Raw genomic sequence first — 113,448 nt, 5'->3', positions numbered from 1 at the left:
ATCATGGGCGAAAACTGGGTACGGGTGTTCGGTGAAGTCTGGAAGGTGTGAGCTTTAGCCCTTGTTTTCATAGCGGATACGAAACGGAGTCTCCACATGCAACCCCAACTGCCTATCGACGTCGATCCGGACACCGGCGTCTGGACCACCGACGCGCTGCCGATGCTGTACGTGCCGCGCCACTTCTTTACCAACAACCACGTCGCCGTCGAGGAAGCGCTCGGCCGCGATACGTACGCCGGGATTCTCTACAAGGCCGGTCACAAGTCCGCCTATTTCTGGTGCGAGAAGGAAGCGAAGCAACATGGTCTTGCCGGCATGGCGGTATTCGAGCATTACCTGAACCGTCTGTCGCAGCGCGGCTGGGGCATCTTCAGGATCATCGAAGCCGATCCGGCCAGCTCGCATGCGCGGATCGAATTGCGGCACTCGTCGTTCGTGCTCGCGCAACCGGGCAAGACCGGCAAGCTTTGCTACATGTTCGCCGGCTGGTTCGCGGGCGCGATGGACTGGGTCAACGATACCGCGCCCGACGGCGCGCGCAAGGGCCCGCCGTCGCAGTCGAAAGAAGCGCGCTGCGCGGCGGAGGGACACGAGCACTGCGTGTTCGAAGTCTCGCCGCTCGCGTCAATCTAATCCGGGCATTCCGAGGTCGATCGCGATGCGTTACCCGAACCTTTTCAAGCCGCTCACGTTGAACAAGCTGACGCTGCGCAATCGCATCGTCAGTACCGCGCACGCGGAGGTCTATGCGGAGCCGGGTGGCCTGCCCGGCGACCGTTATATCCGCTACTACGAGGAAAAGGCGAAGGGCGGAGTCGGACTCGCCGTGTGCGGCGGTTCGAGCCCGGTGTCGATCGACAGCCCGCAAGGCTGGTGGAAGTCGGTGAATCTCGCCACCGACCGGATCGTCGATCCGCTCGCTCGGCTCGCCGAAGCGATGCACGCGCATGGCGCGAAAATCATGATTCAGGCCACCCACATGGGACGCCGCTCGGCGTTTCACGGCGAGCACTGGCCGCATCTGATGTCGCCGTCGGGAGTGCGCGAGCCGGTGCATCGCGGCAACGCGAAGATCATCGAGGTCGAAGAGATCCGCCGCATCATCGGCGACTTCGCGGCGGCCGCGAAGCGCGTGAAGGATGCGGGCATGGACGGCATCGAGATCTCGGCGGCGCACCAGCATCTGATCGATCAGTTCTGGAGCCCGCGCACCAACTTCCGTACCGACGAATGGGGCGGCTCGCTCGAAAACCGCCTGCGTTTCGGCGTCGAAGTGTTGCGGGCGGTGCGCGCGGCGGTGGGCGCCGACTTCTGCGTCGGCCTGCGCATGTGTGGCGACGAATTCCACGAAGATGGGCTCGATCACGAGCAGCTGAAAGAGATTGCCCAGGCGATGAGCGAGACCGGCCTGATCGACTATCTCGGCGTGATCGGTTCCGGCGCGGACACGCACAATACGCTCGCCAACTGCATGCCGCCGATGGCGCTGCCGCCCGAGCCGTTCGTGCATCTCGCGGCCGGCATCAAGCAGGTCGTCAAGGTGCCGGTGATGCACGCGCAAAGCATTCGCGACGCCGGCCAGGCCGAGCGCTTGCTCGCGAGCGGCATGGTCGATCTGGTCGGCATGACGCGCGCCCAGATCGCCGATCCGCATATGGTCATCAAGATCCGCAATGGCCGCGAGGACGAAATCAGGCAGTGCGTCGGCGCGAACTACTGCATCGACCGTCAGTACAACGGGCTCGATGTGCTGTGCGTGCAGAACGCGGCGACCTCGCGCGAAGCGACGATGCCGCACGTGATCGCCAGCTCGCGCGGACCGAAGCGCAAGGTCGTGGTGGTCGGCGCGGGGCCGGCGGGGCTCGAAGCGGCGCGCGTCGCGAAGTCGCGCGGTCACGACGTGGTGCTGTTCGAAAAGAACGATCACGTGGGCGGCCAGATCATGCTGGCGGCGAAAGCGCCGCAGCGCGAGCAGATGGCGGGCATCGTGCGCTGGTTCGACATGGAGACGAAGCGTCTCGGCGTGGACCGCCGCCTCGGTGTCGCCGCCGACGAGCGGACCATCATGGCCGAGAAGCCCGACATCGTCGTGCTCGCCACCGGCGGTTCGGCGTTCACGTCGCAGGTCGCGGCGTGGGGCGTCGACGCGGGGCTCGCGGTCAGTTCGTGGGACGTGCTGGCCGGCAAGGTCGAGCCGGGCAGAAACGTGCTCGTGTACGACGGCGTCAGCACGCATGCGGGGGCGGGTGTGGCCGATTTCATCGCGAGCCGCGGCGCCAACGTGGAGATCGTCACGCCCGACGTGAAGGTCGCCGACGACGTCGGCGGCACCACGTTCCCGATCTTCTATCGCCGTCTGTACGCGCAAGGCGTGATCCATACGCCCAATTACTGGCTCGACAGGGTGTACGAGGAGGACGGCAAGAAGATCGCCGTGATCCGCAACGAGTACACCGAGGAGCAGGAGGAGCGCGCGGTCGATCAGGTGGTGATCGAAAACGGCAGTACGCCGAACGACCGGCTTTACTGGCAGCTGAAGCCTGAATCGGTCAATCGCGGCCAGGTCGACGTGCACAAACTGTTCGCGTCCGAACCGCAGCCGGGTCTCGACGAGCAGCTCGGCGACGGCCGCTTCCTGCTGTTCCGGGTCGGCGACTGCATCTCGATGCACAACATTCACGGCGCGATCTACGACGCGCTGCGCCTTTGCAAGGATTTCTGACGATGAGCCCCGTGTTTGTCATCACCGTCCTGCTGTGGGTGTCGGTGGCCGGTCTCGCGTTCGCGCTGGCGCGCCGCGCCGCCTACTGGCGCGAGGGCCGTGCGACCGTCGCGGGCGCCTATGGCTGGGCCAATCTGCTCGCGATCCCGAAGCGCTACTTCGTCGACCTGCATCATGTGGTCGCGCGCGATCCGTATATCGCCCGCACGCACGTTGCCACGGCGGGCGGAGCGATCCTCGCGATGGCGCTCGTGTTCGTCAACTACGGTCTCGCGATCTACTCGCCGTGGCTGGACAAACTGATCTTTCTCGCCGCGCTGGCGATGCTGATCGGCACGGTGTTCGTGTGGCGCCGCCGGCATGGCGCGAAGACGGTGCCGGCGCGACTCTCGCGCGGGCCGTGGGATCAGTTGCCGTTGCTACTGGGCGCGTTCGCGCTCGGTCTCGCGCTGTTCATCGCGCTTCCGGCGACAATGATGTCCGGCGCGCTCGCCGTGATCGTCGCGCTGTTGATCGCGGCGGGCGCGTTCACGATGACGTTCGGCGCGGCGCGTGGCGGCCCGATGAAACATGCGTTGGCCGGATTGCTGCATCTCGCGTTTCATCCGCGCCAGGAGCGCTTTGCCGATTCCACCGCAGCGCGTCACGCTCGCGATGCCGTGCCGCCCACCGCGCTTAAAACCCCGCTGCTCGACGCGAAGGAATACGGCGTCGGCAAGCCGGTCGAATTCCGCTGGAACCAGTTGCTCAGCTTCGACGCCTGCGTGCAATGCGGCAAATGCGAAGCGGCGTGCCCCGCGTTCGCGGCCGGTCAGCCGCTCAATCCGAAGAAGCTGATTCAGGATCTGGTAACCGGCATGGTCGGCGGCACCGACGCGCAGTACGCAGGCAGCCCGACGCCCGGCATTCCGGTCGGCAAGCACGCGGGCGCGCCCGCCAAGCCGCTGATCTCGACGCTGATCGAAGCGGACACGCTGTGGTCCTGCACGACCTGCCGCGCCTGCGTGCAGGAGTGCCCGATGCTGATCGAGCACGTGGACGCGATCGTGGACATGCGCCGCAATCAGACGCTCGTCGAAGGCAGCGTGCCGGGCAAGGGGCCGGCGACGCTCGCGAATCTGCGCGAAACCGGCAGCCTCAACGGCTACGACATCGGCGCGCGCTACGACTGGGCCGTCGATCTGCAGGTGCAGCTCGCGCAGCCGGGCCGTCACGTGGACGTGCTGCTGATCGCCGGCGAATGCGCGTTCGACATGCGCTATCAGCGCACGCTGCGGGCGCTCGTCAAGGTGCTGAACCGCGCGGGCGTCGATTACGCGGTGCTGGGCGGTGTCGAGACCGATACCGGCGACACCGCGCGGCGGCTCGGCGACGAAGCGACGTTCCAGCAACTGGCCCGTACGCTGATCGGGACGCTCGCGCAGTACTCGTTCGCGCGCATCGTTACCGCCGATCCGCACGTGCTGCATAGCCTGCGCAACGAATATCGCGCGCTCGGCGGGTTCTATCAGGTCCAGCATCACACGGCGCTGATCGACGAACTGATCGCGAGCGGCAAGCTGTCGCCGCGCGCGGCCGCCGCCGTCGCGGAGCGCAACATCACGTATCACGACCCGTGCTATCTGGGCCGCTACAACGGCGAGACGGAAGCGCCGCGCCGGGTGCTGAAGAGCATCGGTATCAAGGTGGTCGAGATGGAGCGTCACGGCCTGCGTGGACGCTGCTGCGGCGGTGGCGGCGGCGCACCGCTGACCGATATTCCCGGCAAACGGCGGATTCCCGACATCCGTATCGACGACGCGCGCGCGAGCGGCGCGGAGATCGTCGCGGTCGGCTGTCCGAATTGCACCGCGATGCTCGAAGGGGTGGTGGGGCCGCGACCGGAAGTGCTGGACGTGGCCGAACTGGTCGCCGCGGCGCTCGAGTAACGCGATGATGAATACGCTCAATCGAATCGATCCGCGCCGGCCGTTCACGGTGACGGCACAGGGACTCAGGCGCATCACGCTCGGCGTCGTTGGCATCGCGGACGCCGGCGGCAGTGCGTCGCCAGCGGATGCGCGTCACGCCGCGCATCGCGAACAGCCGAAGCCGCGCCGCACCACGGCCGCCCCGCGCCATGTGCTGCTGGTCGCGGCGCACGCGGACCGCGGCGCGCTCGATGAACATGCGCGCCAGACGCTCGCCGCCGCCGCGCTGATCGCGGACACGCACAGCGAAGTCGTGCTGCTGGTGTTCGGCGAATTCACCGGCGATGCCGCCGCGCTCGGCGCCGACAAGCTGATCGAATTGCCGATGTTCGAACCCCGCACGTACGCGCCGGACGATGAACTGAATGCGCTGGCGGCCTGCGTCGCGGCCTATGCGCCAGCCCATGTCTTGCTGCCCGACAACGCGACCGGCGACGGCGACCTCGGCCGACGCTATGCGGCGGCGGCCGATGCAAGCGTCGCGACGCACGTCGTCGAGATCGCTGCCGGGCACGTGTGCACCTATATTCGCGCGGATACGGCGCTCGCCAGCCGCGCGCTGCCCGAGGTCGTGCTGCTCGAGCCGAATGCGGTCGATCCGAAGCTGCCGTTCGTCGGCGCGGGCGAGCGGGTCGCGTGGCGCTTCGACCGCGAAGCGGACAGCACGGTCGCGCAAGGAGCGATACACGATCTCGGCATCGACGAAATCGACGCGGCGCAGGTCGCGCTGGAAGAGGCGGATTTCATCGTGTCGGCGGGCAACGGCGTCAGCGACGTGCCCGCGTTCGAGCGACTCGCGGCGACCCTCGGCGCGGCGATCGGTGCCAGCCGGGTTGCCGTCGACGACGGCAAGTTCACGCGCGACAAGCAGATCGGCGCGACCGGCAAGACCGTCGAGGCGAGCGTGTATATCGCGTTCGGCATCTCGGGGGCGGTGCAGCATCTGCAAGGCATCAAGGATTGCCGCCATGTGATCGCGGTGAATCTCGACGCGAGCGCGCCGATCGCGAAGCGCGCGAATCTGACCGTGATCGCCGACGCGCAGGAAACCATCGCGGCGCTCAACGAGGCGGCGGCCACGGCGCGCGGTGCCCGCGCCACCTCGGCCGCGCTGCTGCGGCCGGGCAAGCTTGCCGAAGGAGTGCTCGCATGAAGATCGCCGTGCTGGTTTCAGTCGGACGTCACCCGGTCAGCGGCGTCGCGCGCTACAGCCGCAACGATGCGGCGGCGTTGACGCTGGCGCTGTCGCTCGTCAGAACGCATGGCGCGACGCTCGACGTGCTGCACGCGGGCGATCCGTCGAACGCCGCGTTGAACGAGTATCTGGCGCTCGGCGCGCGTTCGGTCGAAGTGCTCGAGATGCCGCCCGACGCCAATCCTGCGCCGCAACTCGCCGGGCGTTTGCGTGGCTACGAGCTGGTGCTGACCGGCACGCGCGCCGAAGGCGGTTTCGATAGCGGCATGCTGCCGTATCGCGTCGCGCATGCGCTGGCGGTGCCGCTCGTCGGCGCCGCCGTCGATCTGGCGCTGCGCGACGGTCGAGCGCAGGTCCGGCAGTTCATGCCGAAGGGCCTGCGACGGCGCGTCGAAGTGCGGCTGCCGGCATTGGTTGCCGTGCATCCGCTCGCGAACGTCGCGACGTCGTACGCATATGCACGGATGCGCGAAGGCACGATCGAGCGCGCCGACGTGCCGGTCGCCGACGCGCGGCACGGCACCACTCCCGAACAGTCCGCATGGACGATCGGCCCCGCCACAGCGAAACCGGTGCGCCTCGCCGCCGCCGAAAAGCGCTCGGGCCACGCGCGCATGCTGTCGGCGACGACGACCGAGAGCCGCGGCGGCAGCGTCGTAATTGAAGGGAGTTCCGTCGAAAAAGCACAAGTGATACTCGCGTATTTGCGCGAGCATCAACTGGTGGATTACTGAATTCCGGCTCGGGCCAGCATGCGACCAGGAGGGCCTGGCGCGGCGCCAGACGTGACACGCAACGGAGCAAACAATGAAAGTTTCCGCAGACGTTCGCGCAATGATCGAACGCCGCAAGCAGAATTACACGCTGGAAGCGCCGTTCTATACCAGCGAGCCCATCTTCGCGCTCGACATCGACGCGATTTTCCGCCAGCACTGGATTCAGGTCGCGGTCGAGCCCGACGTGCCCGAGCCGGGCGACTATGTGACGGTCGAGATCGGCGACGATTCGATCCTGATCGTGCGCGACGACGACATGCGGGTGCGTGCGTTTCATAACGTATGCCGCCACCGCGGCGCGCGTCTGTGCAATACCGGCAAGGGCTCGCTCGGCAATATCGTCTGTCCGTATCACAGCTGGACGTATAGCCTCAATGGCGACCTGATGTTCGCCGAGCACATGGGCGAGCAGTTCGAGCGCTGCAAACATAGTCTGAAAGCGGTGCATGTCGAAAATCTCGCCGGACTGATTTTCATCTGCCTCGCCGAGCAGCCGCCCGCCGATTTCGCCGTGATGCGCGCCGCGATGGAACCGTATCTGTTGCCGCACGATCTGGCCGGCTGCAAGATCGCCGCGTCGATCGACATCATCGAGGAGGGCAACTGGAAGCTGACGATGGAAAACAATCGCGAGTGCTATCACTGCGTCGCGAACCATCCGGAGCTGACCATCTCGCTGTACGAATACGGTTTCGGTTATCAGCGCACGCCGGCGAACGAGGAGGGCATGGCCGCGTTCGAGACGACGGTCGCGCGCCGCACCGCGCAGTGGGAGGCGATGCAGTTGCCGTCGGCGGAAATCGAGCGGCTCGCCGACCTGGTCACCGGGTTTCGTACGCAACGTCTGCCGCTCGATCGCGACGGCGAATCGCAGACGCTCGACGCGAAGGTCGCCTCGAAGAAGCTGCTCGGCGGTTTCAGGCATGCGGATCTCGGCGGCCTGTCGTTCTGGACCCAGCCGAATTCGTGGCATCACTTCATGAGCGACCACATCGTCAGTTTCTCGGCGATTCCGCTGTCGGCCGGCAAGACGCTGGTGCGCACCAAATGGCTCGTGCACAAGGACGCGCGCGAAGGCATCGATTACGACGTCGACAATCTGACCGCCGTATGGCGCGCGACCAACGACCAGGATCGCGCGCTCGTCGAATATTCGCAGCGCGGCGCGACGAGCAGTGCGTATGAGCCGGGTCCTTATTCGCCGTTCACCGAAGGACTCGTCGAAAAGTTCTGCGAGTGGTATATCGGCCGTCTCGCGGATTACGACGGGAACTCACGGGCGGTGCACGACGAGAAAGTCGTGTCGTTCATGCGCTGAGCGCAAGACCGCAATGAGGAGCGGGGGGACAACCATGATGCGCGATCAGGCCATGTTTCAAGCGGACATCGAGCAGACTTCACAGAATCCAGCTGACGCGCCGAGCCGCGTCACGCAGCCGCGCTTCTGGGACGCGCTGCCGGCGCGCTGGAACAGCGACGCCGACGACACGCTGGAGTGCTGCCAGGTCCGCAGCGAAACGCACGACGTGAAGAGTTTCTTCTTTCGCGCGCCATCCGGTCGGGCGTTCGTGTTCGAGCCGGGGCAATTCATCACGCTGGAGTTGGAGATTGACGGCGAGCGCGTCAATCGCTGCTATACGATCTCGTCTGCGCCCACCCGGCCGCATACGATTTCGATCACCGTCAAGCGCGTGCCGGGCGGCCCGGTGTCCAACTGGCTGCACGACCATCTGCATGCGGGTATGCAGGTACGCGTGCTGGGCCCAGCCGGCGAATTCACCTGCGCGCGGCATCCGGCGCGCAAGTTGCTGTTTTTGTCCGCGGGCTCGGGCATCACGCCGCTGATGTCGATGAGCCGCGCGCATCATGAACTCGGCGAGGACAGCGATATCGTCTTCGTGCACAGCGCGCGTACGCCGGACGACATCATCTTCGCGCGCGAGCTCGATCTGATCGCCGCCAATCAGGCGCATTTCCGCACCGCGTTCGTCTGCGAACGCGTGGGCGCGCGCACCAATTGGCCCGGCATCACCGGCTTTCTGACGCTGCCGCTGCTGAAACTGATTGCGCCGGATTTTCTGGAGCGCGAGATTTTCACGTGCGGCCCCGCGCCGTATATGCAGGCGGTGCGCAATCTGCTCGATGAAGGCGGCTTCGATCGCCAGCACTATCACGAGGAAAGCTTCTCGTTCGAGACCGTCAGCGAAGTGGCCGCGCAATTGGCCGAAGCGCCTGTCGCGCACGCGCTGAGCGATGCGTGCGCGCTGGCCGAAACCGCCACGCGTTTCAAGGTGAGGTTTACGCGCAGTCATCGCGAGATCGAGTGCGGCGGCGGCCAGCATGTGCTCGATGCGGCGAAGCAGGCGGGCGTGCGGCTGCCGGCGTCGTGCACGCAAGGCATGTGCGGCACCTGCAAGGTGAAGCTCGTGTCCGGCGAAGTGGCGATGAAGCACGCGGGCGGTATCCGTCAGCGCGAGATCGATCAGGGCATGGTGCTGCTGTGCTGTAGCAAGCCGCTGACCGATCTCGTCGTCGACAAGTAATACGACTGATCACACCGCAACAACACGGCAAACACTGGGCGGATTTGCGTGGATGTCGCATGCGGACAACTGCATGTCGAAAAACAACGCTACCCGGCAATTCTGGTTGGCGATTCTAAATACGCGATGTGCGGTTCGATGGCAAACGCGTCAATGGGCAAATGGATCAACGGGAGAACGTCGATGAGACTGATCGGAAAGGTAGTGGTGGCAAGCGCGTTGGGGGTGATGCTGGCGGCGGTCAGTGCGGGCGTGTCGGCCGATTCGAAACCGACCATCAAGATCGGTTACGTGGAGGGCTGGGACGATAGCGTGGCGACCTCGAACGTGGCCGCCGAGGTGATCGAAAAACGCCTCGGTTATCAGGTGCAACTGGTGCCGGTGGCGGCCGGCGTGATGTGGCAGGGCGTGGCGCGCGGCGATCTCGACGCGACGCTGTCCGCGTGGCTGCCGGTCACGCACGGCGCCTACTGGAACAACTTCAAGGACAAGGTGGTCGACCTCGGGCCGAACTTCAACGACGCGAAGATCGGTCTGATCGTGCCGGACAACGCGGACGTGAAGAGCGTCGGCGATCTGCAGGCGAAGAAGGCGGAGTTCGGCGCGCGCATCGTCGGCATCGACGCTGGGGCGGGTGTGATGCAGAAAACCAGCGAGGCGATCAAGGCCTATGGGCTCGACTATCAGCTGATGCCGAGTTCCGGAAGCGCGATGACTGCCGAACTGGCGCGCTCGGAGGCGGCCAGCAAGCCGATCATCGTGACCGGATGGAAGCCGCACTGGATGTTCGCCAAGTACAAGCTGAAATTCCTCGACGATCCGAAGAAGGTATTCGGTGAAGCCGAGCACGTGGATAGCGTGGTGAATCCCGAGCTCGAGAAAAAAGCGCCGACAGTGGTCGCGTTCCTGAAGAAGTTCCAATGGAAGCCGGGCGAGATCGACACGGTGATGCTGGCCACGCAGAATGGCGAAAAGCCGGCCGCAGCGGCCGACGCGTGGGTCAGCGCGCATGCGGACCGGGTGGATAGCTGGGTGAAGTAACTCGGCCAGGCGTCGGCGCAGCACGCGAAAACGCCGCTTTTCAGCGGCGTTTTTCTGTTTACCGCAGCACGACAGTGCGCTCGCCGTTGATGAACACACGCCGCTCGACGAACGCCTTGACCGCGCGCGCGAGCGTAATGCATTCGACGTCGCGTCCGGTCGTCAGCAGCCGTTCGGGACTGTACGAGTGATCGACCGGTTCGACTCCCTGCTCGATGATCGGACCTTCGTCGAGATCGTCGGTGACGAAATGCGCGGTGGCGCCGATTACCTTGACGCCGCGCGCATGGGCCTGATGATACGGTCTCGCTCCCTTGAAACCGGGTAGGAACGAATGGTGGATATTGATCGCGCGCCCGGCGAGCGCCCGGCTCGTTTCGGCGGACAGGATCTGCATGTAGCGCGCGAGAATCAGCAGTTCCGCGCCGGACGTATCGAACAACTCGAGCAGGCCGGCTTCCTGTTGTGGCTTCGTGTCGGCTGTAATCGGCAGATGATGGAACGGCAGGCCGTGCGCTCGCACGAGCGGTTCGAGATCGCGATGATTGGAGCCGATGCCGACGATGTCCATCTTCAGTTCGCCCATGCGCCAGCGAAACAGCAGGTCGGCGAGACAGTGTTCGAGCCTGGAAACCATGATCAGGACTTTCGGCCGGCTCGACAGATCGTGGATCGCCCACGTCATCCGGAAGCGTTCGGCGATCGGCGCGAATTCCTGCTTCAGCATGGCGATCTGCAGCGCATCGTCGCGATCGACGTGGTGAAACACGCAGCGCACGAAAAAGCGCTCGCTCAGTTCGTCGTCGAATACGGTGAGTTCGTCGACATAGCAACGATGCCGTTCGAGAAAGCCAGCGACGGCGGCAACCTGGCCCGCCGCGCTCGGACACGCGACGGTGAGAACCCCTTGAGCAGGACGGGAAATGGCGGACATAAGCTCTCCACATTGACGATCAGGCGAGGCCGCGGGGTGCGGCGCGCATCGTCGCAGTAGAGCAAATCGGGCGATAACGCGGATAGAAGCTAACCGCCGTTGCGCTGGAATGGGAGCGCCAGGAGGATCTGCCGTGCTAATCCGCAGGCTCCGCCGCGAGCCTTCGCTTCAGCGTATCGATCAACGCGCGCACCTTCGCCGGCGGGTGACTCGTCGGCGGGAACACGGCCTGAATGCTCGCCGGTGCGCTCGCCCATTCGGGCAGCAGCCGGATCAGCCGTCCCGCCGCGACGTCGTCCGCGATCGAAAAATCCGTCAACAGACCGATGCCGCCGCCCGCGAGCGTCGCCGCGCGGCAGGCATCGGCCGTGTTGACGCGCAACGCGGACGCGCAACGCACGCTCGCGATCTTGCCGTCGACGTGCCGCAAATCGAGCGTCAACGGATGCGGCAGCACCGACAACGCGCAATAGGGCAGCGTCTCCAGTGCGGCCGGCGTGCCCGGCGCGCCCCACGTCCGCAGGAACTCCGGACTCGCGACGAGCCATTTGACGAAGCTGCCGAGCTTCACCGCGCGATAGTTGGAATCCGCGAGGCGACCAAGCCGGATCGCTACATCGATGCCATCGGCGATCAGATCGACGTAGCGGTCGCTGCTCAGCAGCTCGACGTCGAGCTGCGCATGCGTGCGACGCAATTCGACCAGCGCGGGCGCGACGACGAGCGTGCCGTAGTCGTTCGGCGCACTGACGCGCAGCGTGCCGCGCACCGGTGAGGTTTCCCCGCCGAGCGCGTTCAGCGCGTCCTCGGTGGCGCGCAGAATCTTCACGCTCGCCTCGTAGAACGTGCGGCCCGCCTCGGTGACGCCGAGCCGCCGGGTGGTGCGCACCAGCAGGCTCGCGCCGACCTCCGCCTCGAGCCTCTGCATGTGCGTGCTGACCATCGTCTTCGCGAGCCCGAGCCGCGTCGCGGCGGCGCTCAGCGAGCCCGCGTCGATGACCGCGACGAAGATCGCGAGGCGGTTCAGGTTCACGTTGCGCACATCGGCCATGATCGATTGTCCATTCTCGCTTGACTGTGTTTCCCGGATTATCGGGCTTCCGCGCGACAGTGCCTACGCCTTATGCTGGGCGTGTCATTCAACGTATCCGGAGCCATCCATGCCCGCTGCCAGACCCGCCGAGCCTATCAAGCTGTATACGACGCTGCTTTCAGGCCACGGTCATCGCGTGAAGCTGTTTCTGACGCTGCTCGATCTGCCGTTCGAGGTCATCGAGCTGAACATGAAGGCGGGCGACAACCGCAAGCCCGAGTACCTCGCGCTGAACCCATTCGGTCAGGTGCCGACGATTCAGGACGGCGAGCTCACGCTGTTCGATTCGAACGCGATTCTGGTCTATCTGGCGAAGCGCTATGGCGACGCATCGTGGCTGCCGGACGATCCGCGCGGCGCCGCGGCGGTGCAGCGCTGGCTGTCGTTCGCGGCTGGCCAGATCGCCTACGGGCCGTGCGCGGCACGGCTCGTGACCGTGTTCGGCGCGCCGCTCGACCACGAACGTGCGAAGCAGATCGCCGTCAAGCTGTTCGACGTGATCGACGAGGAGCTTGCCGGTAAGCCGTTCGTGGCTGGCGCGCACGTCACGATCGCCGATATCGCCGCGCACACGTATATCGCTCACGCGCCCGAGGGCGGCGTGTCGTTGCAGCCGTATCCGAACATTCGCGCGTGGCTGCAGCGCGTGGAGGCACTGCCGCGTTTCATCGCGATGCCTTCGACGAAGGCGGGCTTGCTGGCGGCGTGATACGCGTTGACGGCTGCGTCAGATCTTGCAAAGGAGTCCGATCATGTCCGAGTTCGTCCCGTTGAATAGCTGGGGAGGCGACGCGTCGCCGTTTCATGCCGGCGAGCAGGATGCGCAGCAGCGCGCGGGTGTGCGTGAGGTGGCCGAGTCGATGGGACGTCGGGGCATTCGCCGATTCATGCCTGAGCAGCATCGCGAGTTCTTTGCCGCGCAGCCGTTCGTCGTGATCGGCGGCGTCGATGCGAGCGCTCAGCCGTGGGCGACGCTGCGTGCGGGTGCGCCGGGTTTCGTCTCGTCACCGGATGCGGGGACACTGCGCATCGAAGGTGGCACATTGGCTGGCGATCCGCTCGCCGCGGGTTGGCGCGAAGGCGCGCAGCTTGGTGCGCTGGGCATCGAGCCGCGTACGCGGCGGCGCAATCGGGCAAATGGCGTCGTCCGGTCCGTGGCAGGCGACACGTTGCAGGTCGAAGTCATGCAGAGCTTCGGCAATTGCCCGAAGTATATCCAGAGCCGCGCGCCGTCTTTCATCGAGCGGGACGCGGCCGCGACGCGCGCGCAGCCCGAAATCGCCACGCTTCTGAGCAGTGCCGACCGCGAGTTGCTCGCGAGCGCGGACACCTTCTTTATCGCCAGCGCGAATCTGAGCGAGGAAGCGGGCCCGGGAAAGGGGATCGACGTTTCCCATCGCGGCGGTGCGCCGGGCTTCGTGCGCGTGGACGACACAACTACGCTGACCACGCCCGACTACAGCGGCAACCGCTTCTTCAACACGATCGGCAACCTCGTGCATGATCCGCGCGCGGGTCTGCTGTTTATCGACTTCGCAACCGGCGATCTGCTTTATCTGGCGGTGCGAGCAGAGATCATCTGGGACGGCGACGAACTCGCGGCGCTTGCGGGCGCGCAGCGGCTCGTGCGGTTTCATGTGAGCGAAGTGCGACGCAGTCGCGGCGCGTTGCCGTTCCAATGGTCGGAGGTCGAACTGGCGCCGCAGTTTCTGCCAAAGGTTCGAGAAAGCGCCTGAGCCGATGCGCACGCGCGTGCTTTAGTTGGGTGCGGCCGCCGTTTTACTGCGCATTCCGGCCGAGCCGATAAGACACGCCGAGTCTGGTGGCCAGTTGCCATACATAGACTCGCGAGTACGAAATGCCAAACTGACGGCTTATCAGCTCCCGCATGCGCGCATTGCTCCAGCCATCGGCGTCGAAGCCGTAGTCCCGCGGCGAGGCCCTCAGCGCCTGGGCCAACCAGTCCAGATCCGCCACCGCGAGTGCGGAATGGCGGCCGCCGACGCTCATGTTTCTCAGCGCCTCGAGCCCGCCTTGCTCCAATAGCTTGCGATATCGCTCGACGGTGGTCTTTGCCATGCCCATCTGTCTCGCGACTTCGGCCGCAGCGACGCCGTCGAGCAGTTTCTGGCCCGCCGTGAGACGCCGTGCGACGGTCGGCAAATCGTCATTTGGTCGATGCATCGGAGAACTCCGCCGTTGGGTCGCTGACCGGACTGCAATCGGCTATGGGGTAGACAGTGAGGAGGGCGCGCCACCTACAGATAATCGAAAAGTCGCCCGTTGTGTCCAAAAGAATAAAAAATCAATCGCGTCTTTCCTCTGATAGAAAATCACGCAAGCCGCCCGTAAGGCGGTTACGCGATGTTTTCTTTCTAAAATCTTAAATATCTCTCTTGCGATTGAATTTAACGTTTGCTAACCTGATTGACGTGTTCAAAGCCGTCAATCCGGCTCGGCTCGCTCTGGCAGCCCGCATACCGCCGGGCCGCATCCGGCTTGACGTCGGGCGCTTTTTGAGTGCGGGCGGCAGGTCGGAAGACTGAACCGTTTGAGTGCGCGGATTCCTGTTTTGCGAATGTAATTGGAATGCATTTTTCGATGCAGGGTAGCGATTCGCCGGAAAGCTGCGAAAAAGGTGCTGAAGATTGAAAATCCTTCGCGGCGTTTTTCCAGCGGATTATATGTAAACGGGACATTCGCGCAGAGTGGCGTTGTGAAGCCCGAATCCAGTAACCACCCGCTTAATTTTAGCTGCGTCGTTCAATACCGGAAATATTTTATGCCGCGCAGTTTCCGACTCGATACGCATAACCGCGATAAAAGCTGACAGCGCTTTCATCGGTTGCCATTGGGCGCTTGCAAGCAGGCGGTAAGGAGAACGACATGAACATGGATAGGACCCGCGATATTGCCGCGATGCTACTGCGTGCCGCGAAACGCAAAAGACTCGTGACTTATCAGGAACTGCACGCGCTTTTCGGTCGCGACGAACCGTTGCAAAACCGCTATCGCGCATTGGAGGACGCGGCGCGCTCACTGAGCGATTGCGCGTCGCTCGACTACGGCTGCCTGATGAGCCTCGACAACGGCCTGCCGGGCGATGACTTCTTTAATCGCTTCAGGCACGGCAGGCCGCGTGAGTACGAAAAGGTGATGGGCTTCGGATCGGCGGGACGCTCGATGAGGAAGAAGCGACTGATTGCGGATGCCGAGCGTCTGCGCGTGTTCGAACATGCATCTCAGATCGCGGCAAGTGAGAGGGTGGCGAACACCTTGCGCCCGTACGCCACGTCGAAATGCACGTAGCCCATTCACAGTCGCTCAACGACGACACGCTCGCCGGTTGAGAGAAATGCGAAACGTCTCTAAGCCACAAGGCAATAGCCACGATAAAAATCCGCGCGAGCTGCGATAGCGGCATTGGCTTTCGCTACAAAGCTTATTCTCGTGGTGCGCAAAAGCAGTATTTAACAGTTGTCTAATTTCGGCATGTCGCGTGCATAAATTGATCTGTACGCACGGCCGCGTCTTAATTCGTGAGGGCTCTGATTGGGCCCGCCATAGAAATTGGAATTGAATTGCCGCGCCAGTTTTGTTGATCACTGAACCGGGCTGCACCCGGTGTCAGTTGTGGCAGGCGAAAGAGTCGCGGTTCGGACGATTCGCGATGGTCACCGCGCACCGGCGTGCATCGCTTGTGGCGGAGGGCCGACACGCGGCATGCGCATCGACGGTAGCACGTGCATGCGTACTGGAAGCCTTTTCCGAAGAATTGTCAATTTGACATAAGATAAATTATCAACGTTTTGATTGTAGCGGCAATATGAGAATGTCGTGTTCTAGCAAGATACAAATGTCGTGTTTTACCGTGACTGGCAAGCTGGCATTTTGCTGCGCGATCGCAGGAGCCAGTCATGAGCCCAGCCGCACTGGTGACATTGAACATGCGCGAACTCGACCGTCTGAAGGTGATCCAGGCCGTGGTGGACATCGGGCTCAAGCCCGGGCGTGCCGCCGGGCGACTTGGCCTGACCGTGCGTCAGGTCGAGCGGCTGGTAGCGCGGTATCGTGAATCTGGCGCGGCGGGACTGGCCTCACGCAAGCGCAAATCGCCCGGCAACCGGAAGCTCGATGAAGGACTGGCTGTGCGGGCTCTGACCACCATTCGCGAGCGCTACGCCGACTTCGGGCCGACGCTGGCCTGCGAGAAGCTGCGCGAATGTCATGGCCTCGTGCTGTCGAAGGAAACCGTGCGACACCTGATGACGGACGCCGGCCTGTGGGTACCGCGCCGGCAGCGGCCGCCCAGGGTCTACCAGCCGCGGGCCCGGCGTGCGTGCTTCGGTGAGCTGGTGCAGATCGACGGCAGCGACCATCGCTGGTTCGAGGACCGGGCGCCGGCCTGCACGCTGCTGGTGTACGTCGATGACGCCACGAGCCGCCTGATGATGCTGCATTTCACGGCGACCGAATCGACCTTCAGCTACTTCGAGGCGACGCGCGCGTATCTGGAGCAGCATGGCAAGCCGGTGGCGTTCTACAGCGACAGGGCCAGCGTTTTTTACGTGAAGCGACGCTCGGAGACAGCGGGCAAAGGTGTCACGCAGTTCGGCCGGGCGATGTACGAGCTGAACATCGACACGTTCTGCGCGAACTCAAGCCCCGCCAAGGGGCGCGTCGAGCGCGCCCACCTGACGCTGCAGGATCGGCTCGTCAAGGAGCTCCGGCTGCGCGGCATCAGCACCATCGAGGCCGCCAACGCCTGGGCGCCCGCCTACATGGCAGCCTATAACGCGCGCTTTGCGAAGCCGCCACGCAGCGCTTTCGATGCGCATCGACCCGTGCGCGCCGACGAGAATCTCGACGCGATCCTGACCTGGCGGGTTCTGCGCAAGGTCTCGGATTCACTGACGCTGCTGAACGACCGCGTGATCTGGCTGCTTGACGATACGCCGGCCAACCGCAGGCTGATTCACCGCTACATCGACGTGTGGGAGTATCCGGACGGACGCCTCGAGATCCGCGCCGATGGTGTCGCGCTGCCCTGTGTCCAGTACGACAAGCTTGCCGAGATCGACCAGGGCGCGGTGGTGGAGCACAAGCGTCTTGGTCATGCGCTGCAGGTCGCCCAGGCGATCCAGGCACAGCGCGACAACCGCCGGATATCCGGCTCACCGTCACGCACGAACCGCGGTGAACCCGTGCGTACGAAGGCGCGGCTGCCTGGCACGAGGAAGCAGCGCGAAGTCACGCTCGAGGACTGGAATGCGGCAGTCATGGGGACACACCAGAACCCGGGAGGCTCGGTGCTAAAAACCCATCCAGAGAGAGATAAAAGGACTGCAAAACGACCCTAACCCACCACCCAAAACCGACCCTCAACCCCGACATCTGTATCTTGCTGGAACCCGGACATTTCTATCTGGCCTCGACATTGATGTGTTACGGCAGAGCTGTAATGTCGTACCTAAGCAAAGCTGAAGCGTCGCAGTCGCAGCATTTTCCAAATCGGCCCAACGAGATTTACAAAAGCTGTCAGAGAAGTCCGCTTTAGATTTAATGATCGAGCTCAATCGCCTGAGGGCTTTATGTACGCTGGCGCACATTGTGCGCGCCTCGTAGGGGATATTTTTCAATACGGTCGTAGAATAAAAAGCGAATGGAAATTTGGGCTATGGACACCCTGACAGACGTGCGTGGGCATACAGAGACTAAGCGGATTCGAATCGACAAAAGCGTCGCGTTGAACTCTTTTGATGACGTGATTCCGCAGGAGACGATCGTCGAAATCAACGACTTCATCGACCACCTGTTTGGCACGACGGCACCGCGCTCGCAGTCCGGCGCAAAGATTGCAGAGATGCTGCGTCGCGGTCAGGCCTTTCGCGAACTCGAACAGACGATCTGCGCGAATGCGCGCGCGATGGCCGCGAAGTTCGGTCGGACAAACTTACCGACTGAGCCGTTCCACGTACTGCGCTGTGCGAGCAGGACTTCGTTGGCCGAGAGCCACTGCCGCCACTACGACTCGCACCTGCTGACGCTGCTGATTCCGCTTCAGCTCGCACCCGACGGAGTTCACAACGGCGACCTCGTGATGTACCGCAAGCCGCGCCTGTCCGTAACGACGCTGACCAACATGATCTGCAAGATGCGCCATGGCTTCCTGCAAAGCCTGCCGCTCAGCTGGCGCAGCTGGCATACCTTGCATGATCTGCGTGTCGGCAACTGCAAGCGCATTCCGGTCAAGCCGGGCAGCGTCTACGAATTCAACGGCTTCGCACTTCAGCATGCGAACCTCGACGTACAGAACGGACAGCGGCGCACGCTCCTCATTCACTACTACGACCCAGGCCACTCGCTCGGTCTGAGCGGCGTGCTGCGGCGCGGACGGATCGGCTGAGGTCCGCCCCGCAAGCCTGAAATCGTCCACGTTGGCTTGTCGATTCCGCAATCGCACATCGTAAGTCCTCCTGAATCGAACCAGAGGCCTTGCTTGCGATCGCCCGCCATCGCACTGCCCTATCGCGCCGACATGCAAGCGGATTTCACTTTGCCTTTAATCCGGCATAGACTGAATTTTCCGTTAGACGCTTTCTCCGCACTTGCCGTGGCCATTGCCGTGCACGGCGACGGATGTTTTTGTCGTGCTCCACGAGCCGATGGCAGCCTAACCGGTTCGTGCCTGATCAACACTGAAAAGGGACGACTTATCATGGCCGATACCGGTTACATGGCACGCAAAACCGTTGCTGATATCGTCGCCAGCGCCGACGCCGAAGAAGGCCGTCACCTGTCGAAAACGCTGGGCGCGACGAGTATCACCGCGATGGGCATCGGCGCGATCATCGGCGCAGGCATCTTCGTGCTGACCGGGACCGCCGCCGCGCAGTTCGCGGGGCCGGCCATCACGCTGTCGTTCGTGCTGGGCGGCATCGCGTGCGCGTTCGTCGGCCTGTGCTATTCGGAGCTTGCGGCGATGCTGCCCGTGTGCGGGAGCAGCTACACGTACACGTATGCGACGCTCGGCGAGATCTTCGCGTGGATGATCGGCTGGGACCTGATCCTCGAGTACGCGATGGGCGCCGCGACCGTCGCGGTCGGTTGGTCCGGCTATATCGTGAGCCTGTTGCGCAACGTCGGCATCGACATTCCACCTACCCTCGCCGCCGCCCCCGGCACCGTCGTCAAACTGGCCGATGGCTCGACGGTCACCGGCGTGATCAACCTGCCGGCGGTGTTGATCATCGCGATCCTGACCACGTTGCTCGTGTTGGGGACCAAGGAGTCGGCGCGGCTCTAACAACGTGATGGTCGCGATCAAGCTGACCGTGGTGGTCGCGTTTATCGCCGTCGGCGTGTTTTTCATCAAGCCGGAACACTGGCATCCGTTCATTCCTGCCAATACCGGCCAGTTCGGCAGTTTCGGCATGAGCGGTATTCTGCGCGGCTCGGCCGTGGTGTTCTTCGCGTTCATCGGCTTCGATGCGGTGTCGACCGCCGCGCAGGAAGCGCGACAGCCGCAGCGCGACATGCCGATCGGCATTCTCGGCTCGCTGATCATCTGTACGGTGCTGTACATCCTCGTCGCCGGCGTGCTGACCGGCCTCGTTGCGTACCCCGAGCTGAACGTTCCTGATCCGATCGCCAAGGGCGTCGACGTGATCGGGCTCACGTGGTTCTCGATCCTGATCAAAATCGGCGCGTTGACGGGGCTGACCACCGTGATACTCGTGCTGCTCTATGGACAAAGCCGCATCTTCTTCACGATGTCGCAAGACGGTTTGTTGCCGCACTTTTTCTCGAGGGTCCATCTGCGTCTGCATACACCCTATCTGAGTCAGATCCTGATCGGCACCGTCGTCGCGATCGTCGCGGCGCTGACACCGATCGGCGTGCTCGGCGAGATGGTCAGCATCGGCACCTTGTTCGCGTTCGTCCTCGTGTGCGGCGCGGTGATCTATCTGCGGCGCAGCGACGCCGAGGCGACGCGTCCATTCCGGGCGCCCGGCGTGCCGGTCGTGCCAGTGCTCGGCATCCTGTTCTGCCTGCTGCTGATGGTCGGCTTGCCGCTCGTCACGTGGCTGCGGCTCGTCGTGTGGCTCGTGATCGGCATGACGATTTATCTGTCATACGGCCGCAACCATTCGGTGTTGCGGCATCCGGAGCGCAAGCGTACGTGAATGTGTGGCGACTCGGAATATTTTTTCAGGCGCCTCGATTTCGATGACAATTGCATGCCTTTGAATTGCGGCAATTGCTGGATGACAATTGACATGTAATTGACAATTACCATTCAACACCTCGTCTGCGAGCGGGAATCACCCGCTCGTGCCCACCGCATGCGCCGCCTGGTCGTTGCGAGTCCATTCCACTCGCGACCACCAAGAATAAATTGACAAGCTACCCAGACACGGTAGGATCAACAGAAATCTTTTCCCCGCATTAACGCACCCACACACGTTCTGAATAGTTAATTCGACCGCAAACCGTTAAAACCGTCACCGATCTCACGCGCAAAAAAGACTGCCTTGATCAAAGGAGTTTCTCTTGCTTTGCTCCGCATGCCGCCTGCGTAGTCGTGCCGTATCGCTTCTGATCACCGGTTTGCCGCTCCTGCTTGCCGCCTGCAACGACCGGTCGCAGACGCCCACCGCCGCGTCGATGCCACCGGTTCCCGTGCTGGTCGAAACGGTTTCCACCACCCCTGTCGCCGATGTCGTCGAGTTGCCTGGCCGCATCGAGGCCGTGCGCACCGCCGAGATTCGCGCGCGCGTCGACGGCATCGTCCAGCGCACGCTCTATCGGGAAGGCACGGACCTGCCGGCCAACGCCCCACTCTTCCAGATCGACGCGAGCGACTATCGCGCGCAGTTGCAGCAGGCGCAGGCCGCGCTCACGCGCGCGAGCGCCGTGCGCGACAACGCGGCGTCGGTGGTGGACCGGTTCAAGCCGCTCGTCGGCCGTCATGCAGTCAGCGCGCAGGAATACGACGCCGCACTCGCGACCATGCAGCAGGCGCAGGCCAATGTCTCCGATGCGCAAGCTGCGGTCTCGCTTGCGCAATTGCGGCTCGATCGCTGCATCGTACGCACGCCGATCGCCGGACGCGCGGGCCGCGCGCTCGTCACCGAAGGCGCGCTCGTCAGCGCGGGCGCCGCCACGCTGCTCACGCAGGTCAATCAACTGACGCCGATCAACGCGGTGTTCACGCAGTCGAATACCGCGATGCTCGACGTCGAGCAGCAGATCCAGTCGGGCGCGCGCAAGCCGACCAGCATGAAGCACGTCGAGGTGCAACTGATCCTTGCCAACGGCCAGGTCTACAACGAGCGCGGTTTTCTGGACTTCGCCGATCTCGTCGTCGATCCGTCGACCGGTACGCAGACGGTGCGCGCGCAGTTCGCGAATCCGGACCGCACGCTGTTGCCGGGGCAGTTCGTGCGCGGGCGCATCATCGCGGCGGGCAATGCGCAGGGCATCCGTATTCCCGAGCGCGCGGTGCAGCTCGACAACGGCATTGCAAGCGTTGCGTTGGTCGCCGACGACGGCACCGTGGTCCGCCGCAATATCGATCTCGGCGAGCAGGGCGAAGGACGCTGGACCGTGCGCGACGGTCTGAAGCCTGGCGAGCGCCTGATCGTCGATGGCTGGCAGAAGGTGCAGCCCGGTCAACGGGTCGACGCGCGGCCCGCCCCCGATGCGTCGCCAGCGGCGCATTCGGCCGCGTCCCCCGCTCCCGCTTCGACCGCGCACTGACGGGCTCGCCGATGAATCGATTCTTCGTCGCCAGGCCGGTTTTCGCGTGGGTCATCGCCCTTTTCATCGTGCTGTTCGGCTCGATCGCGCTCGCGCTGCTGCCGGTCGAGCAGTACCCCGACGTCGCTCCGCCGTCGCTCACCATCAGCGCGGTCTACAGCGGCGCGGACGCGAGCACGCTCGAGCGTACCGTCACGTCGATCGTCGAAGACGAGATGAACGGCATCGAGAATTTCCTGTACATGTCGTCGGTGAGCCGCTCGAACGGCACGATGCAGATCACCGTGGTGCTAAAGCCCGGCACCAATCTCGACATCGCGCGCACTCAGGTGCAGGACCGTCTGAGCCGCGTCGAACCGCGCCTGCCGCTCGAAGTCCGTCAGATCGGCTTGAGCGTGACGAAGGCGTCGTCGGGCTTTCTGATGCTGCTTGCACTGCAGGCGACCGACGGCACCACCGACGCCGTCGCGATGGGCAACTTCGCGTCGAACAACATCATCAACGAGCTGCGCCGTATCGACGGCGTCGGCGACGTGCAACTGTTCGGCTCGTCGTACGCGATGCGGATCTGGCTCGATCCGCGCAAGCTCGCGGGCTTTGGGCTGTCGGCCAGCGAGGTGTTGCAGGCGATCCAGGAGCAGAACAGCCAGACCGCGGGCGGCAGCCTCGGCGATCAGCCGATCGCGCCAGGCTCCGAGTTCACCGCGCAGATCGTCACGCAAAGCCGCTTCACGACGCCCGAGCAGTTCCGCGAAATCATCGTGCACGCGAATCCGGATGGCTCGACCGTGCGGGTGGGCGACGTCGCGCGCGTCGAGCTCGGCAACGACAGCTACGGCAACCGCCTGACCGTCAACGGCAAGGCGTCGGCCGGGATCGCGATCCAGCTCGCGAGCGGCGCGAACGCGCTCGCAGTCGCCAATGCGGTGCGCCAGCGCATGGCCGAATTGCAGCCGATCTTCCCGCGCGGCGTCGCGTGGACCGTGCCGTTCGACACCACGCCGTTCATCACGACCTCGGTGCATGGCGTGATCCGCACGATGGTCGAGGCGCTGTTGCTCGTGACGGTCGTGGTGTTCCTGTTCCTGCAGGACTGGCGCGCGACGGTGATCCCGACGATCGTGGTGCCGATCGCGTTGATCGGCACGTGCGCGGGGCTCTACCTGTTCGGGCTGTCGATCAACATTCTGTCGCTGTTCGGCATGGTGGTCGCGATCGGTATCCTCAACGACGACGCGATCGTCGTCGTCGAAAACGTCGCGCGCATCATGCGCGAGGAAGGGCTCGGCGCGCCGCGCGCAACGGTGAAGGCGATCGGGCAGATATCGGGCGCGGCGATCGCGAGTACGCTGGTGCTCGTCGCAGTGTTCATTCCGATGGCGTTTTTTCCGGGCTCGACGGGCGGCATCTACCGGCAGTTTTCGGTCACGCTCGCGGTGTCGATCCTGCTGTCGACGATGTTGGCGCTGACACTCGGCGCGGCGTTGTGCGCGGCGCTGTTGCGCAGCGAGGCGGCCGCCAAAGAGCGGCCGAAGAACGCGGCTTCGCGTCTGCTGCATCGCGTGTTCGACGGCTTCAATCGTGGGCTCGACGCGGGCACCACACGCTATATCGTGGGCGTCGATGCGATGCTGCGCTCGCCGCTGCGCTGGTTGCTGGTGTTCGTCGCGGCCTGCGCGATCACCGTGTTTTTCTTCACGCGGCTGCCGACGGGCTTTCTGCCGACCGAGGACCAGGGGCATATCTTCATCACGTATACCGGCCCGCCGGGTTCGACCGACCAGCGCACGCAGCACGCGATCGACCAGGTCGAGGCGTTTCTGCGAACCCAGCCGCAAGTGCGCAACGTCGCGTCCGTGACGGGCTTCAGCTTCTTTGGCCAGGGGCAATCGGCGGCTCTGTCGTTCGTCGATCTGAAGCCGTGGGACGAGCGCTCGGGCGAGGCCAATTCGGCGAGCGCGCTGGTGCGTCGCGCGAATGCGGCGTTTCGGCAGATTCCCGAGGCGATCATTTTTGCGCTCGACCCGCCGCCGATTCCGTCGCTCGGCAACGCGACCGGCTTCACGATGAAGATCCAGGATCGCAGCGGCATCGGCGGCGAAGCGCTGCAACAGGCCGCGCGGCGGATGATGATCGAGGCGTCGCAAAGCCCCCTTCTCGCGGGCGTGCGCGCCGAGGGCATGCCGGAAGCGCCGCAACTGTATGTCGAGATCGACCGCGTGAAGGCGCGCGCATTAGGCCTGCAAATCGGTCAGGTCAACCAGGCGCTTGCGCTGACGTTCGGCTCGAACTACGTGAACGACTTCGTGTTCGAGGGCAACGTGCTGCGCGTGCTGTTGCAGGCGGACGCCGAGCAACGCATGCGTGCCGAGGACGTGACTTCGCTGCGCTTGCGCAATAACCGCGGCGAGATGGTGCCGTTCTCGGCGTTCACGCGCGTGCGCTGGATTTCCGGACCGCAGCAGCTCGAACGCTATAACGGCTTTCCGTCCGCGACACTGTCGGGTCAGGCCGCGCCCGGCCGCTCGAGCGGCGCGGCGATCGCCGAGATGGAGCGCATCGCGTCGCACGTGTTGACCGGCAACCTGACTTACGAATGGACCGGCACCGCGCTCGAGGAAAAACAGGCGAGCGGCCAGATCGGCATGCTGCTCGGGCTGTCGCTCGTGGTCGTGTTCCTGTTGCTCGCGGCGCTGTACGAGAGCTGGGCGATTCCGGTCGCGGTGTTGCTGATCATCCCGTTCGGCGTGATCGGCGCGGTACTGTTGACGATGCTGCGTGGACTGTCCGCGGACGTGTATTTCAACATCGGCCTCGTGACGATCATCGGCCTTGCCGCGAAGAACGCCATTCTGATCGTCGAATTTGCGATCAAGGAGGAATCCGAAGGAAGGGACGCGCTAGCCGCCGCCAAAAGCGGCGCACAGCAGCGTCTGCGCCCGATTCTGATGACGAGCGTCACGTTCGTGTTGGGCATGCTGCCGCTCGTGCTCGCGACCGGCGCGGGCGCGGCGAGCCGCCGCGCGGTCGGCACCGGCGTGATGGGCAGCATGCTGACCGCGACGATGTTCGGCGTCTTCTTTACGCCGCTGTTCTATGTCGCCGCGCGACGCTGGCTGAGCCGCAAGAAACGCAGCACCGATCTCGACGATGACGATCTGCCGACAGGCATGCCGCGCGATTCGGGTGGAGGGCCGCGCGATGCGTAAATGCCTTCATGTGCGCCTGGTGCTGCCCCTCTTCTGCTGCTCGCTCGCCGCCTGCAACTTTGCGCCGAACTATCAGCAGCCCCAATTGCCGATCGCCGATCGTTTCGAGACGACGGAGACCGCCAATCCGGCCGCCGCGCATCTGGCAAGCGAAGTCGACTGGCAGACCTTCTTCGCCGATCCGCAACTGAAGCTGCTGATCGAGGCGGCGCTCGAGCACAACCGCGATCTCGCCGCGTCGATCGCGCGCATCGAGCAGGCGCGCGCGTTTTATCGCATCCAGAACGCCGCGCGTTTGCCGCAGGTCAATGCGAACGCGGGTGCGACCCGCACCAGGGCGCCACTCGGTTCGATCGATCCCGAGTTCGACAACACGGACATCTCGGTCCAGTTCAACCAGTACAACGTGCAGGCCGCGGTGACGTCGTTCGAACTCGACTTCTGGGGGCGCGTGCGCAACACCAGCGAAGCCGCGCGGCGTCGATATCTGGCCACTGTCGACGCGCAGCACGCGTTCCGTTTGTCGCTGATCGGCAATGTCGCGTCGAACTACTACGCGATCCGCTCGGGCGAGGAAGGCATCGAGCTTGCACAACAGACGCTCGAGAGTCGGCGCTACGCGCTGGAAGTCGCGAAGATGCGGCTCGACGCGGGCGTCACGTCGATGGTCGATTACGACCAGGCGGCCATTCTGGTCACGCAGGCACAGACGCAGCTGGCCGAGCTGCAACGGACCACCGCGCAGCAGCGCCATCTGCTCGAGGTGCTGATCGGCGGGCCGCTCAGCGGGTCGCTACCGCCGGCGCCGCCGATCGCCGACGCCGCGCAGTTCCGCGAGCTCGATGCGGGCCTGCCCTCCGCACTGCTGATCGACCGGCCGGACATCCAGCAGGCCGAGCAGCAACTGCGCGCAGCCAATGCCGACATCGGCGCCGCTCGTGCGGACTTTTTTCCACGCATCGCGCTGACGGGTAGCTTCGGATATGTGTCGCCCGAACTCGGCGATCTGTTCGTGCCGGCCAAGCAGGCGTGGTCGTTCGGCGCGCTGGTCGGCATGCCGATCTTCGATGCGGGACAGCGCCAGGCGCAACTATCGCAGGCGCGCGCGCGACGCGACGAACTGGTCGCCGATTATCAGCGCACGGTGCAGAACGCGTTTCGTGAAGTGTCCGACGCATTGGTCGCGCGACAACGCTACAAGGAACAGATCGCGGCGCAGGAGCAGGCGGTGCAGGCGCAGCGGCAACTCGCCGAAACGGCGGAGCTGCGCTACGAAAACGGGATCTCGATCTATCTCGAGGTGGTGGATGCGCGACGCAATCAGTTTGCCGCCGAGCAGCAGCTGATCCAGCTTCGGGCGACGGCCTTGCAGAACGGAGTGTCACTTTACGTCGCATTGGGGGGCGGGCCCGACGAGCCGCGGAACGTCACGCAAAGCACGTCTCACGCTGCGGGGGTCCACCCGTCCAACTGAGGCACGCGCGCCACAGCAGCGCGTCGTGCCCGCCGCCGGCATTGCACCGGCGGGTTCTACTCATCAGCCAAGCGTTACGTCGACCGATGCTTGTTCACCATCGCGCACCACGGTGACAGACACGCTGTCGTCCGCCTGAGCGATCATGCGGCGCAGTTGCTCGACGCCGTGAATCACCTTGCCGTCGACGGCAACGATGATGTCGCCCGCCTGAATGCCGGCGTCGGCGGCCGGACCGGTGGACTGCTGCACCACCACGCCGCCCGGCAGCTGCGCTTGCTGCTGTTCGTCCTGGGTCAGCGCACGCACGGCGACGCCGAGACGCGGACGGTTTTGCTGCTGCGGTTGTTCCTGCTGCTCTTCGCGTGGCGCGGCCGACGCCATGTCCGACGCTTGCTGCGCGCCCACCGTCACCGCCAGCTTGCTTTCGCCGCCGTTGCGCCACACGCTGATCGTCGCTTTGCTGCCCGGCGACAGTTGCGCGACCTGACCGATCAATTCGGTCGTGTTACCAATATGCTTGCCGTTCACGCCGACGATCACGTCGCCCTGGCGCAGACCGGCTGCGTGCGCGGGACCATTCGGATCGACCGAGCCGACCAGTGCGCCGCCCGTCGAGTCGAGGCCGAGCGCCTTGGCCTTGTCGGCGCTGAGCGGCTGCACGCCCACGCCGATGCGGCCGCGGCTTACGTGACCGGTACTCACGAGCTGGTCCTTCACGTGCATCGCCGCGTCGATCGGGATGGCGAACGACAGTCCCTGGAAGCCGCCGGTGCGCGAGTAGATCATCGAGTTGATGCCGATCACTTCGCCGTTCAGGTTGAACAGCGGACCGCCCGAGTTGCCCGGGTTGACCGGCACGTCGGTCTGAATGAACGGGATCGGGCTATCGTCGGAGAACGAGCGCGATTTCGCGCTGATGATGCCCGAGGTCACCGTGCTGTCGAAGCCGTAGGGCGAGCCGATCGCCACGACCCATTCGCCGACCTTGCTGCTGTCCGGGTTGCCGATCTTCACGGTCGGCAGATTGGTCGCGTCGATCTTGACGACGGCGACGTCGGTGGCCTTGTCCTTGCCGATCACGCGCGCGTGGAATTCGCGGCCGTCGGTGAGCTTCACGGTCACGCTGGTCGCGCCGTCGACGACGTGATTGTTGGTCAGGATGTACCCGTCCTGGCTGATGATGAAGCCCGAGCCGAGCGCTTCGCCGCCGCTCTTGCGTTGACCGTTCTCGTCGACCGACGCGGCTTGTTTCACGCCGATATGCACGACCGCCGGGCCATAGCGCGTCACGATGCTGGAGAAGTCCGGTGCCGACGAGCGCGAGCCGACGACATCCGCCGCCGCGTGCAGCGACAACGTCGATCCCTGCGCGTCGTTTACGGACGCATCGGCATTGCGATGGCTGAGCGCATACGCGCCGCCGATTGCGAGGACAGCGCAGATCGCGGCGCTACCGCGCCAATAGTTTTTGGTGGTCATAGTCAGGGAGTCTTGCGGAGGGTTACGTGGTGGATGCGTAATGTAGTGGCCTCCACTTAAAGCAGACTTAAAGATGGTGTTCGATCAGAATGCGCGCGCAGGCCTTGTTTTAGGCGCTTTTTGCGTGTCGTGCGGCTTTTATGAGATAGCAACATCTGTATCTTTCGCGCGATTCGAGAACGAGTGCAGCGTCGCTTTATCGTGCCTGACCAGTAATTTCCCCAGGATTGACCCCGCCCAAAGCGGTTCGGATAATAACCATATCGTGGACTTGTTATCCATAATGTGGACATTTCTTTTTTCTGCACACTTCGCGAGGAATTTCCCATGCCAGAGGCCAATCAATCCGACCTGACGCCGTACCAGCTACCGTTCCCGAAGGAAGCGCAAAAGGAAATCGTCGTGCCCTTCGCGATTCCGACCGACGAACGCGTGTGGGTCCCGCAGGCAGAAAACGTGTCGTTCCGCCCACTGTGCCTGAATGCGTCGCAGGGATACTGGATGAATCTGCTGCGCGTACGCCGCTCGGGTGTGTTGAGCCGGCATCGTCATCCGCAGGCTGTGCACGGCATGGTGCTCAAGGGCCGCTGGCGTTATCTCGAGCATGACTGGGTCGCGACCGAAGGCAGCTACGTGTACGAGCCGCCGGGCGAAACGCATACGTTATATGTGCCCGAGGACGTCGAGGAAATGATCACGTACTTCCAGGTCAACGGCGTGATGTTCTATTGCGATCCGTACGGGAACTACACCGGTTACGAAGACGTATTCACGAAGATCGACATGTGCCGCAAGCACTACGCGGCGGTGGGCCTCGGCGAAGACCACGTCGAGCAGTTCGTCCGGTAAAACGCCGCGCAAGCCCCCAACAGAACCAACAGCCAGGACACCGCAATACCGACAGGCACGGCAACACCATTCCCACACAGCAGGACCCATTGCGCAGGAGACAAACATGCTTCAGAAGTCGCAGCGTCTGAAACGTATCCAGGTGGTCGCCGTCGTCTTCCTGACGGTGGCGGGCATCGTCAATTATCTCGACCGCAGCACGCTGTCGATCGCGAATCATCTGGTCAGCGAGGAATTGCATCTGTCCGCTTCGCAGATGGGGCTGCTGCTGTCCGCGTTCTCGTTGTCGTATGCGTTCGCGCAGTTGCCGGTCGGCGCGCTGCTGGACCGTTTCGGATCGCGCGTGATGCTCGGCCTCGGCATGCTCGTGTGGTCGATCGCCCAGGTCGCGGGCGGCTTCATCCAGACGCTCAATCACTTCCTCACGGCGCGTGTCGTGCTCGGCATCGCCGAGGCGCCGCTGTTTCCGGCCGGCGCGAAAGTCGTCAGCGAATGGTTCGCGGTACGCGAACGCGGCACGCCGATCGGCACCTTCATCTCGTCATCCACCATTGCGCCGATGATCGCGCCGCCGCTGCTCACGGTGCTGATGCTTTCCTTCGGATGGCGAACGATGTTCGTCATCATGGGCGTGGTCGGCGTTGTCGTCGCGCTCGCGTGGTACCTCGTCTATCGCAATCGCAGCGAAATCGTGCTGACCGAAGAAGAAACCGCGCATCTGAACGAAGGCGCGACCGGCCAGGAGAATCCGCAGGGCCTCAGCTGGTCCGAATGGGGCGCGCTGTTCAAGCTGCGCAACACGTGGGGCATGATCTTCGGCTTCATGGGCGTGATCTACATGGTGTGGCTCTATCTGACGTGGCTGCCCGGCTATCTGGAGCGTGAGCGTCATCTGAGCATCGCGCACACCGGCTGGCTCGTCGCGATTCCGTATGTGTTCGGCACGATCGGCATGGCGAGCAGCGGCGTGATCGCCGACTATCTGTTGAAGCGCGGCATGGCGCCGATCCGCAGCCGCAAGTGGCCGCTGTGCGTCGGTCTCGTCGGCGCCGCCGCATTCACGGTGCCGGCCGCCTACACACCGAGCACGACGCTCGCGATCGTCTACGTGTCGCTCGCGATGCTGTTCGTGAACCTGTCGAGCGGCAGCGCATGGGCGCTCGTCAGCGTCGCCGCGCCGCGACATCTGGTGGCGTCGCTCGGCAGCATGCAGAACTTCGGTGGCTATCTGGGCGGCTCGTTCGCGCCGGTGATCACCGGCATCGTCGTCGATCGGACGCATTCGTTCGTCAACGCGCTGCTGATCAGCGCGGCCGTCGCGTTCGCGGCGGCGCTCGTCTATCTGTTCGTCGTCCAGGAAGTGGCGCCCGCGCCGCTCGCGAGCTCGATCGAGACCCAACCCACCTGAGGCGGCTTCTCCCATGACGTTCCAGAACCAGCTCCTCGAAGGCAAGACCGCGCTCGTGACCGGCGGCTTGTCCGGTATCGGCGCGGCGATCGCCAACACGCTCGCGCAGCTTGGCGCGCACACGGTGGCGGCTGGTTTGCCGCCGCCCGAAGGCACGCCCGATACGCTCAATCGCGAGATTGCGCGCGTCACGCTGGATGTCCGCTCGGGCAATGCCGTCACGGCCGCGGTGAACGCGTTCGAGCGTCTCGACATCGTGGTCAACTGCGCCGGCGTGATCAGCCGCGTCGAAGAACATCGGCTCGACGTGTTCGAACGCGTGATGGATATCAATCTGAACGGCACGATGCGCGTGTGCGCCGCCGCGCGCGACTCGTTGAAGGCGTCGGCGGGCTGCATCGTCAATACGGCGTCGATGCTGAGTTTTTTCGGCGGCGGTCTCGTGCCCGCTTATAGCGCGAGCAAGGGCGCGGTGGCGCAGCTAACGAAGTCACTCGCGATCGCCTATGCCGCCGACGGCATTCGCGTCAATGCGGTCGCGCCGGGCTGGATCGCAACGCCGCTCACCCAGGCGTTGCAGGACGACGATGGCCGCTCGCTGGCGATTCTGGAACGTACGCCGCTGCGTCGCTGGGGCACGCCGGAGGAAGTCGCGCAGGTCGCGGTGTTCCTGTGCTCGCCGGCGGCGTCGTTCATGACGGGCGCAATCGTGCCGGTCGACGGCGGATATCTCGTCGCGTGATCGAGTCGGCGCGTGAAGCGGCGCCGCCGTCGTTCGACGCCATCGATAAAGGCATAATTGCGTACCCCTGCTCTGCCCTGCCTCTGTGTGATGTCGAGTTCCGCTTCCAAACCCCGTTCCCACGCCGGCGCCGCCGGCCATGACGCTGTCGGGCACGCCGACGACAAAGCCGACTCCAAGGCCGTCGCCGGCGCGGCCGCGTTCTCGAAGTTCATCGCGGTGCTGCAACTGATCGCCGATGCGCCAACGCCGCCCAACGTCGCGAAGCTGAGCGCGGCGAGCGGCTATCCACGCCCGACCGTCCATCGCATCGTCGCGGCTTTGCAGGCTGAAGGGCTGATCGTCGCGAGCGGCAGCGCCAACACCTTCGGCCTCGGACCGCGCCTGATCAACCTTGCGAGCCATAGCTGGGAGCGCTCGGACCTGCGGCTCGCGGCCGTCGATGCGTTGATGACGTTGCGCGACTTCACATCGGAGACGATCCACCTCGCGGTGCCCAGCCAGGGCGAGATGGTCTACATCGAAAAGCTCGAAAGCCCGCACGCGGTGCGCATGGCATCGCGCATCGGCACGCGCGTGTCGCTGACGTCGAGTTCGGTCGGCAAGGCGTATCTGGCGACACTCAGCGTGGCCGAGCGCGAGGCGCTGCTGAAGAACGCGCCGCTCGAGCGTTTCACCGAGCACACGCTGACCGACCTCGACGCCGTGCGCCGCGAGCTCGACGCGACCGCGCAACGCGGCTACGCGGAAGACCACGAGGAGAACGAAGTATCGATCTGCTGCTACGGCGCCGCGATTCGCGGCCCGGACGGCCGCGCGGCCGGCTGCGTGAGCATCAGCATGCCGACCTTCCGCCGCCGCGACGATGTGCAAGCCACTTACATCGAGCCGCTGCTTGCGGCATGCCGCACGATCGCGGCGCGGCTGGGGCCGGCGAGCGGCAGATAGCGGACGATAGTGCGGCCGCGCCCGCCGATAAACTGCTATTCTTGCTGTCGCGCGGCCGCTCCGGCCGCCCGCCGCGTGCAAGCGGCAGACCCCGACAAGCTCCCGGCGGCGCTCACGCGCCCGCCTTTGCAAAGACAGGAATACGCATGTTCGGTTTTCTGCGCGGCTACTTTTCCAACGACCTGGCAATCGACCTCGGTACGTCGAACACGCTGATCTACATGCGCGGCAAGGGCATCGTTCTCGACGAGCCGTCGGTCGTGTCGATCCGCCAGGAAGGCGGGCCGAACGGCAAGAAGATCATCCTCGCCGTGGGCCGCGAAGCGAAGCAGATGCTCGGCAAGGTACCGGGCAACATCGAGGCGATCCGCCCGATGAAAGACGGCGTGATCGCCGATTTCAACATCACCCAGCAGATGATCAAGCGCTTCATCCAGATGGCGCACGAGTCGCGGCTGTTTGCGCCATCGCCGCGCATCATCATCTGCGTGCCGTGCGGTTCGACCCAGGTCGAGCGCCGCGCGATCAAGGAGGCCGCGCATAGCGCGGGCGCCTCGCAGGTCTATCTGATCGAGGAACCGATGGCCGCGGCGACGGGCGCCGGCCTGCCGGTGTCGGATGCAACCGGTTCGATGGTCGTCGATATCGGCGGCGGCACCACCGAGGTCGGCGTGATCTCGCTCGGCGGCATTGTGTACAAAGGCTCGGTGCGCGTCGGCGGCGACAAGTTCGACGACGCCATCGTCAACTACATCCGCCGCAACTACGGCATGCTGATCGGCGAGCAGACCGCCGAGGCGATCAAGAAGGAAATCGGCTCCGCGTTTCCGGGCTCCGAGGTCATGGAGATGGAAGTCAAAGGCCGCAACATGTCCGAGGGCATTCCGCGCAGCTTCACGGTGTCGAGCAACGAAATCCTCGAAGCGCTGACCGATCCGCTGAACCAGATCGTGTCGTCGGTGAAGATCGCACTGGAACAGACGCCGCCGGAACTCGGCGCGGACATCGCCGAGCGCGGCATCACGCTCGCGGGTGGCGGCGCGCTGCTGCGCGATCTCGACCGTCTGCTCGCCGAGGAAACCGGCCTGCCGGTGTTCGTTGCAGAGGCGCCGCTGACCTGCGTCGTACGCGGCTCGGGCATGGCGCTAGAGCGGATCGAGAAGTTCGGCAGCTCGTTTTCCTACGATTGATGCGCGTGCCGAACGCTGAACGATGACGACCCTGCCCGCCTACGAGCCGCCCGTCGACGAAACCGAGCTGCTGTTGAAATGGATTCGCCGCGCACGCGAATCGCAGATGAGCCATTACGACATGGCGGATCTGCTGTCGGCGCGCGAGCGCCGCATGGGCTGGCTCGTGACCGCGCTGACCGCGTTCGTCGGCACGGCGGTGTTCGCGTCGTTGAGCGCGCCGCCGGTGTCGATCGAGATGCGGATAGTCGTTGGGCTCGTCAGCGTGGCGGCGGCGCTGTCGGCCGCGTTGCAGACGTTCCTGCGCTATGCGGAGCGTGCCGAGAAGCATCGCGCGGCCGGTGCGCGCTATGGCGCGGTGCGTCGGCGGCTCGAAGCGGTGTTTGCCGGCGACCCCGATGCGCGCGAAGCGCACTACCTCACCGGGATCCGTACCGAACTCGACCGTCTCGCCGAAGACTCGCCGAACGTGCCACCGCGGATCTTCTATCGCACGCAGCGCACGTTGCTGGCGGACAGGCCGCGTCGGCGTGATGCGTGAAACAGGCGGCGGGGCGCGCCTTCGCCTTCGCTTTCGTTTCCGTTTCAGATCACAGATCGTCCGCGCTGATGCCCAGCTCGGTCGCCATGCGCCGCACGACGGCCTGCAGACGGCTGACTTCATCGGCGAGACGCTTCTGCTCGGCCTTCAGCGCCTCGAATGCCGACAGCGGCACGCTGTCGTCCTCGGCGAGCGCGGACTGCGCGGCTTCGGTGATGCTGAGCTCGCCGCACAACAGATGCATCCAGCGATTCTCACGCTCGCCCGACATGCGCGGCAGCCGGACGACGCGAGGCGGATCGTTCGCGGCCAGCTCGTCGAGGAACGCCTCGACCGACGAAATATCGGCGAAGCCATGCAGGCGCGCGCTGTTCAGGCGCAATTCGGCGGCCGTTTGCGCGCCGCGCAGCAGCAGCGTGGTCAGCAGCGCGATCGACTGTCCCGGCAGCCCGAGCACGCGGTTCATGTTGTGCTCGAAGCGCGGCACGCGGCTGCTGCTGCCCTCGAACACGAGGCTCAGGCGTTTCAGGCCGTCGACGGCGCTCAGCACCTCGGCCTCGGTCGCGCTCATCACCGGCGCGCGGCCGGTCTTCTGATTGCAGCCGAGCGTCAGCGCGTTCAGTGACAACGGATAACTGTCGGGTACCGTGTGCTGTTTTTCGACGAGCACGCCGAGAACACGTCCTTCGAGCGCGGTCAGCGCGCGCAGCGAGGGTCGGGAAGGAGCGTCGGGAGTCGAATTCATGGGATTGCGAGATCTCGTGGAAGATGCGCGCGCCGTTCGCGGCTGGACGGCGCGTTCTGTCAGGTGGGCACTATGATAAACGTGGCGAGCCCGGCGCGGCGAGCGAATCTGCGCTGCCGGCGAAGCGCGCACGCCGGCAAAACCCGCCACATCTGCTAGTGTGAGTTGATCGACATTCTGTTTCGCGGAGACGCCATGCGGTCCACAAGCTCGAGATCGAGCGAATCTGCCCGCCTGACCGACGCGCAGATCGCCGCCGAAGCAGCGCGCCGTCTCGCGTGGGATTCGGCCGTGCCGCCGCGCGCCGTGCGCGTGAAGGTCGCGCGAGGGCGCATCACGCTGTCGGGCGAGCTTCAGCGCGAAGCACAACGCGCCGCGATGCTCGAAGACGTGACGCGTCTGTTCGGCGTCACCTCAGTCGCGGACCGGACCGTCGTCCGCAAGGGCTGACCTCAGTCAGGCGGGTCAGCTCCCGCCCGCTTGCAGCAGTTGCCGGCAATGCCGCGCGATCTGCCTTTCCTCCTCGGTGTGCAACACTCTCACCTTGCCCGCCGGATCGTTTTCGACGAGCCCAAGAAACGCAAGCCCATCGCATACGCGCCGCCGAACCTCGGCGCTGTGCTCGCCGATCCCGCCGGTAAACACGAGCAGATCGATGCCGCCAAGCAGTGCCGCGTACCCGCCGATCGTCTTGCGCACCGCGGTCGCTCAGCCTTTCCACGTCCAGTTGCGGATTTCCTCCTTGTCGATCCCTTCCTCGTGCGCATACGCGAGATGCTCGATGATCTGCCCGCGCAGCCACTCCTTCGTATGATCGCCGACGCCGCGCAGCGACGGCACGCGATCGATCGCATCGATCGCCAGCGTGAAGCGGTCGACGCCGTTGATGATCGCGAGTTCGAGCGGGGTATTGATGTTGCCCTTCTCGTTATAGCCATGCACGTGCATGTTTCCGTGATTCTGACGGTTGTACGTGAGCTTGTGCACGAGCGCCGCATACGAGTGGAAGTTGAAGATCACCGGCTTGCTGGTCGTAAACAGCGAATCGAAATCGCGGTCGGACAGTCCATGCGGATGCGCATGCTCGGGCATCAGGCGGAACAGATCGACCACGTTGACGAAGCGGATCTTCAGCGTCGGGCAGCGCTCCTTGAGGATCTGCACGGCGGCGAGCGCTTCCATCGTCGCGATGTCGCCCGCGCACGCGATCACGACGTCCGGCTCGACGCCCTGATCGGTCGACGCCCAGTCCCAGATGCCGATGCCCTTGGTGCAATGCGTGACGGCCGCGTCCATGTCGAGATAGTCCAGGTGCGGCTGCTTGTCGGACACGATCACGTTCACGTAGTCGCGCGAGCGCAGGCAGTGATCGGCGACGCTCAGCAGACAGTTCGCGTCGGGCGGCAGATAGATGCGCACGACGTCCGGGCTCTTGTTGGTGACCACGTCGAGAAAACCGGGGTCCTGGTGCGTGAAACCGTTGTGATCCTGGCGCCACACGATCGACGTGATCAGCAGATTGAGCGACGGCACCGGCTGCCGCCAGCCGAGCTCGCGCTTGGCTTTTTCGAGCCACTTCGCGTGCTGGTTGAACATCGAGTCGATCACGTGCACGAACGCTTCGTAGGTCGCGAAGAGTCCGTGACGGCCGGTCAGCGCATAGCCTTCCAACCAGCCTTCGAGCGTGTGCTCGCTGAGCATTTCCATCACGCGGCCATCGGGCGACAGTTCGCCGCCGTCGGCGTCGCCCGGTTCGAGCGCGGCGAGCCAGGTCTTGCCCGACGCTTCATAGACTGCGTGCAGCTTGTTGCTCGAAGTTTCGTCGGGACCGAACAGCCGGAAGTTCGACATGTTGTTGCGCATCACGTCGCGCAGGAACGTGCCGAGCACCGCAGTCGGCGACGTATACGCCGCCGCCGGTTTCTTCACGGCCACCGCGTAGTCGCGGAACGGCGGCATGTCGAGCATCTTGCACAACAGCCCGCCGTTCGCGTGCGGATTCGCGCTGATGCGGCGCGCGCCCTCGGGCGCGAGCGCGCGCAGTTCTTCGACGAGCCGGCCGTTCGCGTCGAACAGCGTTTCGGGGCCGTAGCTGCGCAGCCAATCCTCGACGATCTGCAGACTCTTGCGATTGCTCACCGCATCGGCCACCGGCACCTGATGCGAGCGCCACGAGCCTTCCACCTTGTGACCGTCGACTTCCTTCGGCCCGGTCCAGCCCTTCGGCGAGCGCAGCACGATCATCGGCCAGCGCGGCCGCGTGGTGTCGTTGTTCTGCCGCGCATGCTGCTGGATCGCGCGAATTTCGCCGATGCATTGTTCGAGCGTCGCGGCCATCTGCTGATGCATCGTGTCGGGATCGTCGCCTTCGACGAAATACGGCTTGTGCCCGTAGCCGACCATCAATGCTTCGAGTTCCTCACGCGGAATGCGCGCGAGCAGCGTCGGGTTGGCGATCTTGTAGCCGTTCAGATGCAGCACCGGCAACACCGCGCCGTCGCGGATCGGGTTCAGGAATTTGTTCGAATGCCACGACGTGGCGAGCGGGCCGGTTTCCGCTTCGCCGTCGCCGATCATCACGGTGACGATCAGCTCGGGGTTGTCGAACGCGGCGCCGTAGCCGTGCGACAGGCTGTAGCCGAGTTCGCCCCCTTCGTGAATCGAGCCCGGCGTTTCGGGCGTGCAATGCGAGCCGATGCCGCCCGGGAACGAGAATTGCCGGAAAAAGCGCCGCATACCGGCTTCGTCCTCGCTGCGGTCCGGATAAATTTCCGAGTAGTGGCCTTCCAGGTAGCAGTGCGCGAGGCTCGCGGGGGCGCCGTGACCGGGGCCGGACAGAAAGATCACGTCGAGATCGTGTTTGCGGATCAGCCGGTTCAGATGCACGAGCACGAAGCTCTGGCCGGCGTCGGAGCCCCAGTGGCCGAGCAGCCGGTTCTTGATGTGCTCGGCCTTCAGCGGTTTGCGCAGCAACGGGTTGTCGCGCAGATAGATCATGCCCACCGACAGGTAATTGCATGCGCGCCAGTAGCGATCGAGGTTGCGCAGCGTATCGGGGTCCAGAACTTCCGGTGGGGTGGGATGCGAGGTTGCTTCGGCCATGGCGTCACTCCTCGAAAAGAACTGTCAGGCTGGTTGGCGGATGATGCGGCGCACTCGAAACGAAGCCGGGCGGTGCGAGTCGAATGTACTAAGCTGCTCAAACGGGAGCGAATGCTTTCTACCCCTGCCAGTATGTCGCGCTGAATGTGGCATTCGTGCTGCAACTCCTTGCGCTGTCTGCTTTCTTTTCGTGATTTTCTGTCTCAGGTCAATGGCCGCCATGTCGACATCTCCCAGTGCGCTCAAAGTGCTCGTGGTCCTGGTCCTTACGCTCGTGTTCACATGCCTCGCTGTCGCCATACCGATCGGCATATTCGGGCTGCTGGTCAAGCTGTTCAGCCACGTCTAGCACAGCGGCGCGGCTGCCAGCGTGCGAACGCGAGCGCCACGGAATGTGTATGCTCGCTGAAAGACCGGGCGCGGCATTGGCAATGCGCCGCTCATTCATCGCAAGGAGAGTGCCTTGACCGACCGCACCGACAACCCGCCCGCATCGCAACCCGATCCCGAATTGCAGGCGCTCGCGCGCGAAGTCTTCGACCTCGCGCGGCGCGGCGATGCGACGATGCTCGCGGCCGTCATCGAGAAAGGCGTGCCGCCGAATTTGCGCAACGAGCGCGGCGACAGCCTGCTGATGCTCGCGAGCTACCACGGCCACGTCGACGCGGTGCGCACGCTGCTCGACCGGGGCGCCGATGCGAACCTGCGCAACGACGCGGGCCAGACGCCGATCGCGGGCGCCGCGTTCAAGGGCTTCGACAAGGTGATCGAAACCTTGCTCGCGCATGGCGCCGACGTCGAAGGCGCATCGCCCGATGGCCGTACCGCGCTGATGATCGCGGCGATGTTCAACCGCACCGCGATCGTCGATCTGCTGCTCGCGCACGGCGCGGACCCGCATGCGCGCGACGCGAACGGCGTCGGCGCGGCCGATGCCGCCGCACGGATGGGCGCGGCCGATACCCAGGCGCGCCTGAAAGCGCTGGGCGCATGAGCCCGCGATGTCACCCATGAAACGGCGCCCGCACCACGCGCGCGGCGCCGCCTAGTTGCCCTTCGCGCTACGCAACAGCGTGTCCACGTCGAGCTCCGCCAACTCGCCGATCCGCCCGACCGTCACGTCCGCGGGCGGATTGCTCGCGATCTCCTTCGCATCGAACGCATAGTGTCCCTGGCGCGGAAACACGGTGGTCAGCTCCGCGCCCCATGCCTTCTTCATCGCGCTCAGAATTCGCAGCTTGTCGTCGACCATCACGTAATGGCGCGCCGGATAGCATTCCATCACCTGGTCGAGCATCAGCTCCTTGTGGATGTAGATCAGCACGCGCCCGTCGACTTCGTCCCACAGGCCCGAGCGCGAAATCTTGCGCGGCTGGAACACGACGTCGCCATCCGACAGGATCACCGTCGGCCCGTGCTTGCCGAGATGCCGCAGCGCGTCGAGCGCACCCGGATAGAGCCGGTTCGCAAACGGATACTCGATCAGGAACGACGACATCAACAGCAGGCGCGTGTCGCGTGGATGCTCGGTCCGGTAGCGCTGCAGCGCGCCGAGGTAGTCGGCGTAACCGAGTTCGGTGCGCAGGTTCTCGAAGATTTCCCAATAGCGCGCACTGTTCTCTTCGCCGAACTGGCCCATCATGTGCGCGCGTAGATCCTGCAGCACGTGATCGTTGTCGAGCAGCGTGTTGTCGCAATCGAACAGAAACACGACGTCGTGCGGCGTGGCGGAGGTGACTGGCATCGGGGTTCCTTGTGGCAAGTTCGGCGGGCCGGTTCGGCGGGTCGGCGTGATAGCGCACGCGTGGATGGCCTCGGCTACTTCAGCCCGCCGTCCGGCGCAACGGGTTTTTCCGCGTGGCCGCCGAAATCGTGCCGCATCGCCGACAGCACGCGATTCGCGAAATCGGCTTCTCCGCGTGAACTGAAGCGCGCGAACAGCGCCGCGCTGAGCACCGGCGTCGGCACACCTTCGTCGATGGCCGCCGTGACGGTCCAGCGCCCCTCGCCCGAATCCGATACGCGGCCCGCGTAGCCTTTCAGTTCGGTGTCGCTGGCGAGCGAGCCGGCGATCAGGTCGAGCAGCCACGAGCCGATCACGCTGCCGCGCCGCCAGACCTCGGCGATATCCGCGAGATTCAGATCGTACTGATACAGCTCGGGACGGCGCAGCGGCGACGTCTCCGCATCGGCCTCGCGCGCGTGCCGGCCGGCGTCGGCGTGGCGCAGCACGTTCAGACCCTCGGCGTAGGCGGCCATCAGCCCATACTCGATGCCGTTATGAACCATCTTGACGAAATGCCCCGCGCCTTGCGGGCCGCAATGCAGAAAGCCCTGCTCAGCGGTGCTCGCGCCCGCCGCGCGGCCCGGCGTCGCGCTCTGCGTGCCCGCGCCGGGCGCCAACGTCGAGAAGATCGGTTCAAGCCGTTTGACGACCTCAGCCTCGCCGCCGATCATCAGGCAGTAGCCGCGCTCGCGCCCCGCGACGCCGCCGCTCGTGCCGACGTCCACGTAGTGAAGCTGGCGCGCGCCGAGTTGCTGGCCGCGGCGGATGTCGTCGTGGTAGTAGGAGTTGCCGCCGTCGATCACGACGTCGCCCGGCTCGAGCAGCGGCACGAGCTTGTCGAGCGTCGCGTCGACCACGGCGGCGGGCACCATCAGCCACACGGCGCGCGGCTTGTCGAGCTTCGCGACGAGGTCTTCGAGCGAGCTCGCGCCAGCCACGCCTTCCTGCTTCAGCCTGTCGACCGCCGCCGGCTGCACGTCGTAGACGATGCACTGCTGAGCTCCCCTGGTCAGGCGCCGCACCATGTCGGCGCCCATTCGTCCCAATCCAATCATGCCTAGCTGCATGGCTCGCTCCTAAAGATGCTGCGTTGCGCTGCCCGATTTTCCGGTCATCGTGTTGCGGCGGCGCGGCTGCCCTTAAGCATAGGCGCTGTGTCGCGAGCTACGCCGAATGTACCGAAGCAAGCCGCACTTTTTTGCAGAGGCGCAGCGCGGCTCAAAGTTCCACGCAACTGGAGGCGCGCCGCATCCGCACGAAAGCGAACGCGGCGGGCCCACGTGTCATTCGCTGCGCTCGGGCACGCGCGTGCCGCGGCGGGCGGCCAGCTTCGCGTATTGCTCGGCCGCGAAGCGCTTGACCGCGCGCCACATCAGCGGATAGCGATAGCCGGGCACCGCGAACAGCACCAGCGCGCCCAGCGCCAGCAGTCCGCAGAACAGGAACGTGCCGCGATAGCTGAACGCCTGCACGAGCAGCCCCGACAGCACGCCCGACAGGATCGAGCCGACCCGCGCCGCATTGAAGAACAGCGCGGTCGCGCGTCCGGGCGAATGCGGCATCAGATCCTGCACGTAGGTCATGCCGAGGCACGAGGTCACGGCGACCACGAACGCGTTCAGCATCTGCATCGGGATCAGCACGCTGACGTTGCCGGCCAGCGACATCGCGACGAAGTACACCGCATGCACGGCCGCGCACGCGGCAAGCCAGTTCGGCTTGTGCAGCGACGACGACTTCGCGCCGAGCGCGAGCATCATCGGGATCTCGGTCAGCGCGCCGAGACCGAGCATCACCGACACGTCGAGATGCGTGCCGTTGAGCCCATGCACGATGTACAGCGGCAGTACGATCATCGTCGCGTTCGCGGCGAGGCCGAGCAAGGTCAGCGCGGTCACCGAGCGCAGGATGTCGTTCGCCGACGCGACCGGCAGTGTTTCGTGCGCGTCCTCGCCGGGCTGCCTCAGCGGCGGCACCGTGATCGACGCGGACGGCTCCGACGCGGTGTCCTCGACCGTGTGATCGCCGAGATGGCTCTGCGGCTCCTGCATGCGCCAGACGATGAAGCCGCAGGTCGCGAAGCTGGCGGCCGCGAACAGGAAGAGTCCGGTGAAGCTCGTCGCGGCGAGCACCAGCGCGCCGACCGCCGGCCCGAACACCCATGCGGCCGAGAGGATCGTACGCAGCGTCGCGCTCGCGAACACGCGCTCGGCAGGGTCGGGCACCGGCAGCGCCGCGCGGCTGAACGAGAACACCATCGAAATCGCCGAACCGCCCGCGCCGATGAACACGATGCCGACCACGAGCAGCAGCCGGTAATCGCGCACCACGCACAGACACAGGTAGCCGAGCGCGGCTGCGATGAGCGCCGCCAGCAATAACGGTCGATGCCGCCCGCTCCGGTCGCTCCAGCGCCCCGCCACCGTGCTCGCGAGCACGCCGCTCGCGGCGATCAGCGTCATGAATACGCCGAGCCGGAACGGCGTCATGCCGGCGCGTTCGATGCCGAACAGAGACAGATACGGTGCGGTGAAGGACATCGCCACACCGAGCATCAGGGTGGCGGCGGCGAGCGGCTTGAAGCCTGGAATGCGAAGCAGGTCGAAAAAACGCGCAGTTTTCAACACGGGGCGGTGGGTCAGGTGGAGCGGGCCTCGACACGCAGCGAAGCGCTCGAAGGCACGTTAGGCGTCGCAGGCAGGGGGCCGGAACGACCGGGGCATTATCGACCCGGAGCGCGGCTCGCGTAAACCCGCTAATAGCTGTCCCAAATCCGTGAGGCGTGCGCGGATGCATCCGGCGACTCGCGCCGCGCCGTGCCGATGCGTGCCGTTAGCGGCAAGCTGCTGGCACGCTCAACGCTACTTGCCCTCAGTTGCGCGCATTTGCTGCGCCTGCGCCTTGTAGTCGTAGGTCGGATAGAACTCGGTGTGATAGCCGCCCCACGCGGTCGATTCGATCGCGCGGTTCACTTCGCGCAACCGGCTCGCGGGCACGCGCAGCGTCACGACCTGCCCGATGCCCATCATCACGTACCACGACACGACTTCGATGCCTGGCGGCGGGAAGGTCTTGAAGAAGCCCTGCTCGCGCAGTTGATCGTTGATTTTCGGCAGCGGCTTCGATTCGTCGTGGCGCAGGAAGATCGTCAGCAGGAAGGTGTCGTCGGCGGGGGCGGAGGCTGCCGTGGCTGGGGTGGCCGCCATCGTGGCGGGGGGCGCCGCGTCGGCGCCGTGCGCGAGCGGCGCGATGGCCAACATGACCAACGATGCAGCCAGCGCGAGCGCCCGCGCGCCGCGTGTCGAAAGCCGATCAGCGGAAAGACCAGCGATTGCCGATGCTATGAGCATAAAACGCCTCCATGACGGATTGAACTCAGCTTCGATCACATTCCTGCGCGCGGCAATCCCCGCTCCAGCGCGAACGCATCACACCACGACGTAGCCGCGCTGTTCGAGCGTCCAGCGGTGCCACCGGTTGCCATACGCGCCGCATGCGAACGCGAACACGATCGACAGCACGAAGCCGATCAGATCGGCCGTCTCGCCCCACAGCCCGATGCCGAGCAGGATCACGTTGATGCCTAGCATCACGAACGCGGCGAACCACATTCTCTTCGACAGCGCCCAGATGAAGCCGAGCAGGCACGCGCCCCAGCTGAAGCCGGTCGCGACCGCGATAGCGTCCTTGTGTTGCGGATGTTGCAGATAGATTCGTGCGTTCATGTTTTGCGAGGTTCCGTGCGATGACGCGGCGCGTCGATCGGTCGAGCACGCGCGCACCGCTTTTTAACATGCCGCGGCGACACCGCGCGCATCGGCAGCATACGGCCGCTGCGCTGACGATCCGCGGCATAGCTGCTACCCTTGGCAAATCACGATCAGCAGCGGAGCACGCATGACCTCGCCGACAGCTTATTCCCCGAAAGGACCGACCCGCGCCGAGCTCGACTCGCTGCCCGGCGTCACCGTCGTCGAATTCGGCACCGACTGGTGCGGCTATTGCCAGGGCGCGCAGGCATCGATCCGCCAGGCGCTCGCGCCGCACACGGGCCTGCGGCATCTGAAGATCGAGGACGGCCCGGGCCGCCCGCTCGGCCGCTCGTTCAAGGTCAAGTTGTGGCCGACGCTCGTACTGATGCGCGACGGCGCCGAGGTCGCGCGCGTGGTGCGGCCACGCAGCGCCGAGGATATCGACGACGCGTTCGCGTCGCTCTGAGATTCGAGCTCCGTCATGCGCCAGGTCATCCATCATCTGAGTGTCCAGGCCCGCGGCCGCGGGCTCGTCGAATTTACCGACGACGCGCGCCGCTTCGTCGACGAGACGGACATCCGTACAGGTCTGCTGACGCTGTTTTGCCGGCACACGTCGGCGTCGCTGCTGATTCAGGAGAATGCCGATCCGTCCGTGCGGCGAGATCTGCAGCGCTACTTCGAGACCCTCGCGCCCGAGGACGACACGCGCTACGAGCACGACACCGAAGGCCCCGACGACATGCCCGCGCATCTGCGCACGGCGCTCACCCAGGTGCAGTTGTGCGTGCCCGTCGAGCATGGAAGGATGGTGCTCGGCACATGGCAGGGGCTGTATCTGTTCGAACATCGGCGTCACCCGCAGCCGCGCGATATCGTGTTGCATCTGCTCGGCGAATGAAGTCCGCTTTCGCACCCACTCGTCACGCAAAGGAAACTGTCACCGGCACTTCTCCGCACACCGCATCGACCGGAGCCTACCCAAGGGAGCACACCTCATGGACACCCGTAGCGAGCTGCAAGCCACCGTCAAGGCGATGGTTCAACCGGGCAAGGGTCTTCTCGCCGCCGACGAAAGCGGCCCGACCATCGCCAAACGCTTCAAGACGATCGGCCTCGAATCGACCGAGGAAAACCGTCGCGCGTATCGCAACCTGCTCCTGACGACGCCCGGCCTCGGCGAGTTCGTGAGCGGCGTGATCCTCTACGAAGAAACGCTCGGCCAGAAAGCCGACGACGGCACGCCGTTCCCGCAGGTGGCCGCGGCGAACGGCATCGTGCCCGGCATCAAGGTCGACCTCGGCAAGGTGCCGCTTGCGCTCGCTCCCGGCGACGAGATCACCGAGGGCCTCGACGGTCTCGCCAAACGCTTCGTCGATTACAAACGGCAAGGCGCGCGCTTCGCGAAGTGGCGCGCGGTCTACAACATCACGGCGAGCCTGCCGAGCCGGCTCGCGATCGAGGCGAACGCCGATTCGCTCGCGCGCTACGCGGCGATCAGCCAGGAAGCCGGCATCGTGCCGATCGTCGAACCCGAGGTGCTGATGGACGGCGAGCACACGATCGAGCGTTGCGCGGAAGTCACCGAGGCCGTATTGCACGAGGTGTTTCATGCGCTGCATCGGCATCGCGTGGTGCTCGAACATATCGTGCTGAAGCCGAGCATGGTGTTGGCCGGCTCCGAGCATCAGCAGCAGTCGAGCACGGCGCATATCGCGGCGGCGACCGTGCGCGTGCTGATGCGTACGGTGCCCTCTTCGGTTCCCGGTCTCGTGTTCCTGTCGGGCGGACAGTCGCCCGAGGAGGCCACCGCCAATCTCAGTGCGATGAACCGGCTCGGCGCGCTGCCGTGGAATCTGAGCTTTTCGTACGGGCGCGCGTTGCAGGAGCCGCCGTTGAATGCGTGGCGCGGGCAGCCGGCCAACGTGAAGGAGGCGCAGCAGGCGTTGCTCAAGCGCGCGCGTCTGAACGGCGCGGCCGCGCTCGGCAAGTACGACGCGGCGATGGAAAAGGATTGAACCCAGGGATTGAACCCGGGCGCGGGCGCAGGCTATCCGGGAGCTGTGGAAAAAGGCTTCTGGATCGCGTCCGCGCATAACATCCATCCCGCACATATCACAGCCGACAGTACGAATTGACGGTCAGCGACTGTTACGGGCTTTGCAGATAATCCAACGCCGAGATTTGCCTTTTCCTGGGGACGTTCGTCACGATAAAGACCAGGGATCAACCTTGCCGCCCTCGATGATAAAGTGCTTCGCATTGGAGGTTGGGTCAAAAAAGCGCCAGTCTTCTTCGTCAGGCGCACTGTTCGGGCTGATGACAAGCCGCAAGCCACCGGACAGTAAAATGTCTGCACCGCCTTCTTCGCTTCCCGATACGCCTTTCACAATGGCAGGGCCCTGTTTGACCAGCAAATCGTCAATACGCTGAGCCGAACGGTGTGCCTTTTCATCGGGACCGAAAAGATCATCTTGCGTTGCAATCGCACTGCCAGCCTGTTCTATTTTCCAGTTGCATTGGATGTGTAACGACCACTCCCCAACGTGCCTGATCGCACCTTTGAAATTGGCTACCGGTCTTAGGGAGCCAAACTGCATCGTCAGCGTGCCTGCTGCATGATGTACCGCACTTATCGGCAGTCCTTCAACAGCTGACAGGCGGCGCTCAATCTCGTCTCGTGTGTTAATCATTCGGTAATTCCACTGTTTGTTGGCCGCGTTACCACAAGTTGAACATATCTTTGGCGCGTTCCATTATTTCGTGATAGCCGAGCCGTTGACCGCCAATTTCCCGATGAAGCTGCTGCGCCTGATTTTTGTTCAGGCCCAAGGCAGTTGCTACATCACGAGTCTGCCTGTTTTGCGCCTGATTATTACCCGGCATTCCCTCGGCGCCCGCCAGTACCTCAACGTCGCCACTTGCCGCGTCCGGTGTGTACTCGAACGGCTTTACATTGGCGAGATTCTGCGGCACGCGCGCGCTGTTGCTACGAAGAAGCTTTGCCATGTCCGCGTCGGCTGGCTGTTGCGCGCGCGCGGGCGCTTGCCTGGAACCCTTGTCTCGCTGCTCCTGTATCGCCTGCACGCACTTGCGCATATCCTGCCGCTCCGGCACAAAGAGCAGGCCACCGTTCTGCACTTCGTTGTAAAGGGCCTTTGCAACCTCATGGTCGTCCATCCGGCGCATATCGAATCGGTTGTCACTTCGGCCAAGCACGTCGCGCAGCTCGTACGACTGGAGGGACAGCAGCATCGAGGGGCGTGTTGCAGCCACGCTGCGCGCGCTTCCTCCATGCCTTGCGCCAGGTCGTCGTTTCCCGCGCGGGGTGCGCCGGCTGGCAGGGCAAAATGAAACCAGCGGTCCGCGTCAAACATGCGGGGCGACTCAATGTGAAGGTAGATCGATTTGCGAACGCTCTGCCAGAAGAAATGTCCGTGCCGTCTTTCACGGACGTCGAGGTGAGGAGCGGGAAAAAGTGAAGTCATCGTGCCTCACAGTCAATTGACGAGGCACGATTGTGCAACATGGCACCATCTCATAAAACCCCCGTTGCCGACAGTGCCGGGTTCTGGCGGGGACTGCGGCGCACAGAAAAACTGCCGGAGCCGACGCGCCAGACGATGTTCGACGCGGGGCGCCAGCCGCCCTTCTGCCTTGACACGCTGCGCTTACTGCCCCTTCGTATCGCTGCTCGCGTCGGCGCCCGGCGTATTCGTCGAGTCGGTCATGGGCTTCTTCGACTTCGAATGCTTCTTCATGTGATGGTGAGTCGAAGGCGTGGTCTCCCCGGTCGCGCCCGCATCGCCGCCCTCGCGTGTCGAGGTCGCGGCGTTGCTGTTCGGGTCGTTGCCGGCCGGCCCCCCGCCGCCGCCTGCGCCACCGCCGGCGCCTTGGGCCATTGCGAGCGACGAAGCCGCGAGCAAGGTGGAAACGAGCACTGCGTGTCTGATCTTCATGGCGATTCTCCTGGGTGTCGAGAGTGTCGAAAGGAAGTGGGCGCGCGGTGACCGCACGCGCAAACCTCGCGCTCTTTTCAGCAAGGGCTGTGCCGCAGCACAGCACGCCAGGAAAAGCCCATGGACGCGATAGACGAACGGTGCCGCGGCTTCAGGTGCCGCAAGCCAGCAGCGCATGCAGTTCGTCGATATTGAACGGCTTCGCGAGTATCGCAATGCCGAGCCGACGCGCGCGGTCGAGCTCGTCGGCGTAACCGGTCATCAGCGCGATCTTCTGCGACGGCCACGCGCTGCGGATCTTCTCCGCCAGGTCGATACCGTTCAGCTTGCCCGGCATCTGGATGTCCGACAGCACGAGCTCGAAGCGCTCGCCAGCGCTCAGCACGTCGAACGCCTGGTCGGCGGTCGGCTCGTGATGCACCTCGCAGCCGAAGGTTTCGAGCACCGCGGTCACGCCGGCAGCGACGTCCTCGTTGTCCTCGACGAGCAGCACGGCCCCGGCCGCGGTCGGCAGCGGCTGGCGCGCATCGGCGCCGGCCAGCGCGGCGCCCTCACGATAGCGCGGCAGAAACATCCGCACCGTCGTGCCGCTGCCCAGCACGCTGTCGATCTTCGCGGTGCCACCGGCCTGCTCGGACATCGACAGTACCTGGGCGAGCCCGAGGCCGGTGCCCGAGCCGCGCAGCTTGGTCGTGAACAGCGGCTCGAACGCGCGTCGCGCGACCGATTCGGGCATCCCTTCGCCGTCGTCGGAACAGGCGATCAGCACGTACTCGCCGTCCGGCAGCAGCGTATCGCTGCCGACCAGCCGATTGTTCTGGCAGCGGATCACGAAGCGTCCGCCGCGCGGCATCGCATCGCGCGCGTTCATCGCGATGTTCACGATCGCGAACTCGAGATCGGTCGGATCGACGAGCACCTGCCACAGGTTCTCCGGCATGCGCAACGCCAGTTCGACCGTGTCGCCGAGCGCCGCGTTGATCAGCGGCACGGCGGCCGGCAGCCAGCGCGCAAGCTCGACGGGCTCCTGCTTCAGCGGCTGCTTGCGCGCGACGCTCAAGAGACGCCGCGTCAGCGCTTCGGCCGTGGCCGTGGCACGCTCGACCGCATGCACTTCCTTCTCGAGATCGTTGTAATGCTTGAGGCGCGCGAGCTCGGTGTTCGCCGACACCACCATCAGCAGGTTGTTGAAATCGTGCGCGACATTCGCGACCAGATTGCCGAGCGCGCCCATGCGCTGCAGTTGCCGGCTCGACGCCTCGGCCGACAGACGCATCGCGACCTCGCCCTGCCACCGCTCCCACGCGCGCCGCTCCGCCTCGAGCTGACGCAGCGAATACAGCACGAGCCACCAGATCGCGATGCAGGGCACCGCCGTCAGCGCCGCGATCAACATAAAGTGCGTGCGCCACGCCGCCACGATCGATGACATCGCGTACGCGCTCATCACATACAACGGATAGTCGCCGACACGGCGAAACGCGAGCAGCCGCTCGACGCCGTCGACGGTCGAATTCAGGTGCACGTGGCCGAACAGCTGTTTGTCGCGCAACGCGGACATGAACGCGCTGTGCATCGACGGTCGGGCGCCGGCCGGCCACGGCGGATAGCGCACCAGCAGATTGCCGTCCTGCCGGTACAGCGCGAGCGCGAGCGACGGATCGCCGTTGGTCAGCTCGCGATAGAAGCGCGAAAAATATTCGCTGCGCAGCGCCACCGTGACCACGCCGAGAAACTGACCGTCCGTACCCGAGCGGCCGATCGCGGTCGTGAACACGTCGACCTTCGACAGCTTGCCGAACATCGGCAGCGAGAAATACGGCTGCGGACGCATTGCCTTCGCGGCGAGAAAATCGTCGCGCAAGCCGCTCGTCACTGCCGGCGCCGGATACGCGAGGCTCGACGCAAGTAACTGGCCGTTCACACCGAGCAGCGAGATCGACGCCACCTGCGGAAAGTCGCCGCCGATGCTCTGCAGACGCTCGTGCAATTCGCGCGCGCGCGCGCGGATCTGCGCGTCGTCGGAATTGCCGAGCAGCTCGATCACGCGCGAGGCCATCTGCCGGTTCAAATCCAGCACCTTGACGGCCTGCTCCTGCGCCACGCGCGCGAGGCGGTCGAGCGCATCGTTCGCATCGGAGATGCGGCGCTGGTAGTCGAAGTAGCCGTAGCCCACGAGGCAGGCCAACGGAAACACGATCGACACGGCCAGCAAGATCAGCAGCATGCGCTGCGTCGCCGCGAAGTTGCGTGACGGCATCGGCACATCGACTGCGACACGTTCTGCACGCTGCACGGTCCCTGCTCCATCAAAGTTGCATACGGTCAGGGAAGGCATTGCCTGTGAATTCGCACGCCGCTGTTCGCGCGCTAATTCCCCTGCCTCGAAATTTACCGCAACTCGGCCTATCTTCCCAAGCAGCTTCATGGCATCACTCCGCCGACGCGTCCGGGCACGACGATTGCTGCCTTATCGCTGCTTGATGGCAAGCGTACTTCCGTCACCGCTCGCGACGCGTTTGCGTGCGCTGCGCGAGCTCTTTCTTGCGCGAGGCCTCACCATGTCCACGACTGCCCGCCGCGTCGCGCGGCTCCCGGAATTGCCAGCGGACCGCGCGGTGCGCGTGATCGTGGACGGCACGCCGATTCTGCTGGTGCGCGATGGCGACACCGTGCGGGCTTACTCGCCTGATTGCCCGCATGCCGGGGGCCCGCTCGAAGAGGGCGCGCTGTGCCACGGCCGCATCATCTGCCCATGGCACAAGGGTACGTTCGACGTCGCGACCGGCAACGTGCTCGAGCCGCCCGCGCTGCTGCCGCTCGATCGCTACCCGGTCACGCTCGATGGCGACGACGTGCTCGTGTCGGCGGAAAAAATCGCAGCGCCGGCACCGGCGGCGCACACATCCCCGCCCGATGCCACCGCGCAAGTCAAGCACTACGTGGTAATCGGCGCGGGCGCGGCCGGCGCCGCTGCCTGTGCCGCGCTACGCGAGTTCGGCTTCGAGGGCCGCATCACGCTGATCGGCGACGAAGCGCACGCGCCCTATGACCGCACCTCGCTGAGCAAATTCGTCCCCTCGTTTGAAATGACGCCCGCCGACGTGCCGCCGCTGCTGCCGCCCGACTGGCTGCACACGCACGGCATCGAGCGCATCGTCGCGAAGGTCGCGCGGCTCGACGTGCCTGCGCATACGATCCATTTCGAAGCCGGCGCGGGTGGTAGCGAGCAGAGCATCGAGCCGCTGAAATACGACACCGCGCTGCTCGCGACCGGCAGCGTGCCGAAAGTGCCCGACATGCCCGGCTGCGAACTCGGCGGCGTGCATGTGCTTCGACACCTCGACGATGCCGCCGCGTTGATCGACGCGCTCGGCGACGATGCATCGCAAACCCGCGTCGCGATTCTCGGTAGCAGCTTCATCGGCCTCGAAGTCGCGTCCGCATTGCGCAAGCACGGCGTGCCCGTCACCGTGATTTCGCGCGACAAGGTGCCGTTCGCGAAGCAGTTCGGCGAGCGCGCGGGCCAGATGTTTCGCGCGCTGCACGAAAGCAATGGCGTGAAGTTTTATCTCGACGCCAAGGTCGCCTCGCTCGAGGGCGAGGAAGGCAATGTGCATACGGTGATGCTTGCCGGCGGCGAGGCCATCGCGGCCGATGTCGTGCTGCTGGGCACGGGGGTTGCGCCGGCTACGGGGTTTGTCGAAGGACTGCCATTGCAGAAGGACGGCGGCGTGGTCGTCAACGCCGGCATGAACGCCGCGTGCGGTCTGTATGCGGCCGGCGATATCGCCGTGTTCACGCTGCATGAGAACCAGGAGCCGGTGCGTATCGAGCATTGGCGCGTCGCGCAGCAGCATGCGCGCGTCGCCGCGCAGAACATGTGCGGTTTGCGCAATCGCTATGCCGACGTGCCGTTCTTCTGGACCTATCACTACGGCAAGAACTTCGAATACCTCGGCCACGCGAGCGAGTGGGATGAGATCGTCGTCGATGGCGACTTCGATCATCACCAGTTCATCGCGCTGTACGTGCGCGACGGCCACGTCGACGCGGTGTTCGCCTGCGAGCGCGAAGCGCTGACCGCGCGGCTTTCCGACGCGATGCGCGGCGGCCTGTCGCGGGCCGACGCGCTCGCGATCATCGGCACGCCGGAAGCGGCGGCGTCGTGACCCATCGTGTTGCCGTTCAACCTTGACTAAGGAGCCACCATGACGACGCACAAGGAAAAACATCCTCACTCGGAAAAGAGCGAAAAGCAGATCGACAAGCAGGTCGAAGACAGCTTCCCGGCTAGCGACCCGCCGTCGACGGGCGGCACCACGAGGATCGAGCCGGAGCAGGACAAGGCAAAGGCAAAGGCCGGGCACGACAAGCCCGCCGGTCAATAGCCGCGTGGCAGCGGTTCGCGCTGCCCGCGCTTGCCGAGCGCCCGCGGCCTCGCCCATCATTGTGTTCGCGGCGGCCGCGGATGGCATCTATTGCACTCCCCCATTCTCAACCCACTGGAACGAAGGAAACGACTCACCATGTCAGACGAGACCGGCTCGGCCAGCACCGGGCAGGAAGCATTCGGGCGTGATGCGCCGCACGGCGATGATCGCCGCGACGGCAACGACGAACGCGATGGCGTCGGCAAACGCGGCGACCAGGGCCGCGCTGACGGCAAACATGGCAACGGCAACAGCGACAAGGACAACGGCGACGACGGTCAGCAGAAAAAGACGCCCGGCAAGAAGCCGCTGATCATCCTCGGCGCGGTCGTGATCCTGATTGGCATCGTCGGCTTCGTCTGGTGGTTCGCGACGCGCAACGAGGTGACGACCGACGACGCCTACACCGATGGCAACGCGATCACGATGGCGCCGAAAGTCTCCGGCTACGTGGTGACGCTCGCGGTCGACGACAACCAGTTCGTGCACAAGGGCGACCTGCTGCTCGTGATCGACAAGCGAGACTACCAGGCGCAGGTCGATCAGGCGAAGGCGCAGCTTGGTCTTGCAAAGGCGCAATTGAACGCCGCGCAGGTGCAGCTCGACATCGCGCGCGTGCAGTATCCGGCGCAGTATCGCCAGGCGAAGGCGCAAACCTCGTCGGCGGAAGCGACTCTGCGCGAGGCGCAAGCCTCCTGGCAGCGTCAGCACACGGTCGATCCGCGCGCGACCACGCAGCAGAACGTCGATACCGCCGACGCACAGCGCCAGTCGGCCAACGCGCGCCTCGAGCAGGCGCGCGCGCAGCAGCGGACCGCGAGCCTCGTGCCGCAGCAGTTGCGCGAGGCCGAGGCCGCCGTCGACGAACGCCGCCAGCAGGTGCATCAGGCCGAGGCACAGCTCGAACAGGCGCAGCTGAATCTGTCGTACTGCGAGGTGCGCGCGCCGTCGGATGGCTGGATCACGCGGCGCAACGTGCAGCTCGGCAGCTTCCTGAGCGCGGGCGTGTCGCTGTTCTCGATCGTCACGCCGCAGGTGTGGGTCACCGCGAACTTCAAGGAGTCGCAGCTCGACCGCTTGCGCCCCGGCGACAAGGTCGAAGTCGACGTCGACGCGTATCCGAAGCTCGATCTGCGCGGCCACGTGGATAGCGTGCAACTCGGCAGCGGCTCGCGCTTCTCGGCGTTCCCGACAGAAAACGCAACCGGCAACTTCGTGAAGATCGTGCAGCGGGTACCGGTCAAGATCATCATCGACGAAGGCCTGCCGCGCGATCATCCGCTCGGGCTGGGCTTGTCGGTCACGCCGAAGGTGTACCTGAAATGACGGCGTCCGACGCGCCCGGCGAAGCGTCGCCCGGCGAGGCGTCGAACTGGAAGCCATCCGCGAATCCGTGGCTGATCGCGATCGTCGTCACGCTCGCCGCGTTCATGGAAGTGCTCGACACGACCATCGTCAACGTCGCGCTGCCGCACATCGCGGGCACGATGTCTGCCAGTTACGACGAAGCGACGTGGACGCTGACCTCATATCTGGTCGCCAACGGCATCGTGCTGCCGATCTCGGGTTTCTTCGGTCGGCTGCTCGGGCGCAAGCGCTATTTCCTCGTCTGCATCATTGCGTTCACCGTGTGCTCGTTTCTATGCGGCATCGCGACCAATCTGTGGCAGCTGATCATCTTCCGCTGTTTGCAGGGTTTTTTCGGCGGCGGACTGCAACCGAACCAGCAATCGATCATTCTCGACACGTTCCCGCCGCAGCAGCGCGGCCGCGCGTTTTCGATCTCGGCGGTCGCGATCGTCGTCGCGCCGGTGCTGGGACCCACGCTCGGCGGCTGGATCACCGACAACTTTTCGTGGCGCTGGGTGTTCCTCGTGAACGTGCCGTTCGGCGTGCTGACCTCGCTCGCGGTGATGCAACTGGTCGAGGATCCGCCGTGGAAACGCAAGGGCGATCTGCGCGTGTCGGTGGATTACGTGGGCATCCTTTTGATCGCGATTGGCCTCGGCTGCCTGCAGGTGATGCTCGATCGCGGCGAGGACGACGACTGGTTTTCGTCGAACTTCATTCGCACGTTCGCAGTGCTCGCGGTGTCGGGCATCGTCGGTGCGACGTACTGGCTGCTGTACACGAAGAAGCCGGTCGTCGATCTGCGCTGTCTGAAGGACCGCAACTTCGCGCTCGGCTGCGTGACGATCGCCGCGTTCGCGACGATTCTGTATGGCAGCGCGGTGCTCGTGCCACAGCTCGCGCAACAGCAGCTCGGCTATACGGCGATGCTCGCGGGCCTCGTGCTGTCGCCTGGCGCTGTGCTGATCACGATGGAAATTCCACTGATCAGCAAAATGATGCCGTACGTGCAGACGCGTTTTCTGGTGGCCACCGGCTTCGGGCTGCTCGCGTGCGCGCTCGCGTATTCGCACACGCTGGTGCCGGACATCGACTACTTCACGCTGGTGAAGATGCGCAGCGCGCAGTCGCTGGCGATCGGCTTCCTGTTCGTGCCGATCACGACGCTTGCGTATCTGACGGTACCGCCGCGACTGAACGACGACGCGTCCGCGCTGTTCACGATGTTCCGCAACGTCGCGGGTTCGATCGGTATCTCGCTGTCGACCGCGATGGTTCGCGAGCGCACGCAGGCACGCATGGCGCATCTGTCGGAGTTCATGTCGCCGCTTTCACAGAATTACAACGATACGTTGCAACGCAACGCGCGGACGATCGCGGACATCAATGGCATGCCGCTTTCTCAGGCGCTGCAAACGGCCAACGGTCATCTGTACACCACGTACATCTCGCAGGCGACGTTCCTTGCCTATGTCGACGTGTTCGCGTTCCTCGCGATTTTCTGCACGCTTTGCATTCCGATCACGATTTTCTTTTCACCGGCCAAGGCGTCCGGCGGCGGAGGACATTGAAGTGAAGCCTGGTTTGAAGCGCGGCGTTCCCGAACCCGCCACGTGTTTGATTGCCTGTGTCGTCGTCGGCATGTCCGCGCTGCTCGCGTCCTGCACGGTCGGCCCCGACTTTCATGCGCCGTACGCCGACGTGCCGGCGCAGTGGCACGATACGCAGCGCACCGCGGCGAATGCCGCCGCGAGCGACGCGTCCGTAACGAGGCCCAACGTCGCTTCGGTGCCCACCCTCGACACCGATCCCGACCCGCTCTGGTGGCGCAGTTTCAACGATCAGACGCTCGACGCGCTGATCACGCGCGCCGCGCTCGGCAATCTTGACTTGCAGCAAGCGGTGCTGCGCATCGTCGAAGCGCGCACCCAGGTCCAATCGGCGGCCGCGCAGGGTCTGCCGAACCTGCGCGCGACCGGCAGCTATCAGCGCGAGCAGCTTGGCCTCAAAGGTTTTCTGCAGGAGAACGGCGCCTACGACAAGGTCGATCAGCTCGGCGCGCCCAATTCGCCCGTCAATGCGATCGCACCGGGCGCGGGCGCCGCGTTGCAAAAAGGCGCGAACAACGTGCTCGACCAGCTGAGCGCGCCGATCAATCTGTGGCAGGTCGGCTTCGACGCAACCTGGGAGCTCGACCTGTTCGGCCGCGTGCGTCGCTCGGTCGAGGCCGCGAGCGCGCAAACCGAGGCCGCGTACGAGAGCCGCAACGACGCGTTGCTGTCGCTCGAAGCCGAGGTCGCGCAGACCTATATGCAGCTGCGCGGCGCGCAAACCTTGCACAACATCGCGATGAGCCTCGTCGAGCAGCAAGCCGAGACCGTCGAGTTGACGCAGAACAAGGCGAAGGTCGGGCTCGCGAGCGAGCTCGACGTGCAAAGCGCGCGGGCGCAGCTCGCGCAAACGAAAACGCAGTTGCCGCAATACGATCAGCAGATCGCCCAGTCGCTCAACGCGCTCGCGTATCTGATCGGCGAGCCGCCCGGCGCGCTCGAAGCGCAACTGAGCACGCCGCAAACCGTGCCGCCGGTGCCGCCCGTCGTGCCGATAGGCTTGCCGTCGACGCTCGCGCGGCGCCGGCCCGACATCCGCCGCGCCGAGGCGAATCTGCATGCGGCAACGGCCAGTGTCGGCGTCGCGGTCGCGCAGTTCTACCCCGACGTGTCGCTGACCGGCCAGGCCGGCATGCGCGCGACGAATGCCCGCGATCTCGCGCGCTGGTCGCACCTGTTCTATTCGTTCGGGCCCACCGTGTCTCTGCCGATTTTCCAGGGCGGCGCGCTGGTAGCCAATCTGCGCATGTCGAAGGCCCAACAGGCCGAAGCCGCGCTCGATTACCGCAAGACCGTGCTGAGCGCGCTGAGGGACGTCGACAACGCGCTGGTCGTCTATCGCACCGATCAGGCGCGGCGCGATGCGCTCGCGGACAGCGTCACCGCGCAGCAGACCTCGTTCGATCTGTCGCGCGATAGCTATCGCAAGGGCCTGACGAGCTTCATCAACGTGCTCGATGCGCAGCGGCAGCTCGCGCAGGCACGAGAGCAATACGCTCAGGGCACGACCCAGGTCAGCACCGACCTGGTGGCGCTGTACAAGGCGCTAGGCGGCGGCTGGCAGAGCGATGCCGATGCGGCAGGAGCAACGGGCGCGGCGACGCCGTCAGGCAGCGGCGGATAACCAGCCACGCTGCCGCAAGGCTTCAGCCATCCTCGAACTGCGGCTCCGCGATCACCGTTCGCGTCGCATCGAGACGACGGCACGCGGCCAGCATCTGCTGCAACGACGTCACGGCGCACTCCGCTTCCAGCGATTCCTGCTGTTCCGCGCTCCACTGCTGCGTATCCTCGGGTGTCCAAAGGCCGACCACGATCGACGCATTCGGCAAGCGCGTGCGGATGCGCCGGATCAGATTGCGCAGATGCGACGGAATGCCGTCGATCTGCAGATACAGAAGGCAGACGATGCCCACGTCGTCCGCCACGAGGCTGTCGATCGACGCGCGCGACACCGCCTCGTGCGGCAGCGAGCGCGCCGCGAAGCCGTGCTTGCCGAGCAACTGCAGCAGAATGATCGTCGCGAGCGCATCGAGCGGGCCACGGCCCGGCAGGCACAACACGCGGCTCGTCGGCGCATGCGAGGCGAACACGGCCGCGGCGTCGACCGATCGTGGCATCGCCCGCGCGGCCTGCGTTTCGTCGGAAGGTGCCAGCGGCCCCACTGCGGCCGGCTTCGCCTGCGTCGCGAGCGGCGCGGGCTCGCGATCCTCGTAGCCGTCGAGGCCGTCGACCAGGTCGTTGGTCGTCGACTCGATGCGCGCGAGTTGCACGCTCGTCACGCTGCCGCGCGTCACGTCGTTGGCCGCGAGCCGCAAGCCCTTGATCGCGACTTCGTCGTAATAGGCCGACAGCGAGCGGTCGCGCAATAGCACTTCGGCCTGCTCGATCGCGTCATCCGGATCGCCGGCGAGCGCGCGTTGATAGAAGTTTTCGACCGGCGTCAGCGCGGGCTGATCGCCGAGCAGCACGTCGAGAAACTCGAGACGCCGCACGTGCCGGCCGAGCACCAGCAGACACAGCGTCAACGGTGTCGACAGGATCAGCCCGATCGGCCCCCAGATCCAGCTCCAGAAGATCGCCGCGACCACCACCGAAAACGGCGACAGGCCGGTGCTGCGCCCATACAGCATCGGCTCGACCACCTGCCCCACCGCCAGTTCCGCGACCACGAACAGCACCAGCGACCAGATCGCCATCGCCCAGCCGGGACTGACCGCGGCGGCGAGCGCGGTGGGCAATATCGCCGCGATCCAGATGCCGACGTAGGGCACGAGCCGCAGCAGCGCCGCGAGAATGCCCCACAGGATCGGGCTCGGCACGCCGATCAGAAACAGCCCCGTCCCGATCACGACGCCGACGCCGGTGTTCACGCCGAGTTGCGACACGAAGTAGCGGCTCAGGCGTCGCGCGGTCTCGTCCATCACCGTGGTCGTGCGATGCAGGTCGCGCGAGCCGAACAGCCGGATCGCGCGATCGCGCAGGTCGTCGCGTTGCAGCAGGATCACGATCGTGACGACGAAAACGATGAACGCGGTTGCCAACGGACTGATGGCCGGCGACAGCACGCGTCGCGCGAGCTCGAACGGCGTCGGCACCGGCTCGCGCACTTCCACCGGCACCGCCGTCGACGCCTGCGGACTCGCCGCGGCCGCGGCGCCGTTCGGCGCTCGCGGCTGCGGCGGCTCGATCGTCGCGCGCTGCAATGCCTGCCCCGCCTCGCTCGCGAAACGGTTCAGCTTGCCGATCGTCAGACTGTGCACGGTGTCGATCTTGTGCTGGATGGTCGCCTGATAGCGCGGCATGCCGGCCGCGAGATCGGTCAGCTGTGTGGCGATTACCGCGCACAGCAGCGCGATGACCGACACCGAGATCAGGACCGCCGCGCACACCGACGCGACATGGCCGAGTTTGAGCCGGGACAGCGCATCGGCGAGCGGTGCGACGAGAAAGCTCAACAGGATCGCGAGCGTGATCGGAATCATCACCGCGCTCGCGACGTACAGGCATGCGACCGCGATCACGCCGACGCCGAACGTGACGAGCCCCTCGATACCGAATGCGGTGGAGGCCGCCTGAATGCGCGAGGCGGCGCTCGTGCCGCGCGGCTCGGGTGTGTCGTTCATGTTGCGGAGCGAAGATCGGGCATGGGAAAACGGTCTCTGAGCCGCACGCGGTTCGCCGGCTCGGAGTCTTATTACTCAATACCGTTGAGCAATGTCTATTTCATCGAATCGCCCGACACCGGCCCGCTCTCGACCGGTGGTGCCTCCTTCTCGATCTCACGGCGGGCCTGCTCCCAGTATTGCTCGGGCGTGCCCTTCGGCTCGGCCGCCTGCTCCCACAGATAGTAGGCGCGCGTGCGGATCTGCTCGTCGACGCTCGGTTCCTGTTCCATTTGTTCACTCCAGCTTGGCCGTTTGCGTGCGCACGCCTGCCGTGGCGAAGGTCGCAGACGCGTGCGTATCGTCAACGACAGAACGAGCAAACCTTGTACCTGTGCTGCGGCCCGCTTTTGCAACGGGGCTGGCGTCGCTCGCCAGCCTGCACTAGCCTGGCGCGGACTCGCCTTCGTCGGAAGTCAACTGCTCTTCGAGGCGGTCGAACACGCGCTGCGTCGCGCGGCTCGGCGCTTCGAGCGCGAACAGCAGCAGTGAGCGGCCGGTCACCTGGTAGGCATCGCCCGCACTGAATTGCGGCAGCTCGGCGCGCACCGGCATGTTGGTGTCGACGAGGCAGGTCCAAAAATCGCCCTCGGGAATGTCGGGCAGCGTGAAGTTGACGACGTCGTGATACGCGTTCAGCACCAGCAGCAAGGTCGCGTCGGACGCGAGACGGCGAATACCGCTCGCCTGCGCACGTCCGTCGATCACGAGGCCGAAGCAGCGCATCGCCGGATCGGCCCACTGCTCGCCCGTGATGTCGGTGCCGTCCGGCGATAGCCAGCGCGTGTCGGTCACGTCGAGCGTCTCGTTGTATTCGCCAGTCAGAAAACGGCCGCGCCGCAGCACCGGCAAGCGGTGGCGCAACGTGGTCAGATTGCGCACGAACTCGGTCAGCGCGCGGCCGTCGTCGTCGATCGCATCCCAATCGACCCAGCTGATCTCATTGTCCTGGCAATACGCGTTGTTGTTGCCCTGCTGCGTGCGGCCGAATTCGTCGCCGGCGAGGATCATCGGCGTGCCCTGCGACAGCAGCAGCGTCGCGAGCAGATTGCGCTTCTGGCGCTCGCGTTGCTGGCGGATGTCGGCGTCGTCGGTCGGTCCTTCGGCGCCCATGTTCCACGACTTGTTGTCCGAATGGCCGTCGCGGTTGTCCTCGCCGTTTGCCTCGTTGTGCTTGTCGTTGTACGAGACCAGATCGTTCAGCGTGAAGCCGTCGTGCGCGGCAATGAAGTTCACGCTCGCCCACGGCCGCCGGCCGCGATGATTGAACTTGTCGCCCGACGCGGTGACGCGCGTCGCGAGATCGGCGGCGGTGCCCTCGTCGCCCTTCCAGTACGCGCGCGCGGTGTCGCGGAAGCGATCGTTCCATTCGGCCCAGCCCGGCGGAAAACCGCCCACCTGATAGCCGCCGGGGCCGCAATCCCACGGCTCGGCGATCAGCCGGATGCTGGAGAGGACCGGGTCCTGGCGGCAGCTGTCGAGAAAGCCGCCGCCCTCGTCGAAGCCGTGATCTTCGCGGCCGAGGATCGTCGCGAGATCGAAGCGGAAACCGTCCACTTTCATTTCGGTGACCCAGTAGCGCAGGCTGTCGGTCACCATCTGCAGCACGCGCGGATGCGACAGGTTCAGCGTATTGCCGGTGCCGGTGTCGTTGATGTAGTAGCGCGGCTCGTCGGGCATCAGCCGGTAGTACGACGCGTTGTCGATGCCCTTGAACGAGACCGTCGGGCCGCGTTCGTTGCCTTCGGCCGTGTGGTTGTACACGACGTCGAGTATCACTTCGAGATCGGCCTGGTGAAAGCGGTCGACCATCTCCTTGAATTCGCCGACCGACTCGGTCGACGACGCGAAAAAGCGCGGATCGGCCGCGAAGAAGCCGATCGTGTTGTAACCCCAGTAGTTCGTGAGACCCTTGTCGAGCAGATGGCTGTCGTTGACGAAAGTCTGGATCGGCATCAGCTCGACCGAGGTCACGCCAAGGCTGCGGATATGGTCGAGCACCGGCTGCTGCGCCAGACCCGCGAACGTGCCGCGCAAACGCTCGGGCACCCGCGGATGACGTTTCGTGTAGCCGCGCACGTGCGTCTCGTAGAGAATCACGCGCTCCCACGGCAGCGCGTTGCGCTCCGGATGGCTCCACGAAAAATTCGCGTCGACCACCTTGCACTTCGGCACGAAAGGCGCGCTATCGCGTTCATCGAATGACAGGTCGAGCTCTTCCGAACCGAGCGTATAGCCGAAAATTTCCGGCGCCCATATAAGCTCGCCGATGTGCGCCTTCGCATATGGATCGAGCAGCAGCTTGTTCGGATTGAAGCGATGCCCGTTTTCGGGCTCGTAGGGACCATGCACGCGATATCCATAGACGGCGCCCGGTTTCAGATTCGGTACGAACACATGCCATACCTCGTCGGTGTATTCGGGCAGCTCGATCCGTTCGAGTTCATGTTGGCCTGTTTCATCGAACAGACACAGTTCGACTTTGGTTGCGTGCGCGGAGAACAACGCGAAGTTGACGCCACTGCCGTTCCATGTCGCGCCGAGCGGAAAAGGCGTGCCTTCGGCAATGCGCGTCGAGTAGCTGGCTGGGGATGACATAGGTGTTCTCAGTGGCTGCAAGGAGGTTGGTATCTCAGGGTCATGCAGGTGTTTTTTTCAACTGCCTTTCCACGTGTTCTTTGCTGCTCATTGTTCCAGTGTAGGCATTCGAGGCCCGCGCGCCGGACATTGCACCGCGCGAGCAGCGGGCCGGTGCGTGTAGCAACTTATGGGCCTGATCCGCCTCGCTTTCCCTCAGCTCAAAGTCGCGGCATGAGATTTGCAGCATACCGGCAAGGCGCACGCATTGCGCGCCGCCGAAACGCCACGACACCAAACCGGGAGAACACAGATGATGCGCAACCCGCAGATCACACCGCTGGCCGCTTCCGCATCGCTTCTCGCCGCCATGACGCTGATTTCCGCGTTGGGCACGTGCGGCAGCGCGTTCGCGCAAGGCGCGCCGCAGGCGATCACCGAAAAACGCACGGACGTCGTGCAGCTCGCGAGCGGCTATCGCGCGTCGAAGCTGTCGGGCGCGGACGTGTACAACCGCAACAAGGACAACATCGGCACGCTCGATGATCTGATCGTGTCGCCGGGCACCGAGCGCACCACGTATGCGATCCTGTCGGTCGGCGGCTTTCTCGGCATGGGCAAGCATCTGGTCGCCGTGCCGTTCAACGATCTACAGATCGACAACCGGCGCGTCGTGCTGCCCGAGGCGACGAAGAAATCGCTCGAGGCGTTGCCGGAGTTCAAGTACGCGAATTGAGCGCGGCGTTGCCGCGTCGAATCGATCGACGCGGCAACGGGCCGTCCATGCACAGGCGTTCAGGGGCGTAGTCAGCCGAGCAGCTTGTCGGGCGTAATGGGCAAATCGCGGATGCGTTTGCCGGTCGCATGCCAGATCGCGTTGCACACTGCCGCGGCCACGCCCACCACGCCGATTTCGCCGACACCTTTGACGCCGAGCGGATTGACGATGTCATCGCGCTCGTCGACGAACAGCACGTCGATCTCGTGAATGTCGGCATTCACCGGCATGTGATATTCGGCGAGGTTGTGATTCATCTGGCGTCCTAGCGCGTGATCGAACTGGCCGTGCTCGTGCAGCGCCATGCTGATGCCCCACACGACGCCGCCCGCGACCTGATTGCCCGCCGTCTTCGGATTGACGATGCGTCCCGCCGCGACCGCGCTGACCACGCGCGTCACCCGCACAGTGCCGAGCGCTGCGTCGACGCGCACTTCGGCGAACACCGCCGAATGCGTGCCCATCGAATACGCCTGCTGCTTTTCGTGCGGCTTCACGCTGGCCTGCTCTTCGAGTTCGTCCAGCCCGGCGCGCTGCAACAGCGTCGCAATCGCGATCGAGTCGTCCTCGTGTGGGCCGCACACGAGCCGGTTGCGCTCGCGCCGTACGTGTTCGCGAGTCGCCGACGCGAACCGTGCCCCACCATGTTCGCGCGCCAGTTCAACGAGACTGTTGTGCAGGCGCGTGCACGCGGCGTCGACTGCGCTGCCCACCGACGACACGGTCCACGATCCGCCCTCGATCGGCGCCTTCGGCAGCCGGGTGTCGCCGAGTTCGAAGCTGACGTCGCCGAGCGGCACGCCGAGCGCATCGGCGGCGATCTGCGTCATCGCGGTGTAGGTTCCGGTGCCGATATCGGCGGTCGAACTCGACACGCTGACGCGGCCATCGGGCGTCAACACCGCGCGTGCGGCCGCTTCGTTCTGCATCGCGTCCCACGCACCGGTCGCCATGCCCCAGCCGATCAACTCGTTGCCGTCGCGGCGTGCGCGCGCCTCGAGCGGCCGCCCCGCCCAGCCGAAGCGGGCCGCGCCTTCGCGATAGCAGTCGCGCAGCGCCTTGCTCGAAAACGGCAGATTCTTGTTCGCGTCGCGCTCCGCATAGTTGACGAGCCTCAATTCGAGCGGGTCCATCCGCAATGCCTCGGCCAGTTCGTCCATCGCGACTTCGAGCGCAAAGAGCCCTTGTGTCGCGCCGGGCGCGCGCATGTCGGCCGGTGTCGGCACGTCGAGCTTCGCGACCCTGTAGCCCATCGACACGTTGTCGCATCGATACAGCTGCCCCGCCCAGTTGACCACCACGTCGCAGTAGTCCTCGTAGCGCGAGGTTTCCGACACCGCCTCGTGGATCACCGCCTGCAGGCGGCCATCCGCCGACGCGCCGAGCGCGACGCGCTGCACCGTCTGCGGACGATGCGCGAAGGTGAACATCTGCTGCCGGGTCAGCGTGACGCGCACGGGTTTGTTCAGTTCGCGCGCGGCCATTACCGCGAGCGCCAGATGATATTGCGGCCTCAAGCCGGAGCCGAACGCGCCGCCGACGAACGGCGACACCACCTGCACTTCGTCGTCTTTCAAACCGAACACACGCGTCAGATAGCCCTTCGTATTGACGACGCCCTGAGTCTTTTCATAGACGGTCAAGCGTCCTTGCGCATCTGGCACCACGGTGCATCCGTGCATTTCCATCGGATTGTGATACTCCGGTGGTGTCGTGTAGAACGCGTCCACGCGCGCCTTTGCATCGGCCAACGCCTTGCGTGGGTCGCCACGCTCGGGCGGAGGCGGATCGAAACCGCCCTTCTCGGCCGACGGCGGCACGGCGCTCGTCAACGCTGCTTCGATATCGGTCTGGTGCGAGCCGGCCTCGTAACCCACCTGCACGAGCGACGCCGCGTAGCGCGCCAGTTCCAGCGATTGCGCGACCACCAGCGCGACCGGCTGCCCGCTGTACCACACGCGCTCGTCCCAAAGCGGCCTCAATGGCGTGCCCCCGGGCGCAATCATGTCCTTGAACGCGTCGACGTCCGACGGCAGCGCCGGGCGCTTGCGATGCGTGAGCACGAGCAGCACGCCGGACAGCGCCTCGGCAGCCGAGGTATCGATCGACACGATCTTGCCCGTCGCGATCGTGCCCGACACGACGACGCCATACACGAGCCCTTCGACGCAGAACTCAGCGGCATATTGCGCGGCGCCGGTCACTTTGACGGGCCCGTCCACACGCGAATGCGGCACGCCGATGGCAGGCTTCGGGCTGCCTGTCGACGGCAAGGTTTCGGCACGGTTCATCGCGCGGCCTCCTCGAACGAACGTTGTGTGGCCTCGCCGAAGGCGCGCACGATCACGCGCGCCGCGAGTTCGATCTTGAACGCGTTGTCGCGCTGAGTGCGCGCACCGCGCAGCAGCGTCGCCGCGAAATCGCGCAACGTTCGCGCGTTCAGCATCGCGCCGCGCAGTGCGGCTTCGGCGGCGGGATCGCGCCACGGCTTGTGCGCGACCCCGCCGAGCGCGCACCGCGCGTCGACGATCCGCGACTCGTCATCGAGCTCGACACCGACCGCGGCCGACACCAGCGCGAACGCATACGATGCGCGGTCGCGCACCTTCACGTACGCGTGATGCGCGGCAAAGCCTTGCGGCGGCAGTTCGATCGCGGTCACGAGTTCGTCGTCGCGCAGGTTGGTGTCGATCTGCGGCGTATCGCCGGGCAGCCGGTGAAAATCCGCGAACGGCAGCGTGCGTGCGCCGTCGTTGCCGATCAGATGCACAGTGGCGCCGAGCGCCGCCAACGCGACGCACATATCGGACGGATGCACGGCGATGCAGTGCTCGCTGGCACCGAGGATCGCGTGAATGCGGTTCACGCCATGCAGCGCCGGACAGCCGCTGCCGGGTTCGCGCTTGTTGCATGGCGTGCCCACGTCGTAGAAGTAGTAGCAGCGCGTACGTTGCAGCAGATTGCCGCCGACCGTCGCGACGTTGCGAATCTGCGGCGACGCGCCCGCCAGGATCGCTTTCGCGAGCAGCGGGTAGCGTGTCGCGACGGTATCGTCATACGCGAGCGCGCTATTGGTGACGAGCGCGCCGATCTTCAGGCCGCCTTGCGCCGACGCTTCGATCTGCCTGAGCGGCAAACGGTTGATGTCGACGAGCAAAGCCGGGCGCGCCACGTCTTCGCGCAGCAGGTCGACCAGATTCGTGCCGCCCGCGAGGAACGCGGCGCCCCTGTCCGAACGATGCCGTTCGAGCGCATCCTGCACCGCATCGGCGCGCGTGTACGAGAAGCGGTTCATGGCCGCGCTCCAGATTTATTCGCGACCGCACTGTCTTGCCTTGCGTCATCGTCACCGAAATTCGCAGCGTCGAGAATCGCCGCGACGATGTTCGGATACGCGCCGCAGCGGCACAGATTGCCGCTCATCTGCTCGCGCACATCGTCCGCGCAGCGCGCATGTCCTTCTTCGAGCATCGCGTACGCCGAGCAGATTTGTCCGGGCGTACAGTAGCCGCACTGGAACGCGTCGTGATCGATGAACGCCTGCTGCAGCGGATGCAACGTGTCGCCGTTCGCGAGACCTTCGATCGTCGTGATCGATGCGCCGTCGTACACGACCGCGAGCGCGAGGCAGGTATTGATCCGCTGGCCATTGACGATCGCCGTACAAGCGCCGCATTGACCGTGATCGCAGCCCTTCTTGGTGCCGCTCAGGTGCGCATGCTCGCGCAGCAGATCGAGCAGCGAGGTCCACGCCTCGACGTCGAAGCGCCGCGTCTCGCCGTTGATCTCGAACGTCAATGCATGCGACGCGGGCGCGTCGCCCCGGGCGGTTTCAGCATCGGGGGTAGCCATCGGATTTCCTCCTCACAAGGCTCGCGCAAGCAGTGCGGCGCGCGACGGAACTCAACGCAATTCGAACCAATGCAAAGCGGCGACAGCGCGCGAGCGCGATGCCGCCGCGGCGTCCGGCGCGTCGCGAGGCAGGCCGACGCGCTCGACGGATCGCTTATTGCCCCGCCCCACTACCCGCGCGCGGCGGCGTCGCGCCTTTGAAGCGCCTGTTGGTGGTTTTCCCATTGCCGCCGCCGGCGACGCCATTGGTGGCGCCCCCCGATTCGCCGACATTGCCGTTCGCGTTGTTCGCGCTGGTCGTGTCCGGCGTGCGCGATTCTTCCAGGCTTGCGCCGGGTTGCGCGGCAGACTTGCTGTTTTGCATGGACGGATTGGTACCGGTCTGCGCGAAGCCCGCCTGCGCAAAGCCTAGCGCGAAGCAGCCTGAAACGAGCGCGGCAGCCAGTTTGACGGATACATCGATCTTCATGGCACTCTCCCTTAAGACGTTATGAAAACCCACTGCGCGAACCTCGTACGTGAGCGCAAGCGGCCATGCCGCCATCAGTTCGACAACCTAAATAATCGGCGCGCCGCCCGTTACCGCAATCGTCGCGCCCGAGATGTAGCTCGCTTCATCCGACGCGAGCATCACGTACGCGGCGGCCAGTTCGGCCGGTTGGCCGGGGCGCTTCATCGGCACCTGCTTGCCGAACTGCTCGACCTTGTCTGCCGGCATCGTCGATGGAATCAACGGCGTCCAGATCGGTCCCGGCGCCACGCAGTTCGCGCGAATGCCCTTTTCCGCGAGCAATTGCGCGAGACCACCGGTGAAGTTCTGGATCGCGCCCTTGGTGGTCGCATACGCGATCAGACCAGGATTCGGATGATCGGCATTGATCGACGAAGTATTGATGATCGCGCCGCCCGGCTTCATATGGCGCACCGCCGCGCGCGTGATCCTGAACATCGCGCCGATGTTGGTATCGAAGGTCTTGTCCCATTCTTCGTCGCTGATCGCATCGAGCGACGGATAGCTCATCTGATACGCGGCGTTGTTGACCACCACGTCGAGCCGGCCGAATGCCTCGATCGCCTTGTCGACGATCGCATCGCAATTCGTGCGATCGCGGATATCGCCGCCGACCAGCACCGCCTTGCGACCCGCGTCCTCGACCCAGCGCGCGGTCTCGCGCGCATCGTCGTCTTCGTCGAGATAGGCGATCAGCACATCCGCACCTTCGCGCGCGAACGCGATCGCGACCGCGCGGCCGATGCCGCTGTCGCCGCCGGTCACGATCGCCGCCTTGCCTGCGAGACGCCCCGAACCTTCATAGGTTTTCTCGCCGTGATCCGGTTGCGGGTTCATGTCGGCCGTGCGGCCGGGCCTCTGGTCCTGCTGCTGTTCAGGAAACGGCGGTGCCGGACGTTGCGTGTCGCTCATGTCGGATCTCCCTCGGTGCGAATGACCATGGGCGGCGCGCACGAACGCGCCGCGTCATCGGTCTTTCAGCAACGAGTGGGCCTGCCTGCAATAGCGAGAGGAAACTGCTGCGCGCCGGGCAGCGCAAGGGCACGCATGGCTTAAGAAACTGCGTTGGACAGAACGGTGGCGGACAGATGGCAGATTGATGACAAACGGATTCGCAGAGCGACGAGTGCGATTTTCTGGCGACGACCGTGCAGAAATAACAGAACTATCAGTGAGTTTTCGCTAACAACGTGATTCAGATGATGGCTCCGCCGCATGCAACGCCGCCGCCGATTCGAGCACGCGCAGCAGACGCTCGGGTGTCAACGGTTTGGCGCAATGCGCGTCGAAGCCGGCGGCCTTCGCGAGCGCGCGATCGTCGCGCGACGCAAACGCGGTACATGCGACCAGCAGCATGTGTGAAGTCTGCGGATGCGCGCGCAGCCGCCGCGCGAGTTCGAGCCCGTCGAGTCCAGGCATCTTGATGTCGAGCACCACCGCGAAGGGCTGCCATTCGCGCGCGGTCTCGCACACGGCAAACGGATCGTCGAGCGCGCGGCATTCGAAGCCGTCGGCCGTCAATAGCATTTGCAGCGCATCGGCCGCTTCCCGGTAATCGTCGACTACCAGCACGCGACGATGCGCGGCCATCGCATAGCGGATTGGTCGCCATACGAGCACGTCGTCGCTGCTGTCCACGTTGTCGTTGAACACAGTCATTTTTTCTCGCCCTTTTACATTGGCCCTGAAGGGCATCCGCGCCACCCGTGCAAGATTCGATCCCGTTGCGTCTGCCGGACTACGACCGGTTTTTTGTTATTTCCGCTTCGCTCGGACGATGCCGCGGCCAGCACGCCTGGTCGCGCATTCCGACGTTGCAATCACCTGGAATGCGGGATTCAGCGTGCCCATTCATCACGGCGTTTGAATGACGGCGCCTGCGATGTGCGCGCTGCGCAACATCGATCGACGCACTGTCCTTGTGCGATCCGTCTCGTTCAGAGGCGTCGCACGATATCGGTATTTCAACGGATTGAGGGGTCCACGCAATGCAAGCCGCAATCGCACTTATGGCGCGAATCGATGACGCGGTCTTATCAAAAGAATAAGCGACGATGCCGATAAAAAAATGCTCGACATGTTAGGGGTTTGTGCTCTGCGGGTTATCCCGCACGATTATCGATAAACCCCTTCAGCATCGCGAGCGTATCTGCGTCGTCGATGTGTTTGTCCGTGCGCCAGCGCAGCATGCGCGGAAAACGCACGGCCACGCCGGACCTGTGACGCGAACTCGCTTGTATCCCTTCGAAGCCGATCTCGAACACGAGCGTTGGCGTCACGCTGCGCACGGGGCCGAATTTATCGACGGTGGTCTTGCGCACGATCGCATCGACCCGACGCATCTCTTCATCTGTGAGCCCTGAATAGGCCTTCGCGAACGGCACCAACGTGCGCACGCCGTCGGCCTCGTCCCACACCGCGAACGTGTAGTCCGTGTAAAGACTCGCGCGACGGCCATGACCGCGCTGCGCGTAAATAAGTACAGCGTCCACCGCATAAGGCTCGATCTTCCATTTCCACCACGTGCCCGACGCCTTGGTACGACCGACGCCGTACATCGACTCGCGCTCCTTGAGCATCAAACCTTCGACGCCGCGCGCGCGGCTCTCGTCGCGCAACGCCGCGAGCGCGGTCCAGTCCGCTGCAAGGACGAGCGGCGATATGCGCAGCAGACCACGCGCGAGCGTGCCATCGACGGAGCTGGCCAGCGCATCGAGGCGTGCACGCCGTTCAGCGAGCGGGTTCATGCGCTGGTCCTGTCCGTTTGCTTCGAGCAGGTCGTATGCGAGCAGCGCGGCGGGCGAATCCGCGAGTATCTTGCGCGTCAGCGTCTTGCGCGCGATGCGCGGTTGCAGCCGCGCGAACGGCAATGGCGCTGCCGCGCCTGGCTCCCACGCGAGAATCTCGCCATCGATCACGTAGCCATCGGGTAATGACTCGCCCAATGCCGCGACTTCGGGAAAACGATCGGTAATCAGATCCTCGCCGCGCGACCACAACCACACGCGGCCGCCGCGTTTGACGAGTTGCGCGCGTATGCCGTCCCACTTCCACTCGATCAGCCAGTGCGCGGGATCGCCGAGCGTGGCCGGATCGTTCTGCAAGGGATGCGCGAGAAAGAACGGATATGGCAGGCCGAGGTCGCTATCGTGTTCAGGCGCGTGCGCTTGCGTATCGTCGTCGATCTGCGGCGCGATCAGACGCAGATAGCGCGCCGCATCGGGCTTCTGTTGCGAATCGGTCCAGCCGACCATTCGTTGCGCGATCCGCTTGTGATCGACGCCGGCCACTTCGGCGAGCGCACGCACCACCAGTTGCCGCGCGACGCCGACACGAAAGCCACCGCCGATCAGCTTGGTCAGCAGGAAACGACCGCCCCAGTCGAGTTCGTCCCAGTAGCTGAGCAGACGCCTGCGCAACTCGTCGGGCGGCAGGCCGCGCAGCGGCAGCATGCGTTGCTCGATCCATTGCGTGAGACCCAGCTCGGAGTTGCGCGACGCGGGCGGCAGGATATGCGCGATGGTCTCGGCCAGATCGCCCACCGCGTGATACGACTCCTCGAACAGCCACTCGGGCAAGCCGGCGCGCTCGCGTGCGATTTCGGTCAGCAAACGCGTCGGCACGAGTTGACGCGGCTTGCCGCCCGCGAGGAAATACGACGCCCATGCCGCGTCTTCGGGGTCGGCCACCGAGAAATAACTGGTCAGCGCCGCGAGCTTGTCGTGCGTCGACGTGGTCGCATCGAGCGCGGTGTAGAGAGCCGCGAAGCGTTTCATACGGTGCCCGTCATGATTCGCTCGCCGCCGGCGCCTGGTCGGCGCCGGCCGCGTCGGCTTCGACGGTATCGTCGCCGTATTGCGTTTCGAACGCGCTGGCGTGCAGGCCCTGCTCGTTGAGCCAGCGCACCATCGGTTCGATCGAGCCATGCGTGACGATCACGCGGGAGGCGCCGCTCTCGCGTATCGCCGTTTGCAAACCCGGCCAGTCCGCGTGATCCGACAGCACGAAGCCACGATCGACGCCGCGCCGGCGACGCGCGCCGCGCAGGCGCATCCAGCCCGACGCGAACGCATCGCTGTAGTCGCCGAAGCGCTTGAGCCACGCGCTGTTCTGCGCGGACGGCGGCGCGACGATCAGCGCCTGTTTGAATACGCCCTTGTCTTTCGCTGCAATCTCGCCGACCAGACCGAGCGCCGGCAGACGCACGCCCGCGTCGCGATACGCGCGATTGAGCGGCTCGAGCGCGCCGTGGCAGAAGATCGGCCCGATCGCCGCATCGACACTCGCGAGCACGCGTTGCGCCTTGCCGAATGAATAGCAGAACAGCACCGACGCGCGCCCTTCGGAGGCGTTGTGACGCCACCATGAATCGATCGAATCGAACACGCTTTGCGGCGTATCCCAGCGATAGATCGGCAGACCGAACGTCGATTCGGTGATGAACGTATCGCAGCGCACCGGTTCGAACGCGGCGCAGGTCGGATCGGCTTCGAGCTTGTAGTCGCCCGACGCCACCCACACGCGGCCCGCGTATTCGATGCGCACCTGCGCCGAGCCGAGCACGTGCCCGGCCGGATGCAGCGACACGCGCGCCGCGCCAATCGTCAGCGGCTCGCCGTAGTCGAGCGTGTGCAGCGCGATGCCGGGCAGCCGCGATAGCAGCACGCTCGCGCCCGCGCGCGCGGCCAGGTAGCGCTGATGACCGAAACGCGCGTGGTCGGAATGCGCATGTGTGATCACCGCGCGTTCGACCGGCCACCACGGATCGATGTAAAAATCGCCGGGCGGGCAATACAGTCCCTCCGGCCGCGCGATCACCAGATCGTTGGCTTGCGGCGCGGTGTCGGTCTGACGCGGCGACTGATCCATCGGCTGTCCTCGGCAAGGGAACGCGATCTTGCGAACGCGGCCAAGCAAACTATATGCCGCGCCATTGATGGCCCCGTTTCTGCTTACGGTATATAAAGCACACAGGCGTGTCGAGAGCGGCTGCCATCCGGCAGTGCCCGGCGCGCACCGCGAGGCCTCATGCCGATCCTGCTCGACCAGCAAGCGCTGTATATCGCCAGACATCCCTGGCGCTTCCTGCTGCAAACGCTGAAAGCGTTTCGCGCGAACCAGGGGCTGCTGCTCGCGGGCGCGGTCGCGTACTACGCGTTGCTGTCCATCGTGCCGCTGCTGATCCTGATCGTCATCGTGTTGTCGCGCGTGGTGCCGCAGCAGCTGGTGCTCGACGCGCTTGCGCATCTGCTGCGCTGGCTCGTGCCCGGACAATCGGCCGCGCTCGTGCGTGAGCTGTCGAACTTCCTGCTGCACCGCGCGGTAATCGGCTGGGTACTGCTGCTGACGATGATCTTCTTCAGCTCGCTCGCGTTCACCGTGCTCGAAAACGCGATGTCGCTGATCTTCGTGCATCGGGTCGTCGTGAAGCGGCGCCACTTCCTGATCTCGGCGCTGCTGCCGTACTGCTACATCCTGTTTCTTGGCGTGGGACTGCTGATCGTCACGTTCGTGTCGAGCGCGCTCGACACGATCGGCGCAGAAGGACTCAGACTGTTCGGCCTGCACGTGTCGTTGCAGGGCTTCTCGCGAGTGATGCTGTATCTGTTCGGGCTCGCCGGCGAAATCTTCGTGCTGACCTCGGTGTATCTGGTGATGCCGGTGGGACGGCCATCGCTCAAACACGCGCTGATCGGCGGCGTGGTGGCCGGCGCGTTGTGGGAGATCACGCGGCACGTGCTGGTCTGGTATTTCGCCACGCTGTCGCAGGTCAGCGTCGTCTATGGCTCGTTGACGATGGCGATCGTGATCCTGCTCAGCTTCGAATGGCTCGCCACCTTGCTGCTGTTCGGCGCGCAGGTGATATCGCAATACGAGCGCTTCGGCCACGAACCGCTCGACGCGCCGCAGCCGAGGATCAAGACCGGGTAGCAAGCCATTCGCAAGGAACAAGCCTTGCTCGCCGATACCGACGACGGCCGCCCATTTCGCAGGGCGGCATCGACTGGCTATCGAGGAGCGAGGATCATGGCTGAAACCGTCGGCGATTTCATCATCGGGCGGCTGCACGCATGGGGCGTGCGGCGAATCTACGGCTATCCGGGCGATGGCATCAACGGCGTGTTCGGCGCGTTGAACCGCGCGCAGAGCGAAGCGAAGAAACGCCACAAAAGCACGGATCAGCCGGGCCCGATCGAATTCATTCAGGTCCGTCACGAAGAAATGGCCGCGTTCATGGCCTCCGCGCATGCGAAATTCACCGGCGAGTTGGGCGTGTGCATCGCCACCTCGGGGCCGGGCGCATCGCATCTGCTGACGGGGCTGTACGACGCGCGCATGGATCACATGCCGGTGCTGGCGATTACCGGTCAGCAGGCACGCGCGGCGATCGGCGGACACTATCAGCAGGAGCTCGATCTGCCCGCGATGTTCAAGGACGTAGCCGGCTCGTTCGTCGGCTTTGCGACGATGCCCGCGCAGGTCCGTCATCTGGTCGATCGCGCGGTGCGCATCGCGCTCGCCGAGCGCGCGGTCACGGCGCTGATACTGCCGAACGATCTGCAGGACATCCCCTACGAGCCGCCGGGGCGCAAGCATGGCACGCTGCATTCGGGCATCGGTTACGCGCGCCCGCGCGTCGTGCCGAGCGACGAGCAGTTGCGCCAGGCCGCCGACGTGCTGAACGCGGGCCGCAAGGTCGCGATCCTGGTCGGCGCGGGCGCGCTGCACGCGACCGACGAAGTGATCGCGATCGCCGAGAAGCTCGGCGCCGGCGTCGCCAAGGCGCTGCTCGGCAAGGCCGCGCTGCCCGACGATCTGCCGTGGGTGACCGGTTCGATCGGCCTGCTCGGCACGAAGCCGAGCTACGACATGATGACCCATTGCGATACGTTGCTGATGATCGGCTCGGGCTTCCCCTACTCGGAATTTCTGCCGAAGGAAGGCGACGCGCGCGGCGTGCAGATCGACATCAAGGCCGACATGCTGAGCCTGCGTTATCCGATGGAAGTGAACCTCGTCGGCGATAGCGCCGAGACGTTGCGCGCGCTGCTGCCGCTGCTCGAGGAAAAGAAGGATCGGCTGTGGCGCGAGCGCATCGAAGGCTGGGTGTCCGACTGGTGGAAGACGCTGGAGAAACGCGCGCACGAACCCGCGAAAGATGGCCTGAATCCGCAGCTCTCGGTATGGGAGCTGTCGAAGCGCATTCCCTCGAACGCGATCGTCACCAGCGATTCGGGCTCGGTCGCGAACTGGTACGCACGCGATCTGCAAGTGCAGCGCGGCATGATGTGCTCGCTGTCGGGCGGGCTCGCGTCGATGGGCGCGGCCGTGCCCTATGCGATCGCCGCGAAGTTCGCGTACCCCGAGCGGCCCGTGATTGCGCTCGTCGGTGACGGCGCGATGCAGATGAACAACATGGCCGAGCTGATCACGGTCGCGAAGTACTGGCAAGGCTGGAGCGATCCGCGCTGGATCTGCATGGTGCTCAACAATGGCGACCTGAATCAGGTCACATGGGAGCAGCGCGTGATGGAAGGCGATCCGAAGTTCGAGGCCTCGCAGAGCATTCCGTCCGTGCCGTATCACCGCTTCGCGGAACTGATCGGTCTGAAGGGCATCTATGTCGACAATCCCGATCAGATGGCCACCGCCTGGGACGACGCGCTCGCGTCGAATCGTCCGGTCGTGATCGAGGTGAAGGCCGATCCGAACGTGCCGCCGCTGCCGCCGCACGTCACGCTCGCGCAGGCCAAAGCGTTCGCCGAGACGTTGATGAAGGGCGACCCCGATCAGGGCAACGTGGTGGTCGAAACCGCGAAGCAGGTGCTCGGTGCCGTGCTGCCGGGGCATCACGACAAATGACGCGGTAGCGGCTCGACGACGCGTGTGCGCGCCAACGTTCGACGCAGAACGTGGCTGGTAAAATGGCGCGCGCTCCGTGCACGCGCTCATTGGGTCTGCTTCGCCGCAGGCCATCACGTCGGCCGTTATCTCATGCTCACACACGTCCTCGCCGTTTTCGCGGCGGCCCACACTGCGTCATTCGCGCAAGTCGCATCATTCGCGTCATCAGGCATGCACGCTCCTGCCCATGCTTGACGAAACCCGCATCGCGCGCGCACTGACCGCGCGCGGCATCTCTGCCGATGCACGGCAGCGCGAGGCCATCGGCGCGCTTGTCGGGTTGGTCGCCGCGCAGCAGCGCGCGCGGCAGGCATGGTCCACCGCCGCGTTCGGGCCGCAAGGCGTCTACTGTCACGGACTGCCGGGCCGCGGCAAGAGCCTCGTCGTCGATACGCTGTTCGAGCTTGCGCCATGCCGCAAACGGCGCCTGCATTTCCACGAGTTCCTGCGCGAAATGAACCGCCGGCTCGTGCACGCGCCGCCTGGTGACGACCGGCTCGGCGACGTGTCGCGGCAATGGCTCGACGGTATCGAGCTGCTGTGCTTCGACGAATTCCATGTGCACGATATCGCCGACGCGTTCCTGATGGGCCGCTTTCTCGACACCGCGATCAAGCTGGGCACGCGTATCGTGCTGACGTCGAACTACGCACCGGACGATCTGTTGCCCGACCCCGAGTTTCACGAGCGCTTTCTGCCGACCATCGCGCAGATCAAACGCGGCTTCACGGTGATCCATTTCGACGGCGTGCGCGATTACCGCTTCGGCGGCGAAGCGGCCGAGGTGCCGCGCTTTTTCGCGCCGCTCGACGCATCGAGCGAGGCCGCGTTGCGCGATATCTTCACGGGCCATGAACGCGACGCTGCGATCGAGCCGGTCAGGATGAGCGCGGCGGGCCGGCCGCTCGAAGCGCGGGCAGCCGGCCGCGCGCTGCTGTGGGCGGACTTCGAGCAGTTGTGCGTCGCAAGCCGCTCGCACCTCGACTACCTCGATCTCGCCGAGCAATGGCAAGGCTTGATCGTCGATCGTCTGCATACGGAAGCGCTGAGGCAGCCGCATACGCTGCAGCGACTCGTCTGGCTCATCGACATCTTCTACGACCGCAAGCGTGCGCTCTTCATCGCCTCCGATCAGCCGATCGAGACCGCGTTGATCGGTCTCGAAGGCGCGCATGATCTGTCGCGTACGCTGAGCCGGCTTGCCGAGATGCAGTCGCGCGCATATCGCAGCACGCTTGAACGAGGCGGCGAGGACAACGCGCAAGACGGCATCAACGCCAAGGCTTGATGGCCGGGCATCGGACCCGCGCGCATTTCTGCAATTCTTGCAAAGCGACGGTAAAGCGTGCCAACGCCGTTTCGCGTCGACGCACGCGCCACGGCGCCGCGCGATGCATCGCCGGCCCCCCGAAACAAGCCTACACTCAACCATGCCATGCCCCGCGGTGCCGGAAAACTCGCCGCCAGATCAGTTCGATGGGCGTGGGCGAACATGTTCGCTCTTCATCGCGCCGCTCTTTCGCGGCAAAGGAGAAGCCATGGAAAAGATCCCAAAAGCCACGGCCTTGTTCATCGCAGGTTTTGGCACGATTGTGATTGATGCCCAGGCAAGCCGCGATCTCTACGGTCGGGCCTTCGGTATCCCCTTCAAGGAAGAGAACGGCGGCTATCTCCATACGGAGGGTCTGAACGGCGCAAACTCCTTCGCCTTGTGGCCGCTCTCCCACGCCTCCCAGTCGTGCTTCGGCACGGATTCGTGGCCTCGCGACGTACCCATCCCGCAAGCCTGGATCGAGTTTGATGTCGACGACGTCCAGGCGGCAACGGCGGAACTTGAATCGCAAGGGTATCGGATGCTGGTCAGGAACCGGAATGAGCCGTGGGGCCAGACGGTCAGTCGCTTCATCGGGCCGGAAGGATTGCTGGTCGGAATCACGTTTACGCCGTGGATGCGGGAACAGAAATGATGGGCAGCCACAGTGGCAGTCTTGCGCGCGGTGACTGATAGCCTCAGATTGGGGACCAGCGCGCGTCAGGTTACCGGTTAGCGCCGAAAATCGATATTCACCATTGTGAATAATGCGCGTAACTATCAGCCACCGCTTTCCTAAACTTGGCATTAGGCGAGCACGACGGAAACAGTGCGGAAGCATCGTTTGCGTCGAAATCGCAGTCCAACCAAGGAGAAGCGTGTCATGAACAAGTCAACCACCACATTGATCGCGGCCGTCGCCGCACTCACGCTGTCGGGCGGCGTATATGCACAAAGCAACAACACGCTGGCGACTCCGAGCACACAGTCGCCGGCCGCTGCAACGAGTGGCTACGGCACGCCTGGTGCCACCAACACGGACAGCGGCGCCGGGTCGCCGACCTCGGGCCAGCCGACCTGGGGCCAGCCGAATAGCGCCAACAGTAGCTCGACGGCCCGCCCCCCCGCTTACGGGGTTAACAACTCGCTGGCGACCCCAACCACAAAGTCGCCAGCAGGCCAATGAGAGCAACCAAGGCTGGCAACCGGGCGCAAATGAGCGCAATGCGACCAGGCGGTTCAATTTCGTCGGGCGTAGCGTGACCGGATAGCCGCGACTGGCAACACAGATCGCGACGGTAGAAAAAAGTTGGTGTGACTGGCCGGTCATAACGCGCCAGAAGGTCGAGTTCGCCCCAACGTGTCGGCCTGTGTGCCAAAACGTCTCGATTGAGCTTCCCCCGAAATTTCGCCTTCCAGTAGGTCGTGCATAAAATCGACCCAAAGGAAGGAAAGAAGAGATGTTCAAGGTACCAAACCAGGTGTACACGGCGGAGTTCAAGGCGGCGGCCGCGCAACCAATCAAGGACGGACCTCGGTCAGTTAATCCGTTGGCTCGGTGGTTTGCATCGCCGCTTGAAAACGGCCGCCGTCCCTGTATCCCCCTAACTTTCGGACAATCGGCGTGACATCGAACAATCGCGCTCACCGGTGCGGCAAATTCAGTGCGACGAGACATAAGCCGTATCAGCGAATACTGCCGGGATCGCGAAGCTCTCGCGCATACGCTTAGCCTCTGCGGCAGGCGTCAAGCCAAACAGACGCCTGAATTCCCTGCTGAACTGGGACGGGCTCGCATAACCCACAGCGTGTCCCGCCGCCTCCGCGGTTAGTTCCTCGCGCACCATTAACAGGCGAGCCTGATGAAGGCGCGTCGACTTCACATATTGCATCGGCGACACCTGCGTAATTGCCTTGAAGTGGCTGTGGAAACTCGGAATGCTCATACCCGCTTCGTCGGCCAGTTGCCTTACGTCGAGGGGCTGCGCATAGCTTGCATGAATCAGGCGAAGTGAGCGCCCTATCTGTCCGAACTGTCCTCGCATCGCCAAAGCCTCGCGCAACGAGCCTCCCTGGGCTCCGGTGAGCACCCGGAAATACAGTTCACGCAGCAGCCCCGCGCCCAACACGGCAGATTCGAGTGGCCGATGCATCGCCTCGAGGAAGCGCAGCACGGACGCTTGCATTGCGTCATCCATCGGCGTCGACATCATGCTTTGAGGTGCTGGTGCGCACTCCCCCACGCCTTCGCGGTCGATCCGCTCCGCAAGTTCGGCGGCCAATGCGAAATCGAGGTGCAGATACAGCGCGAGCAGTGGGCGCTCCTCGGTTGCGTCGGTCTCCATGCTGAACGGCACGGGCACGGACACGGCCAGGTAGTGACGCTCGTCGTACAGGTAGAGCTGGTCGCCGAAATAACCTCGCTTGCGGCCCTGGCAGACGATCACGATACCGGGATCGTACAGAACGGGCGTGCGCGATAGCGCCCGGTTCGACCGCAAGATGCGGACGCTCGGCAGTGCCGTCAGGTTGTAGCCCTCGTCGGGCGCCAACGCGCGTAGCAGGACAATCATGCGTTTCTGGCTTCGAGAGGATAGAGCTGGATGCTGGGCCAAAGCGCGTATCGTGTTCATAGTTTTATGCAAGAAAATCAGCGGAATTCGGCTTAATTTGCCTCGCTGGTCAGATTAGTATGCACTCTCCAATCGACATTCGGGAGAAGCTTCAATGGCAACCAGCAAAACACTGCTCATCACCGGCGTCAGCAGCGGTTTTGGCCGCGCGCTCGCACAGGAAGCGCTGGCGGTGGGTCACAAGGTCGTCGGTACGGTGAGAAGTGCCCAGGCAAAGCGTGAATTCGAGTCCGTATCCGCGAATGCCGCTTGGGGACGCGTGCTCGACGTGACCGACTTCGACGCGATCGACGGCGTCGTGGCGGAAATCGAGGCTGGCGTCGGACCAATCGATGTGCTGGTCAACAATGCCGGCTACGGCCACGAGGGCATCATGGAGGAATCGCCGCTCTCGGATATGCGCCGACAGTTCGATGTGAATGTATTTGGTGCGGTCGCCATGATGAAGGCCGTCCTGCCGTTCATGCGTGAGCGCCGCCGCGGCCACATTCTGAATATCACATCGATGGGCGGCTACATCACGATGCCGGGAATCGCTTATTACTGCGGCAGCAAGTTTGCGTTGGAGGGCATCTCCGAGGCGCTTGGCAAAGAGGTCAAGCCCTTCGGTATTGCCGTGACGGCCGTGGCGCCGGGCTCATTTCGCACTGACTGGGCAGGTCGCTCGATGACGCGGACCCCCCGCTCGATTTCGGATTACGACGATATTTTCAATCCCATCCGCCCAGGCCCGCGAGGAAAAAAGCGGCAAGCAATTGGGAGATCCCAGGAAAGCGGCGCGCGCAATGCTGGCCGCCATGGCAGCGGATCATCCGCCCACGCGTCTTTTGCTCGGTAGCGACGCACTCGGGCTCGTTCGCGACAAGTTGTCGGCATTGAACGTGGAAATCGATGCATGGGAGGCTACCACCGTTTCGACGGACGGCTGATGAGCGCCGAGGCTGAGAAGCTGTCGAGAACCGTATCCCGCGGCGTCGGGTGCGAACGAAGCGATGCTTGCCCGATCTGAAAGTCCGTTTGCAGCGAGGATTTGTTGAGCCAGACGCGAAAGCTCATCGAAGGCGGCTCGATGCTCGAATGGATTAAGGGGCGAAGGAGATGTATGACCAACGTCCCGAGGATCAGCAACATCGCGCCTGCAACGCTGTTGTTAGTGCGCAGCAATACATCGGCGACGTAAAGTGTCAACGAGGTCAAGGCCATGTGGCCGGCGATGCGTATCGCCCGCGGGTTCATCATTTCACCTGGAATTCGTTGCGCAGGGTCCGAAGATTCGGACGCCACCGGTGAGGACGCCCCACGACGATCCAGGCACGTTACCCGGATCGTCGGGGCGGTGTCGGGCGAGCCATCTGCGGTCAATTACCGAAGAAAAGGTTGCAATAACTTGCGGGGCCGACGCACGACGATGGCGAGGGCGTCGACACATGCTCGACACTGCCGGAAGCTGCGGTGCCGTTGGTCGTCGTACCGCCAACGTCACTGTTGCCCGCCTGCTGGCTGTCCTGTGCAGCGATCTTCGCTTCAGCAGCCTGAATTTGCTCGGGATACTTCGTATGGTCGCCGTCGCCCATGTGATAGCCGGCCTGCTCGAGAAGGATCAGTTCCGCGCGCACCTGCGCACGGGTGACGGGCGCGGTGCTCTGAGCGAAGCTGACGACTGGGCTGGCAAGCGCACAGCTGGCGAGGACAAGGCATGCAAGGGTTTTCATCGTGGAGCTCCTTGATTCATGGCTAACTTAACAATCGGGAAACCGAATAGCACACTGCAGCCAGTTCTGCAGACAAACTGGAAGTTGTGGTTGATATGGGGGGCATTCGACAAGAGAAGAACACGGGCCATTGTGCGGTGATTGACGCCCTCCTTGTATCGAATTATGTTGCATTATTGCGCCGTGTAATCGTGTCAGTTGTAGTTACGTCGATAATTTGATGTTCGGCATTAAAAGTTACTTTTCGGGAGAATAAATGTTCGGTGTCGCTTTACGATTATGCGTTAGAGTGATTTATTGAGCGTACGGCGCACGCCTGGTTACGGATGCAGTTCGACGCGGCACGCACGGAGCGAGGACCCAATATCGCAATTGGCGAGCCGTGCTTGATCAGGACAACCGCGAGTTACTGGTACTGCGCAGCGCGAGAGATCAGCCTCATACTTACCCTCGTTCAGCAGCTTTGACGGTCTTGCGCCCAACGCTCTTCACAGCGGGCACAAATCTCCGTTAGGGACCACCTGCGTGGATCACGAACTTTTGTTCGGCAAAAAACAGAACACTTGTCCATCGACTTGCTGGCGGACCGCTAGCACAATGGCGTGTAGCTGCACCTGATGCCCGGAGGCCTGTTATGGCGTCCTGTACTCGAACACCACGTGATTCCGACGCGGGCGAAAAGCCCGGGGCCAGAACATCACTGTGCACGGGCGAAACGGCTCACACAATCGAGCGCCGCAGATTCGCTGAATTTATGAATCTTTTTGTGGGACCGGTTGCAGCACTCAGTACTGAGCAGAATCTCCTCGTCAAACGCGAGTTATTGCAATCGCTGTCCCGCCGATCGGTATATTGGATCGCGCTACTGCTGGTCGGAAGCCCGTTCTGGTTCGTATTTGGATCGTGGATCCAAACATCGGATATTTATCCCTTGTTCCGTGTCGTCTGGATCCTGGGACTGTGGGGGATAGCCGCTCCTTTGGCAGCATACTTGCTGAAAAAGACCATGACGCTCCCGAAGCACGCCAGCGTCAACGCGGTCGAGCAGATGCACTGGGCATGGGCTGCATTGGTCATGCTGACATCTTTCTGGTGGGCGGCGGCCAGCTTTGGGCTCATCCCACCCAAATTCGTGGTCCTCCATGGTTATTACTTTAGATTCGGCCGGTATGGCTTTCTGGAACTGACGATGATCTGCCAGGCATTTACGTTGCTGCTGCTCGCACCCAGTCTTCGTGCGGCTTTAGGTGCACTCGTGATTGGCACTATCCCATTCGGATTTAACATGGCACCACTGTTCTTTATTAACCGGCCAGGAATGTTTGACTGGTATACGGCTCAAATAATTGGCTATTGTGTCGTCGCATGGTTCATTTGCAACGATCAGCAACGCACATGTGTAAAAGAGGTTGTTCTCGAGGAGGCGCGATCTCTGGCTGTAGCGGCAACGGCGGAGAAGAACCAATTTATCGCCGCAATAAGCCATGACCTGCGTCAACCGCTCACCACGCTCGGCCTGAAGTTAGATTTCATCGAGCGGGGCATTAAATCGACCAATCTGGTTGAAGACGTCTCGATTGCGCAAAGGCAAGTGGATGCAATGGAAGGGATGATTAACGGGGCACTGGATATCTGCCGCCTCGAGTCCGGCACCTGGAATGTAGAAATTCAGGAGGTGGCGCTGCCCTCCCTTTTACGCGGCATAGTCGTGGATATGCAGCCGCTGGCTGAGGCAAAGGGGCTGACGTTAAGACTCCATAGTCGCCCCTATCTGGTCCGTACGGATCGACATGCGTTGGACAGGATCGTCCGGAATATGGTGCTCAATGGGCTCCGTTACACGCCTTCCGAACAGGGAGGCAAGAAGGGACATGTTCTGGTGAGTTGCCAGAGGCGAGGCAGCGGCATAAAGATAAGCGTCTGGGACAACGGGATCGGTATCCCTGAAGGTCGACAGGCGGATATCTTCAAAAGCTATGTACAGGTCGATTATCCCGAGAGGAATCGTGAAAAAGGGTTCGGCCTGGGTCTGTCCATTGTCCAGGGTCTCGCGAACCTTCTTGGTCACAAACTGGACGTGGACTCGACACCAGCACGTGGATCGCGTTTTTCGGTTACGGTCCCGTTCATGGGACTCATACCGCCGGAGTTGCGCGAGGTTCAAACGGTTGAAGACGGCGACCCGGACCTGACCAATATGATCGTGGCGATCATCGAGGACAACAGCGACTTAAGAATAGAAATATCGATGCGCCTGATCGAGCATGCCTGCTACGTCGTGGCGGGGGAATCGTCATCCGACGTCATCGAGCAGTTGCGCATTGAGGCTTTGGCAAGCGGTCCGCACTTCATCCTCTCTGACTACCGGCTGGAAAACGAGAACGGCATTGCGGCGATTACGGCGGTCCGCGCTGCTACCGACGCTTCGATCCCTGCGATCCTGTGGTCGGGGGACACCTCCTCAGCTGTGCTCAAAAAAGTAGCCGTCAGTGGCATCAAGCTTTTGTCGAAACCGGTTTCGGAACGAACCTTATTGACCACACTTGCAGAACATAAGCCAAAAACGTCGACCGAAGGCGGTTAAAAGTGATGGCAGGGAAACATGAAGAGCGTTAGCAGAGATCTTCACGACAGTCGCGTATCTGCTGCCCCCGTTCCAAGGGTAAGTTCGGCATTGACTCGAAGTGCAGCTTCAACGCGGTTTCTGACTTGAAGTTTGTCGTAAATAACACAAGAAACCTGTCTGACATGTCCCTCGGAGACGCCAAGCTCTCTTGCGATCTGTTTACCTGAGAGGCCACGTGCAATGCAACGCGCCAAATCCCACTCTCGCGGAGAAAGCCCAAGATGATGCTGATTCCGGCTAGCTGAGGGCGCTTGTGTCGAGCATGCAAAGCGGAGCAAGACTTCTTCCGGAATCCAGAGTTCACCTCCTAAGATCCTGCTCAGTCCAATGAACATTTTTTTGTGCGCGCCTCCTTTCAACAGGATTCCTCGAGCGGCGTAGTCACGCATGCACATTCGCAAAATTTCAACTTCATGATCGTTTCCAGGAGCAAGTCCTGTGCAGATGACCACGGGAACATTGGATGGATTTCCGGCCTGAAAATGTTCAAGTGTCGCGGCGCCACGATTCTCACCATCCAGATTAAGATCCAGGAATACCAGGTCCGGGGGCGGTTTCTTGTTGACTTCTTCAAGCGCGCTGGCAAGTGTAAAGACGGGCGTGATGTCGATTGGGGCTGCGCTCAGCTCCGACGCGTGTGTTTGGACATATTCGGAAAGAGCAACGCAAAGAATTTCGTGGTCATCGACCCATAGGATTTTCATGGTCGCTTCTCCTCTTTATACATCCGAGAAAAGCATCGATCGTGCGCTACGTTTGCGCGGAGTACTGCCTGACAGCTTAGCATATCGAACGAGGCCGCAGATCCTTGAACTGCAGAGTGTTGCGGACCCACGGTCTCTAGCGCACAGGGTGTGCCATGTTCGCGCCGTGTGCCGCGCCCCGGGCGGCACACGGCTTTGCGCGATCGAATCGGTTTGCGCGGCAGCCGCCGGCATGAAGGCGATTCGCGAGTGGTGGTGGCGCACGGACAGCCTCGCGGCGAAATGTCTGCGGCGTGCCGACAGTTCGATGCTCCGAACACGTGCGAAGTGCGTCGACGTATGCCCCTATCATTTCGTCCAGGCGGTGTTGAACGACCGATGTACCTTGGAAACTGTCCCTTCTGCTGCGGACAGGAAGGTTGGAGTGGTGAGATCAGTATACGGCGCGATATTCACCGCCTTAATCGCCGCGGCGCTGTTCGGCGCCGCGACACCGTTGGCCAAGGCGCTGCTCGGCTCAGTCAGCCCCTTCATGCTCGCAGGACTGTTTTATCTCGGTAGCGGCCTGGGGCTTGGCGTCGGCATCGCGTGGCGTGCCTTTCGATCGCGCGGGCTTCAGTCCGCCGCGGACCACCGCATCACCAAAGGCGAGTTGCCTTGGCTGATCGGGGCGATAGCGATGGGTGGCGTCGCCGGCCCCGCATTGCTGATGCTGGGCCTGTCCACTACTCCAGCGGCAACGAGTTCGTTATTGCTCAACCTTGAGGGTGTGTTGACCGCAGTGATTGCCTGGGTGGTCTTCCAGGAAAATGTCGACATTCAGGTTTTTCTCGGGATGGTGGCGATCGTTGCGGGCGGCGTGCTTCTGTCGTGGCATCCGGGACATTCAGGCGTGCCGGTGGGTGCGTTACTGATCGTCGGCGCGTGTCTGTGCTGGGCAATCGACAACAACCTGACGCGCAATGTCTCGGCGAACGACCCGATGGTGATCGCGTGTCTCAAAGGGATGGTGGCCGGTCCCATGAATCTCGGCATTGCGATCGCGGCGGGCGCTTCGCTTCCGTCAGCAGGAACCATGGCGGCAGCGATGCTGACCGGGCTTGGCGGTTACGGCATCAGCCTCGTGCTGTTCGTTGTTGCACTTCGCCATCTCGGTACGGCGCGTACAGGCGCGTACTTTTCCGTTGCGCCGCTTTTCGGTGTCATGCTTTCGCTGATCATATGGCCCGCGCTACCCAATCTGTCTTTCTGGATTGCCGCCGCCCTGATGGCGCTGGGTATCTGGCTACATGTGCGCGAGCGGCATGAGCATGAGCACAGCCATGAGTTTCTTCAACACACGCACCGGCATCGCCATGACGAGCACCATCAGCACGCGCATGAGTTTCCTTATGCCGGTGAGGAGCCGCACACGCACCTTCACGTGCATCTGCCTATTACACATTCGCACGCGCATTTCCCCGATATCCATCATCGGCATCAGCACTAGCTGTCCGCCGACGTCGTCATTTCCCCAGGGCGGCGCAGCATCTTGTCGACTTCGCCCGCGTGCATCTCCTCGACGTGGATCATCTGACGGGCGAACTCCTCGAGTGCAACCGAGCGGTCCTCGACGAGCGCCAGCAGGTCGCGATACAACTGCAACGCAAGATTCTCGGCTTGCAACGACTCGCGGAGGATCGAAGAGATATCGAAGGTGTGCGAGTCGAGCAGAGGACCGATCGCAAGCGACGGATAGGCACCCAGAGTCGTGATCCATTCGCCGGCCTGCTGTGCGTGCAACAACGATTCATCGGCCTGCGCGCGCAGCCACGACCTGATCGGAATGCGTCCGAATCCGAAAACAAGGAACGAATAGTGCGTATATCGGACGACGCCGGCCAACTCGGATTCGAGAATCCGGTTCAGCACCGCAACAACGTCTTCCTTATTGATCTCGGCCATTTGAAGTCTCCTTTCATGGCGTGGCGAGGCGTCCGGCCTCGCGACCGAGTAGGCCGGCAAGCGGCCGCAAACCGTGGCCGCACGCCTGATCGAAACGGATAGATTCCGCCGGCCCACCGCTTTTCGCATCAAGCGTTCACGACGTCGTCGAGCGCCGCACGCTCAAGTGCCCTTCCCCTTCTTCACCCGCTCGATCTGCTGCTTCGCCGCCTGATACACGACTTCCGGCATGAAACCGAATTTCTTCTTCAGATCCGCGATCGGCGCCGACGCGCCGAACGTATGCATGACGACCTGCGCACCGAGCCGTCCTGTATACCGATCCCAGCCGAGCGACGCAGCCTGCTCGACCGCGACGCGCGCCTCGACCTCCGCGGGCAGCACCGACTCCTGATACGCGCTGTCCTCGCGCTCGAAGATGTCCCACGACGGCATCGACACGACGCGCGCCGCGATGCCCTCGCTCTTCAGCTTCTCGTACACGTCGGCGCAGATCGATAGCTCGCTGCCGGTCGCCATCAGGATCACCTCTGGCTTCTTGCCAGCGGGGGCGTCGGCGAGCACATACGCACCGTGCCTGACGCCGCTCGCGGGCGCATAGCGGCTCCGGTCGAGCGTCGGCAGCGGCTGGCGCGACAAGACGATGCACGCCGGCCGATGCGGCTGCGTCAGCGCGACACGCCAGGCCTCGGCCGCTTCGTTCGCGTCGCCGGGACGCAGTACCGTGAGGCCGGGCACGCCGCGCAACGACGCGAGCTGCTCGATCGGCTGATGTGTCGGACCGTCTTCGCCGAGGCCGATCGAATCGTGCGTGAACACAAAGATGGCCGGCACTTCCATGATCGCGGACAGGCGGATCGGCGGCTTCATGTAGTCGCTGAAGATCAGGAACGTCGAGCCGTACGCGCGCAGATTCGATAGCGCAAGACCGTTGACCACCGCGCCCATCGCATGCTCGCGAATGCCGAAGTGCAGATTGCGGCCGGCATAGTGATCCGCCTGGAAGCTGCCGGCGCCTTCGAACTTCAGGTTGGTTTTCGTCGACGGCGACAGGTCCGCCGCGCCGCCGATCATCCACGGCACACGCGCGGCAATCGCATTGAGCACCTTGCCCGACGATTCGCGTGTCGCGATGCCCTTCGGGTCCGCGTTGAAGCTCGGGATGTCGCTGTCCCAGCCCTGCGGCAATTCGTGCGCCTCGATCTGCGCGAATTCGCGCGCGAGCTCCGCATACTGCTTTTTGTAGCTGTCGAACTTCGCCTGCCATTGTTCGCGCGCCGCCTTGCCGCGCGCGCCGATGCCCTGCGCGAAGCGCTCGTGCACGCCCTCGGGCACGTAGAAGAACTTGTCCTCGGGCCAGCCGTAGAACTTCTTGGCGAGCGCGACTTCCTCGACGCCGAGCGCTTCGCCATGCGCGGACGCGGTGTCCTGCTTGTTCGGCGCCCCCCAACCGATGATGCTGTGGACCACGATCAGCGACGGCCGGTCGGTCACGCTCTTCGCTTCGACCAGCGCCTTTTCCAGCGCGGCGGTGTCGTTCGCATCGCCGACGTGCAGCGTGTGCCAGTTGTAGCCGTGAAAGCGGCTTGCCACATCGTCGCTATACGCGAGGTCCGTATGGCCTTCGATCGTCACGCGGTTGCTGTCGTAAATCCAGATCAGGTTCGACAGCTTCAGATGCCCCGCGAGCGAGGCCGCTTCGTGCGAGATGCCTTCCATCATGTCGCCGTCGCCGCAAATCGCGTACACGCGGTAGTCGAACAGCGGCGCGTCCGCGCGATTGAAGTGGCTCTCGTACCAGCGCGCGGCCATCGCCATGCCGACGCTATTGCCGAGCCCTTGCCCAAGCGGTCCCGTGGTGGTCTCGACGCCGGTCGTCATCCGGTACTCGGGGTGGCCCGGCGTATTGCTGTCGATCTGGCGGAAATGCTCGATGTCGTCGAGCGACACGGCCGGCGCGCCGGTCGGCTTGCCGTGTTCGTCGACGGCTTTCACGTTGGCCAGATGCAGCAGCGAATACAGCAGCATCGACGCATGCCCGGCCGACAGCACGAAGCGGTCGCGATTCGGCCACAGCGGCTCGTCAGGGTCGTAACGCAGGTGGTGTTGCCACAGGTGATAGGCGACCGGCGCGAGCGCCATCGGCGTGCCGGGGTGGCCGGAATTGGCTTTCTGCACGGCGTCCATCGACAGCGTGCGGATCGTGTTGATGCACAACTGATCGAGGGCGGAATCGTTTTGCATGGGACGCTCCTTGTTCGGCAATTCGGAAGACGGCCGACGCGCGCCGCGGAGCGCGCGGACGGATCGGCGCATCGTGTCGACATGGAATCGCGCGCGTCCGGGCATGTCGCTAAGGACGCGAAGCCGCACGTGGAACCGCCCACGTGCCAGCGTCAGCGCCGAAAGCGCGCGGGAAAATCGCGGCAAAGCCCACAGATGATGCGCCTAACCGCGCGACTCTGCACGCCACGCCGCCGCAGGTCGGTTGCTTCGCGAACGACGAAGTTCAGGCCGACTGCAGCCAAAACTCGATGACGGGACCATGCTTGCCGTCGATCGGATCGAGCGGCGGAAACGGCAACGCCAGCATCTCGGTGAGTTCCTGCGGCGTCAGCGCTTCGCGGCGAATGTCCCATTGCTGCCCTAACGGATAGCCCGCCACCACCTGAAAATGCCGCTCGAACGATTGCAGACAATGGCCGGTGCCGGCCGGCAGCAGCAGCACGTCGCCCGCGTGCAGCGTCACCACGCGTCCGCCCGGCCCGCCGACGATCACCTCGGCGCTCGCGTCTGTCACACCGAGCACCTCGTGCGCGGTCGCGTGAAAGTGATGGAAGTCGAAGATGCTGTTGCGCCACTGCGCGGGCCATGCATTGCGCTCGAAGAGGATTTCGAACGCGGCGGGCAGATTGCCGCTGCCGGGCGACAGCGCGCGCCGGTACAGCACGACCGGCAGCTTGCTGTTGTTCGGCACCCAGTCGTGCGGCTCCAGCATGAACGCTTCGTATTCGGTCTGCGCGGCGTCGAAGCCGTGCCTGGACTCGTTGAACATGGTTGCTCCTGGCTTGTGATGCGGTTGCCGCGAACCTGCGGACGAGCAGCCGGCTAGCCTCCGCCGATGCCCTGCAGCACCTTGCCCGTGCCGCCGCACACCGCGCAGCGAGCGCCCTCGACCTTGCCCGTGCCGTGGCAGGCGCCGCACAGGTCTTCGCCAGCGCCCGGCGTGTTGGGCGGCGCTTCGTCGCCGGGGTTCATCGATTGGGTTGGAGTGTCCGGTTGCATGCGCTTTCTCCGGTTGGGTGTTGACGGATTGGATGCACGGCTGGCACGCAACGCGCCGCGTCATTGCTCGCCCGGCTGCTTGTGATGCGATTCGCGCCCGCCGCCGCCCGGCGGCTCCGCGTGCTCGCCGGTGCCGAGCGGCACTTCGGCGCCCTGGCGCGGCCGCTCGCTCGACCGTGGCGGATTGGTCGCTTTGTCCACGCCGGTCTGCACGACCGGTTCGATGCCGAGCGGACTCGGCTCGACGTAGTGCGTGCCGCTCGGCTTGTTGCGGGCTTTGACTTCGTCGGACAGCGTGGGCGCGGCGCGGTTATCTGGCCTCGCGGACTGCTCGCCGCCTGGCGTCGCGCTCTGCTGCGGGGTGTCGGTCGATTGGGGATCTTGCATCGCGCCCTCCTCGTTTGCTCTGCCGTCGATTCGCGTCGTTACGCGCCATCTCGAACGGGCACCTGGTTCATGCAGCAACATTCGAGCCTTGCCGGAGAAGGCCGCGCGCAGCGCAACAGGCACGGCCATTGCGATCTCGAAGGCAGTAGCGCGGCACGTTCGCTTTGTAAAAAAGCGCCCCCGAAGGAGAACCTCATGAGCATTACGACAATTCGCGTATCCGATACCGAGGTGCAGGTCGAGCGCACGCTGTACACGTTCGCGCAAAAGAGCGACGCCGATGCGTTCCAGAACTGCCTCGTCGACGGTTCGGTCGACACCTGCTATCGCGATCATCCGCCGCTGTCGGCGCGCCCTACCCTGCCCGACGAACATCCGGGCGATCCCGCGCGCGGCAGCACGATTTCGCCGTCGCTCGGCGGTCTGCCTTGATGGCTCTGCGCCTCGCACGCAAGCACCGCCAAACCGGCTGCGCCCGCTCAGCCTTCGGGCGCGGCACGATCGGCCGCGACGAGCTTGCGGCCGTACGCAATCGCGGCGCGGCGTGCTTCGTCGGCGGTCGCATAGGGGCCGATCTGCGGTGCGCCCTCGAACGGGAACAGAATCCGCCGGTCCGCTTTCCTCACAACCTTCAGTCCACCTATGTATCGGCCGTCGCCTGTTCCGTGATAGCTGGCGAAAATCTCGAAGTCGTCGTCGGCAACGTCGGCCTTGTGTCGCGCCATATGCGCTCCTCGTCCTGTGCTTTGCGTGGGCGATGTCCAATGTGAGCCGGGCGCGCGCGGTCATCGCGATGCGGCGCGCGTGCCGGGTTCCAGCAATTGGCGTTCCACGCGAACGACATCTGTCGGCATGCGGCACGAGCATTGCGTGTCTGAACGAAGACTAGGAGAGGACTGATGGATTTACCTGATACGAGCCGGCAAGCGCCCAGTGCAATCGGCACATTCGACCAGTCGCTGCCGCTGCATCCGCATGCGCCGATGCCGCCCGAAGTCGACCCCGACATCGCGCCGAACACGCCGCCGCCGAAGATCGACCCCGATCCGATCCCGGACGATCCGGTCGACGTTCCGCACGAACCACCCGAAGGCGATCCACCTGCGGCGCCGCCGCCACAGCGTGCATGGCGCCGGCATGCGGCGCTAGCCCGCCGGCGGGCGCATCGTCGCGATCGGAATCAGGAATTCGGACACGCCGGTCAGAATGATCTGCACGCCGATGCATAGCAGCAGGAACGCCGACACCCGCAACGCGACCTTGGTGCCCTCGACGCCGAGATAGCGCGCGAGGATCGTCGCGCGGCTGTAGATCAGATACACGCAGACGGCCACCGCGAACGTGATGGCGACCGACGCGATGCCCGACATGACGAACGCCGACAGCTTGTGCGTGCGATTCGCCGACAGCGCGATCGCAGTCGCGATCGAGCCAGGCCCGGTGGTCAGCGGCACGGTCAGAGGAAAGAACGCGCGCGATTTCGCGGTTTCGGCGTCGACGCGCTTGACTTCCGTCTGCTCGACTGCCGGCGTGTCCGGCGCATTGAGCATTTGCCAGCCGCCCACGGCAAGCGCGAGCCCGCCGCCGATGCGCAGCGCCTCCATCGAGATACCAAAGAAATGCAGGATCGGCGTGCCGATGAAGAATGCCACCAGCAGCACAACGGCGGCGTTGATCGCGATCTTGCGGGCGAGTAGGGTGCGCTCGTCGAGGGTCAACGACGCAGTCCGGTCCAGAAACACGAACGCGCCGCTGAACGGATTGATGATGCTGATTAAGCCGATAAAGCCAAACATGATGTCCGAGATCAGACTTTCGACCATGTGGGTGTCCGTGTGCCTGCTTGTCTGCGTGTGCTCGCGCGGGTTCGCGCCTAGGCGCGCCGCCGGTCATGAACCCGGCTGGAATCGCGCGGTCCGGAAAATGCTGCAATGCTCGCAGATCATATCGCGGCGCGCCAGTCGGCCTGCAGAAAAGCCGCGCGACGCCTTGCGCGCCACGGCGCGTCCCGCTTTGCACTGCAGCAATCCGGGCTGGAAAGATGCAATTGCAGCGGTCGAAACTCCGACATTTATTTTGACCTGCTTTACGGGACCGAAGTATCCGGCATACAGTCCTCAGCGAAGCCGGAATTTCAACGACACATACCTACTGGTTCGAGGAGTTGTCCACATGCTGCTTCGTGTACTTGCCGCGTTGCCGTTCGTCGGCATCCTGGTCGGCATTTCGTTTGTCAATCGCGTCGAGCCGCTCGTGCTCGGCATGCCGTTTGTGCTGGCCTGGATCGTCATGTGGGTGGTGTTGAGCGCGATCATCATGGCGATCATCTACAACCTCGATCCGTCCAACCGACACGTCGCCGCCGATGGCGAGGAGGTTCGCCCATGAGCGCACTCGTCATCATCGCCGCCGTTACGCTATTCGCGCTGTTCCTCGGCGTGCGCGCAAGGCGCGGCCACGACATGAGCCTCGAGCAGTGGACCGTGGGCGGCCGCAGCTTCGGCACCGCGTTCGTGTTCCTCCTGATGGCCGGCGAAATCTATACGACCTTCACGTTCCTCGGCGGCAGCGGCTTCGCGTACGGCAAGGGGGCGCCGGTCTACTACATCCTCGCGTACGGCACGCTCGCGTACATCCTGTCGTACTGGATGCTGCCGCCGATCTGGCGCTACGCGAAGACGCACCGCCTGGTCTCGCAGCCGCACTTCTTGAGGCGCAAATACGAGAGCCCGGCGCTCGGCACGCTGGTCGCGCTGGTCGGCGTGGCCGCGCTGATCCCGTACCTGGTGCTGCAATTGAAGGGCCTCGGCATCATCGTCGCGACCGCGTCGTACGGCGCGATCTCGTCGACGGCGGCGATCTGGATCGGCGCGATCGTCGTGACCTCTTACGTGATCGTCTCGGGCGTGCGCGGCTCCGCCTGGAACTCGGTGGCCAAGGATCTGCTGATTCTCGCGATCGTGCTGTTCCTCGGCATCTATCTGCCGCTGCATTACTACGGCGGCATCGGCGCGATGTTCCGCACGATCGACGCCGCCCGTCCCGGCTTCCTGACCTTCCCGGCGCGCGGTTCGAGCGTCGTGTGGTTCCAGTCGACGGTGCTGCTGACCGCGCTCGGCTTCTTCATGTGGCCGCACACGTTCGGTTCGATCTTCACGGCGAAGGACGAGCGAATCTTCCGCCGCAATGCCGCGATTCTGCCGCTCTATCAGCTGATCCTGCTGTTCGTGTTCTTCGTCGGCTTCGCGGCGACGCTGCGCGTGCCGGGCCTGAAGGGCGCCGACATCGACCTGTCGTTGTTCCGCCTGTCGCTGCAGACGTTCGATCCGTGGTTCGTCGGCGTGATCGGCGCGGCCGGTATCCTGACCGCGCTGGTGCCGGGCTCGATGATCCTGACCTCGGCGTCGACGCTGCTCGCCAACGACGTGTATCGCGGCATGGTGAACCGCAACGCGTCGGATGCGTCGGTCGCGGTGATCGCGCGCTTCCTCGTACCGGTCGTGGCGCTGGTCGCGGTCGCCTTCACGCTGAACGGCGGCGAAACCATCGTCGCGCTGCTGCTGATGGGCTACAGCTTCGTCACGCAATTGTTCCCGGCCGTGCTCTGCAGCCTGTTCCCGCACAACCGCGCGACGAGGCAAGGCGCGTTCTGCGGCATCGTCGCGGGTGTCGCGGTGGTAACACTGACCACGACGCTGCACTGGAGCGTCGGTCAACTGATGCCGTTCCTGCCCGATGCGCTGAAGGACGTCAACATCGGCTTCCTTGCGCTCGCGGTCAACGTGATCGTGTTCGTGATCGTCAGCGCGGTGACGCAGCCGAGCGCAGCCGAGCAGGAGAAGCACGCGTCGGCGCATTGAAAGACCTGGCCGCGGGCGTGATTCGAGGCTTGCTGTTTCGAGCGCCCGCATTTGCGTACGCTGGCGCCTGACGCATCTGAAGGGGCTGTTCGTTTCGGCGACAGCCCCTGATTCTTTCTGTTCACGGCTCGACCGCGCTCTCAACGATCCACGGAGCCCCGAATGTCCTACGTTCTCTACTACTCGCCCGGCGCGGCCAGCATGCCCGTGCACTGGATGCTGCTCGAAATGGGCGTGCCGTTCGAAGCGCGCCTCGTCGATATCGACGCGGGCCAGCAGCACGATCCCGAGTATCTGCGTCTGAATCCGGCCGGGCGCGTGCCCACGCTGGTCGTCGATGGCGTGCCGCGGCATGAATCGGCCGCGCTGCTGATGCTGCTCGCCGAGCGCCACGCCGAGGCCGACCTCGCGCCCACGCCCGGCTCGGCCGCACGCGCGGAATGGCTCGAATGGATGATCTACCTCGCGAATACGCTGCTGCCCGCGATGCGCGACTGGTTCTACGCCGGCAGCGACGGCGACCCCGCGGGCGCCGAGGCGGTGCGTGCGCTCGCGCAACGCCGCATCGAAGAAGCGTGTGCGCGGCTCGACAGGCATTTCGCCGACGGCCACGCATACCTCGCGGGCGGCAAGCTCAGCACCGCCGATCTGCTCGCGCTCGTGCTGATGCGCTGGACCCGCAACATGCCCCACCCCGCGACGGTGGGCTGGCCGCATCTCGCGAGCTATATCCGCAGGCTGCGCGCACGGCCGGCGTTCATCGAACTCAACGAGCGCGAAAAGCTGACGGAGTGGCGCAACGAAGGCCAGTGACGTTCAGGCGGTTCACAACGTCGCTTCCCTGCCCGTCTGCGCCGCGAACGCGAAGCCGTTCTTGCCGTCGCGCTTGACCTGATACATCGCGGCATCGGCGGCGGCGACCAGACGGCGGTGATCGTCGACGTCGTCGGGATAACTCGCAATGCCCACGCTCGCGCGCACGCCGCCGATTCCCATCTGTTGGTCGGTGTCGACCACGCAGGCCATCAGCCGGCGCGCGATCTCGGCCAGCTCGTCATCGCCCGCGAAGGTGCGCACCAGCACCGCGAACTCGTCGCCGCCGATGCGCGCGACCAGATCGCCTTTGCGCACCGACGCGCGAAACCGGGCGGATACCGCGGCGAGGAATTCGTCGCCGGTGCGATGCCCGAACGAATCGTTGACCTGCTTGAAGCCATCGAGGTCGATATACAGCACCGCGAGGCGCTGCTCGACGGCCACGGTCCGCGCGTGCCTGGCGGCAGAGTCGAGCGCGGCCAGCAGCTTGCGGCGGTTCGACAGGCCCGTCAGCGAATCGTGCAGCGACGCCAGCTCGAACTCGTGCGACTGCCCCGCGAGCTGGCGGGTGCGCTTCGCGTACATGCCGAGCGCCGTGATCAGCATGCAGAACAGCAGCGCGGCGAGCGCGATCAGCGTGCGCGCGACGTGCGCGACGCGCAGCCGCACGTCGGCGCTCGACGCGTCGCGTTGCGCGCGCCAGTAGGCCGACACGCTGCCGAGCGCCGCCGCGACGGCTTCGGGCGTCGCCTGTGTCGGTGACATCAGCGGAATGGGCGGCGCCGGCGACGGACTCGCGTTGACGAGCGCCGCGAGCGCCGCGAAACGCCGCGCGAGTTCGGCGCGCGCCGCGTCATAGGCCGGCACGAACGACGCGTCGTGACTCGCCCGGGTGTCGGCCATACGCTGCCACGCGGCCAACTGTTCGCGCGCGCTGTCGACGCGCCCGGCGGCTTCGAGCACGAGGCCCGCGTACTCCTGCTTCAACTGATCGGAAAACACCGTGCGGATCTGCATCGCCACATACAGCAGGCCGAACAGCAGACACAACAGCGCGGCCACGCCGACGCTCGCGGGCCCCGGCCGGAAGCGCCACACCGGCACGCGCGCGCGTGCGGCGCCGCGCAGCCCTGCTCGCCCCGCTGGCCCGACGACCGCGTGCTCAGGGATGGGAGTAGGGATCTTGTTGCCGTCGGCCGTTGTCATGTTGACGATAGCTCACGCGTCGAAAGAACTGTCCGATCCGCGCAAACAGACCGCCCTTGTGCTGCGACGACGCGCGCCGCTCCTGCTGTGCGAGCCGTGCTTCTTTCGCGTCGTGACCGGCCGCGGGCTTCGCGGTGGAATTGGCGGCATTGGCGACGTGCCGCGGGTAGCCCGGCGGCGGCGTGGGAACAATGGGGGCTGTGGGTGGGGTGGCCGACATATCTGCCGACATATCTGCCGACATATCTGCCGACATATCCGCCGAGGTATCGACCGGCGTATCGGCCAGCGTGGCGGTGAGATTCGGGTCAGGCGTACTCGGGCGGATCTGCCCGGACCACACGGCCGGGTTGGTGTCCTCGAAGCCGCCGTTCGCGCCGGCCGCTGCGAGCGCGACCTCTGGCGCGGCGGGCTGCCTGGCTGACGGCATGGCAAACGGCATGGCAAACGGCGCGGCGGCCTCCTCCGACGCGTGCGCGACGGCCACCGTCGGCACCCGGGCCGATGCCGATGAGCCGAGCGCCTGGCGCGCGCCCGCAATGGCATCCGCGTACGTCTGCTGATCCTGGTTGAACCAGACGCCGTAGGCGACGGTGCCCATCACACCGAAGGTCAGCGCGCCGGCCGCCGCGAGGCACAGGGCGAGGCGGCCGAAGCGCGGGGGCGGCACGCCCGATTCGTCAGGGCCGTCGGGTTCGAAGGAGGACCGGCCGTCCGTTGTGGAATGACGCAAGTCGATATCGTCGGGATCGGTAGCCATCGCAATACGCTCCGGGTATGCCACTTCTTGCAGACAAGCTGGCGCGCTGACGAGCCGGCGCGTAAACCGAGCTCGCAGGCTGCCGCTGCACGCAATGCTCAATGAATGTAATCCTGTCGCGAACGGCCGACAACATAGCAGCGTTGCGTTTCCGCCTCGCTCCGGCGGTGCTTCAAACGGCCCCCCCAGATGCCGTGTGAGTTGGCAAAAAAGCGTGCAAAGCAGGTAAAAACTCCAACCCAGCACAGAGCCCGACAGCCAGCCGTGCGCCTGCCGTCGGCCGCTACGCCCGATGCGACGCGGATTCTGCGAAACGCGCCAACGCGGTCGCCGTTTCGCATGCAACAACCGGGCCTGGCGGCGAACGCGCACGCGACGCCGAAACCGCCGCTTGAAACCCGCGTTGGACTGCGCGCGCCGCGCGCCTCGAGCCGCATTCCGCGAACCTGCTCCCGTGCGAATTCCCGAAGCCGTCCGCGCCGGATGGTAAGGTCACGTGCGCGCATGTCGCGAACGCCGCGCCGTGCCGGGCCCAACGGTGCCCGGCCCAACGGTGCCGGCCCAACGTCATCGGTCAGCATAAAAATCATGTCGAACAGGTATCTGCACCAGCCACTCACGCCGTTGCGCCGCGCGCTCGCGCGCTTTTCTCTGTCGGAAACCGCCAAGTACACGAAGCTGACGCTCGGCCTGTGGATCGGTTTCGGCATCCCATACCTGCTCGGCTTTCCCGACGCGGCCGTGCCGCTAGCCGGTTCGACGATGCTGACGCTGGCGCTCGGTAGCTCGATTTCGGCGGCTCGAAGCTACTTCTACAAGCGGGTGTTTTCGAACGTAGTGGCGATGCCGATCGGCACGCTGCTGATCTGGCTGACCGCGCCGCACCTGTGGATGGGCGCGGCGCTGCTGCCGGTCGTGATCTTCAGCATCGTCGCGCTGCGGCCGTCGCTGTTCCAGATGACCAGCATCACGGTGCCGATCACGCTCGTGCTCTATACCGGCGAACATCTTCCGCTGCTCGAACAGCGCCTGATTGGCGTGGTACTCGGCATGTTGCTCGGCTTCGTCATCCAGCAGATCGCGTTTCCGCCCGATCACGGCTACTGGGCGAACACGCTCGTCAACGACGGCAACGAACAGGCCACCGATGTCGTCGCGCAACTGGCCGCGGGACAACTCGACAAAGCGCAGATCAAGCCGGCGGCCTCGAAGCTGCGCATGCTGAGCACGAACCTGAAGCAGGCGCACCTGTTGCTGAAGACCGACCTCGAGCAGGCGTGGGTGTCGCCACATCTGAAGCGCAACGCGGCACGGCTGCCGGTGTTCGCGAGCTATCAGGAGACCTTCGATTCGCTGGTCAATTTTCTTGAAACGATGGACACGTTTCACGATCAGTTCGCCGCGCTCGACGCCGCGTGGCGCGAAATGTTTCTCGCGCGGCTCGCGCGGCTCGTCAACGCGCACCGGCAACTGGCCGAGGCGGCGGACCTGCGCGTCGAGCGCCCGCCGCTCGACGCGCCGCCGCTGCATATGGAGGACCTGCGTCAGCTGACCGAGGACCTGCCCGCGTCGGACGTGTTTACGAGCGTGTACCTCGGGCATCTGACCGGCTATGGGATTCTGCTGTGCCGGTTGAGCGAGCTGCATACCGCGTGAGCGGCGTTCCGCACAGTCAGAACTACCAGGACCGCAACACGATGCACGATGGACAACTTCCAGTCGCGCACTACCTGTGTTGACAGTTTTCCACGATGTTCCAGGGTGCAGGAATTCGTCGAGCGGTGCCTTCCCGTACCGGCCAAGGCTTGCTATCGCATTCGCGGCGGCCTCAGGGACTCATTCTTTTTGCGGTACGCAATTCGACGCCATGATAGGTTCGCTGGCGGATCTGACATGCACATGGAAGACAGATGGCGATCGATTTCAAAGTCGGAAACCACCGGAGCTGCACGCTCCATACTCGGCAGGAATATCGCGGCAACGTCTTTAGCGACGAGGTGGGTACCGGGCGCCGTCTCATTATCTCGGCAAGTTCATGGGAGCTTACACACAACACGCGCCAGCTAGCGCAGCTCGCCGAGTTCATGCGCAATTCGCCGGGCCGCGCATATGCGAGCGGCGCTGCTCCGGAGCAGATCGCCCGCACGCTACAGACCGCCGTCGAGCGCGGCGATGTGATTGCGGTCGCGCCCTCGCTCCGCACCTCGCGCGGAGGGAGCGCACCCATCCAGCAGCAGATCCGGCCGTACTACCCAACCATCACGCCGTCACAGCTCGTGCGAGGCGCACTGTCCGTAGTGCGTGCCGCGCGCTCGTTCGAGCGCCCCAAATTGCCGCGGCTGCCAGCCGAAGATGGCCTGGCGATCTGGTATGCCCGCCCCGGCGACGTGCTGCCGGACGGAACCATCGCTACGCCAGTATCAACGCCACTCGGCAATGAGCGGCCGTTTGAGTACACTGAAGATCCGCAGTTCGGCGATGCGCAGGAACTGGCCGCGCGTGGCGTCAGTGAAGTGCATGAGGCAAATTGTTTTGCCGAGTACGAATTGGATTTGGAGCAATGCAACTTCGTACGAGCGATGACCCAAGACCTCCGTGCTTATGCCATGTGCAAACAGACGGCATTTCAAAATTACCAGAGCTGCAGAGGTTTCTGAGATGACAAAGCGCCAGCGTGCCACCGTGATTTTTTATAACGAGGATGCCTGTGAAATCCAGGTATGTACCGTGTCGCGAGAGGAAATCGAGGGGGCAATAGATCGGCAGATAGCGCGCGGAATGGCAATGACTGTGCCTCTGGGTTCGGACGATTGCCGCGCGCCGATCACGGACGAAACCTTGCGTCAAATCGGAGGCATGGCTGTTCTCAACCAGGCGTCTGTTCATCCCGAATTGCGCGATCGTCTGCAGATTTCGCTGCACCGCCCCGTCGACTGGGGGCAGGCCAAGCCGCCTACGGAATAACAGTGCTCGCGATCCAGGGTTGAGTTCGGAGCAACATCCGAACTGCCCTTGCTGAGCAAGGGCTTGGCGGCAATTGGATCATTGCACGGTAATGGTCGCCTTCATGTTCGGATGGATGCCGCAAAAGATCTTGTACACGCCCGGTTTATCGAATTTGAACTGATAGGTGTCGTCCTGATCGAGCGCGGCCGAGCGGAACAGGCCCGCGTCGTTGACCACGGAGTGCGGCTCGCCGTCGAGATTCTTCCATGTGACCGTCGTGCCCGCCTTGATGGTCAGTTGCATCGGCGAGAACATGAAGTTCTTGATGACGATCGCGTTAGGCGTCGACGCGACGGTCTGTTTCTGCCCCTGCATCGGCATCGTCGTTTGCGCAAAACCGAGCCCCGCCGACACCGCCAGAATCGCGACACTGCCGAGCAGAATCGCGAGCGCGCGGCCCATCATTCTGGTTAGCATCATTGATCTCCTCGAGCGTAAAAGTAGCGCGTGTCATCAGGCGAGCGTCGTGTCGTCGAGCGTCGCCTTCAGCGGATGACGCGCGATGCTGACGCTCGTCACGCCGAGCATCTTCGGCAGCTGGTCGCTCGCGACCTTCAGCGGCCCAGGGCCATCGCCCTGGCCGGCGGTCGGCTGCGGATAGGCGGTCGAGCGCGCGGTATGGAACGTCACGTTGCCCTCGACCTTCGTCACGATCTGATGAATGTGGCCGTTCAACACCGTCACGGAACCGAAGCGCTTCAGATAGCTCATCGCCTGTCCCGCGTCGCCGGTGCCCCAGCCCCACGGCTCGTAGATGGTCCACATCGGCATGTGCGCGAACACCACGACCGGGGTGCTCGACGAGCGGCCTTTCAGATCGTTTTCGAGCCATTCGAGCTGCTCGTCGCCGAGACCGCCGAGGCCGTTCGGCTTGAAATGCATCACGTTGACGAGCCCGACGAAATGCACGCCCTGGTGATCGAAGCTGTAATAGCCGCGGTTATCCGAAGCCTTGCCGAAGCGGCTGAAGTACTCCGTGCCGGGGCCGTCGGTGACGTCATGCTCGCCGGGGACCGTGTGCAGCTCGGTGATCTTCAGTCCCGACATCAGCTGCGCGGCCAGATCGAATTCCGCGGGCCTCGACAGATGCGTGATGTCGCCGGTGTGAATCGCGAGCGGCGGACGCGCCGGCATCGCGTTGACGTAATCGATCGTCTGTCTCAGCGTGCCCGCGACGTCGGGATTCGCCTCCTTGTTGAAGCCGATATGCGTGTCGCTGATCTGCAGAAAAAGCGGCGTGCCAGCCGCTGGCGTCGCGGTGTTCGCGTCGGCCGCGAGCGCGAGTTCGACCGGCGTCAGCACGCCGCCCGACAGCATGAACACGGTGCCGAGGCCGCCGAACGCAAGACACTTCAGGGCGCCGCGACGCGCCGGATCGAATGAATGATGTGACGACATGATGACCTCACGATAAGGATTCGCCGAACCGAACCCGGTTCGTGAGGCATGACTGGCGTGTGGCGGGTTTTATTCCCGTGTCGTGCGGCGTTTGTGGGAGGCGGCACCTGTATGCGAATAGCAAGCGGCAAGTAATCGCCGTGGCGGATTGCGCACTGGATTGCGCATCAAGTCAGCCGCCGACCGCCGCGATGATCCGAGCGCGCATCGCGTCGTCGGGTAGCGGTCCCGATCCGGCGCGCACGTTGTCCGCCATGTATTGCGGCCGCCCGGTGCCCGGAATCACGACCGTCACCGCCGGCTGCGCGAGCACGAATTTCAACAGAATCTGCGCCCAGCTCGTGCAGCCGATTTCGCCGGCCCATGCGGGCAACGGCATTTTCATCACGCGCGCGAGCAAGCCGCCGCCGCCGAACGGCTGATTGATCACGACGCCGATGCCGAGATCGGCCGCGAGCGGCAGGATGCGCTGCTCGGCCGCGCGATCGTCGGCGGCGTAGTTGATCTGCACGAAGTCGGGCTTCTCGCTGCGCATCACCGCCGCGACTTCGTCGAACGCGCTCGATGTGTAATGCGTGATGCCGAGATAGCGAATCCGGCCGCGCGCTTTCCAGTCGCGCAAGGTCGCGAGCTGCGTGCGCCAGTCGAGCAGATTGTGGATCTGCATCAGATCGACATGCGGCTGCTGAAAACGCCGCAGCGATTCCTCCATCTGCGCGATGCCGGCCTCGCGTCCCTCGGTCCAGACCTTGGTGGCGACGAACGCCTTGCGATGCGCGTCGAGCTGCGTGAGCAGCGCGCCCGCGACCGCTTCCGACGAACCGTACATCGGCGAAGAATCGATCACCGAGCCGCCCGCTTCGAACAGGATGCGCAGCACCTCGGCGAGTTGGGCGCGGGCGGCGGCATCGTCGCCGACGTCGAAGGTGCGCCACGTGCCGCAGCCGATCACCGGCAGCGCTTCGCCGGTGGACGGGATCGCGCGGTGGCTCATGCGGGGTAAGGCGGCACCGGATTGCGCGTGCGCCTCGGTTTGCGCGGACGTGACGCGCGACAGCGCAAGCGCTGCCGGCAGCCCGAGCGCCGTGCGCAGAAAGCGGCGGCGGTGATCGTGGTTCGACGAATGTGCCATAGCGTGTATGGTGCCCTCGTGCATGAAAGTTCGACCACCGTCCACGCTGGCCTGGCTGTCGTCGATGAATGCGTGCAGCCGGCGATCGCCGCGAGACGCTCGACGCGAGCGGCGCGGTCGTGTGAGGTGAAACAGAAGCAGCGTGGCGCGTCGCGCTGCGCGCCTAGCGCGCTTTCTGCCGCAACGGCCTGAAGAACTTTCGAATCTCGGCCGCGAGCAACGCGGGCTTTTCCATCGCCGCGAAGTGCCCGCCGGCTGGCATTTCGCTCCACTGCGCGACGTTGAAGGTTCGTTCGAGCCAGCTGCGCGGCGGATGATTGATCTCCTTTGGAAACAGCGCGAAGCCGACTGGTGTGTCGATGCGCTCGCCGTCGGAGAAACGCATCGGCTGCAGGCGGTTTTCCCAATACATCTGCATCGCCGGGCCGATGCACTGCGTGAACCAGTACAGCGAGATATTGGTCAGCAGATCGTCTTTCGAGAACACGCTTTCCACCTCGCCGCCGCAATCGCTCCACGAGCGAAACTTCTCGCCGATCCATGCGGCGAGTCCCACCGGCGAATCGTTCAGCGACGCGGCGACCGTCAGGGGTTTGGTGCCGTGCTGATGCGCGTAACCGCCTTCGAGTGCGGCCCAGTCGTTCTTCTCGCGCAGATAGTCCTGCTCGGCCGGCGTCAGCTCCAGTTGCGCCGCGCCGATCGCGGGCTCATAGGAACTCGGCAGGAAGTTCAGATGGATGCCGTCGACCACCCGCGGATGATGCGCGGCCAACGCGATCGACACGCCCGCGCCAAGATCGCCGCCCTGCGCGCCGAAGCGCTCGTAGCCGAGTCCGCGCATCAGTAACACCCACAGGTCCGCGACCTGGAACGCGGACATGCCGGCCTGCGCGGGCGCAGGCGAAAACGCGAAGCCCGGCAGCGACGGCGCGACGACGTCGAAGGCGTCGGCGGGATCGGCGCCGAACGCGACCGGATCGCACAACTGATCGAGCAGCGCGTGAAACTCGAAGAAGGAACCGGGCCAGCCGTGCGTGATCACCAGCGGATAAGCCTGAAAGCCGGGCGCGACACTGGCGGCGCGCCGATGCGCGACGTGCACGGTCTGGCCGTTCACGTCGGCGAGAAATTGCGGCAGCTGGTTCAACCTGCGTTCGGCCGCGCGCCAGTCGAATTGCCCGGCCCAATAGGTCGCGAGTTCGCGCAGCCAGGCCGGGTCGGCGCCCTGCTGCCAGGCGGGCGCGGGCGTCGTGGGCGCCCAGCGGGTGGCGTCGATGCGGCGGCGCAAATCGTCGATATCCTGATCGGCGATCGCAATCTCAAACGGGTCGATCTGCATGGGGGTCGTCCTGGGTCGTTGGCGGCTCACCGTCATCGTACGCGCGTCGGACGGAAGCCCGATAATGGGCGTCCCTTCCCTACGATTCATTCACCGAGCCACAGGAGATTGACGCGATGTCCGCTTACGAATCCAAGCTGCCGCGAGTGCTGCTGACGAACGACGACGGTATCGACGCGCCCGGCCTCGCCGTGCTCGAAGCCGTGGCCGCCGAGCTCGCGCACGAAGTCTGGGTGGTCGCGCCCGAGCACGACCAGAGCGGTACGTCGCATTCCATCAGCCTGCATTCGCCGCTGCGCGTGAGCCGCCAGGGCGAACGCCGTTTCGGCGTGACCGGCACGCCCGGCGATTGCGTCGTGATGGGCGTGCGTCATCTGATGCGCGAGGCGCCGCCGTCGCTGGTGCTGTCCGGCGTCAATCGCGGCGGCAACCTCGGCATCGAAACGATGTTCTCGGGCACGGTCGGCGCGGCGATGACCGGTCTGCTGCTCGGGCTGCCGTCGTTCGCGCTGAGCCAGGCGTTCAGCGATCGCGAGCGCGTGCGCTGGGACACCGCGCGCACGCTCGCACCCGGCGTGATCCGTCAATTGCTCGCGATCGAGCATGCGGCGCCGACCTGCCTGAACATCAACTTCCCCGACGTCGATGCCGCCGACGCAGGTCCGCTGACGCCGACGCGCCAGGGCGTCGGGCTCGTCAGGGACATCGAGGTGCTGCCGGAAGTCGACCCGCGCGGCATCGCGTATCACTGGCTGCGCTTCGATCGTGGCCCGCGCGAGAACGATGCCGACAGCGAAACGGCAACCGTCGCGGCGGGGCGCGTATCGGTCACGCCGCTTGCGTTCGATCGCACCGACGAAGCCACCTTCGCGCGGCTCGCCGCGTCGTTGATCTAACGGTTGCCGAGGACGCGGCGCGAGGCCCGCTTCAGTGCGCCCCAGGTCCCGATGGCTCGGGTCTGCCGAACGCGGGCATCGTGCCGTTCTCACGCGCGCGCACGAGTTCGGCCTCTACTTCGGCGCGGGTTTTGGGGCCGTTGCTGGCGACCGCCTGAGTTGCGGACTGGCTGGTCAGCCCCGCGCGCGGCATCGACCATGGCGACTCGACGCCTTGAGTTGCATATTGCGGCAACGGCCGCGCCTCTGGCACGACGCTGGCCGCTTTCTTCCCAGACCGCTCAGCAGTAGAACTTTTCCGGTGGCTGCCGCCCCGCGCATGACTACCCGATGTCGTCGCAACACTTTGCGCTGAGTGCGGTTTCGTCGTGGTACCCGACGCAACGCGGCTATGGTGTGCGTGCCCGGTCTTTGCCGTGGGTGGCGCCTGGGTCCAGTTCGAAGTCACCGCAGGCTGCGGCGGCAAACTCGTCTGCTGCGGCTGCGGGTGCGGCTGTTGCTGCGCCTTGTTCGACTCCCGCGCGAACTGTAGCGCCGCGATGGCCAGAGCATCGCCCGCCTGCGCTCCAATCGACGCGGCCGGCTGAGCCCGCAAGGCGGCCACGTCGTCGCGCAGCGCATGGCGGCGCGTTGCCGGCGCGACCGTCGCCGCGCCGGGCCGGCCTTCGCTCTGCCCCGCCGCCGCCGTCGCGCTGACACCCCGTTCGCCGTCGGCGACGAGACTCACGTCCCGACCGGACGACCAGTCGTTGTCCAGCTGCGACACATAGGCCCCAATCGTCACCGCGCCGAAGACGAGGCCCATCAACACGATCATTCTCGGTTCGCTATACAAGGCACGCTCCCCATTCCAACCGATCGACCGACCCATTAGTCAAAGTGTGGGCGATCCGAATGACAGTGTTTTCCTTTTTAGACCCAACAACAGACGAATCGGCGGATCTGGTCGGGGATGTGTCCGAAACCGACGGGTATTCTTCCGTTCAAACGCGCGCCTTGATCGGAGTCCCAAGCGGTTCTTCCGGCGCCGCCTTCGACCCTGTTTTCAGCGACGCAAGCGCAGCTCAGACGAGCGGCCCTTCCTCGGGCTTGCGGCGCATCGCGACGGCGATCGAACTGCCGACGATCAACGCGATACCGAGCATCGATATTGCGCCGATCGTCTCGCCCCACACCAGGTAGCCGAACAGCGCGGCCCACACGATGCTCGTGTAGTTGTACGGCGCGAGCGCGCCGGCATCGGCATCGCGGAACGCCATCGTCATCAGCAACTGGCCCGCCGTCGCAAGCGCGCCGAGCAGCGCCATGATCGCGAGCGCATCGAACGACGGTGTGCGCCATGCGAAGACCAGCGACGCGCCCATGACGGCCGTGCCGACCAGCGTGAAGTACAGCACGGTCGTGCCCGAATCGTCGCTGGCTTTGATGCGCTTGATCTGGATGATCGACAGCGCGCCGCACAACGCACTCGCGATCAGCAGCGCAGGCCCGAGCCAGCTCGCATGCGAGCCGTCAGGGCGCACCACTAGCAGCATGCCGGCGAAACCGACCGCCGCGGCCAGCGCGTCGCGCGGCTTGAGCGTTTCGTGCAACAGCAGCGGCGCCAGCACGATCACGAGCAAGGTCTCCGAATAGACGATCGCGACCGCCTCGCTGAGCGGCATATACGGCAGCCCCGCAAAGAACAGCCCCGATGCGCCGAGCAGCGTCAGCGCGCGCAGGGTCTGCCCGCGCACGTCCAGTTGCCGCAAGCGCGTGGCGAGCGGCTTGCCGCGCAGGCACATCGCGAGGGCCGGGAACAGACCGAACAGCATGCGGAAGAACGTGACCTCGTTGGCCGGATAGGCGAGCGCAAGCGATTTCGCGAGGGCGTCGACGAGCGCGAAGCAGAACATCGACACGAGGATCAGCGCGACGCTGCGCAACGGTACGGCGCTCGGGCGGACGGCGGCGACGGGCGGCATGGACGATTCGGTGAGCGTGGGTAATGGAAAACAGGATTATGCCCGCGCTCAAGCTGCCGGTGCTGCAGGTCGCGTACTACAACGATCCGACCTGCAGCATGCATCTGCTGTGGTCGAACCCGGCTGCGAAGAGCCCTGGTGTGTTGAAGATCGTGCCGTCGGATTCGCTGGTGTCGTCGAGCTGATAGGGATGGTTGTGGCGGGCGGCGCGGTGGGGTTGAAACCGCGCCGCCGCGCCGGCTTTTAGCAAGCCGAGTGTTAATCCCGCAAAATAAAAACCCGTTTTAATGCCACTTCAACTCGCACAAATTTCCCGATTATCCGCAAGCGGCAAGAAGTTACCGGTCTTGCCATCGAGCGCAAGCATTTCACCGCTTTCGATATTGAAGATCCAGCCGTGCAGCCGCAGCGTCTTGTTCACGAGTCCGACCGCCACCGACGGATGCGTGCGGATGTTGCTGAGCTGCGCGATCACGTTGTCCTTGACCAGCGCCTCGAGACGCTCCGCATCCGAGCAGTAGTGGCGCGACGCGTTGATCGCCTTCGCCGCATCCGCGTGACGCAGCCAACTCGCGACCGCCGGCATGTGCTCCAGATTCGTGCAGCTCGAGATCGCCGTCATCGCGCCGCAGTTCGAATGGCCGCAGATCACGATGTCGGTCACGCCGAGCACGGCAATCGCATATTCGACGGTCGCCGACACGCCGCCCGGCTCCGGACCGTACGACGGCACGATGTTGCCCGCGTTGCGGATCACGAACAGCGACCCCGGTTCGGTCTGCGTCAGCAGTTCCGGCACCACGCGGCTGTCCGAACAGGTCACGAAGAGCGTGCTGGGATTCTGCGCGGTCGACAAACGCTTGAAGAGTGCGCTTTGCTGTGGAAAGACCTCGCGTTGAAAGCGGATCAGACCTTCGATGATTTCCTGCACGATATTCTCCAGAGAATCGAAGAGACGGATTTAAAGTTGCCGCGACTATACCGCAGCCTTTCAATCGTCGCGCGAATCACCGTGCTAATCGTCGCACGCTCCTGCGGCGAACTGCCAGCGAAATAATGGCATGCTTGCACGCGCCATAAAAAAAGACCCGGCTGCCGGCAGCCGGGTCCAACTCTCTCGCTCACACGCGTTAAGCGGTGTGTGCGTCGATACTGTAGCCGCGCCGACGTCGCGGATATAGTCGCCGCGATGGAAGAGTCCTTTCCACCGCGGCACGAATCGCTTGACCCGATACAAGCAAGCGGGTCGCTCAATCGAAGTCGCGCGTCTCGAGCTCCACGGACCGTCCCCCGTTGCGTTCGAGCACCCGCCGCGTAGCATTTTCAATGCGGGCGCGGTTCGCCTCGAACGCTCCCACCAGATCGTGAGCAGATGGGGCGCCGTTGCCGAGGCTGCCATTGCCGAAATGGTCATTGAGCGCGTCGAGCGACACGCTGCACCATACGTCCTTCCCGTCCACATTGGCCTCGTAGGCGACGCGCGCAGCAGCCACCACTTCCCGGCGTCCGGTGAATTCGATCCTCATGATTGTCCTCCGTGTGTCAAAGGGAAATCCGAATACGCAACGGTCGTGCCCAATCCGGCCGGCTCGCCGGCTGCCCGGGCGCGAGCGCGCATTCTCCGCAAGGTGCATACTCCTGACCGGCCGCCACGCGCGGCCGCGCCGATGCGTCGCAGCAAGGCCTCCTCCGGGCCGTCGACGCATTCAACATATCGATACTACGCCCTTCATGTCCCGCAATACTCAATCTTCACGCCCGCTCGTGATCGCCGCCGTGATGGCCTCGATGGCGATGGTCGCGATCGAAGCGACCATCGTGTCGACCGCGATGCCGCAGATCGTCTCGCAACTCGGCGACCTGCATTTATACAGTTGGGTGTTCTCGTCGTTCCTGCTCACGCAGACCGCGATGACCGTGGTGTTCGGCAAGCTCGCCGACCTCTATGGGCGCAAGCCCGTGATCCTCGCGGGCATCGCGATCTTCCTCGTCGGCTCGGTGCTCGCCGGCTTCGCGTGGTCGATGCCGGCGATGATCGTGTTCCGCCTGATCCAGGGGATCGGCGCGGGCGCAATCCAGCCGGTCACGCTGACCGTCGTCGCCGATCTGTACCCAGCGCGCGAACGCGGCAAGGTGCAGGGTTATCTCGCGAGCGTGTGGGCGATTTCGGCGGTCGTGGGTCCGATGGTCGGCGGCTTCATCATTCACAACCTGTCGTGGGCGTGGATCTTCTGGATGAACGTGCCGATCGGGCTTGCGTCGGCCGCGGGCTTCATCGCGTTCCTGCGCGAATCGGAACGGCACGCGCGGCCGTCCATCGACTTCGCCGGCGCCGCGCTGTTCATGGCCGCGATCGCAGCGCTGATGATGGCGCTGACCTACGCCGGCGACGACGCGTTGGCGCGAGCCTCATTCGCAGCCGGCGTCTTCGTGCTGTGCGTGCTGCTGTTCGTGCGGCAGGAGCGTCGCGCGGCCGAACCGATGATCTCGTTCGCGCTATGGAGCCGCCGCCCGATCGCCGCATGCAACAGCGCGACGGTGCTGGCCGGCATGATCCTGATGGGCGCGACCACGTTCCTGCCGATGTACGTGCAGGGCGTGCTGCATCGTTCGCCCGTGGTGGCCGGCCTCGCGCTGACGATGATGATGGTCGGCTGGCCCACCGGCGCGACGTTCGCGGCGAAGTCGTTTCACCGGCTCGGTTTGCGGCGCATCCTGATCTGCGGCAGCGCGTTCGTGCCGCTCGGCGCGGTGCTGCTGCTGTTGCTGTCGCCGGGCGCGTCGCCGCTCGTCGCCGGGTTCGCGTCGCTGATCATGGGCTTTGGCATGGGGACGTCGAGCGTCAGTTCGCTCGTGCTGATCCAGGAGATCGTCAGGATGGACGAACGCGGCAGCGCGACCGCGTCGAACCTGTTTTCGCGCAATCTCGGCAGCACGCTCGGCGCGACGCTGTTCGGCGCGGTGCTGAACTTCGGGCTCAGTCATTCGCAGGGCGTCGCGACGGTCACGTCGGATCAGTTGAAGGCGCTGTTGCAGAACCGCGCCGCCGATCTCGGCGACAGCGATCTGGTCCGGCTCGTGCTGCACCAGTCGCTGCATCTGACCTTCGTGTCGATGTTCGTGATCGCGCTATTCGTGGTCGCGCTGCTCGCGCTGGTGCCAACGATCCGATTCGGCGACGACAAGCCGGCACCACTCAAGGCCTTGTCGCCGCTCGAGGACTGAGTCGCGCGGCGTCGCGAACCACGTGCGTTCGCGAGCGCTATGAGCCGCCCGCCGGCAGCGTCGCCGCGAAGAAATCACGCACCTGTGCCGCGGTTCGCGCATGAATCGCGGCGCGATCCACACCCGGCCCGTCCTTGCAGATCGGCGCCAGACGCTCCATCGCCTCGGGCTCGCACACATCCATGAACGTATAGTGCGAGGCGCCCGGCACCATCGTCACCGTCGCTTGCGGCATGAAGCCCGCGATGCGGTGAATGTTGGTGTTGACTGGCGCGGTCGTGTCCGCCTCGCCCGCCAGCAGCGCGACCGGAATCGTCACTTCCTTGAACGACGAACTGTTGAATGCCTCGCCGAGCGCGGGCGCGATCGCGAACGCGGCTTTGACGCGCGGATCGCGATACGAGTCGCCCGAGCGCGCGCGCGATGCGTTCGTTTCCGCCGATAGCCCCTCGACCGTTAGCGCCGGCGTGCCCGGCGCGTGCGCGAGATTGGCGGCTTCGGGCGGCGAGCAGATCGCATCGGCTTCGGGCGACGTGCAGAAGCGCTCCAGCGCCGCGCGATCGGTCCGTGCGCCCGCGACTTCGAGCACCGTATAGCCGCCGAGCGAAAAGCCCAGCGCGCCGATCCGCGTCGTGTCGACGCGCGGACCGAAACGCGGGTCCGCGAGCACCCCGTCGAGCACTTCGCTCAAATCGGTCGCGCGCTCCCACCAGAGGATGAAGCCGTCGCGCGTGCGCGGCTCCAGCGCGTTGTTACCCGGATGATTGACGCCCGCGACGATATAGCCCTGCGCGGCCAGCGAGGCCGCGAGCCAGTCGAGACTGTCCGCGCTGCCGCCGGTGCCGTGCGATAGCAGCAGCAACGGGTATTTGGGCTGCGCGGCGGACAGCGGGACATCGTCGGCGGCCGCGTGGCCGACGAACATCGGATGGCCCGGCGCGCCGATATCGTGAGGTGTCTCGGGTTGCGCCGCACCGGCCGGGTACCAGATGCGCGTGATCAGCGCCTGCGTTTGCGCGCCGCGCCAGTTGCGGGCCACGGCGGGGTGAAATACGCGGCTCGTTTCGCCGACATGCCAGCCGGCGGAGGCGGTTTGCGCGATGGCGTTCGCCGGCAACGAAGCCCACATCGCGCCAGACAGCACCCCTGACAACGCCGCGGTCAACGACACCACCACCGCGCTCGACAGCGCGGCACAACCTCGACGCATCATGGTTAGTTCTCGCAAATGGGGATCAGCAGATCTGTGACGCAGGGATGTTGCGCGCCGCGATCGGGCGTGCTTCGATACAGTTCGAGCCCCGGCCGCTGATCGCGCCGGTAGCCGCTGCGCGGCAGCCAGCCGCTGTACAGCGCCCTGAAAGTGGGCGAGATCAGCGCATAAGGGCCGACGAGGCGGTGCACCGCATACAGCCCGCCTTCGAGCCGCAGCGGCTCGATGCCCGGCGGCGGCCCGGCAACACGCGGGCGTTGCGCGGCTTCGTCGAGCCGCTCCATCGCACTGCTCAACGCCGCCTGCGAGCCCGCGACAATTGCCGCGTGATAGCAAAACCCGCCAGCCATCGACGGATCGCGCGCGCAAATGCCGACCCGCTGTTGCAACAGCGGGTTCTCGTCGCAGCGCAGCGTCGTCATCAGCGTGTGGAAGGTCTGGCCGATCGTTGCGATCGGGCCGTCATGGCGAAGGCATAGCACGTCGAGCGGCGCGAGCTCGGTGACTTCGACGGACGGCAGCGCGGGCGGGCTTTGGCTTTCGGTGCTTTCGTCACGGTTACCGTCGACGCCATCGTGAATGCGGGCGCCGTCGCCATCGCCATCGCCTCGCAGCGCGATGCGCGCTTGCGCCGTTCGGAGCGTCCGCGCCGAAGTTGTCGAAACCGCCGGATTCGCCACCAGATGCCGCTGCCGGGTCCTGAATTCGCTCGGCGACACACCGGTGAAATCGCGAAACGCGCGCGCGAACGCTTGGGGACTGTCGTAGCCGGCGTCGTGCGCGACCGCGGTGACCTGCGCGGCGTCGGTCAACCGCTGGGCCGCCTCGGCGAGCCGCAGACGCTTGACGGTGTCGCCGACGCTCTCGCCCATCAACGCGCGATAAATCCGATGGAAGTGATACGGCGACATATGCGCGATGGCCGCGAGGCTGTCGAGCGTGTGTCGCGCGCCGGGCTCGACCAGAATGGCCTCGACCACGCGAGCGATCCGTCGACGGTAATCACGTTCGGTGCTGGGCTTCATCATGGCGCCACGATAGCGGTCTGCGCGCCGCGAGGCGGTGCAGAACTTGCGGATTTTCGCGTTTTCGCGCTTCGCGTTTTGCGAGCAGACGGGCGGCCAGGCTCGCGCGCTGCGTCACATTATGATCGACAACCCAAGCGGCTTCCTGACGCCAGAACGGCTTTCACGGCGCCGTCAACTGCCCTTCGCATACAGCGTCGAATCGGCGAACCCTTCGGCAGCCAGCACCTGGCCGACCAGAATCAGCGCGGTGCGCTCGATCGCGCTGCCCTGCACCTTCGCGACGATATCGTCGAGCGTGCCGGTGATCTTTTCCTCGTCGGGCCAGCTCGCGCGATAGATCACCGCGATCGGACACGCGCCGCCGTAATGCGGCCGCAACTCATCGACGATGCGCGCGAGATGCCGCACGCCGAGGTGAATCGCCAGCGTCGCGCGATGCCGCGCGAGATCGCCCAACTGCTCGCCTTCGGGCATCGACGTTTTGCTCGCGTAGCGCGTGAGGATCAGCGTCTGCGACACGCCGGGCAGCGTCAACTCGCAGCCGAGCGCCGCCGCGCATGCGGCCGTCGCGGTCACGCCGGGCACGATTTCGTAAGGAATGGCCAGCTCGCGCAAATGGCGGATCTGCTCGCCGATCGCACCGTACAGCGAGGGATCGCCCGAATGCACGCGCGCGACATGCTGGCCCTTCGCGTGCGCCGCCGCGAGCAGCGCGACGATCCGGTCGAGATCGAGCTCCGCGGTGTTGATCACCTGTTGCGCGCCATGACCTTCGAGCACCGCGGCCGGCACCAGCGACCCCGCATACAGGATCACCGGACAACTGCGCACGAGACGCTGCCCTTTGACCGTGATCAGTTCCGGGTCGCCCGGACCCGCGCCGATAAAAAACACTGTCATTCAGTACTCCAATTATTTGCTCACTTACCCGAATCCGCATTCGCCTGCGCGGGCAACGCATCGAGAAGATCGGCAACGCTGGCGAACTCGCGATCGACCTCGGGCAACACCGGCCGTCGCAGCATGATCACCGGCAAGCCGCGCTCGCGCGCGACCTCGAGCTTCGCCTCGGTCGCGCCGCCGCCGCTGTTCTTGCTGACGACGACGTCGAACACCTGCAGCGCGAACAGCGCGCGTTCGCCGTCGAGCGTGAACGGTCCGCGCGCCGCGAGGATGCGCGAGCGCGCGGTGTCCGGATGCGAATCGAGCACGCGCACGGTCCAGAATTGATGCGGCGCAATCTCGTCGAGATGCGCGAGCGGTTCGCGCCCGAGCGTGAAAAGCGGCCGCCTGAACGGCGCGAGCGTGTCGATCAGTTCGTTCCAGTCATCGACCATGCGCCAGTCGTCGCCGGCTTGCGGCTGCCACGCTGGACGCCGCAGCGCCCAGCACGGCACCTTCGCCACGCGGCACGCGTCGACGGCATTCGCGCTGATCCGCGCCGCGTACGGATGCGTCGCGTCGATCACGAGGCCGATCGCTTCGCTCGCGAGGTAACGCGCCAGACCCGCGCTACCGCCAAAACCGCCGACGCGCACCGCACACTTCAAGTCGTCGGGGACCTTGCCGAGTCCCGCGAGGCTGTACACATGCGCGGGACCGAGTTGGCGCGCGATCTTCAGCGCGTCGCCGGTGCCGCCGAGCAGCAGGATGCGCGTCATCGCGCGACTCCGACGATGTTGCCCTGCCGGTCGATCGCGAAGATTTCGACGCTGACCTGCGGCGGCACGATATCGCGAGCAACGGCCAACGCGTGCTGACAGACGATATCGCCGAGCGGCACCTGCCGCGCGTGAGCAAGCGCGAGCGCCTGCTGGCTCGTGTTGGCCGCGCGCATCGCCGCTTGCAGCGCGGCGTCGGCGCCATGCGCGGCAGCCCAGCCGGCGAGTTGTTCGAGATCGATGCTGGAGTTGCGGCTATGCAGATCGAGATGGCCGGCCGCGAGCTTGCTGAGCTTGCCGAAGCCGCCGCAAATGCTCAGTCGCTCGACCGGCGCGCGCTTCACATGCTTGAGCACCGCGCCGACAAAATCGCCCATTTCGATCAGCGCGATATCGGGCAGGCCGTAGTGCGCGCGCATCGCGTCCTCGCTCGCGTTGCCGGTGCAGGCGGCCACATGCGTATAGCCGTTCGCGCGCGCGACGTCGATGCCCTGATGAATCGACGCGATGTACGCCGAGCACGAAAACGGCCGCACGATGCCGGTGGTGCCGAGGATCGACAGCCCACCGACAATCCCGAGTCGCGGGTTCATCGTTCTCAGCGCGAGCGCTTCGCCGCCTTCGACGCCGACCGTCACTTCGAAGCCGCCGCGATACGCGTGGCGCGCGGCGAGTTCGACGAGGTGCTGCGTGATCATCTGGCGCGGGACCGGATTGATCGCCGGTTCGCCGACCGGCAATGTAAGCCCCGCGCGCGTGACCGTGCCGACGCCCGGCCCCGCGCGAAAGATCACACCGGGCTCGGGCACGAGGCGTACGCGCGCGAACACGAGCGCGCCGTGGGTCACGTCGGGATCGTCGCCGGCGTCCTTGATCGTGCCGGCTTCGGCGATCCGCTCGCCGTCCGTCGCGGCAAGGCGGCAGAACGTGAGCCGCATCGGCACATGCTGGCCCTTCGGCAACACGATCTCCGCGACCTCGCTAACCTCGCCCGCCAGCAGTAGACGAGCGGCCGCGAGCGACGTCGCGGTCGCGCAACTGCCAGTCGTATAGCCGCTACGCAGCGGCGCCGGCTGTTCGGGAGTCTCGTCGCGCATCACGAATCGGCCGATGGTTTGGCGGGTTTGGTCGCGTCGAGCAGGGTGATCGGCAACGCCTGGCGCCACGTATCGAAGCCGCCGAGCGGTTGCGCGTGAGCGAGCCCGATGCGCGTCAGCGTACCGCCATGCCGCTCGCGCCACGCGGCGAGCACCGCCTCGCCTTGCAGCGTCACCGCGTTCGCGACGAGCCGGCCGCCGTCGCGCAGTTGTGTCCAACAGGTGTCGAGCACGTCAGGCTCCGTCACCCCACCGCCAATAAACACCGCGTGCGGCGCCGGCAGTCCCCGCAACGCGTCAGGCGCGCGGCCGGCCACGAGTTGCAGCCCGGGCACGC

107 protein-coding genes and 3 pseudogenes (2 of these 110 only partly in view) are annotated in these 113,448 nt (G+C 64.6%); 55 read left to right on the top strand and 55 right to left on the bottom strand.

All coding sequences use genetic code 11. The annotated features are described in order from the left end of the window. The 9 genes from OKW35_RS28490 to OKW35_RS28450 form a co-directional block, all read left to right on the top strand. A protein-coding gene (locus OKW35_RS28490) for a dipeptidase (protein ID WP_429553771.1) crosses the window boundary here: on the top strand, window positions 1-51 show its 3' portion. The gene continues 921 nt to the left of window position 1, outside the view; the window shows 51 of its 972 coding nt (coding positions 922-972); its start codon lies beyond the left edge, outside the window; it ends in the stop codon at window positions 49-51. Between the two features lie 45 nt (window positions 52-96). Next, window positions 97-636, top strand: coding sequence for a DUF5943 domain-containing protein (locus OKW35_RS28485; RefSeq protein ID WP_018425095.1), 540 nt, complete (start codon window positions 97-99; stop codon window positions 634-636). Window positions 637-661: 25 nt separating this feature from the next. Beyond that, window positions 662-2,725, top strand: coding sequence for an FAD-dependent oxidoreductase (locus tag OKW35_RS28480; RefSeq protein WP_429553770.1), 2,064 nt, complete (start codon window positions 662-664; stop codon window positions 2,723-2,725). 2 nt (window positions 2,726-2,727) lie between these two features. After that, window positions 2,728-4,653 (top strand): (Fe-S)-binding protein, encoded by a 1,926-nt coding sequence (locus OKW35_RS28475; protein ID WP_429553769.1) that lies wholly within the window; start codon window positions 2,728-2,730, stop codon window positions 4,651-4,653. 7 nt (window positions 4,654-4,660) lie between these two features. Next, window positions 4,661-5,848, top strand: a complete 1,188-nt coding sequence (locus OKW35_RS28470) for an electron transfer flavoprotein subunit alpha/FixB family protein (protein ID WP_429553872.1) — start codon at window positions 4,661-4,663, stop codon at window positions 5,846-5,848. Further along, window positions 5,845-6,624 (top strand): electron transfer flavoprotein subunit beta/FixA family protein, encoded by a 780-nt coding sequence (locus OKW35_RS28465; RefSeq protein WP_429553768.1) that lies wholly within the window; start codon window positions 5,845-5,847, stop codon window positions 6,622-6,624. Before OKW35_RS28470 ends, OKW35_RS28465 begins: the two co-directional genes overlap by 4 nt. A gap of 73 nt (window positions 6,625-6,697) precedes the next feature. Next, on the top strand, window positions 6,698-7,984 hold the full coding sequence (locus OKW35_RS28460) for an aromatic ring-hydroxylating oxygenase subunit alpha (RefSeq protein WP_429553767.1): 1,287 nt from the start codon (window positions 6,698-6,700) through the stop codon (window positions 7,982-7,984). Between the two features lie 34 nt (window positions 7,985-8,018). After that, complete coding sequence (locus OKW35_RS28455) at window positions 8,019-9,209, top strand: FAD-binding oxidoreductase (RefSeq protein ID WP_429553766.1); 1,191 nt, start codon at window positions 8,019-8,021, stop codon at window positions 9,207-9,209. Window positions 9,210-9,392: 183 nt separating this feature from the next. Further along, window positions 9,393-10,250 (top strand): glycine betaine ABC transporter substrate-binding protein, encoded by an 858-nt coding sequence (locus OKW35_RS28450; protein ID WP_090810004.1) that lies wholly within the window; start codon window positions 9,393-9,395, stop codon window positions 10,248-10,250. Window positions 10,251-10,308: 58 nt separating this feature from the next. Here OKW35_RS28450 and purU read toward each other — a convergent pair whose 3' ends face one another. Together purU and OKW35_RS28440 are read right to left on the bottom strand one after the other, a co-directional pair. Next, entirely contained in the window at window positions 10,309-11,184 is an 876-nt protein-coding gene (gene purU, locus OKW35_RS28445) for a formyltetrahydrofolate deformylase (protein ID WP_429365447.1), read from the bottom strand. Window positions 11,185-11,320: 136 nt separating this feature from the next. After that, on the bottom strand, window positions 11,321-12,235 hold the full coding sequence (locus OKW35_RS28440; protein WP_187616739.1) for a LysR family transcriptional regulator: 915 nt from the start codon (window positions 12,233-12,235) through the stop codon (window positions 11,321-11,323). A 109-nt stretch (window positions 12,236-12,344) separates the two neighbouring features. Here OKW35_RS28440 and OKW35_RS28435 point away from each other — a divergent pair, with 109 nt between their 5' ends. Together OKW35_RS28435 and OKW35_RS28430 are read left to right on the top strand one after the other, a co-directional pair. Next, on the top strand, window positions 12,345-12,986 hold the full coding sequence (locus tag OKW35_RS28435) for a glutathione S-transferase family protein (protein ID WP_429553765.1): 642 nt from the start codon (window positions 12,345-12,347) through the stop codon (window positions 12,984-12,986). Between the two features lie 43 nt (window positions 12,987-13,029). Further along, window positions 13,030-14,013 carry a pyridoxamine 5'-phosphate oxidase family protein gene (locus OKW35_RS28430; protein ID WP_429553764.1) on the top strand — a complete coding sequence of 328 codons (984 nt, stop codon included), beginning with the start codon at window positions 13,030-13,032 and terminating at the stop codon, window positions 14,011-14,013. A 43-nt stretch (window positions 14,014-14,056) separates the two neighbouring features. Here the strand turns inward: OKW35_RS28430 and OKW35_RS28425 are convergent, their stop codons facing one another. Together OKW35_RS28425 and OKW35_RS28420 are read right to left on the bottom strand one after the other, a co-directional pair. Beyond that, window positions 14,057-14,461: a helix-turn-helix domain-containing protein gene (locus OKW35_RS28425; protein ID WP_184073010.1), complete on the bottom strand. Its 405-nt coding sequence runs from the start codon at window positions 14,459-14,461 to the stop codon at window positions 14,057-14,059. A 224-nt stretch (window positions 14,462-14,685) separates the two neighbouring features. Next, window positions 14,686-14,976 (bottom strand): hypothetical protein, encoded by a 291-nt coding sequence (locus OKW35_RS28420; protein WP_429553763.1) that lies wholly within the window; start codon window positions 14,974-14,976, stop codon window positions 14,686-14,688. Between the two features lie 187 nt (window positions 14,977-15,163). Between OKW35_RS28420 and OKW35_RS28415 the strand changes: the two genes are divergently transcribed. The 7 genes and pseudogenes from OKW35_RS28415 to OKW35_RS28385 all read left to right on the top strand — a co-directional run bounded on the left by OKW35_RS28415 (window position 15,164) and on the right by OKW35_RS28385 (window position 26,722). Continuing rightward, entirely contained in the window at window positions 15,164-15,586 is a 423-nt protein-coding gene (locus OKW35_RS28415) for a hypothetical protein (protein WP_429553762.1), read from the top strand. Between the two features lie 608 nt (window positions 15,587-16,194). Next, entirely contained in the window at window positions 16,195-17,637 is a 1,443-nt protein-coding gene (locus OKW35_RS28410) for an ISNCY family transposase (protein WP_429553761.1), read from the top strand. 317 nt (window positions 17,638-17,954) lie between these two features. Continuing rightward, window positions 17,955-18,683, top strand: a complete 729-nt coding sequence (locus OKW35_RS28405) for a hypothetical protein (protein WP_429553760.1) — start codon at window positions 17,955-17,957, stop codon at window positions 18,681-18,683. A 312-nt stretch (window positions 18,684-18,995) separates the two neighbouring features. Continuing rightward, a pseudogene (locus OKW35_RS28400) lies at window positions 18,996-20,463 on the top strand (amino acid permease). Window positions 20,464-20,830: 367 nt separating this feature from the next. Continuing rightward, window positions 20,831-22,039: an efflux RND transporter periplasmic adaptor subunit gene (locus OKW35_RS28395; protein WP_184060188.1), complete on the top strand. Its 1,209-nt coding sequence runs from the start codon at window positions 20,831-20,833 to the stop codon at window positions 22,037-22,039. 11 nt (window positions 22,040-22,050) lie between these two features. After that, on the top strand, window positions 22,051-25,248 hold the full coding sequence (locus OKW35_RS28390; RefSeq protein ID WP_429553759.1) for a multidrug efflux RND transporter permease subunit: 3,198 nt from the start codon (window positions 22,051-22,053) through the stop codon (window positions 25,246-25,248). Next, a complete protein-coding gene (locus OKW35_RS28385; protein ID WP_429553758.1) occupies window positions 25,241-26,722 on the top strand; it encodes an efflux transporter outer membrane subunit in 1,482 nt (493 codons plus the stop codon). Before OKW35_RS28390 ends, OKW35_RS28385 begins: the two co-directional genes overlap by 8 nt. Before the next feature lie 63 nt (window positions 26,723-26,785). Here OKW35_RS28385 and OKW35_RS28380 read toward each other — a convergent pair whose 3' ends face one another. After that, window positions 26,786-28,204, bottom strand: coding sequence for a trypsin-like peptidase domain-containing protein (locus tag OKW35_RS28380; RefSeq protein ID WP_429553757.1), 1,419 nt, complete (start codon window positions 28,202-28,204; stop codon window positions 26,786-26,788). Between the two features lie 327 nt (window positions 28,205-28,531). On the opposite strand from OKW35_RS28380, the gene OKW35_RS28375 reads away from it, so the two are divergent. The 6 genes from OKW35_RS28375 to OKW35_RS28350 all read left to right on the top strand — a co-directional run bounded on the left by OKW35_RS28375 (window position 28,532) and on the right by OKW35_RS28350 (window position 33,882). Further along, the gene (locus tag OKW35_RS28375) at window positions 28,532-29,053 is read left to right on the top strand and encodes a 2,4'-dihydroxyacetophenone dioxygenase family protein (RefSeq protein WP_429553756.1); all 522 of its coding nucleotides are present in this window, start codon (window positions 28,532-28,534) and stop codon (window positions 29,051-29,053) included. 106 nt (window positions 29,054-29,159) lie between these two features. Next, window positions 29,160-30,461: an MFS transporter gene (locus tag OKW35_RS28370; protein WP_429493892.1), complete on the top strand. Its 1,302-nt coding sequence runs from the start codon at window positions 29,160-29,162 to the stop codon at window positions 30,459-30,461. Between the two features lie 13 nt (window positions 30,462-30,474). Beyond that, the gene (locus OKW35_RS28365) at window positions 30,475-31,203 is read left to right on the top strand and encodes an SDR family NAD(P)-dependent oxidoreductase (protein WP_429553755.1); all 729 of its coding nucleotides are present in this window, start codon (window positions 30,475-30,477) and stop codon (window positions 31,201-31,203) included. A 90-nt stretch (window positions 31,204-31,293) separates the two neighbouring features. Further along, window positions 31,294-32,151, top strand: a complete 858-nt coding sequence (locus OKW35_RS28360; RefSeq protein WP_429553754.1) for an IclR family transcriptional regulator — start codon at window positions 31,294-31,296, stop codon at window positions 32,149-32,151. A gap of 146 nt (window positions 32,152-32,297) precedes the next feature. Next, complete coding sequence (locus OKW35_RS28355) at window positions 32,298-33,341, top strand: rod shape-determining protein (protein ID WP_013091688.1); 1,044 nt, start codon at window positions 32,298-32,300, stop codon at window positions 33,339-33,341. Window positions 33,342-33,363: 22 nt separating this feature from the next. Further along, a complete protein-coding gene (locus OKW35_RS28350; RefSeq protein ID WP_184035137.1) occupies window positions 33,364-33,882 on the top strand; it encodes an SLATT domain-containing protein in 519 nt (172 codons plus the stop codon). A 49-nt stretch (window positions 33,883-33,931) separates the two neighbouring features. Here OKW35_RS28350 and OKW35_RS28345 read toward each other — a convergent pair whose 3' ends face one another. Further along, window positions 33,932-34,627 (bottom strand): YceH family protein, encoded by a 696-nt coding sequence (locus OKW35_RS28345; RefSeq protein WP_429553753.1) that lies wholly within the window; start codon window positions 34,625-34,627, stop codon window positions 33,932-33,934. A gap of 195 nt (window positions 34,628-34,822) precedes the next feature. Between OKW35_RS28345 and OKW35_RS28340 the strand changes: the two genes are divergently transcribed. After that, entirely contained in the window at window positions 34,823-35,077 is a 255-nt protein-coding gene (locus OKW35_RS28340; protein WP_184035143.1) for a BON domain-containing protein, read from the top strand. 15 nt (window positions 35,078-35,092) lie between these two features. Here the strand turns inward: OKW35_RS28340 and OKW35_RS28335 are convergent. Next, window positions 35,093-35,335: pseudogene (locus tag OKW35_RS28335) on the bottom strand (acetate kinase); the annotation flags it as partial. Continuing rightward, complete coding sequence (locus OKW35_RS28330) at window positions 35,336-37,729, bottom strand: phosphoketolase family protein (RefSeq protein ID WP_184060173.1); 2,394 nt, start codon at window positions 37,727-37,729, stop codon at window positions 35,336-35,338. It abuts the pseudogene before it with no gap. 220 nt (window positions 37,730-37,949) lie between these two features. Here OKW35_RS28330 and OKW35_RS28325 point away from each other — a divergent pair, with 220 nt between their 5' ends. After that, window positions 37,950-38,078 carry a hypothetical protein gene (locus OKW35_RS28325; RefSeq protein ID WP_260321128.1) on the top strand — a complete coding sequence of 43 codons (129 nt, stop codon included), beginning with the start codon at window positions 37,950-37,952 and terminating at the stop codon, window positions 38,076-38,078. Between the two features lie 114 nt (window positions 38,079-38,192). Then, window positions 38,193-38,723 carry an ankyrin repeat domain-containing protein gene (locus OKW35_RS28320; RefSeq protein WP_429553752.1) on the top strand — a complete coding sequence of 177 codons (531 nt, stop codon included), beginning with the start codon at window positions 38,193-38,195 and terminating at the stop codon, window positions 38,721-38,723. A 51-nt stretch (window positions 38,724-38,774) separates the two neighbouring features. Here OKW35_RS28320 and OKW35_RS28315 read toward each other — a convergent pair whose 3' ends face one another. From OKW35_RS28315 to OKW35_RS28295, 5 genes are all read right to left on the bottom strand, one after another. Further along, window positions 38,775-39,473 carry an HAD family hydrolase gene (locus OKW35_RS28315; RefSeq protein WP_429553751.1) on the bottom strand — a complete coding sequence of 233 codons (699 nt, stop codon included), beginning with the start codon at window positions 39,471-39,473 and terminating at the stop codon, window positions 38,775-38,777. A 74-nt stretch (window positions 39,474-39,547) separates the two neighbouring features. Beyond that, complete coding sequence (gene gnd / locus OKW35_RS28310; RefSeq protein ID WP_184060167.1) at window positions 39,548-40,582, bottom strand: phosphogluconate dehydrogenase (NAD(+)-dependent, decarboxylating); 1,035 nt, start codon at window positions 40,580-40,582, stop codon at window positions 39,548-39,550. Between the two features lie 216 nt (window positions 40,583-40,798). After that, a complete protein-coding gene (locus OKW35_RS28305; RefSeq protein ID WP_429353741.1) occupies window positions 40,799-42,142 on the bottom strand; it encodes a sugar efflux transporter in 1,344 nt (447 codons plus the stop codon). Between the two features lie 234 nt (window positions 42,143-42,376). After that, window positions 42,377-42,865: a hypothetical protein gene (locus OKW35_RS28300; RefSeq protein WP_184060163.1), complete on the bottom strand. Its 489-nt coding sequence runs from the start codon at window positions 42,863-42,865 to the stop codon at window positions 42,377-42,379. Window positions 42,866-42,943: 78 nt separating this feature from the next. Then, entirely contained in the window at window positions 42,944-43,240 is a 297-nt protein-coding gene (locus OKW35_RS28295) for a DUF2628 domain-containing protein (RefSeq protein WP_090810532.1), read from the bottom strand. A gap of 172 nt (window positions 43,241-43,412) precedes the next feature. Here OKW35_RS28295 and OKW35_RS28290 point away from each other — a divergent pair, with 172 nt between their 5' ends. The 3 genes from OKW35_RS28290 to OKW35_RS28280 all read left to right on the top strand — a co-directional run bounded on the left by OKW35_RS28290 (window position 43,413) and on the right by OKW35_RS28280 (window position 45,285). Beyond that, entirely contained in the window at window positions 43,413-43,733 is a 321-nt protein-coding gene (locus tag OKW35_RS28290; protein ID WP_184060161.1) for a thioredoxin family protein, read from the top strand. Between the two features lie 15 nt (window positions 43,734-43,748). Next, complete coding sequence (locus tag OKW35_RS28285) at window positions 43,749-44,168, top strand: secondary thiamine-phosphate synthase enzyme YjbQ (protein WP_090809953.1); 420 nt, start codon at window positions 43,749-43,751, stop codon at window positions 44,166-44,168. 97 nt (window positions 44,169-44,265) lie between these two features. Then, window positions 44,266-45,285: a class I fructose-bisphosphate aldolase gene (locus OKW35_RS28280; protein ID WP_184060157.1), complete on the top strand. Its 1,020-nt coding sequence runs from the start codon at window positions 44,266-44,268 to the stop codon at window positions 45,283-45,285. 189 nt (window positions 45,286-45,474) lie between these two features. Here the strand turns inward: OKW35_RS28280 and OKW35_RS28275 are convergent, their stop codons facing one another. The 4 genes from OKW35_RS28275 to OKW35_RS28260 all read right to left on the bottom strand — a co-directional run bounded on the left by OKW35_RS28275 (window position 45,475) and on the right by OKW35_RS28260 (window position 49,522). Continuing rightward, window positions 45,475-45,960: a hypothetical protein gene (locus OKW35_RS28275; protein WP_184060155.1), complete on the bottom strand. Its 486-nt coding sequence runs from the start codon at window positions 45,958-45,960 to the stop codon at window positions 45,475-45,477. A 28-nt stretch (window positions 45,961-45,988) separates the two neighbouring features. Beyond that, on the bottom strand, window positions 45,989-46,522 hold the full coding sequence (locus OKW35_RS28270) for a hypothetical protein (protein ID WP_429553750.1): 534 nt from the start codon (window positions 46,520-46,522) through the stop codon (window positions 45,989-45,991). Window positions 46,523-46,938: 416 nt separating this feature from the next. Beyond that, window positions 46,939-47,226: a hypothetical protein gene (locus OKW35_RS28265; protein ID WP_187611388.1), complete on the bottom strand. Its 288-nt coding sequence runs from the start codon at window positions 47,224-47,226 to the stop codon at window positions 46,939-46,941. Window positions 47,227-47,377: 151 nt separating this feature from the next. Then, window positions 47,378-49,522 carry a response regulator gene (locus OKW35_RS28260; RefSeq protein WP_429553749.1) on the bottom strand — a complete coding sequence of 715 codons (2,145 nt, stop codon included), beginning with the start codon at window positions 49,520-49,522 and terminating at the stop codon, window positions 47,378-47,380. Window positions 49,523-49,787: 265 nt separating this feature from the next. Between OKW35_RS28260 and OKW35_RS28255 the strand changes: the two genes are divergently transcribed. From OKW35_RS28255 to OKW35_RS28235, 5 genes are all read left to right on the top strand, one after another. Beyond that, window positions 49,788-51,398 carry an FAD-dependent oxidoreductase gene (locus OKW35_RS28255; RefSeq protein ID WP_429553748.1) on the top strand — a complete coding sequence of 537 codons (1,611 nt, stop codon included), beginning with the start codon at window positions 49,788-49,790 and terminating at the stop codon, window positions 51,396-51,398. 39 nt (window positions 51,399-51,437) lie between these two features. After that, complete coding sequence (locus OKW35_RS28250) at window positions 51,438-51,617, top strand: hypothetical protein (protein ID WP_184060145.1); 180 nt, start codon at window positions 51,438-51,440, stop codon at window positions 51,615-51,617. Window positions 51,618-51,755: 138 nt separating this feature from the next. Next, a complete protein-coding gene (locus OKW35_RS28245; RefSeq protein ID WP_429553747.1) occupies window positions 51,756-52,985 on the top strand; it encodes an HlyD family secretion protein in 1,230 nt (409 codons plus the stop codon). Beyond that, window positions 52,982-54,580, top strand: coding sequence for a DHA2 family efflux MFS transporter permease subunit (locus OKW35_RS28240; RefSeq protein ID WP_184060140.1), 1,599 nt, complete (start codon window positions 52,982-52,984; stop codon window positions 54,578-54,580). The genes OKW35_RS28245 and OKW35_RS28240 overlap by 4 nt, the downstream gene beginning before the upstream one ends. Window positions 54,581-54,650: 70 nt before the next feature. Then, entirely contained in the window at window positions 54,651-56,243 is a 1,593-nt protein-coding gene (locus OKW35_RS28235) for an efflux transporter outer membrane subunit (protein ID WP_429553871.1), read from the top strand. A gap of 22 nt (window positions 56,244-56,265) precedes the next feature. On the opposite strand, the gene OKW35_RS28230 is transcribed toward OKW35_RS28235, so the two are convergent. The 3 genes from OKW35_RS28230 to glgX form a co-directional block, all read right to left on the bottom strand. After that, window positions 56,266-58,245, bottom strand: coding sequence for an AI-2E family transporter (locus OKW35_RS28230; RefSeq protein WP_429553746.1), 1,980 nt, complete (start codon window positions 58,243-58,245; stop codon window positions 56,266-56,268). Window positions 58,246-58,340: 95 nt separating this feature from the next. Beyond that, on the bottom strand, window positions 58,341-58,517 hold the full coding sequence (locus tag OKW35_RS28225; RefSeq protein ID WP_184060136.1) for a DUF2934 domain-containing protein: 177 nt from the start codon (window positions 58,515-58,517) through the stop codon (window positions 58,341-58,343). 151 nt (window positions 58,518-58,668) lie between these two features. Continuing rightward, complete coding sequence (gene glgX, locus OKW35_RS28220) at window positions 58,669-60,882, bottom strand: glycogen debranching protein GlgX (RefSeq protein WP_429553745.1); 2,214 nt, start codon at window positions 60,880-60,882, stop codon at window positions 58,669-58,671. Window positions 60,883-61,174: 292 nt separating this feature from the next. Here glgX and OKW35_RS28215 point away from each other — a divergent pair, with 292 nt between their 5' ends. Next, window positions 61,175-61,597 carry a PRC-barrel domain-containing protein gene (locus OKW35_RS28215; RefSeq protein ID WP_184060132.1) on the top strand — a complete coding sequence of 141 codons (423 nt, stop codon included), beginning with the start codon at window positions 61,175-61,177 and terminating at the stop codon, window positions 61,595-61,597. Between the two features lie 71 nt (window positions 61,598-61,668). Here OKW35_RS28215 and OKW35_RS28210 read toward each other — a convergent pair whose 3' ends face one another. The 8 genes from OKW35_RS28210 to OKW35_RS28175 all read right to left on the bottom strand — a co-directional run bounded on the left by OKW35_RS28210 (window position 61,669) and on the right by OKW35_RS28175 (window position 70,871). Next, on the bottom strand, window positions 61,669-63,930 hold the full coding sequence (locus OKW35_RS28210) for a xanthine dehydrogenase family protein molybdopterin-binding subunit (RefSeq protein WP_429553744.1): 2,262 nt from the start codon (window positions 63,928-63,930) through the stop codon (window positions 61,669-61,671). Next, window positions 63,927-64,934, bottom strand: a complete 1,008-nt coding sequence (locus OKW35_RS28205; protein ID WP_429553743.1) for an FAD binding domain-containing protein — start codon at window positions 64,932-64,934, stop codon at window positions 63,927-63,929. The genes OKW35_RS28210 and OKW35_RS28205 overlap by 4 nt, the downstream gene beginning before the upstream one ends. Continuing rightward, entirely contained in the window at window positions 64,931-65,491 is a 561-nt protein-coding gene (locus OKW35_RS28200; protein WP_429403116.1) for a (2Fe-2S)-binding protein, read from the bottom strand. The genes OKW35_RS28205 and OKW35_RS28200 overlap by 4 nt, the downstream gene beginning before the upstream one ends. Before the next feature lie 154 nt (window positions 65,492-65,645). Further along, window positions 65,646-65,960, bottom strand: a complete 315-nt coding sequence (locus tag OKW35_RS28195; protein WP_184060127.1) for a hypothetical protein — start codon at window positions 65,958-65,960, stop codon at window positions 65,646-65,648. 87 nt (window positions 65,961-66,047) lie between these two features. Beyond that, window positions 66,048-66,914 carry a glucose 1-dehydrogenase gene (locus OKW35_RS28190; protein WP_429553742.1) on the bottom strand — a complete coding sequence of 289 codons (867 nt, stop codon included), beginning with the start codon at window positions 66,912-66,914 and terminating at the stop codon, window positions 66,048-66,050. A gap of 270 nt (window positions 66,915-67,184) precedes the next feature. Further along, complete coding sequence (locus OKW35_RS28185) at window positions 67,185-67,661, bottom strand: response regulator (protein ID WP_184009928.1); 477 nt, start codon at window positions 67,659-67,661, stop codon at window positions 67,185-67,187. 443 nt (window positions 67,662-68,104) lie between these two features. Beyond that, a complete protein-coding gene (locus OKW35_RS28180; RefSeq protein ID WP_429553741.1) occupies window positions 68,105-69,778 on the bottom strand; it encodes an ATP-dependent DNA ligase in 1,674 nt (557 codons plus the stop codon). Window positions 69,779-69,788: 10 nt separating this feature from the next. After that, a complete protein-coding gene (locus OKW35_RS28175; protein ID WP_429553740.1) occupies window positions 69,789-70,871 on the bottom strand; it encodes a ligase-associated DNA damage response exonuclease in 1,083 nt (360 codons plus the stop codon). A gap of 159 nt (window positions 70,872-71,030) precedes the next feature. Here OKW35_RS28175 and OKW35_RS28170 point away from each other — a divergent pair, with 159 nt between their 5' ends. From OKW35_RS28170 to OKW35_RS28150, 5 genes are all read left to right on the top strand, one after another. Next, window positions 71,031-71,933, top strand: a complete 903-nt coding sequence (locus tag OKW35_RS28170; RefSeq protein WP_090809917.1) for a YihY/virulence factor BrkB family protein — start codon at window positions 71,031-71,033, stop codon at window positions 71,931-71,933. 96 nt (window positions 71,934-72,029) lie between these two features. Next, the gene (locus OKW35_RS28165; RefSeq protein WP_090809915.1) at window positions 72,030-73,865 is read left to right on the top strand and encodes a thiamine pyrophosphate-requiring protein; all 1,836 of its coding nucleotides are present in this window, start codon (window positions 72,030-72,032) and stop codon (window positions 73,863-73,865) included. A gap of 229 nt (window positions 73,866-74,094) precedes the next feature. Next, window positions 74,095-75,195: a cell division protein ZapE gene (gene zapE, locus OKW35_RS28160; RefSeq protein ID WP_429553739.1), complete on the top strand. Its 1,101-nt coding sequence runs from the start codon at window positions 74,095-74,097 to the stop codon at window positions 75,193-75,195. Between the two features lie 250 nt (window positions 75,196-75,445). Next, complete coding sequence (locus OKW35_RS28155) at window positions 75,446-75,874, top strand: VOC family protein (protein WP_429553738.1); 429 nt, start codon at window positions 75,446-75,448, stop codon at window positions 75,872-75,874. A gap of 228 nt (window positions 75,875-76,102) precedes the next feature. After that, a complete protein-coding gene (locus OKW35_RS28150) occupies window positions 76,103-76,405 on the top strand; it encodes a hypothetical protein (RefSeq protein WP_429403110.1) in 303 nt (100 codons plus the stop codon). Between the two features lie 475 nt (window positions 76,406-76,880). Here the strand turns inward: OKW35_RS28150 and OKW35_RS28145 are convergent, their stop codons facing one another. Then, complete coding sequence (locus OKW35_RS28145; protein ID WP_244144907.1) at window positions 76,881-77,792, bottom strand: AraC family transcriptional regulator; 912 nt, start codon at window positions 77,790-77,792, stop codon at window positions 76,881-76,883. Window positions 77,793-77,946: 154 nt separating this feature from the next. Here OKW35_RS28145 and OKW35_RS28140 point away from each other — a divergent pair. Next, a pseudogene (locus tag OKW35_RS28140) lies at window positions 77,947-78,781 on the top strand (oxidoreductase). Here OKW35_RS28140 and OKW35_RS28135 read toward each other — a convergent pair. Beyond that, complete coding sequence (locus tag OKW35_RS28135; RefSeq protein WP_429553737.1) at window positions 78,756-79,091, bottom strand: hypothetical protein; 336 nt, start codon at window positions 79,089-79,091, stop codon at window positions 78,756-78,758. The pseudogene OKW35_RS28140 and the gene OKW35_RS28135 overlap by 26 nt on opposite strands. Window positions 79,092-79,210: 119 nt before the next feature. Continuing rightward, window positions 79,211-79,564 carry a DUF4148 domain-containing protein gene (locus OKW35_RS28130; protein ID WP_184060108.1) on the bottom strand — a complete coding sequence of 118 codons (354 nt, stop codon included), beginning with the start codon at window positions 79,562-79,564 and terminating at the stop codon, window positions 79,211-79,213. Window positions 79,565-80,318: 754 nt separating this feature from the next. Here OKW35_RS28130 and OKW35_RS28125 point away from each other — a divergent pair. Beyond that, window positions 80,319-82,148, top strand: coding sequence for a hybrid sensor histidine kinase/response regulator (locus OKW35_RS28125; protein ID WP_429553736.1), 1,830 nt, complete (start codon window positions 80,319-80,321; stop codon window positions 82,146-82,148). A gap of 41 nt (window positions 82,149-82,189) precedes the next feature. Here OKW35_RS28125 and OKW35_RS28120 read toward each other — a convergent pair whose 3' ends face one another. Then, window positions 82,190-82,894, bottom strand: coding sequence for a LuxR C-terminal-related transcriptional regulator (locus tag OKW35_RS28120; RefSeq protein WP_429553735.1), 705 nt, complete (start codon window positions 82,892-82,894; stop codon window positions 82,190-82,192). A 424-nt stretch (window positions 82,895-83,318) separates the two neighbouring features. Here OKW35_RS28120 and OKW35_RS28115 point away from each other — a divergent pair, with 424 nt between their 5' ends. Continuing rightward, window positions 83,319-84,383: a DMT family transporter gene (locus OKW35_RS28115; RefSeq protein WP_429553870.1), complete on the top strand. Its 1,065-nt coding sequence runs from the start codon at window positions 83,319-83,321 to the stop codon at window positions 84,381-84,383. On the opposite strand, the gene OKW35_RS28110 is transcribed toward OKW35_RS28115, so the two are convergent. The 5 genes from OKW35_RS28110 to OKW35_RS28090 form a co-directional block, all read right to left on the bottom strand. After that, entirely contained in the window at window positions 84,380-84,838 is a 459-nt protein-coding gene (locus OKW35_RS28110; RefSeq protein WP_429553734.1) for a ferritin-like domain-containing protein, read from the bottom strand. The two genes, OKW35_RS28115 and OKW35_RS28110, sit on opposite strands and share 4 nt — an antisense overlap. Before the next feature lie 162 nt (window positions 84,839-85,000). Next, a complete protein-coding gene (tkt, locus tag OKW35_RS28105; protein WP_429553733.1) occupies window positions 85,001-87,082 on the bottom strand; it encodes a transketolase in 2,082 nt (693 codons plus the stop codon). A 265-nt stretch (window positions 87,083-87,347) separates the two neighbouring features. Continuing rightward, window positions 87,348-87,893: a cupin gene (locus OKW35_RS28100; protein WP_184060095.1), complete on the bottom strand. Its 546-nt coding sequence runs from the start codon at window positions 87,891-87,893 to the stop codon at window positions 87,348-87,350. A gap of 53 nt (window positions 87,894-87,946) precedes the next feature. Then, window positions 87,947-88,123, bottom strand: coding sequence for a hypothetical protein (locus OKW35_RS28095; RefSeq protein WP_184060093.1), 177 nt, complete (start codon window positions 88,121-88,123; stop codon window positions 87,947-87,949). A 60-nt stretch (window positions 88,124-88,183) separates the two neighbouring features. After that, on the bottom strand, window positions 88,184-88,510 hold the full coding sequence (locus OKW35_RS28090; protein ID WP_090810523.1) for a hypothetical protein: 327 nt from the start codon (window positions 88,508-88,510) through the stop codon (window positions 88,184-88,186). A gap of 195 nt (window positions 88,511-88,705) precedes the next feature. Between OKW35_RS28090 and OKW35_RS28085 the strand changes: the two genes are divergently transcribed. Then, on the top strand, window positions 88,706-88,942 hold the full coding sequence (locus tag OKW35_RS28085; RefSeq protein ID WP_184060089.1) for a hypothetical protein: 237 nt from the start codon (window positions 88,706-88,708) through the stop codon (window positions 88,940-88,942). Window positions 88,943-88,989: 47 nt separating this feature from the next. On the opposite strand, the gene OKW35_RS28080 is transcribed toward OKW35_RS28085, so the two are convergent. After that, window positions 88,990-89,235, bottom strand: coding sequence for a DUF6723 family protein (locus tag OKW35_RS28080; protein ID WP_090809892.1), 246 nt, complete (start codon window positions 89,233-89,235; stop codon window positions 88,990-88,992). Between the two features lie 174 nt (window positions 89,236-89,409). On the opposite strand from OKW35_RS28080, the gene OKW35_RS28075 reads away from it, so the two are divergent. Next, a complete protein-coding gene (locus OKW35_RS28075) occupies window positions 89,410-89,739 on the top strand; it encodes a hypothetical protein (protein WP_260321126.1) in 330 nt (109 codons plus the stop codon). On the opposite strand, the gene OKW35_RS28070 is transcribed toward OKW35_RS28075, so the two are convergent. Continuing rightward, on the bottom strand, window positions 89,656-90,333 hold the full coding sequence (locus OKW35_RS28070) for a MarC family protein (RefSeq protein ID WP_018425193.1): 678 nt from the start codon (window positions 90,331-90,333) through the stop codon (window positions 89,656-89,658). The two genes, OKW35_RS28075 and OKW35_RS28070, sit on opposite strands and share 84 nt — an antisense overlap. A gap of 349 nt (window positions 90,334-90,682) precedes the next feature. On the opposite strand from OKW35_RS28070, the gene OKW35_RS28065 reads away from it, so the two are divergent. The 3 genes from OKW35_RS28065 to OKW35_RS28055 all read left to right on the top strand — a co-directional run bounded on the left by OKW35_RS28065 (window position 90,683) and on the right by OKW35_RS28055 (window position 93,183). After that, on the top strand, window positions 90,683-90,898 hold the full coding sequence (locus tag OKW35_RS28065) for a DUF3311 domain-containing protein (RefSeq protein WP_184047032.1): 216 nt from the start codon (window positions 90,683-90,685) through the stop codon (window positions 90,896-90,898). Beyond that, a complete protein-coding gene (locus OKW35_RS28060; protein ID WP_429553732.1) occupies window positions 90,895-92,370 on the top strand; it encodes a sodium:solute symporter family protein in 1,476 nt (491 codons plus the stop codon). The genes OKW35_RS28065 and OKW35_RS28060 overlap by 4 nt, the downstream gene beginning before the upstream one ends. A 162-nt stretch (window positions 92,371-92,532) precedes the next feature. After that, a complete protein-coding gene (locus tag OKW35_RS28055; RefSeq protein ID WP_429553731.1) occupies window positions 92,533-93,183 on the top strand; it encodes a glutathione S-transferase family protein in 651 nt (216 codons plus the stop codon). 12 nt (window positions 93,184-93,195) lie between these two features. Here OKW35_RS28055 and OKW35_RS28050 read toward each other — a convergent pair whose 3' ends face one another. Both OKW35_RS28050 and OKW35_RS28045 read right to left on the bottom strand, forming a co-directional pair. Further along, the gene (locus OKW35_RS28050; protein ID WP_429353708.1) at window positions 93,196-94,392 is read right to left on the bottom strand and encodes a diguanylate cyclase domain-containing protein; all 1,197 of its coding nucleotides are present in this window, start codon (window positions 94,390-94,392) and stop codon (window positions 93,196-93,198) included. Beyond that, window positions 94,349-95,152: a hypothetical protein gene (locus OKW35_RS28045; RefSeq protein WP_429553730.1), complete on the bottom strand. Its 804-nt coding sequence runs from the start codon at window positions 95,150-95,152 to the stop codon at window positions 94,349-94,351. The genes OKW35_RS28050 and OKW35_RS28045 overlap by 44 nt, the downstream gene beginning before the upstream one ends. Before the next feature lie 588 nt (window positions 95,153-95,740). On the opposite strand from OKW35_RS28045, the gene OKW35_RS28040 reads away from it, so the two are divergent. The 3 genes from OKW35_RS28040 (at window position 95,741) to OKW35_RS28030 (ending at window position 98,116) form a co-directional block, all read left to right on the top strand. After that, the gene (locus OKW35_RS28040; RefSeq protein ID WP_429553729.1) at window positions 95,741-96,808 is read left to right on the top strand and encodes an FUSC family protein; all 1,068 of its coding nucleotides are present in this window, start codon (window positions 95,741-95,743) and stop codon (window positions 96,806-96,808) included. A gap of 254 nt (window positions 96,809-97,062) precedes the next feature. Then, entirely contained in the window at window positions 97,063-97,809 is a 747-nt protein-coding gene (locus OKW35_RS28035) for a hypothetical protein (RefSeq protein WP_429553728.1), read from the top strand. A 1-nt stretch (window position 97,810) separates the two neighbouring features. Beyond that, on the top strand, window positions 97,811-98,116 hold the full coding sequence (locus OKW35_RS28030; RefSeq protein ID WP_429553727.1) for a hypothetical protein: 306 nt from the start codon (window positions 97,811-97,813) through the stop codon (window positions 98,114-98,116). Window positions 98,117-98,194: 78 nt separating this feature from the next. Here the strand turns inward: OKW35_RS28030 and OKW35_RS28025 are convergent, their stop codons facing one another. The 4 genes from OKW35_RS28025 to OKW35_RS28010 form a co-directional block, all read right to left on the bottom strand. Next, window positions 98,195-98,575, bottom strand: coding sequence for a cupredoxin domain-containing protein (locus tag OKW35_RS28025; RefSeq protein ID WP_429553869.1), 381 nt, complete (start codon window positions 98,573-98,575; stop codon window positions 98,195-98,197). A 36-nt stretch (window positions 98,576-98,611) separates the two neighbouring features. Then, window positions 98,612-99,556, bottom strand: a complete 945-nt coding sequence (locus OKW35_RS28020; RefSeq protein WP_429553726.1) for a metallophosphoesterase family protein — start codon at window positions 99,554-99,556, stop codon at window positions 98,612-98,614. Window positions 99,557-99,728: 172 nt separating this feature from the next. Next, complete coding sequence (locus tag OKW35_RS28015; protein ID WP_429553725.1) at window positions 99,729-100,688, bottom strand: aldo/keto reductase; 960 nt, start codon at window positions 100,686-100,688, stop codon at window positions 99,729-99,731. Window positions 100,689-100,851: 163 nt separating this feature from the next. Further along, window positions 100,852-102,027: an epoxide hydrolase family protein gene (locus OKW35_RS28010; protein ID WP_429553724.1), complete on the bottom strand. Its 1,176-nt coding sequence runs from the start codon at window positions 102,025-102,027 to the stop codon at window positions 100,852-100,854. A gap of 116 nt (window positions 102,028-102,143) precedes the next feature. Between OKW35_RS28010 and surE the strand changes: the two genes are divergently transcribed. Beyond that, window positions 102,144-102,923: a 5'/3'-nucleotidase SurE gene (surE, locus tag OKW35_RS28005; RefSeq protein ID WP_090809866.1), complete on the top strand. Its 780-nt coding sequence runs from the start codon at window positions 102,144-102,146 to the stop codon at window positions 102,921-102,923. Between the two features lie 31 nt (window positions 102,924-102,954). Here the strand turns inward: surE and OKW35_RS28000 are convergent, their stop codons facing one another. Next, window positions 102,955-103,740 (bottom strand): DUF4148 domain-containing protein, encoded by a 786-nt coding sequence (locus OKW35_RS28000; RefSeq protein ID WP_429553723.1) that lies wholly within the window; start codon window positions 103,738-103,740, stop codon window positions 102,955-102,957. A 247-nt stretch (window positions 103,741-103,987) separates the two neighbouring features. Next, on the bottom strand, window positions 103,988-104,887 hold the full coding sequence (locus OKW35_RS27995) for a DMT family transporter (RefSeq protein WP_429553722.1): 900 nt from the start codon (window positions 104,885-104,887) through the stop codon (window positions 103,988-103,990). 23 nt (window positions 104,888-104,910) lie between these two features. Here OKW35_RS27995 and OKW35_RS27990 point away from each other — a divergent pair, with 23 nt between their 5' ends. Then, on the top strand, window positions 104,911-105,072 hold the full coding sequence (locus tag OKW35_RS27990; RefSeq protein ID WP_429553721.1) for a hypothetical protein: 162 nt from the start codon (window positions 104,911-104,913) through the stop codon (window positions 105,070-105,072). A 110-nt stretch (window positions 105,073-105,182) separates the two neighbouring features. On the opposite strand, the gene OKW35_RS27985 is transcribed toward OKW35_RS27990, so the two are convergent. Continuing rightward, on the bottom strand, window positions 105,183-105,818 hold the full coding sequence (locus OKW35_RS27985; protein WP_090809864.1) for a carbonic anhydrase: 636 nt from the start codon (window positions 105,816-105,818) through the stop codon (window positions 105,183-105,185). A 319-nt stretch (window positions 105,819-106,137) separates the two neighbouring features. After that, a complete protein-coding gene (locus tag OKW35_RS27980; RefSeq protein WP_008923225.1) occupies window positions 106,138-106,413 on the bottom strand; it encodes a DUF1488 domain-containing protein in 276 nt (91 codons plus the stop codon). Between OKW35_RS27980 and OKW35_RS27975 the strand changes: the two genes are divergently transcribed. Beyond that, on the top strand, window positions 106,412-108,112 hold the full coding sequence (locus OKW35_RS27975; RefSeq protein WP_429553720.1) for an MDR family MFS transporter: 1,701 nt from the start codon (window positions 106,412-106,414) through the stop codon (window positions 108,110-108,112). The two genes, OKW35_RS27980 and OKW35_RS27975, sit on opposite strands and share 2 nt — an antisense overlap. A 37-nt stretch (window positions 108,113-108,149) precedes the next feature. On the opposite strand, the gene OKW35_RS27970 is transcribed toward OKW35_RS27975, so the two are convergent. The 6 genes from OKW35_RS27970 to cbiE form a co-directional block, all read right to left on the bottom strand. Beyond that, window positions 108,150-109,325 carry an alpha/beta hydrolase family protein gene (locus OKW35_RS27970; protein WP_429553719.1) on the bottom strand — a complete coding sequence of 392 codons (1,176 nt, stop codon included), beginning with the start codon at window positions 109,323-109,325 and terminating at the stop codon, window positions 108,150-108,152. A 2-nt stretch (window positions 109,326-109,327) separates the two neighbouring features. Beyond that, complete coding sequence (locus OKW35_RS27965) at window positions 109,328-110,353, bottom strand: AraC family transcriptional regulator (RefSeq protein WP_429553718.1); 1,026 nt, start codon at window positions 110,351-110,353, stop codon at window positions 109,328-109,330. A gap of 171 nt (window positions 110,354-110,524) precedes the next feature. Beyond that, window positions 110,525-111,253 (bottom strand): precorrin-4 C(11)-methyltransferase, encoded by a 729-nt coding sequence (cobM, locus tag OKW35_RS27960; RefSeq protein ID WP_429553717.1) that lies wholly within the window; start codon window positions 111,251-111,253, stop codon window positions 110,525-110,527. A gap of 20 nt (window positions 111,254-111,273) precedes the next feature. After that, window positions 111,274-112,014, bottom strand: coding sequence for a cobalt-precorrin-6A reductase (locus tag OKW35_RS27955; protein ID WP_429553716.1), 741 nt, complete (start codon window positions 112,012-112,014; stop codon window positions 111,274-111,276). Continuing rightward, window positions 112,011-113,111 carry a cobalt-precorrin-5B (C(1))-methyltransferase gene (locus tag OKW35_RS27950; RefSeq protein ID WP_429353695.1) on the bottom strand — a complete coding sequence of 367 codons (1,101 nt, stop codon included), beginning with the start codon at window positions 113,109-113,111 and terminating at the stop codon, window positions 112,011-112,013. Before OKW35_RS27950 ends, OKW35_RS27955 begins: the two co-directional genes overlap by 4 nt. Continuing rightward, a protein-coding gene (cbiE, locus tag OKW35_RS27945; RefSeq protein WP_429553715.1) for a precorrin-6y C5,15-methyltransferase (decarboxylating) subunit CbiE crosses the window boundary here: on the bottom strand, window positions 113,111-113,448 show its 3' end. 886 nt of this gene lie beyond the right edge of the window; the window shows 338 of its 1,224 coding nt (coding positions 887-1,224); its start codon lies beyond the right edge, outside the window — the gene reads right to left on this strand; the stop codon is at window positions 113,111-113,113. Before cbiE ends, OKW35_RS27950 begins: the two co-directional genes overlap by 1 nt.

The sequence above is a fragment of the Paraburkholderia sp. MM5477-R1 genome, from assembly GCF_050436385.1.
Taxonomy (GTDB): domain Bacteria; phylum Pseudomonadota; class Gammaproteobacteria; order Burkholderiales; family Burkholderiaceae; genus Paraburkholderia; species Paraburkholderia tuberum.
This window is presented reverse-complemented; position numbering and strand designations above follow the sequence as displayed.

Coding starts and splice junctions, on each gene's coding strand:
- OKW35_RS28180 (WP_429553741.1), bottom strand. CDS start 69,778: ATGAAACGCTTCGCGGCTCTCTACACCGCGCTCGATGCGACCACGTCG.
- OKW35_RS28485 (WP_018425095.1), top strand. CDS start 97: ATGCAACCCCAACTGCCTATCGACGTCGATCCGGACACCGGCGTCTGG.
- OKW35_RS28390 (WP_429553759.1), top strand. CDS start 22,051: ATGAATCGATTCTTCGTCGCCAGGCCGGTTTTCGCGTGGGTCATCGCC.
- OKW35_RS28020 (WP_429553726.1), bottom strand. CDS start 99,556: ATGTCGTCACATCATTCATTCGATCCGGCGCGTCGCGGCGCCCTGAAG.
- OKW35_RS28145 (WP_244144907.1), bottom strand. CDS start 77,792: ATGATTGTCCTGCTACGCGCGTTGGCGCCCGACGAGGGCTACAACCTG.
- OKW35_RS27990 (WP_429553721.1), top strand. CDS start 104,911: ATGGAAAACAGGATTATGCCCGCGCTCAAGCTGCCGGTGCTGCAGGTC.
- OKW35_RS28340 (WP_184035143.1), top strand. CDS start 34,823: ATGCGGTCCACAAGCTCGAGATCGAGCGAATCTGCCCGCCTGACCGAC.
- OKW35_RS28135 (WP_429553737.1), bottom strand. CDS start 79,091: ATGATGAACCCGCGGGCGATACGCATCGCCGGCCACATGGCCTTGACC.
- OKW35_RS28205 (WP_429553743.1), bottom strand. CDS start 64,934: ATGAACCGCTTCTCGTACACGCGCGCCGATGCGGTGCAGGATGCGCTC.
- OKW35_RS28045 (WP_429553730.1), bottom strand. CDS start 95,152: ATGGCTACCGATCCCGACGATATCGACTTGCGTCATTCCACAACGGAC.
- OKW35_RS28035 (WP_429553728.1), top strand. CDS start 97,063: ATGGCGATCGATTTCAAAGTCGGAAACCACCGGAGCTGCACGCTCCAT.
- OKW35_RS28350 (WP_184035137.1), top strand. CDS start 33,364: ATGACGACCCTGCCCGCCTACGAGCCGCCCGTCGACGAAACCGAGCTG.
- OKW35_RS28280 (WP_184060157.1), top strand. CDS start 44,266: ATGGACACCCGTAGCGAGCTGCAAGCCACCGTCAAGGCGATGGTTCAA.
- OKW35_RS28425 (WP_184073010.1), bottom strand. CDS start 14,461: ATGCATCGACCAAATGACGATTTGCCGACCGTCGCACGGCGTCTCACG.
- OKW35_RS28240 (WP_184060140.1), top strand. CDS start 52,982: ATGACGGCGTCCGACGCGCCCGGCGAAGCGTCGCCCGGCGAGGCGTCG.
- OKW35_RS28365 (WP_429553755.1), top strand. CDS start 30,475: ATGACGTTCCAGAACCAGCTCCTCGAAGGCAAGACCGCGCTCGTGACC.
- OKW35_RS28095 (WP_184060093.1), bottom strand. CDS start 88,123: ATGCAACCGGACACTCCAACCCAATCGATGAACCCCGGCGACGAAGCG.
- OKW35_RS28055 (WP_429553731.1), top strand. CDS start 92,533: ATGTCCTACGTTCTCTACTACTCGCCCGGCGCGGCCAGCATGCCCGTG.
- OKW35_RS28380 (WP_429553757.1), bottom strand. CDS start 28,204: ATGACCACCAAAAACTATTGGCGCGGTAGCGCCGCGATCTGCGCTGTC.
- OKW35_RS28065 (WP_184047032.1), top strand. CDS start 90,683: ATGCTGCTTCGTGTACTTGCCGCGTTGCCGTTCGTCGGCATCCTGGTC.
- OKW35_RS28415 (WP_429553762.1), top strand. CDS start 15,164: ATGAACATGGATAGGACCCGCGATATTGCCGCGATGCTACTGCGTGCC.
- purU (WP_429365447.1), bottom strand. CDS start 11,184: ATGTCCGCCATTTCCCGTCCTGCTCAAGGGGTTCTCACCGTCGCGTGT.
- OKW35_RS28230 (WP_429553746.1), bottom strand. CDS start 58,245: ATGAACGACACACCCGAGCCGCGCGGCACGAGCGCCGCCTCGCGCATT.
- OKW35_RS27975 (WP_429553720.1), top strand. CDS start 106,412: ATGATTGTCCTCCGTGTGTCAAAGGGAAATCCGAATACGCAACGGTCG.
- OKW35_RS28475 (WP_429553769.1), top strand. CDS start 2,728: ATGAGCCCCGTGTTTGTCATCACCGTCCTGCTGTGGGTGTCGGTGGCC.
- OKW35_RS28165 (WP_090809915.1), top strand. CDS start 72,030: ATGGCTGAAACCGTCGGCGATTTCATCATCGGGCGGCTGCACGCATGG.
- OKW35_RS28315 (WP_429553751.1), bottom strand. CDS start 39,473: ATGCCAGTCACCTCCGCCACGCCGCACGACGTCGTGTTTCTGTTCGAT.
- OKW35_RS27955 (WP_429553716.1), bottom strand. CDS start 112,014: ATGACGCGCATCCTGCTGCTCGGCGGCACCGGCGACGCGCTGAAGATC.
- OKW35_RS28270 (WP_429553750.1), bottom strand. CDS start 46,522: ATGCTGCTGTCCCTCCAGTCGTACGAGCTGCGCGACGTGCTTGGCCGA.
- OKW35_RS27965 (WP_429553718.1), bottom strand. CDS start 110,353: ATGATGAAGCCCAGCACCGAACGTGATTACCGTCGACGGATCGCTCGC.
- OKW35_RS28430 (WP_429553764.1), top strand. CDS start 13,030: ATGTCCGAGTTCGTCCCGTTGAATAGCTGGGGAGGCGACGCGTCGCCG.
- zapE (WP_429553739.1), top strand. CDS start 74,095: ATGCTTGACGAAACCCGCATCGCGCGCGCACTGACCGCGCGCGGCATC.
- OKW35_RS28215 (WP_184060132.1), top strand. CDS start 61,175: ATGATGCGCAACCCGCAGATCACACCGCTGGCCGCTTCCGCATCGCTT.
- OKW35_RS28155 (WP_429553738.1), top strand. CDS start 75,446: ATGGAAAAGATCCCAAAAGCCACGGCCTTGTTCATCGCAGGTTTTGGC.
- OKW35_RS28060 (WP_429553732.1), top strand. CDS start 90,895: ATGAGCGCACTCGTCATCATCGCCGCCGTTACGCTATTCGCGCTGTTC.
- OKW35_RS28355 (WP_013091688.1), top strand. CDS start 32,298: ATGTTCGGTTTTCTGCGCGGCTACTTTTCCAACGACCTGGCAATCGAC.
- OKW35_RS28450 (WP_090810004.1), top strand. CDS start 9,393: ATGAGACTGATCGGAAAGGTAGTGGTGGCAAGCGCGTTGGGGGTGATG.
- OKW35_RS28025 (WP_429553869.1), bottom strand. CDS start 98,575: ATGCTAACCAGAATGATGGGCCGCGCGCTCGCGATTCTGCTCGGCAGT.
- OKW35_RS28100 (WP_184060095.1), bottom strand. CDS start 87,893: ATGTTCAACGAGTCCAGGCACGGCTTCGACGCCGCGCAGACCGAATAC.
- OKW35_RS28435 (WP_429553765.1), top strand. CDS start 12,345: ATGCCCGCTGCCAGACCCGCCGAGCCTATCAAGCTGTATACGACGCTG.
- OKW35_RS28125 (WP_429553736.1), top strand. CDS start 80,319: ATGAATCTTTTTGTGGGACCGGTTGCAGCACTCAGTACTGAGCAGAAT.
- OKW35_RS28325 (WP_260321128.1), top strand. CDS start 37,950: ATGTCGACATCTCCCAGTGCGCTCAAAGTGCTCGTGGTCCTGGTCCTT.
- OKW35_RS27995 (WP_429553722.1), bottom strand. CDS start 104,887: ATGCCGCCCGTCGCCGCCGTCCGCCCGAGCGCCGTACCGTTGCGCAGC.
- OKW35_RS28085 (WP_184060089.1), top strand. CDS start 88,706: ATGAGCATTACGACAATTCGCGTATCCGATACCGAGGTGCAGGTCGAG.
- OKW35_RS28370 (WP_429493892.1), top strand. CDS start 29,160: ATGCTTCAGAAGTCGCAGCGTCTGAAACGTATCCAGGTGGTCGCCGTC.
- OKW35_RS28030 (WP_429553727.1), top strand. CDS start 97,811: ATGACAAAGCGCCAGCGTGCCACCGTGATTTTTTATAACGAGGATGCC.
- OKW35_RS28235 (WP_429553871.1), top strand. CDS start 54,651: ATGTCCGCGCTGCTCGCGTCCTGCACGGTCGGCCCCGACTTTCATGCG.
- OKW35_RS28050 (WP_429353708.1), bottom strand. CDS start 94,392: ATGACAACGGCCGACGGCAACAAGATCCCTACTCCCATCCCTGAGCAC.
- OKW35_RS28245 (WP_429553747.1), top strand. CDS start 51,756: ATGTCAGACGAGACCGGCTCGGCCAGCACCGGGCAGGAAGCATTCGGG.
- OKW35_RS28120 (WP_429553735.1), bottom strand. CDS start 82,894: ATGAAAATCCTATGGGTCGATGACCACGAAATTCTTTGCGTTGCTCTT.
- OKW35_RS28225 (WP_184060136.1), bottom strand. CDS start 58,517: ATGGAACAGGAACCGAGCGTCGACGAGCAGATCCGCACGCGCGCCTAC.
- OKW35_RS27980 (WP_008923225.1), bottom strand. CDS start 106,413: ATGAGGATCGAATTCACCGGACGCCGGGAAGTGGTGGCTGCTGCGCGC.
- glgX (WP_429553745.1), bottom strand. CDS start 60,882: ATGTCATCCCCAGCCAGCTACTCGACGCGCATTGCCGAAGGCACGCCT.
- OKW35_RS28420 (WP_429553763.1), bottom strand. CDS start 14,976: ATGTCCCGTTTACATATAATCCGCTGGAAAAACGCCGCGAAGGATTTT.
- OKW35_RS28375 (WP_429553756.1), top strand. CDS start 28,532: ATGCCAGAGGCCAATCAATCCGACCTGACGCCGTACCAGCTACCGTTC.
- OKW35_RS28190 (WP_429553742.1), bottom strand. CDS start 66,914: ATGAGCGACACGCAACGTCCGGCACCGCCGTTTCCTGAACAGCAGCAG.
- OKW35_RS28080 (WP_090809892.1), bottom strand. CDS start 89,235: ATGGCGCGACACAAGGCCGACGTTGCCGACGACGACTTCGAGATTTTC.
- OKW35_RS28040 (WP_429553729.1), top strand. CDS start 95,741: ATGTCGAACAGGTATCTGCACCAGCCACTCACGCCGTTGCGCCGCGCG.
- OKW35_RS28275 (WP_184060155.1), bottom strand. CDS start 45,960: ATGATTAACACACGAGACGAGATTGAGCGCCGCCTGTCAGCTGTTGAA.
- OKW35_RS28015 (WP_429553725.1), bottom strand. CDS start 100,688: ATGGCACATTCGTCGAACCACGATCACCGCCGCCGCTTTCTGCGCACG.
- OKW35_RS28255 (WP_429553748.1), top strand. CDS start 49,788: ATGTCCACGACTGCCCGCCGCGTCGCGCGGCTCCCGGAATTGCCAGCG.
- OKW35_RS28405 (WP_429553760.1), top strand. CDS start 17,955: ATGGACACCCTGACAGACGTGCGTGGGCATACAGAGACTAAGCGGATT.
- cobM (WP_429553717.1), bottom strand. CDS start 111,253: ATGACAGTGTTTTTTATCGGCGCGGGTCCGGGCGACCCGGAACTGATC.
- OKW35_RS28200 (WP_429403116.1), bottom strand. CDS start 65,491: ATGGCTACCCCCGATGCTGAAACCGCCCGGGGCGACGCGCCCGCGTCG.
- OKW35_RS28455 (WP_429553766.1), top strand. CDS start 8,019: ATGATGCGCGATCAGGCCATGTTTCAAGCGGACATCGAGCAGACTTCA.
- OKW35_RS28070 (WP_018425193.1), bottom strand. CDS start 90,333: ATGGTCGAAAGTCTGATCTCGGACATCATGTTTGGCTTTATCGGCTTA.
- OKW35_RS28210 (WP_429553744.1), bottom strand. CDS start 63,930: ATGAACCGTGCCGAAACCTTGCCGTCGACAGGCAGCCCGAAGCCTGCC.
- OKW35_RS28265 (WP_187611388.1), bottom strand. CDS start 47,226: ATGAAGATCAGACACGCAGTGCTCGTTTCCACCTTGCTCGCGGCTTCG.
- OKW35_RS28385 (WP_429553758.1), top strand. CDS start 25,241: ATGCGTAAATGCCTTCATGTGCGCCTGGTGCTGCCCCTCTTCTGCTGC.
- OKW35_RS28470 (WP_429553872.1), top strand. CDS start 4,661: ATGAATACGCTCAATCGAATCGATCCGCGCCGGCCGTTCACGGTGACG.
- OKW35_RS28440 (WP_187616739.1), bottom strand. CDS start 12,235: ATGGCCGATGTGCGCAACGTGAACCTGAACCGCCTCGCGATCTTCGTC.
- OKW35_RS28410 (WP_429553761.1), top strand. CDS start 16,195: ATGAGCCCAGCCGCACTGGTGACATTGAACATGCGCGAACTCGACCGT.
- OKW35_RS28250 (WP_184060145.1), top strand. CDS start 51,438: ATGACGACGCACAAGGAAAAACATCCTCACTCGGAAAAGAGCGAAAAG.
- tkt (WP_429553733.1), bottom strand. CDS start 87,082: ATGCAAAACGATTCCGCCCTCGATCAGTTGTGCATCAACACGATCCGC.
- OKW35_RS28300 (WP_184060163.1), bottom strand. CDS start 42,865: ATGCTCATAGCATCGGCAATCGCTGGTCTTTCCGCTGATCGGCTTTCG.
- OKW35_RS28075 (WP_260321126.1), top strand. CDS start 89,410: ATGGATTTACCTGATACGAGCCGGCAAGCGCCCAGTGCAATCGGCACA.
- gnd (WP_184060167.1), bottom strand. CDS start 40,582: ATGCAGCTAGGCATGATTGGATTGGGACGAATGGGCGCCGACATGGTG.
- OKW35_RS28185 (WP_184009928.1), bottom strand. CDS start 67,661: ATGACTGTGTTCAACGACAACGTGGACAGCAGCGACGACGTGCTCGTA.
- OKW35_RS27950 (WP_429353695.1), bottom strand. CDS start 113,111: ATGCGCGACGAGACTCCCGAACAGCCGGCGCCGCTGCGTAGCGGCTAT.
- OKW35_RS28480 (WP_429553770.1), top strand. CDS start 662: ATGCGTTACCCGAACCTTTTCAAGCCGCTCACGTTGAACAAGCTGACG.
- OKW35_RS28285 (WP_090809953.1), top strand. CDS start 43,749: ATGCGCCAGGTCATCCATCATCTGAGTGTCCAGGCCCGCGGCCGCGGG.
- surE (WP_090809866.1), top strand. CDS start 102,144: ATGTCCGCTTACGAATCCAAGCTGCCGCGAGTGCTGCTGACGAACGAC.
- OKW35_RS28150 (WP_429403110.1), top strand. CDS start 76,103: ATGAACAAGTCAACCACCACATTGATCGCGGCCGTCGCCGCACTCACG.
- OKW35_RS28295 (WP_090810532.1), bottom strand. CDS start 43,240: ATGAACGCACGAATCTATCTGCAACATCCGCAACACAAGGACGCTATC.
- OKW35_RS28195 (WP_184060127.1), bottom strand. CDS start 65,960: ATGAAGATCGATGTATCCGTCAAACTGGCTGCCGCGCTCGTTTCAGGC.
- OKW35_RS28090 (WP_090810523.1), bottom strand. CDS start 88,510: ATGCAAGATCCCCAATCGACCGACACCCCGCAGCAGAGCGCGACGCCA.
- OKW35_RS28460 (WP_429553767.1), top strand. CDS start 6,698: ATGAAAGTTTCCGCAGACGTTCGCGCAATGATCGAACGCCGCAAGCAG.
- OKW35_RS27970 (WP_429553719.1), bottom strand. CDS start 109,325: ATGATGCGTCGAGGTTGTGCCGCGCTGTCGAGCGCGGTGGTGGTGTCG.
- OKW35_RS28110 (WP_429553734.1), bottom strand. CDS start 84,838: ATGGCCGAGATCAATAAGGAAGACGTTGTTGCGGTGCTGAACCGGATT.
- OKW35_RS28170 (WP_090809917.1), top strand. CDS start 71,031: ATGCCGATCCTGCTCGACCAGCAAGCGCTGTATATCGCCAGACATCCC.
- OKW35_RS28360 (WP_429553754.1), top strand. CDS start 31,294: ATGTCGAGTTCCGCTTCCAAACCCCGTTCCCACGCCGGCGCCGCCGGC.
- OKW35_RS28010 (WP_429553724.1), bottom strand. CDS start 102,027: ATGCAGATCGACCCGTTTGAGATTGCGATCGCCGATCAGGATATCGAC.
- OKW35_RS28130 (WP_184060108.1), bottom strand. CDS start 79,564: ATGAAAACCCTTGCATGCCTTGTCCTCGCCAGCTGTGCGCTTGCCAGC.
- OKW35_RS28465 (WP_429553768.1), top strand. CDS start 5,845: ATGAAGATCGCCGTGCTGGTTTCAGTCGGACGTCACCCGGTCAGCGGC.
- OKW35_RS28000 (WP_429553723.1), bottom strand. CDS start 103,740: ATGATCGTGTTGATGGGCCTCGTCTTCGGCGCGGTGACGATTGGGGCC.
- OKW35_RS28175 (WP_429553740.1), bottom strand. CDS start 70,871: ATGGATCAGTCGCCGCGTCAGACCGACACCGCGCCGCAAGCCAACGAT.
- OKW35_RS28345 (WP_429553753.1), bottom strand. CDS start 34,627: ATGAATTCGACTCCCGACGCTCCTTCCCGACCCTCGCTGCGCGCGCTG.
- OKW35_RS28290 (WP_184060161.1), top strand. CDS start 43,413: ATGACCTCGCCGACAGCTTATTCCCCGAAAGGACCGACCCGCGCCGAG.
- OKW35_RS28330 (WP_184060173.1), bottom strand. CDS start 37,729: ATGGCCGAAGCAACCTCGCATCCCACCCCACCGGAAGTTCTGGACCCC.